At 62.5% G+C, this 113,960-nt stretch carries 100 protein-coding genes, 2 pseudogenes and 1 riboswitch (1 of these 103 running past the window's edge); of the genes and pseudogenes, 42 read left to right on the forward strand and 60 right to left on the reverse strand.

Annotated elements, in window-relative coordinates:
• Positions 1 to 309: 309 nt before the first annotated feature.
• From HB675_RS20480 to gvpU, 4 genes are all read left to right on the forward strand, one after another.
• Positions 310 to 1,353, forward strand: coding sequence for an extracellular solute-binding protein (locus HB675_RS20480; protein ID WP_213880900.1), 1,044 nt, complete (start codon positions 310 to 312; stop codon positions 1,351 to 1,353).
• Positions 1,350 to 3,140: a diguanylate cyclase gene (locus tag HB675_RS20485; RefSeq protein ID WP_213880901.1), complete on the forward strand. Its 1,791-nt coding sequence runs from the start codon at positions 1,350 to 1,352 to the stop codon at positions 3,138 to 3,140. The genes HB675_RS20480 and HB675_RS20485 overlap by 4 nt, the downstream gene beginning before the upstream one ends.
• 73 nt (positions 3,141 to 3,213) lie before the next feature.
• The gene (locus HB675_RS20490) at positions 3,214 to 4,251 is read left to right on the forward strand and encodes an FUSC family protein (protein ID WP_213880902.1); all 1,038 of its coding nucleotides are present in this window, start codon (positions 3,214 to 3,216) and stop codon (positions 4,249 to 4,251) included.
• Between the two features lie 81 nt (positions 4,252 to 4,332).
• On the forward strand, positions 4,333 to 4,815 hold the full coding sequence (gvpU, locus tag HB675_RS20495) for a gas vesicle accessory protein GvpU (protein ID WP_213880903.1): 483 nt from the start codon (positions 4,333 to 4,335) through the stop codon (positions 4,813 to 4,815).
• Between the two features lie 7 nt (positions 4,816 to 4,822).
• On the opposite strand, the gene HB675_RS20500 is transcribed toward gvpU, so the two are convergent.
• The gene (locus HB675_RS20500) at positions 4,823 to 5,503 is read right to left on the reverse strand and encodes a DJ-1/PfpI family protein (RefSeq protein ID WP_213880904.1); all 681 of its coding nucleotides are present in this window, start codon (positions 5,501 to 5,503) and stop codon (positions 4,823 to 4,825) included.
• A 93-nt stretch (positions 5,504 to 5,596) separates the two neighbouring features.
• On the opposite strand from HB675_RS20500, the gene HB675_RS20505 reads away from it, so the two are divergent.
• On the forward strand, positions 5,597 to 6,550 hold the full coding sequence (locus HB675_RS20505; protein WP_213880905.1) for a GlxA family transcriptional regulator: 954 nt from the start codon (positions 5,597 to 5,599) through the stop codon (positions 6,548 to 6,550).
• A gap of 125 nt (positions 6,551 to 6,675) precedes the next feature.
• Here HB675_RS20505 and HB675_RS20510 read toward each other — a convergent pair whose 3' ends face one another.
• A complete protein-coding gene (locus HB675_RS20510) occupies positions 6,676 to 7,296 on the reverse strand; it encodes a helix-turn-helix domain-containing protein (protein WP_213880906.1) in 621 nt (206 codons plus the stop codon).
• 235 nt (positions 7,297 to 7,531) lie between these two features.
• On the opposite strand from HB675_RS20510, the gene glnT reads away from it, so the two are divergent.
• The 5 genes from glnT (at position 7,532) to HB675_RS20535 (ending at position 13,369) form a co-directional block, all read left to right on the forward strand.
• On the forward strand, positions 7,532 to 8,866 hold the full coding sequence (glnT, locus tag HB675_RS20515) for a type III glutamate--ammonia ligase (protein ID WP_213880907.1): 1,335 nt from the start codon (positions 7,532 to 7,534) through the stop codon (positions 8,864 to 8,866).
• 74 nt (positions 8,867 to 8,940) lie between these two features.
• The gene (locus HB675_RS20520; protein WP_213880908.1) at positions 8,941 to 9,846 is read left to right on the forward strand and encodes a glutamine amidotransferase family protein; all 906 of its coding nucleotides are present in this window, start codon (positions 8,941 to 8,943) and stop codon (positions 9,844 to 9,846) included.
• 13 nt (positions 9,847 to 9,859) lie between these two features.
• Positions 9,860 to 10,543 (forward strand): protein glxC, encoded by a 684-nt coding sequence (locus HB675_RS20525; protein WP_213880909.1) that lies wholly within the window; start codon positions 9,860 to 9,862, stop codon positions 10,541 to 10,543.
• A gap of 15 nt (positions 10,544 to 10,558) precedes the next feature.
• Positions 10,559 to 11,887, forward strand: coding sequence for an FMN-binding glutamate synthase family protein (locus HB675_RS20530; RefSeq protein WP_213880910.1), 1,329 nt, complete (start codon positions 10,559 to 10,561; stop codon positions 11,885 to 11,887).
• Between the two features lie 156 nt (positions 11,888 to 12,043).
• Positions 12,044 to 13,369 (forward strand): ammonium transporter, encoded by a 1,326-nt coding sequence (locus HB675_RS20535; RefSeq protein ID WP_213880911.1) that lies wholly within the window; start codon positions 12,044 to 12,046, stop codon positions 13,367 to 13,369.
• A gap of 42 nt (positions 13,370 to 13,411) precedes the next feature.
• On the opposite strand, the gene HB675_RS20540 is transcribed toward HB675_RS20535, so the two are convergent.
• Entirely contained in the window at positions 13,412 to 14,239 is an 828-nt protein-coding gene (locus tag HB675_RS20540; RefSeq protein WP_213880912.1) for an NAD(P)-dependent oxidoreductase, read from the reverse strand.
• Between the two features lie 320 nt (positions 14,240 to 14,559).
• Between HB675_RS20540 and HB675_RS20545 the strand changes: the two genes are divergently transcribed.
• On the forward strand, positions 14,560 to 15,864 hold the full coding sequence (locus tag HB675_RS20545) for an MFS transporter (protein WP_213880913.1): 1,305 nt from the start codon (positions 14,560 to 14,562) through the stop codon (positions 15,862 to 15,864).
• Between the two features lie 71 nt (positions 15,865 to 15,935).
• Here the strand turns inward: HB675_RS20545 and HB675_RS20550 are convergent, their stop codons facing one another.
• From HB675_RS20550 to HB675_RS20570, 5 genes are read right to left on the reverse strand one after another with little or no spacing between them, the layout of a single operon-like run.
• Positions 15,936 to 16,973: an LLM class flavin-dependent oxidoreductase gene (locus tag HB675_RS20550; protein WP_213880915.1), complete on the reverse strand. Its 1,038-nt coding sequence runs from the start codon at positions 16,971 to 16,973 to the stop codon at positions 15,936 to 15,938.
• A 34-nt stretch (positions 16,974 to 17,007) separates the two neighbouring features.
• Complete coding sequence (locus HB675_RS20555) at positions 17,008 to 18,162, reverse strand: ABC transporter ATP-binding protein (RefSeq protein WP_213880917.1); 1,155 nt, start codon at positions 18,160 to 18,162, stop codon at positions 17,008 to 17,010.
• Complete coding sequence (locus tag HB675_RS20560) at positions 18,159 to 18,980, reverse strand: ABC transporter permease (protein WP_213880919.1); 822 nt, start codon at positions 18,978 to 18,980, stop codon at positions 18,159 to 18,161. Before HB675_RS20560 ends, HB675_RS20555 begins: the two co-directional genes overlap by 4 nt.
• A 6-nt stretch (positions 18,981 to 18,986) precedes the next feature.
• Entirely contained in the window at positions 18,987 to 19,937 is a 951-nt protein-coding gene (locus HB675_RS20565) for an ABC transporter permease (protein WP_213880921.1), read from the reverse strand.
• Positions 19,922 to 20,959: an ABC transporter substrate-binding protein gene (locus tag HB675_RS20570; protein ID WP_213880922.1), complete on the reverse strand. Its 1,038-nt coding sequence runs from the start codon at positions 20,957 to 20,959 to the stop codon at positions 19,922 to 19,924. Before HB675_RS20570 ends, HB675_RS20565 begins: the two co-directional genes overlap by 16 nt.
• Positions 20,960 to 21,256: 297 nt before the next feature.
• On the opposite strand from HB675_RS20570, the gene HB675_RS20575 reads away from it, so the two are divergent.
• From HB675_RS20575 to HB675_RS20585, 3 genes are all read left to right on the forward strand, one after another.
• A complete protein-coding gene (locus HB675_RS20575; protein WP_213880924.1) occupies positions 21,257 to 21,544 on the forward strand; it encodes a DUF1330 domain-containing protein in 288 nt (95 codons plus the stop codon).
• A gap of 186 nt (positions 21,545 to 21,730) precedes the next feature.
• Positions 21,731 to 23,383 (forward strand): ABC transporter substrate-binding protein, encoded by a 1,653-nt coding sequence (locus HB675_RS20580; RefSeq protein ID WP_213880925.1) that lies wholly within the window; start codon positions 21,731 to 21,733, stop codon positions 23,381 to 23,383.
• 25 nt (positions 23,384 to 23,408) lie between these two features.
• The gene (locus HB675_RS20585; protein WP_213880927.1) at positions 23,409 to 24,509 is read left to right on the forward strand and encodes an alpha-hydroxy-acid oxidizing protein; all 1,101 of its coding nucleotides are present in this window, start codon (positions 23,409 to 23,411) and stop codon (positions 24,507 to 24,509) included.
• 141 nt (positions 24,510 to 24,650) lie between these two features.
• Here the strand turns inward: HB675_RS20585 and HB675_RS20590 are convergent, their stop codons facing one another.
• From HB675_RS20590 to HB675_RS20600, 3 genes are read right to left on the reverse strand one after another with little or no spacing between them, the layout of a single operon-like run.
• Positions 24,651 to 26,087, reverse strand: a complete 1,437-nt coding sequence (locus HB675_RS20590; RefSeq protein ID WP_213880929.1) for a sugar porter family MFS transporter — start codon at positions 26,085 to 26,087, stop codon at positions 24,651 to 24,653.
• Between the two features lie 40 nt (positions 26,088 to 26,127).
• Positions 26,128 to 26,985: a sugar phosphate isomerase/epimerase gene (locus tag HB675_RS20595; protein WP_213880931.1), complete on the reverse strand. Its 858-nt coding sequence runs from the start codon at positions 26,983 to 26,985 to the stop codon at positions 26,128 to 26,130.
• Positions 26,986 to 26,995: 10 nt separating this feature from the next.
• Positions 26,996 to 28,081, reverse strand: a complete 1,086-nt coding sequence (locus HB675_RS20600; protein WP_213880933.1) for a fatty acid desaturase — start codon at positions 28,079 to 28,081, stop codon at positions 26,996 to 26,998.
• Positions 28,082 to 28,182: 101 nt separating this feature from the next.
• Between HB675_RS20600 and HB675_RS20605 the strand changes: the two genes are divergently transcribed.
• Positions 28,183 to 29,220, forward strand: coding sequence for a LacI family DNA-binding transcriptional regulator (locus tag HB675_RS20605; protein WP_213880934.1), 1,038 nt, complete (start codon positions 28,183 to 28,185; stop codon positions 29,218 to 29,220).
• Here the strand turns inward: HB675_RS20605 and HB675_RS20610 are convergent.
• On the reverse strand, positions 29,192 to 30,448 hold the full coding sequence (locus HB675_RS20610) for a multidrug effflux MFS transporter (protein WP_213880936.1): 1,257 nt from the start codon (positions 30,446 to 30,448) through the stop codon (positions 29,192 to 29,194). The two genes, HB675_RS20605 and HB675_RS20610, sit on opposite strands and share 29 nt — an antisense overlap.
• A gap of 274 nt (positions 30,449 to 30,722) precedes the next feature.
• Positions 30,723 to 30,822: riboswitch (guanidine-I (ykkC/yxkD leader) on the forward strand.
• Between the two features lie 61 nt (positions 30,823 to 30,883).
• On the opposite strand from HB675_RS20610, the gene HB675_RS20615 reads away from it, so the two are divergent.
• The 5 genes from HB675_RS20615 (at position 30,884) to HB675_RS20635 (ending at position 39,679) form a co-directional block, all read left to right on the forward strand.
• Positions 30,884 to 31,600 (forward strand): urea amidolyase associated protein UAAP1, encoded by a 717-nt coding sequence (locus HB675_RS20615; RefSeq protein ID WP_213880938.1) that lies wholly within the window; start codon positions 30,884 to 30,886, stop codon positions 31,598 to 31,600.
• Positions 31,601 to 31,610: 10 nt separating this feature from the next.
• Positions 31,611 to 32,234 carry an urea amidolyase associated protein UAAP2 gene (locus HB675_RS20620; RefSeq protein ID WP_213880939.1) on the forward strand — a complete coding sequence of 208 codons (624 nt, stop codon included), beginning with the start codon at positions 31,611 to 31,613 and terminating at the stop codon, positions 32,232 to 32,234.
• Between the two features lie 80 nt (positions 32,235 to 32,314).
• The gene (gene uca, locus HB675_RS20625) at positions 32,315 to 35,908 is read left to right on the forward strand and encodes an urea carboxylase (protein WP_213880941.1); all 3,594 of its coding nucleotides are present in this window, start codon (positions 32,315 to 32,317) and stop codon (positions 35,906 to 35,908) included.
• Positions 35,908 to 37,659 (forward strand): allophanate hydrolase, encoded by a 1,752-nt coding sequence (gene atzF / locus HB675_RS20630; protein WP_213880943.1) that lies wholly within the window; start codon positions 35,908 to 35,910, stop codon positions 37,657 to 37,659. Before uca ends, atzF begins: the two co-directional genes overlap by 1 nt.
• A 454-nt stretch (positions 37,660 to 38,113) precedes the next feature.
• Positions 38,114 to 39,679, forward strand: a complete 1,566-nt coding sequence (locus HB675_RS20635; protein ID WP_218626620.1) for a sensor domain-containing diguanylate cyclase — start codon at positions 38,114 to 38,116, stop codon at positions 39,677 to 39,679.
• Positions 39,680 to 39,689: 10 nt separating this feature from the next.
• Here the strand turns inward: HB675_RS20635 and HB675_RS20640 are convergent, their stop codons facing one another.
• The 15 genes from HB675_RS20640 to HB675_RS20710 all read right to left on the reverse strand — a co-directional run bounded on the left by HB675_RS20640 (position 39,690) and on the right by HB675_RS20710 (position 55,612).
• Positions 39,690 to 40,031, reverse strand: a complete 342-nt coding sequence (locus tag HB675_RS20640; protein ID WP_213880945.1) for a cupin domain-containing protein — start codon at positions 40,029 to 40,031, stop codon at positions 39,690 to 39,692.
• 101 nt (positions 40,032 to 40,132) lie between these two features.
• Complete coding sequence (locus HB675_RS20645; RefSeq protein WP_213880947.1) at positions 40,133 to 42,076, reverse strand: methyl-accepting chemotaxis protein; 1,944 nt, start codon at positions 42,074 to 42,076, stop codon at positions 40,133 to 40,135.
• A gap of 152 nt (positions 42,077 to 42,228) precedes the next feature.
• The gene (locus HB675_RS20650; protein ID WP_213880948.1) at positions 42,229 to 43,335 is read right to left on the reverse strand and encodes a GAF domain-containing protein; all 1,107 of its coding nucleotides are present in this window, start codon (positions 43,333 to 43,335) and stop codon (positions 42,229 to 42,231) included.
• Between the two features lie 165 nt (positions 43,336 to 43,500).
• Positions 43,501 to 44,652 (reverse strand): acetylornithine deacetylase, encoded by a 1,152-nt coding sequence (argE, locus tag HB675_RS20655; protein ID WP_213881064.1) that lies wholly within the window; start codon positions 44,650 to 44,652, stop codon positions 43,501 to 43,503.
• 7 nt (positions 44,653 to 44,659) lie between these two features.
• Positions 44,660 to 45,334, reverse strand: a complete 675-nt coding sequence (locus HB675_RS20660) for a DUF1028 domain-containing protein (RefSeq protein ID WP_213880950.1) — start codon at positions 45,332 to 45,334, stop codon at positions 44,660 to 44,662.
• 122 nt (positions 45,335 to 45,456) lie between these two features.
• On the reverse strand, positions 45,457 to 46,131 hold the full coding sequence (locus tag HB675_RS20665) for an HAD family hydrolase (protein ID WP_213880952.1): 675 nt from the start codon (positions 46,129 to 46,131) through the stop codon (positions 45,457 to 45,459).
• 235 nt (positions 46,132 to 46,366) lie between these two features.
• Positions 46,367 to 47,257 (reverse strand): AraC family transcriptional regulator, encoded by an 891-nt coding sequence (locus HB675_RS20670; protein ID WP_213880954.1) that lies wholly within the window; start codon positions 47,255 to 47,257, stop codon positions 46,367 to 46,369.
• A 172-nt stretch (positions 47,258 to 47,429) separates the two neighbouring features.
• Complete coding sequence (locus HB675_RS20675; protein ID WP_213880956.1) at positions 47,430 to 48,221, reverse strand: amino acid ABC transporter ATP-binding protein; 792 nt, start codon at positions 48,219 to 48,221, stop codon at positions 47,430 to 47,432.
• 3 nt (positions 48,222 to 48,224) lie between these two features.
• The gene (locus tag HB675_RS20680; RefSeq protein WP_213880958.1) at positions 48,225 to 48,899 is read right to left on the reverse strand and encodes an amino acid ABC transporter permease; all 675 of its coding nucleotides are present in this window, start codon (positions 48,897 to 48,899) and stop codon (positions 48,225 to 48,227) included.
• The gene (gene solA, locus HB675_RS20685; RefSeq protein WP_213880960.1) at positions 48,889 to 50,034 is read right to left on the reverse strand and encodes an N-methyl-L-tryptophan oxidase; all 1,146 of its coding nucleotides are present in this window, start codon (positions 50,032 to 50,034) and stop codon (positions 48,889 to 48,891) included. The genes HB675_RS20680 and solA overlap by 11 nt, the downstream gene beginning before the upstream one ends.
• The gene (locus tag HB675_RS20690) at positions 50,031 to 50,945 is read right to left on the reverse strand and encodes an aldo/keto reductase (RefSeq protein WP_213880962.1); all 915 of its coding nucleotides are present in this window, start codon (positions 50,943 to 50,945) and stop codon (positions 50,031 to 50,033) included. The genes solA and HB675_RS20690 overlap by 4 nt, the downstream gene beginning before the upstream one ends.
• Positions 50,946 to 50,973: 28 nt before the next feature.
• Positions 50,974 to 52,161: an acyl-CoA dehydrogenase family protein gene (locus HB675_RS20695; RefSeq protein ID WP_213880964.1), complete on the reverse strand. Its 1,188-nt coding sequence runs from the start codon at positions 52,159 to 52,161 to the stop codon at positions 50,974 to 50,976.
• Between the two features lie 44 nt (positions 52,162 to 52,205).
• Positions 52,206 to 53,039, reverse strand: a complete 834-nt coding sequence (locus tag HB675_RS20700) for a transporter substrate-binding domain-containing protein (RefSeq protein WP_213880966.1) — start codon at positions 53,037 to 53,039, stop codon at positions 52,206 to 52,208.
• Positions 53,040 to 53,071: 32 nt separating this feature from the next.
• The gene (locus tag HB675_RS20705; protein WP_213880968.1) at positions 53,072 to 54,112 is read right to left on the reverse strand and encodes an LLM class flavin-dependent oxidoreductase; all 1,041 of its coding nucleotides are present in this window, start codon (positions 54,110 to 54,112) and stop codon (positions 53,072 to 53,074) included.
• A gap of 273 nt (positions 54,113 to 54,385) precedes the next feature.
• Positions 54,386 to 55,612, reverse strand: a complete 1,227-nt coding sequence (locus tag HB675_RS20710; protein WP_256737628.1) for an AGE family epimerase/isomerase — start codon at positions 55,610 to 55,612, stop codon at positions 54,386 to 54,388.
• 153 nt (positions 55,613 to 55,765) lie between these two features.
• Between HB675_RS20710 and HB675_RS20715 the strand changes: the two genes are divergently transcribed.
• Together HB675_RS20715 and HB675_RS20720 are read left to right on the forward strand one after the other, a co-directional pair.
• A complete protein-coding gene (locus HB675_RS20715) occupies positions 55,766 to 56,986 on the forward strand; it encodes an MFS transporter (protein WP_213880972.1) in 1,221 nt (406 codons plus the stop codon).
• Between the two features lie 92 nt (positions 56,987 to 57,078).
• Positions 57,079 to 58,710, forward strand: coding sequence for a methyl-accepting chemotaxis protein (locus tag HB675_RS20720; protein ID WP_213880974.1), 1,632 nt, complete (start codon positions 57,079 to 57,081; stop codon positions 58,708 to 58,710).
• Between the two features lie 9 nt (positions 58,711 to 58,719).
• Here HB675_RS20720 and HB675_RS20725 read toward each other — a convergent pair whose 3' ends face one another.
• The 7 genes from HB675_RS20725 to ddpX form a co-directional block, all read right to left on the reverse strand.
• Complete coding sequence (locus HB675_RS20725; protein WP_213880976.1) at positions 58,720 to 59,889, reverse strand: alpha/beta hydrolase; 1,170 nt, start codon at positions 59,887 to 59,889, stop codon at positions 58,720 to 58,722.
• A gap of 117 nt (positions 59,890 to 60,006) precedes the next feature.
• Positions 60,007 to 60,972 carry an ABC transporter ATP-binding protein gene (locus HB675_RS20730; RefSeq protein ID WP_213880978.1) on the reverse strand — a complete coding sequence of 322 codons (966 nt, stop codon included), beginning with the start codon at positions 60,970 to 60,972 and terminating at the stop codon, positions 60,007 to 60,009.
• Positions 60,969 to 61,943: an ABC transporter ATP-binding protein gene (locus tag HB675_RS20735; RefSeq protein WP_213880980.1), complete on the reverse strand. Its 975-nt coding sequence runs from the start codon at positions 61,941 to 61,943 to the stop codon at positions 60,969 to 60,971. The genes HB675_RS20730 and HB675_RS20735 overlap by 4 nt, the downstream gene beginning before the upstream one ends.
• On the reverse strand, positions 61,940 to 62,815 hold the full coding sequence (gene ddpC / locus HB675_RS20740; RefSeq protein ID WP_213880982.1) for a D,D-dipeptide ABC transporter permease: 876 nt from the start codon (positions 62,813 to 62,815) through the stop codon (positions 61,940 to 61,942). The genes HB675_RS20735 and ddpC overlap by 4 nt, the downstream gene beginning before the upstream one ends.
• A gap of 1 nt (position 62,816) precedes the next feature.
• Positions 62,817 to 63,833 (reverse strand): ABC transporter permease, encoded by a 1,017-nt coding sequence (locus HB675_RS20745; protein ID WP_213880985.1) that lies wholly within the window; start codon positions 63,831 to 63,833, stop codon positions 62,817 to 62,819.
• Positions 63,834 to 63,864: 31 nt separating this feature from the next.
• On the reverse strand, positions 63,865 to 65,418 hold the full coding sequence (locus HB675_RS20750) for an ABC transporter substrate-binding protein (RefSeq protein ID WP_213880986.1): 1,554 nt from the start codon (positions 65,416 to 65,418) through the stop codon (positions 63,865 to 63,867).
• A gap of 35 nt (positions 65,419 to 65,453) precedes the next feature.
• Positions 65,454 to 66,017, reverse strand: coding sequence for a D-alanyl-D-alanine dipeptidase (gene ddpX / locus HB675_RS20755; protein WP_213880988.1), 564 nt, complete (start codon positions 66,015 to 66,017; stop codon positions 65,454 to 65,456).
• A 248-nt stretch (positions 66,018 to 66,265) separates the two neighbouring features.
• Between ddpX and HB675_RS20760 the strand changes: the two genes are divergently transcribed.
• Positions 66,266 to 66,589 carry a hypothetical protein gene (locus HB675_RS20760; protein WP_256737633.1) on the forward strand — a complete coding sequence of 108 codons (324 nt, stop codon included), beginning with the start codon at positions 66,266 to 66,268 and terminating at the stop codon, positions 66,587 to 66,589.
• A 2-nt stretch (positions 66,590 to 66,591) separates the two neighbouring features.
• On the opposite strand, the gene HB675_RS20765 is transcribed toward HB675_RS20760, so the two are convergent.
• Positions 66,592 to 67,656: a GlxA family transcriptional regulator gene (locus HB675_RS20765; RefSeq protein ID WP_213880992.1), complete on the reverse strand. Its 1,065-nt coding sequence runs from the start codon at positions 67,654 to 67,656 to the stop codon at positions 66,592 to 66,594.
• 98 nt (positions 67,657 to 67,754) lie between these two features.
• Here HB675_RS20765 and HB675_RS20770 point away from each other — a divergent pair, with 98 nt between their 5' ends.
• Genes HB675_RS20770 through HB675_RS20795 form a run of 6 tightly spaced genes read left to right on the forward strand, consistent with a single transcriptional unit; the run spans position 67,755 to position 73,387 of the window.
• On the forward strand, positions 67,755 to 68,624 hold the full coding sequence (locus tag HB675_RS20770; RefSeq protein WP_213880993.1) for an ABC transporter substrate-binding protein: 870 nt from the start codon (positions 67,755 to 67,757) through the stop codon (positions 68,622 to 68,624).
• Positions 68,624 to 69,400 (forward strand): amino acid ABC transporter ATP-binding protein, encoded by a 777-nt coding sequence (locus HB675_RS20775; RefSeq protein ID WP_256737629.1) that lies wholly within the window; start codon positions 68,624 to 68,626, stop codon positions 69,398 to 69,400. The genes HB675_RS20770 and HB675_RS20775 overlap by 1 nt, the downstream gene beginning before the upstream one ends.
• Complete coding sequence (locus HB675_RS20780; RefSeq protein WP_213880996.1) at positions 69,397 to 70,053, forward strand: amino acid ABC transporter permease; 657 nt, start codon at positions 69,397 to 69,399, stop codon at positions 70,051 to 70,053. The genes HB675_RS20775 and HB675_RS20780 overlap by 4 nt, the downstream gene beginning before the upstream one ends.
• A complete protein-coding gene (locus HB675_RS20785; RefSeq protein WP_213880998.1) occupies positions 70,050 to 70,733 on the forward strand; it encodes an amino acid ABC transporter permease in 684 nt (227 codons plus the stop codon). The genes HB675_RS20780 and HB675_RS20785 overlap by 4 nt, the downstream gene beginning before the upstream one ends.
• A 3-nt stretch (positions 70,734 to 70,736) precedes the next feature.
• The gene (locus HB675_RS20790) at positions 70,737 to 72,164 is read left to right on the forward strand and encodes an amidase (protein ID WP_213881000.1); all 1,428 of its coding nucleotides are present in this window, start codon (positions 70,737 to 70,739) and stop codon (positions 72,162 to 72,164) included.
• Positions 72,164 to 73,387, forward strand: coding sequence for an FAD-dependent oxidoreductase (locus HB675_RS20795; protein ID WP_213881002.1), 1,224 nt, complete (start codon positions 72,164 to 72,166; stop codon positions 73,385 to 73,387). Before HB675_RS20790 ends, HB675_RS20795 begins: the two co-directional genes overlap by 1 nt.
• Here the strand turns inward: HB675_RS20795 and HB675_RS20800 are convergent.
• The 3 genes from HB675_RS20800 to HB675_RS20810 are packed head-to-tail and all read right to left on the reverse strand — an operon-like array spanning position 73,358 to position 76,536.
• Positions 73,358 to 74,605 (reverse strand): FAD-dependent oxidoreductase, encoded by a 1,248-nt coding sequence (locus HB675_RS20800; RefSeq protein WP_213881066.1) that lies wholly within the window; start codon positions 74,603 to 74,605, stop codon positions 73,358 to 73,360. The two genes, HB675_RS20795 and HB675_RS20800, sit on opposite strands and share 30 nt — an antisense overlap.
• Before the next feature lie 17 nt (positions 74,606 to 74,622).
• Positions 74,623 to 75,570, reverse strand: coding sequence for a dihydrodipicolinate synthase family protein (locus HB675_RS20805; protein WP_213881004.1), 948 nt, complete (start codon positions 75,568 to 75,570; stop codon positions 74,623 to 74,625).
• A 39-nt stretch (positions 75,571 to 75,609) separates the two neighbouring features.
• The gene (locus HB675_RS20810) at positions 75,610 to 76,536 is read right to left on the reverse strand and encodes a 4-hydroxyproline epimerase (RefSeq protein WP_213881006.1); all 927 of its coding nucleotides are present in this window, start codon (positions 76,534 to 76,536) and stop codon (positions 75,610 to 75,612) included.
• 136 nt (positions 76,537 to 76,672) lie between these two features.
• Between HB675_RS20810 and HB675_RS20815 the strand changes: the two genes are divergently transcribed.
• Positions 76,673 to 77,431, forward strand: a complete 759-nt coding sequence (locus HB675_RS20815) for an AraC family transcriptional regulator (RefSeq protein WP_213881008.1) — start codon at positions 76,673 to 76,675, stop codon at positions 77,429 to 77,431.
• A 97-nt stretch (positions 77,432 to 77,528) separates the two neighbouring features.
• Here HB675_RS20815 and HB675_RS20820 read toward each other — a convergent pair whose 3' ends face one another.
• Positions 77,529 to 79,103, reverse strand: coding sequence for a sensor domain-containing diguanylate cyclase (locus HB675_RS20820; protein ID WP_213881010.1), 1,575 nt, complete (start codon positions 79,101 to 79,103; stop codon positions 77,529 to 77,531).
• Between the two features lie 175 nt (positions 79,104 to 79,278).
• Here HB675_RS20820 and HB675_RS20825 point away from each other — a divergent pair, with 175 nt between their 5' ends.
• From HB675_RS20825 to HB675_RS20835, 3 genes are all read left to right on the forward strand, one after another.
• Positions 79,279 to 79,521 (forward strand): hypothetical protein, encoded by a 243-nt coding sequence (locus HB675_RS20825; protein WP_213881011.1) that lies wholly within the window; start codon positions 79,279 to 79,281, stop codon positions 79,519 to 79,521.
• 23 nt (positions 79,522 to 79,544) lie between these two features.
• The gene (locus HB675_RS20830) at positions 79,545 to 81,566 is read left to right on the forward strand and encodes an FUSC family protein (protein WP_213881013.1); all 2,022 of its coding nucleotides are present in this window, start codon (positions 79,545 to 79,547) and stop codon (positions 81,564 to 81,566) included.
• 125 nt (positions 81,567 to 81,691) lie between these two features.
• Positions 81,692 to 82,879 carry an MFS transporter gene (locus HB675_RS20835; protein ID WP_213881014.1) on the forward strand — a complete coding sequence of 396 codons (1,188 nt, stop codon included), beginning with the start codon at positions 81,692 to 81,694 and terminating at the stop codon, positions 82,877 to 82,879.
• A gap of 21 nt (positions 82,880 to 82,900) precedes the next feature.
• On the opposite strand, the gene HB675_RS20840 is transcribed toward HB675_RS20835, so the two are convergent.
• The 4 genes from HB675_RS20840 to HB675_RS20855 form a co-directional block, all read right to left on the reverse strand.
• A complete protein-coding gene (locus tag HB675_RS20840) occupies positions 82,901 to 83,221 on the reverse strand; it encodes a hypothetical protein (protein ID WP_213881015.1) in 321 nt (106 codons plus the stop codon).
• Between the two features lie 306 nt (positions 83,222 to 83,527).
• The gene (locus HB675_RS20845; RefSeq protein WP_213881017.1) at positions 83,528 to 83,704 is read right to left on the reverse strand and encodes a hypothetical protein; all 177 of its coding nucleotides are present in this window, start codon (positions 83,702 to 83,704) and stop codon (positions 83,528 to 83,530) included.
• 151 nt (positions 83,705 to 83,855) lie between these two features.
• Positions 83,856 to 84,077, reverse strand: coding sequence for a hypothetical protein (locus tag HB675_RS20850; protein ID WP_213881019.1), 222 nt, complete (start codon positions 84,075 to 84,077; stop codon positions 83,856 to 83,858).
• Between the two features lie 94 nt (positions 84,078 to 84,171).
• Positions 84,172 to 84,966 carry an SDR family oxidoreductase gene (locus HB675_RS20855; RefSeq protein ID WP_213881021.1) on the reverse strand — a complete coding sequence of 265 codons (795 nt, stop codon included), beginning with the start codon at positions 84,964 to 84,966 and terminating at the stop codon, positions 84,172 to 84,174.
• Between the two features lie 229 nt (positions 84,967 to 85,195).
• Here HB675_RS20855 and HB675_RS20860 point away from each other — a divergent pair, with 229 nt between their 5' ends.
• Positions 85,196 to 85,900 carry a TetR/AcrR family transcriptional regulator gene (locus tag HB675_RS20860; RefSeq protein ID WP_213881023.1) on the forward strand — a complete coding sequence of 235 codons (705 nt, stop codon included), beginning with the start codon at positions 85,196 to 85,198 and terminating at the stop codon, positions 85,898 to 85,900.
• A gap of 12 nt (positions 85,901 to 85,912) precedes the next feature.
• On the opposite strand, the gene HB675_RS20865 is transcribed toward HB675_RS20860, so the two are convergent.
• Positions 85,913 to 87,949 (reverse strand): NADH:flavin oxidoreductase, encoded by a 2,037-nt coding sequence (locus HB675_RS20865; protein ID WP_213881025.1) that lies wholly within the window; start codon positions 87,947 to 87,949, stop codon positions 85,913 to 85,915.
• A gap of 221 nt (positions 87,950 to 88,170) precedes the next feature.
• Here HB675_RS20865 and HB675_RS20870 point away from each other — a divergent pair, with 221 nt between their 5' ends.
• Positions 88,171 to 89,073 (forward strand): glycine betaine ABC transporter substrate-binding protein, encoded by a 903-nt coding sequence (locus HB675_RS20870; RefSeq protein WP_213881027.1) that lies wholly within the window; start codon positions 88,171 to 88,173, stop codon positions 89,071 to 89,073.
• 56 nt (positions 89,074 to 89,129) lie between these two features.
• On the opposite strand, the gene HB675_RS20875 is transcribed toward HB675_RS20870, so the two are convergent.
• Complete coding sequence (locus HB675_RS20875) at positions 89,130 to 89,720, reverse strand: PH domain-containing protein (RefSeq protein ID WP_213881029.1); 591 nt, start codon at positions 89,718 to 89,720, stop codon at positions 89,130 to 89,132.
• A 102-nt stretch (positions 89,721 to 89,822) separates the two neighbouring features.
• Here HB675_RS20875 and HB675_RS20880 point away from each other — a divergent pair, with 102 nt between their 5' ends.
• On the forward strand, positions 89,823 to 90,452 hold the full coding sequence (locus tag HB675_RS20880) for a dTMP kinase (RefSeq protein ID WP_213881031.1): 630 nt from the start codon (positions 89,823 to 89,825) through the stop codon (positions 90,450 to 90,452).
• Positions 90,453 to 90,510: 58 nt separating this feature from the next.
• Here HB675_RS20880 and HB675_RS20885 read toward each other — a convergent pair whose 3' ends face one another.
• The 5 genes from HB675_RS20885 to xylA form a co-directional block, all read right to left on the reverse strand.
• A complete protein-coding gene (locus tag HB675_RS20885) occupies positions 90,511 to 90,744 on the reverse strand; it encodes a hypothetical protein (RefSeq protein WP_213881033.1) in 234 nt (77 codons plus the stop codon).
• A gap of 57 nt (positions 90,745 to 90,801) precedes the next feature.
• Positions 90,802 to 91,938: a sugar ABC transporter permease gene (locus HB675_RS20890; RefSeq protein ID WP_213881035.1), complete on the reverse strand. Its 1,137-nt coding sequence runs from the start codon at positions 91,936 to 91,938 to the stop codon at positions 90,802 to 90,804.
• Complete coding sequence (gene xylG / locus HB675_RS20895) at positions 91,939 to 93,495, reverse strand: D-xylose ABC transporter ATP-binding protein (RefSeq protein WP_213881037.1); 1,557 nt, start codon at positions 93,493 to 93,495, stop codon at positions 91,939 to 91,941.
• Between the two features lie 16 nt (positions 93,496 to 93,511).
• Positions 93,512 to 94,513, reverse strand: coding sequence for a D-xylose ABC transporter substrate-binding protein (gene xylF / locus HB675_RS20900; RefSeq protein ID WP_213881039.1), 1,002 nt, complete (start codon positions 94,511 to 94,513; stop codon positions 93,512 to 93,514).
• Positions 94,514 to 94,593: 80 nt separating this feature from the next.
• Positions 94,594 to 95,910, reverse strand: coding sequence for a xylose isomerase (gene xylA / locus HB675_RS20905; protein ID WP_213881041.1), 1,317 nt, complete (start codon positions 95,908 to 95,910; stop codon positions 94,594 to 94,596).
• A 148-nt stretch (positions 95,911 to 96,058) separates the two neighbouring features.
• On the opposite strand from xylA, the gene HB675_RS20910 reads away from it, so the two are divergent.
• The 4 genes and pseudogenes from HB675_RS20910 to HB675_RS20925 form a co-directional block, all read left to right on the forward strand.
• On the forward strand, positions 96,059 to 97,375 hold the full coding sequence (locus tag HB675_RS20910; RefSeq protein ID WP_213881043.1) for a DNA-binding transcriptional regulator: 1,317 nt from the start codon (positions 96,059 to 96,061) through the stop codon (positions 97,373 to 97,375).
• 60 nt (positions 97,376 to 97,435) lie between these two features.
• Positions 97,436 to 98,359 (forward strand): DNA-3-methyladenine glycosylase, encoded by a 924-nt coding sequence (locus tag HB675_RS20915; RefSeq protein ID WP_213881045.1) that lies wholly within the window; start codon positions 97,436 to 97,438, stop codon positions 98,357 to 98,359.
• A 263-nt stretch (positions 98,360 to 98,622) separates the two neighbouring features.
• Entirely contained in the window at positions 98,623 to 99,444 is an 822-nt protein-coding gene (gene nfsA / locus HB675_RS20920) for an oxygen-insensitive NADPH nitroreductase (RefSeq protein ID WP_213881046.1), read from the forward strand.
• 361 nt (positions 99,445 to 99,805) lie between these two features.
• Positions 99,806 to 100,051 (forward strand): annotated as a pseudogene (locus tag HB675_RS20925) (IS256 family transposase); the annotation flags it as partial.
• Between the two features lie 508 nt (positions 100,052 to 100,559).
• On the opposite strand, the gene HB675_RS20930 reads toward HB675_RS20925, so the two are convergent.
• From HB675_RS20930 to HB675_RS20955, 7 genes are all read right to left on the reverse strand, one after another.
• Positions 100,560 to 102,932 carry an AAA family ATPase gene (locus HB675_RS20930; protein ID WP_213881049.1) on the reverse strand — a complete coding sequence of 791 codons (2,373 nt, stop codon included), beginning with the start codon at positions 102,930 to 102,932 and terminating at the stop codon, positions 100,560 to 100,562.
• Positions 102,929 to 103,555, reverse strand: coding sequence for an ABC-three component system middle component 1 (locus HB675_RS20935; protein WP_213881051.1), 627 nt, complete (start codon positions 103,553 to 103,555; stop codon positions 102,929 to 102,931). Before HB675_RS20935 ends, HB675_RS20930 begins: the two co-directional genes overlap by 4 nt.
• Positions 103,556 to 103,629: 74 nt before the next feature.
• Entirely contained in the window at positions 103,630 to 105,063 is a 1,434-nt protein-coding gene (locus HB675_RS20940) for an ABC-three component system protein (protein ID WP_213881053.1), read from the reverse strand.
• 494 nt (positions 105,064 to 105,557) lie between these two features.
• A complete protein-coding gene (locus tag HB675_RS26000; RefSeq protein WP_256737630.1) occupies positions 105,558 to 105,683 on the reverse strand; it encodes a hypothetical protein in 126 nt (41 codons plus the stop codon).
• Positions 105,684 to 105,890: 207 nt separating this feature from the next.
• Positions 105,891 to 106,817 (reverse strand): sugar ABC transporter substrate-binding protein, encoded by a 927-nt coding sequence (locus tag HB675_RS20945; RefSeq protein WP_213881055.1) that lies wholly within the window; start codon positions 106,815 to 106,817, stop codon positions 105,891 to 105,893.
• A gap of 99 nt (positions 106,818 to 106,916) precedes the next feature.
• Entirely contained in the window at positions 106,917 to 107,705 is a 789-nt protein-coding gene (locus HB675_RS20950; protein ID WP_213881057.1) for a TIM barrel protein, read from the reverse strand.
• A complete protein-coding gene (locus tag HB675_RS20955; RefSeq protein WP_213881059.1) occupies positions 107,702 to 108,724 on the reverse strand; it encodes a Gfo/Idh/MocA family oxidoreductase in 1,023 nt (340 codons plus the stop codon). The genes HB675_RS20950 and HB675_RS20955 overlap by 4 nt, the downstream gene beginning before the upstream one ends.
• Positions 108,725 to 108,920: 196 nt before the next feature.
• On the opposite strand from HB675_RS20955, the gene HB675_RS20960 reads away from it, so the two are divergent.
• Positions 108,921 to 110,927: a sigma 54-interacting transcriptional regulator gene (locus tag HB675_RS20960; RefSeq protein ID WP_213881061.1), complete on the forward strand. Its 2,007-nt coding sequence runs from the start codon at positions 108,921 to 108,923 to the stop codon at positions 110,925 to 110,927.
• 52 nt (positions 110,928 to 110,979) lie between these two features.
• On the opposite strand, the pseudogene HB675_RS20965 reads toward HB675_RS20960, so the two are convergent.
• Positions 110,980 to 111,078 (reverse strand): annotated as a pseudogene (locus HB675_RS20965) (aldo/keto reductase); the annotation flags it as partial.
• 96 nt (positions 111,079 to 111,174) lie between these two features.
• Here HB675_RS20965 and HB675_RS20970 point away from each other — a divergent pair.
• A complete protein-coding gene (locus HB675_RS20970) occupies positions 111,175 to 112,044 on the forward strand; it encodes a hypothetical protein (RefSeq protein ID WP_213881062.1) in 870 nt (289 codons plus the stop codon).
• Positions 112,045 to 112,531: 487 nt separating this feature from the next.
• On the opposite strand, the gene HB675_RS20975 is transcribed toward HB675_RS20970, so the two are convergent.
• Positions 112,532 to 113,491, reverse strand: coding sequence for a PDR/VanB family oxidoreductase (locus tag HB675_RS20975; RefSeq protein WP_154951044.1), 960 nt, complete (start codon positions 113,489 to 113,491; stop codon positions 112,532 to 112,534).
• A gap of 10 nt (positions 113,492 to 113,501) precedes the next feature.
• On the reverse strand, positions 113,502 to 113,960 hold the 3' end of the coding sequence (locus tag HB675_RS20980) for an aromatic ring-hydroxylating dioxygenase subunit alpha (RefSeq protein ID WP_154951041.1). 573 nt of this gene lie beyond the right edge of the window; the window shows 459 of its 1,032 coding nt (coding positions 574-1,032); its start codon lies off the right edge, out of view; its stop codon occupies positions 113,502 to 113,504.

Genomic DNA, 113,960 nt, shown 5'->3' on the forward strand with positions numbered 1-113,960 from the left:
GCGCACGGACTTTACCAACCAGACGGTTTCGTTGAAGTTGAAGATGCCGTTCTAGTCGATAAACCGCGTCGACTGCATGGAGGGCAAGCGCTGCCACAGGGTGGCGCGCGACAGTGAGCGAGTAGGCGCCGGGCATGCCCGGCCGCCGTCGCGGCTGCCCGCGATGGCGGCACAGCGATGTTGGGTGGATGCCCCTGCTCATGACCACCCATCATCCGACCAAATACCCGACCCAGACACCCACGTAGCCAAGCAAAGGCAAAACGCCATCTGTATAGTGGCACCATCCCCTGCCTTTGGGCGTCGTCCATGAATTACCTCGGCCCGCTGTGGTTACTCCTTTCGTTGCTGCTGGTTTCGACCCAGGCTGGCGCCGATCCGCAGACCCTGCGCGTGCTGGCGTGGCCGGGGTATGCCGATGCGGATCTGGTGGCCAGGTTCGAGCAGCGCTACAAGGTCAAGGTGGAAGTTACCCTGGTGGGCAGCGACGAGGCGTTGCGCAACAAAATGGCCGAGGACCGTGGCGGTAATTTCGATGTACTTGCGGCCAACACGGCCGAGGTGCATCGCTACGCCGATCAGGGGCTGTTGCAGCCGTTGAAGCCTGAGCAGATCCCCCACACCGCCAACCAGCTCACGCGCTTTCGTGACTACTCGCGCATTCCCGACCTCGTTGTGGCGCAGCACCTGTACGCGATCCCCTATGCTTGGTCGGACATGGGCCTGATCTACGATCGTCAGCAGTTCAAGCAACCTCCGGACTCCATCAGCAGCATGTGGGACCCGAAGTATCAGGGCCGCGTGCTCGCGTTCAACACCAGCAACCACAATTTCTCCCTGGCCAGCCTCTCGCTGGGCGGCGACCCGTTTCACATCCCCAGCGCCGAGTTTGCCCGGGTCTCTGATCGCTTGATCGAGCTGCGGCGCAATGTCCTGACCTTTTATTCCCTGCCGGAGGAAGCCGCCGACCTTTTTCGTCGTCACCGTGTCGCCCTGTTGTTTGCCAACTATGGCCGCCAGCAACTCAAGCAACTGCGCGACGCCGGGGCCGACGTCGGTTATGTCATCCCCCGCGAGGGCGCACTGGCCTGGCTCGACTGTTGGGCCATCAGCCGTGGAGCCAAAGACACCCGCCTGGCCAGCGAGTGGATCGACTATATGCTCGAACCCCAGGTCAGCGAGGCACTGAGCACCCGTCAAGGCCTGTCCAATACCTTGCAAGAGCCGGACGACGCCAGTTCGGCCAGCCCCTTGATCTGGATTCGTCCGGTGGAAGACGACAGGCGCCGCGCTGCTCTGTGGCAACTGATCGTCTCCGGCGAGCGCCCACCCTTGGTGGAGACCTCGCCATGAAATTCGGTATCGCCTTCAAGCTCGGTTGCCTGCTGGCCCTGTTCGGCGTGATTCCGACCATCCTGGCTGGCTATTACAGCTATAACAGTAGCCGCGAGCTGATGCTCCAGGCTGCCGAGCGCGACCTGCTGACCTCCGCCCAAGTGCTGGGGCGCAACCTCAACAGCAGCTTGCGCAACATTTCCCTGGACGCTGGGGTGCTGACCAACGGCCCCCAGGTGCATGACCTCGATCAACTGAAGAATCCGGCCCAACTCAAGACCGTGCAGGACAATCTGGCCCAGTCATTCCGCGCCATGCTGCTGGCCCACCCGGACTACATGCAGATCCGCCTGATCAGCGCCCGCGATCACGGCCTGGAGTGGGTGCGTGAGGACCGCGATGGCGACCGGATCATCCGGGTCGAAGGTGCCGACCTGCAGGAAAAGGCCCACTATGCCTACGTCTTCGAGGCGCTGCGTCTGGCACCGGGGCAGGTGCGCATTTCCCCCATCGAGATCAACCACGAACAAGGCGCCCACTCGGGGCTGGGCAAGCCGACGCTGCACGTCTCCACGCCAGTGGCGGACGCTTCGGGCAAAGTCTTCGGCCTGGTGGTGATCAACGTCGACCTCGACCAGTTGTTCAGCCAGCTGCAAGGCGACCTGCCAAAGGAGTACCAGGTCTACCTGGCCAATCGCTGGGGCGATCTGCTGGTGCACCCGGACCATCGCCGCACCTTTGGTTTCGACAAGGGTCGACGTCTTTTTCTGCAGGATGAATTTCCCGAGGTCAGTCGTTTGCTGAGCGACACCGGCCCCTCCACGGTGATCAGCCGCAGCGTCGAAGCGCAGGCCCGGCAGAGCGCCGACCGGCTGGTGGCCGCTTTCGTGCGCCTGTCCAGCGACAGTGCGGGGTCTGAACCCTTCATCGTGCTGGGCCTGGGTCAACCCCAGGGCCACGTGCTGGAGCAGGCGGCGAGTGCCGGAAAGAACATCGCCCAGATCGCGCTGTTTTTCAGCCTGCTGGCACTGTTCGTGGCCTTTGTCGCGTCGGGCGCCCTGATCGCACCGTTGCGCAAGATGACCGCCGCCGTGGAGCTGTTCTCCCGTGAGCGCAAGATCAGCCAGCTTGAACCACGGCGGGACGAGTTGGGGGTGCTGGCCCGCAGTTTTCTGGCAATGAAGCAGGAAATTCTCAGCCAACTGGAAGACCTGACTCGCAGCCGCGCGGCGTTCGAGCATCTGGCTCGGCATGACCCACTGACCGAGCTGCCCAACCGGCGCATGTGCTTCGAGCAGCTCGAACAAGCCTTGTTGGTCGCCCGCCAGCACCATCAGCAGATGGCCTTGCTGTTCGTCGATCTGGATCACTTCAAGCAGATGAATGACCAGTACGGCCACCGCTTCGGCGATCAGGTGCTGGTAGCGGTGGCCAAGCTGTTGAGCACCTTCAGCGAAGAGCCGGACAACGTCGCGCGACTGGGTGGTGACGAGTTCGTGATTTTCTTTCGCAACGTGCGCCATCCGCAGAAAATCACCGCCTTGCTGCAAAAGCTCCACCAATGCTTCCAGCTGCCGCTGGTGATCGAAGGCCAGCGCGTGAAAATCCACGCCAGCATGGGCGTCAGCCTTTTTCCACGGGATGGCGACGACATCGGCACGCTGATCCAGCACGCCGACCACGCCATGTACGCGGCAAAGAGTGCCGGGCGCAATCGTTACTCGTTCAACCAGGTGGAAGACAGCCACACTGTGTCATGCGGCCAGACTCAGGGTTCGCCGAGCCGGCTGACGCTGGATGAATAATAGTTAAAGCGCTGGCCGGGAACGGCCGGGCGCCGAGCAGGGTCACAGCTCGGTCCATCGTCCAGAGTCCTTCATGTCCGATATTTTCTCCCGCCAGCAATGGCTGCTCGCCCTGGCGTGCATGCCGGCGTTGCTGTTGATCCTGCTGTTCGGATTCGTCACCGATCACCTCGCGCCTTGCCTGATCATGCTGGGTGGAGCGTTTACCGTCGGCTTCGGCGCGTTCAAGAAGTTCTCCGATTACCCCTTGGCGCCGATGCTGATCGTTGCCGTGGGCATGGTCGCTTCGGCCTGGCTGGGTTCGCTGGTGGGCAACCACCTGTATTGGCTGCTGCCGGTGGCTGCCATGCTGGCCGCGCTTTGTGCGTGGATGGCCGAGGTCGAGGACGCGTTGTGGTGGATCGTGTTGCAGTGGTCCATCACCTTGTTTGTGGCCGCGGCCTACCCAGGAGGCATCGAGGCGGCCAACCACCGGGCGCTGTTGATCATGCTTGGCGCCGGGGTCCAGCTGGCGGCGTTTACCTGCTTTCAGAAAGCCGTCTACCGCGCCCAGTGGACCTTGCGTCATCACGGCCTCAAGGCCAACTGGCAGCGGGTACGTGGCGATTTTCATGCCCGTTTTCGCCTGGGGCGTTACGGCGTGTATGCCGCTTCGGTGGTGGTGCTGTGCCTGGTGACGGTGCACCTGACCGCCCTGCATTACGGTTACTGGGCGCCGATGACCGCGCTCATCATTCTCAAGGTGTCGCCTCGCGACACCCTGACCAAAGGCCGCCAGCGGATGCTCGGAACCTTGGGCGGATGCCTGGCCGCCACGTTGGTCGTGCACCTCAATGCGGGGCACAGGGTATTGGCACTGATCAGTGTGATCACCGCTTTCGCCGCCTATGGGCTGCAGAACGCCCGCTATGCCGTGTTCACCATTTTTGTCACCGCCACGGCGGTACTGACCATCGCCCTGGGCGGCAACCCGGAATGGAAAGCGGCGCTGGAACGGTCGGTTGCCACGTTGATGGGTGGCGGCCTGGCGATCATGGTGCTGGCCTTCGAAACCTGGGTGGCAGGCCACCTCCTGCCCGCGCGACAAGCGGCGCAGTTGGCAAAGGATTAGACCCCGACCTTGCCGGACGCTGGTTCTCTCCTACAGTGAAGTAAGGAATTTTCCGTTTTCCATCATGGCAAGGGCCATACCATGACTGACAGCACAGCAGCATCCAGCACCGATTCGGCACAAGCGGTCCTCGGCGACACCGGGTTTCTCAAACAGGAGTGGGAAGGGCGGCAGACCGACTGGTTGCTGCAGTGGTTTGTGCAGTTCGTCAACAAAACCCCGGTGGAGGTGGGGATCACCTTGTCCATTGGCGGCGGGCTGGTGTCCGGCATCCTGATCTCCCATCACCAATACTTCGAAGAACTGGCGGCCGACTTCTCCAAACCGTTCGAAGCCTTCGCCGGCCCCGAAGCCGAGCACGTCAAGGAGCTGGTGCTGGGCTTCATCGCGCCGCCCACGCCCCCTGGCGAGAAGGAACCGGCCATGCAGTTCCTCCATCTGCGCGATGCCCGGCTGTACTCGGCGGGCGGGGGCGAAGCCATCCCGACCAAGGGCGCGTTGTGGCGTGGCAAGATTTCGGCAGTCGACGGCTTCTCCATGGGTGGCTTGAGCGCCAACCAATAGCCGGGGTTCAGCCGAGCTGCGCTGCCGCCCGGGCGACGATCTCACCGCGTCTCGCCCGTGATGCGGCGGTGTTCTGCTGTCCCTGGGCGAGCACCTCGGCCGGCGCGCGAGACGGCGTGCCGCTATCGAAGGGCGGGGCGGGCGCATATTCAATCTGCAATTGCAGCACTTGCGCGGTGAGCGGATCGAACAGCTCGGCGGCCAAGGTCAGGGCGAAATCGATGCCTGCCGTGACACCGCCGCCGGTAATCAGATTGCCGTCACGCACCACCCGCTGATCCACCGCAACGGCCCCCAGTGGCGCCAGCAGGTCGTGATAGGCCCAATGGGTGGTGGCGCGGCGCCCCCGCAGCAGCCCGGCAGCCCCCAGCACCAATGACCCCGTGCACACCGAGGTCACGTATCTCGCGGTGGCCGCTTGGCGGCGCAGAAAGGCCAGCACGTGTTCGTCTTCCATCAGCGCCTCGACACCCGAACCGCCTGGTACGCAGATCACGTCCAGCGTGGGGCAGTCAGCGAAGGTCATGTCAGGGATCAACCTCAACCCGGTGCTCGAACGCAGCGGCGCCAGATCCTTCCAGATCAGGTGCACCTGGACACCCGGTAGCGAGGCCAGCACGTCGAAGGGACCAGTGAGGTCCAGTTGCTGGACGTCGGGGAACAACACAAAACCGATCTGCAGGCTCATGGGCTTGCCTCTTTGGCGAACGAGAAGTGGACGAGGCACAGGTTAACGAACTAGGCTCTGGCGTATTCGCCAATAAACCCACGAATCACGCCAATGAAAGCCATCGACGTACTGACCTTTGCCGACGCTCAGTTATTGGACGTCACCGGGCCCTTGCAGGTGTTCGCCTCGGCCAACGACATTTACCGCCAGCGCGGCCTGCCGGCGCCCTATGCCGCGCGGGTGGTGGCGGCCGAAGGGGGCGCGGTGCGCTCGTCGTCGGGCCTGGCCATGGTCGCCGAGCCGTTGCCCGATTCACCGTCCGACACCTTGGTCATCGCCGGGGGCTGGGGTGTCTATTCAGCCTCGCGGGATCGGGCGCTGGTGCGCTGGATTACTCGGCAGGCGCACAGCGCCCGGCGGGTGGCCTCGGTCTGTTCCGGCGCTTTTCTGCTGGCGGCCACGGGGCTGCTGGAAGGGCAGCGGGTGGTCACCCATTGGTCGCGCTGCGAAGAGTTGGCCCGGCAGTATCCGGGCTTGCAGGTGGAGGCCGATTCGATCTTCATCCAGCAGGGCAAGCTCTGGACCTCGGCGGGAGTGACTGCGGGGATCGATCTGGCTTTAGCGTTGGTGGAGGAGGACTTGGGCCGTGCGCTGGCACTGGAAGTCGCCCGGCAACTGGTGGTCTTCTTGAAGCGCCCCGGCGGGCAGTCGCAGTTCAGCGTGGCCTTGACCCAGCAACAGCAGGGCAGCCGTTTTGGGGTGTTGCATGAATGGATCGGCCAGCATTTGAACGGGGACTTGTCCATCGCGGTGCTGGCGGCGCAGGCGGGCATGAGCGAGCGCAGTTTTGTCCGGCATTACCGTGCCGAGACCGGCCAGACGCCGGCACGGGCGATTGAGCTGATTCGAGTGGAGGCGGCAAGACAGCTGCTCAGTGATACGCCTGCATCGATCAAGCGGGTGGCGCGGGAGTGTGGGTTTGGCAGTGAGGAGACCTTGAGGCGCAGTTTTCATCGGGTGATGGCGGTGACGCCGCAGGCTTATAGGGAACGGTTCAGTGCATGAGCGTGACCGGTCTGGCTAAAGACGGTCGTGCCAGCGCGTTTGACTCATGCGGCAAACCTTGGGCAAGGCCCCGTTGGAAAACCGGGGGCCGACCTACTACGGCGAACCCATGCCGGGCTCGACCGCTATTCCGATGGACTTCCATAATTCATGATCGACAACAGCTTGATCGGCACTTGCACCAACTGCTCCGGGCCATGGGGCACGTCGCCATCGAACGTCAAGCTGTCGCCGGCTTGCATATGATAGAGCTGATTGCCATGTCGGTAGATCAGCTCACCTTCGAGCAAGTGCAAAAACTCGGTGCCGGGGTGGGAGAAAGTCGGAAACTCCTCGCTGGCATCATCCATGGTTACCCTGTACGCCTCGAAGCTCTTCTTCGGCCCGCGGGTATGGTTGAGCAGGTGGTAAGTATGGCCTTTCTCCGTGCCGCGCCGCACCACCTCCAGCCCCTCGTCGGCCTTGACCAGCAGGGCGCTGCCGCCTTGTTGGTCATACTGGCTGAACAGCTTGGACATGGGCATGCCGAGTACGTCGCACAGGCGGCTGAGGGTGTCCAGGCTGGTGGAGACCTGGGCGTTTTCGATCTTGCTCAGCATGCCCTGGCTGATACCGGCGATACGAGCCACATCCGAGAGCTTCAGGTCCTGGGCCTGGCGCTGGCGTTTGACCTGCATCCCCAGGTACTGCTCGAGCTTGAGGCGCGGCTCGGTAGCGCTTTTGATAGTGGCGTCGGGGATATTCATGTGGGCCTGCACGGTTTCTGTTCGTGAAAGTTAGTTTCGCACCAAGAATGAACATTTATCAGGTGCTGGTCCAAGCGTCGAGGGCGGTTATTCCCTCTGAGAAAGCAATATTCCCATATATACAGAGAAAATGCCTGCCACGGGAGTTCCGTGCCGAGGATGGAAAAGGTTGGCAAGGGCTTTGCATTCCTAAAGGGAAAGTATCTTTCCTAGTCGGAATATGGAGCGAAATGCAATGTTGCCAGCAGAGACCCAGCGGCTGATCGAAGAGCACGGCATCAAGTACGTGCTGGCCCAGTTCGTCGACATCCACGGCTCGGCCAAGACCAAATCGGTGCCGATTTCGGGCTTGCAGACCGTGGCGCAAGAGGGTGCGGGCTTTGCCGGTTTCGCCATCAGCGGCATGGGCATGGAGCCCCATGGCCCGGACTTCATGGCCAAGGGCGACCTTTCGACCCTGACCCCGGTGCCATGGCAGCCAGGCTATGGCCGCGTGGTGTGCATCGGTCACGTCAACGGTGAGCCTTGGCCCTACGACAGCCGCTACGTGCTGCAACAGCAGGTCGAGCGCCTCAAAGCCAAGGGCTGGACGCTGAACACGGGCCTTGAGCCGGAATTCAACCTGATGCGCCGCGACGCCGCCGGCAAGCTACAACTGGTAGACCCCAGCGACAACCTCGACAAGCCTTGCTACGACTATAAAGGCCTGTCCCGGTCCCGTGCGTTTCTGGAGCGCCTGACCGAGTCCTTGCAACCGGTGGGTTTCGACATCTACCAGATCGACCACGAAGATGCCAACGGTCAATTCGAAATCAACTACACCTACAGCGAGGCCATGGAGTCGGCCGACCGCTTCACCTTCTTCCGCATGGCCGCCGGTGAAATCGCCAACGACATGGGCATGATCTGCTCGTTCATGCCCAAGCCTGACCCGAAACGCGCCGGCAACGGCATGCATTTTCACCTGTCCATCGCCAGCGCCGAGAGCAAGAACCTGTTCTTCGACGCCAGCGACAAGCACGGCATGGGCTTGTCGAAGTTGGCCTATCACTTTGCCGCCGGCCTCCTGGCACACGGCCCGGCCTTGTGTGCCTTCGCCGCGCCCACGGTCAACTCCTACAAGCGCCTGGTGGTGGGCAACTCCCTGTCTGGCGCCACCTGGGCGCCGGCGTTCATCGCCTTCGGCGCCAACAACCGCTCGGCCATGGTCCGCGTGCCTTACGGGCGCCTGGAGTTCCGCCTGCCGGACGCCGGTTGCAATCCCTATCTGGTCAGCGCCGCGATCATCGCCGCCGGCCTGGACGGTATCGAACGCCAGCTGATGCCCGACCAGATCTGCAACGAAAACCTCTATGCCCTGGGCCTGGACGCCATTGCCGCCAAAGGCATCAAGACCCTGCCGCAGTCGCTCAAGGAAGCCTGCGATGCGTTGGAAGCCGACCCGTTGTTTGCCGAAGTGATGGGCAAGGAAATCGTCGGTGAATTCATCAGGCTCAAGCGCATGGAATGGGTGGAATACAGCCGCCATGTGAGTGACTGGGAAATCCAGCGCTACACCGAATTTTTCTGATCGCGCCACGTTAACCGCGTTTTTCGGACGCCCGACCTGTGGGTAAGGGCGTCTTCTGCCCAGGAGTTTTGGATATGTGTGGAATTGTGGGTCTGTACCTCAAGAACCCCGCGCTGGAATCCCAGCTCGGCAAGCTGTTCGAGCCGATGCTCGAAGCCATGACCGACCGCGGCCCGGACAGCGCCGGCTTTGCCATCTATGGCGATGAAGTGGGCGATGGCTGGGTCAAGCTGACGCTGCAGGCCACCACCGAAGGCTTTGATTTCACCGCCTTGATCGCCGCCGTGCAGACCCGTCTGAACGTACCGCTGGACTGGTTTCAGAACGCCAGCGCTGCCGTGCTTAAAATACAGACCGAAGAGGCCGTTGTTCGCGCTGCCCTCAAGGAACTGGCCCCCAGCGTACGCATCATGAGCGCCGGCAAAAGCATCGAGATCCTCAAGGGCATGGGCCTGCCCAAGGAAATCTCCGAGCGTTTCGGCCTGGGCAGCATGAAGGGCAGTCACATCATCGGTCACACCCGCATGGCCACGGAAAGCGCGGTGACCATGGAAGGCAGCCACCCGTTTTCCACGGGCGCCGACCTTTGCCTGGTGCACAACGGCTCGTTGTCCAACCACTTCCGCCTGCGCCAGGAGCTGCGCCGCGAAGGCATCCATTTCGACACCGAGAACGACACCGAAGTGGCCGCCGGCTACCTGGCCTGGCGCCTGCTGGAAGGCGACTCGCTCAAGCAGGCGCTGGACAACTCGCTGGAAGCCCTGGACGGTTTCTTCACCTTTGCCATCGGCACCCGCAATGGTTTTGCGGTGATCCGCGACCCGATCGCCTGCAAGCCAGCGATTCTCGCCGAGACCGACGACTACGTCGCCATGGCCTCGGAATACCAGGCGCTGTCGAGCCTGCCGGGGATTGAACACGCCAAGGTCTGGGAGCCGGCACCGGCCACCATGTACATCTGGGAACGCGAGTCGGCTTAAGGACCCCATCATTATGAAAACCATCGATCTGTCTGTTTCCACGGTGCGCGACCTCAACCAGGCGCTGCACGACCAAGTCAAGAATGTCGAAGACCGCGAGTGGGTGGTGACCCATTCCAATGGCGCCCACAACCTGGCCGTCGGCGTCAACGAAGCCATCTCCATCGATATCCAGGGCCATGCCGGTTACTACTGCGCGGGGATGAACCAGAAAGCGTCGATCACCGTGCACGGCAACGTCGGCGTCGGCTGCGCTGAAAACATGATGAGCGGCTACGTGCGGGTCAAGGGCAGCGCTTCGCAAGCCGCCGGCGCCACCGCTCACGGCGGGCTGCTGGTGATCGAAGGCGACGCCGGGGCCCGCTGCGGGATCTCCATGAAGGGCATCGACATCGTTGTCGGCGGCAGCATTGGCCACATGAGCTGCTTCATGGGCCAGGCCGGGCGCCTGGTGGTCTGCGGCGATGCGGGCGATGCCCTGGGCGATTCGCTTTACGAGACGCACATCTACGTGAAGGGCAGCGTCGAATCGCTGGGCTCGGACTGCATCGAGAAAGAAATGCGCGGCGAGCACCTGGAAGAGTTGCAGGAACTGCTCAACCGGGCCGGCTTCGAGCACAAGGCGGCTGACTTCAAGCGCTACGGTTCAGCCCGTCAGCTGTACAACTTCAAAGTCGACAACGCCTCCGCGTACTGATCAGGAATCCTAGCCATGAGCGACAAACAACCGCCAGTACTGCGCGAGTCGGCCACCTTCGACCGCCTGACCATCCAGGAAATCCAGCGTGCCGCCGAGACCGGCATCTACGACATTCGCGGCGGCGGCACCAAGCGCAAGCTGCCGCACTTCGACGACCTGCTGCTGTTGGGTGCCAGCGTGTCGCGCTATCCGCTGGAAGGCTATCGCGAGAAATGCGGCACTGACGTGATTCTCGGCAACCGCTTTGCCAAGAAGCCGCTGCACCTGAAGATTCCGGTGACCATCGCCGGCATGAGCTTCGGCGCTCTGTCGGCCAACGCCAAGGAAGCACTGGGCCGTGGCGCTACCATTGCTGGCACGAGCACCACCACCGGTGACGGCGGCATGACCCCGGAAGAGCGCGGCCAGTCGCAACACCTGGTCTACCAGTACCTGCCGTCACGCTACGGCATGAACCCCGACGACCTGCGCAAGGCAGACGCCATTGAAATCGTCCTGGGGCAGGGCGCCAAGCCGGGCGGTGGCGGTATGTTGCTGGGCATGAAAGTCACCGAACGCGTGGCTGGCATGCGCACTTTGCCGATTGGCGTGGACCAGCGCTCGGCCTGCCGTCACCCGGACTGGACCGGCCCGGATGACCTGGCGATCAAGATCGCCGAGATCCGTGAAATCACCGACTGGGAAAAACCGATCTACGTGAAGATCGGCGCAAGCCGCCCTTACTACGACGTCAAGCTGGCCGTGAAAGCCGGTGCCGACGTGATCGTGCTCGACGGCATGCAGGGCGGTACGGCGGCGACCCAGGAAGTGTTCATCGAACACGTCGGCATCCCGATCCTGCCGGCCATTCCTCAGGCCGTGCAGGCGCTGCAGGAGATGGGTATGCACCGCAAGGTGCAGTTGATCGTCTCCGGCGGCATTCGCAACGGCGCCGATGTGGCCAAGGCCATGGCCCTGGGGGCGGACGCCGTGGCCATCGGCACCGCCGCGTTGATCGCATTGGGCGACAACCACCCGCGCCTGGACGAAGAGCTGAAGAAAATCGGTTCGGCCGCCGGTTTCTATGACGACTGGCAGAACGGCCGCGACCCAGCCGGTATCACCACTCAGGACCCGGAGCTGTCCAAGCGCCTGGACCCGATCGAGGGCGGTCGCCGCCTGGCAAACTATTTGCGTGTACTGGTGCTGGAAGCCCAGACCATGGCCCGCGCCTGCGGCAAGTCGCACCTGCATAACCTCGATCCCGAGGACCTGGTGGCATTGACCGTGGAATCGGCGGCCATGGCACGGGTGCCGCTGGCCGGGACCAGCTGGATTCCAGGGTCGGGGCAGGGGTATTGAGCCTGGCTTGTTGACCGCGTAACGGCCATCGCGGGCAACCGCCTTGGCGGTTGCCCGCGATGAGGCCGTTGAATGCACGGCAAAACGAGAGGCCGACCCCACGGCCCGCACCACCGACGACGCTGCCCTCATTTCCATGTGCAGGAGCTTTTGAAAATGGTCAAACGTCTACCCGCTCTATCCCTGCCGGGCCTGCTCCCGCTGGCCTTGCTGTCGCCTCTGGCGCACGCCGCCGACACCCCCGTCCTGAACAATGGCAGCACCGCCTGGATGATTACCGCCGCAGTGCTGGTGCTGTTCATGTGCCTGCCGGGCCTGGCGTTGTTTTACGGCGGCCTGGTGCGCGCCAAGAACATGCTCTCGCTGTTCACCCAATGCTTCGGCGTGGCCGGTCTGGTGGGGGTGCTTTGGGTCATTTACGGCTACAGCATGGTGGTCGACACCACCGGCATGGTCGATGGCCAGGTCACCTTCAACAGTTTCGTCGGCGGCCTGAGCCGCGCATTCCTGGCTGGCATGACCGCCGACAGCCTGGTGGGCGATATTCCGGAAGGGGTGTTCGTGACCTTCCAGATGACCTTCGCCATCATCACCCCGGCGCTGATCGCCGGCGCCTTTGCCGAGCGCATGAAGTTCTCCGCCGCGCTGTTGTTCATGGCCGCCTGGTTTACCTTGGTCTATGCGCCCATCGCGCACATGGTCTGGGGCGGCGCCGGGGCCTTGATGCACAATTGGGGCACGCTGGACTATGCCGGCGGCACCGCCGTGCACATCAACGCCGGCGTCGCCGCGCTGGCGGCCAGCCTCATGCTCGGCCGTCGCAAGGGCTACCCCCACGAGCCGATGCCGGCGCATAACCTGAGCCTGACCATGACCGGCGCGGCCATGCTCTGGGTCGGCTGGTTCGGCTTCAACATAGGCTCGGGTGGTACCCTCAACGGCACCGCCGGGGTGGTGATGCTCAACACCCAATTGGGCGCGTGCGCTGGAATACTCGGCTGGATGTTCACCGAGTGGTTCAAGGTCGGCAAGCCCAGCGCCCTGGGTCTGGCCAGCGGAGCCTTGGCAGGTCTGGTGGGGATCACGCCGGCCTGCGCCTACGTCGGGGTGGGCGGTGCGCTGGCCATCGGTCTGCTCTGCGGGGTGTTCTGCTACCTGAGCATTGCCTTGCTCAAACGCCACTTCAGCTATGACGACACTTTGGACGTGTTTGGCCTGCACGGTATTGGCGGCATCATCGGGGCCTTGCTGACCGGCGTCTTCTGTGTGCCATCGTTGGGCGGCTATGTGCCGAACGTGACCATTGCCGGGCAGTTGATGGCGCAGATCAAGGGTGTGGGATTCACCTTCGTCTACTGCTTCGTGGTCAGTTGGGTGGTGCTCAAGGTGATCAAGGCAGTCATCGGCCTGCGCGCCCACGCGTCGGTGGAGGAGTTGGGGCTGGACATGGGCGAGCACAACGAGCGTGCCTATAACCATTGAGGAAGTCGACGCCGAACCCTGCCGGGTTCGGCGTCGCCTGGATCAATCGCCGAACGGCCCCAAAGCCACGAAGGCGCCGCCCTGGTAGACACTGATCGGGTCATCCGCCGCCGGTGCTGGCTGTGCTTCGACCTTGGCCCGCCAAGGTTCGGAGCTGTCCTGCGGGTGATAGCCCAGGTGCGCGGCGTAGCGGTTGTCCCACCACACCGTCTTGTTGGCCGACACGCCGTAGACTACGGTATGGCCCACATCGGTTGCCGTCAGGCCGCGCTCGATCAATTGCGTCAGGTCGTCGTAGCTCAGGTAGGTGCTGAGCATGCGACGGTTCTGGGGTTCGCTGAACGAGGAGCCGATACGGATGCTCACGGTCTCGATGCCGTAGCGATCAAAGTAGAAACTCGCGACATCCTCCCCGTATGACTTCGACAACCCGTAGTAGCTGTCCGGGCGCCGTGCGCTATGGGCGTCGAGGGTTTCGTCCTGCTTGTGAAAACCGATCACATGGTTGGAGCTGGCGAAGATCACCCGCTTGACGCCATGACGACGGGCCGCCTCGTAGATATGAAAAACCCCGCTGATGTTCGCCCCCAGGATCTCCTCGAAAGGGCGCTCTACCGACACCCCGCCGAAATGCACGATGGCGTCCACATCCTCCACCAATTGGTCCACGGCCTGTTTGTCGGCGAGGTCGCAGACCTGGATCTCCTCGCTGTTGTCCCGCGGCGGATCCATGGGTGAGATGTCCGAAAGGCGCAGGGTTCGCGCCAGTGGGCGCAGGCTTTCGCGCAGGACCTTGCCGAGGCCGCCGGCAGCACCGGTCAGCAGGAGGCGGTTGAAGGGGGGGTTGGCAGCACTTGAAGAATCGGCCATGGGCGAGTGTCCTGATTGTTATTGATTATTAAAAAAGCCGCGGTCATCGTACAACGTGACAGGATTATCAGGACCTCCCCGACACCCTGTCAACCGGCCATCAGGGCGTTGATTCACCGCGTCTCAAAGGTGACCGTCAAGTCACCTGGGCGAGCTCGTCGGCTTCCCGTCAGGGTCCTCCCTGCCAAGTCACCAACACGTTACGAAATATTTCAGCTAGCCGTTGACAAGCACTTTGCTAGCTATCTATAAAGCACTGTCATACGACAACGTATAACGCCGCGCTGCCACCACAAAAAAATAATATTGAGTGCAAAGCCATGAAAATAAAAGGAATCCGCTGGTGGATGGTCGCTCTGATCACAGCCGGTCTGATTGTCAATTACCTCGCCCGTAACACGCTCTCCGTCGCCGCACCGACGATGATGAGCCAATTGAGCATCTCCACCGAACAGTACTCCCATATCGTCGTCGCCTGGCAGATGGGCTACGCCTTCATGCAGCCGGTGGCCGGCCTGATCGTCGATGCCATCGGCACCAAGCTGGGCTTTGCTGCCTTCGCCGTGGCCTGGTCGGCCGCCTGTGCGGCGGCGGCCTTGGCCACGGGCTGGCAGAGCCTGGCGTTCCTGCGCGGCTTGCTGGGGGTCACCGAAGCGGCGGGCTTCCCGGCCGGGATCAAGGCCACCACTGAGTGGTTTCCGGCCAAGGAGCGCTCGGTTGCGATTGGCTGGTTCAACATTGGTTCTTCAGTGGGTGCCTTGCTGGCGCCGCCGCTGGTGGTCTGGGCGATTCTTAACGACGGCTGGCAGCTGGCATTCATCAGCGTGGGGGTGATGGGGATCATTTGGAGCTTCCTCTGGCTGGTGCTGTACAAGCACCCGCTGAACCAGCGCTTGCTGGGCGACACCGAGCGCGACTACATCCTCGCAGGGCAAGAAACCCACCTCAAGGATGCGCCCAAGCAGCGCACCCAGTGGCGCAAGATCATCGGCACCCGCAACTTCTACGCAATTGCCTCTGCGCGCATCCTCTCGGAGCCGGCCTGGCAGACTTTCAACGCGTGGATTCCGCTGTACCTGATGACCGAACGGCACATGAACATCAAGGAAATCGCCATGTTCGCCTGGCTCCCGTTCCTGGCCGCCGACATCGGCTGCGTGTTGGGCGGTTACCTGAGCCCGCTGTTTCACAAGTACTGCAAGGTGTCGCTGTTTACCTCACGCAAGATGGTCATGCTGTTTGGCTGCTCGTGCATGATCGGCCCGGCTTGTATCGGCCTGGTGGAGTCGCCGTACACGGCCATCGCGCTGTTGTGCCTGGGCGGCTTTGCTCACCAGACGTTGTCGGGGGCGCTGTACTCGATCACGTCCGACTCGTTCGGCAAGAACGAAGTGGGCACGGCCACGGGCCTGGGCGGAATGTTCGGCTTTCTCGGCGCGGCTGCCTTTACGGCGGTGTTCGGGGTGATGGTGACCAAGGTCGGTTATGCGCCGCTGTTTGTGGTGTTGGCGATCTTTGACATCATTGCCGCCATCGTCATCTGGAACGTGGCCCGGCCGGTGGGCGGGCCGCCGCAGGAGGATGGGCGGGTGGTGCATGAGCCGGGCGGGTTGCCGGCCGTCTGAACAGAGAAAAAGCCGCTGAAAAGCGGCTTTTTCGGGCAGATTACCAGCGGTTGCGTCAACCCATCGATTTCTCACCGAAACGCCGGCACCACCTCGTTGATGAACAATTCCAGTGACTTGCGCTTCTCCACATGGGGCAAGCTGTTGTCGCACCAGAAACTGAACTCGTCCACGCCTAATTCCTGGTAGTAGCGGATCCGCGCAATGATCTCTGCCGGCGTACCGATCATGGTGTTCTTGCGGATGTTCGCAAGCTCGAACTCCGGGCGGTCTTTGAATTTCTCCTCAGGGCTAGGGTCGAGAAAGCCGTTGACCGGTGTGGTCTTGTTGCCGAACCAGGCGTCGAACGTGCGGTAGAAGCGGGCGATGGCCTTGGCGCCGACCTGCCAGCCTTCAGGGTCGTCGACCGCATGCACGTGGGTATGGCGCAGTACCATCAATTGCGGGCGCGGCACCTCGGGGTTGTTGGCCAGTGCTGCCTCAAACTTGTTCTTCAGGTCCAGCACTTCTTCGTCGCCCTTCATCAGCGGCGTGACCATCACGTTGCAGCCGTGCTTGACCGCAAAGTTGTGGGAGTCCGGATCACGCGCGGCGATCCAGATCGGTGGGGTGCCCAAGGGCTTGGGCACGCTGGTGGAGGTGGGGAATTTCCAGATCTCGCCGTCATGGGCGTAATCGCCTTCCCACAGCTTGCGCACCACCGGCACCATCTCGCGCAGGTGATTGCCGCCGCTGGCAGCCGGGATGCCGTCGGCCATGCGGTCGAATTCCACCTGATAGGCGCCGCGGGCCAGGCCCACTTCCATGCGGCCGTTGCTGATCACGTCCAGCAGGGCACATTCCCCGGCCACCCGCAGCGGGTGCCAGAACGGCGCGATGATGGTGCCGGCGCCCAGGTGAATGGTTTCGGTGCGCGCGGCCAGGTACGCCAGCAGCGGCATGGGGCTGGGGGAAATGGTGTATTCCATGGAGTGGTGTTCGCCAATCCACACCGTGCTGAAGCCCCCGGCCTCGGCCATCAGGGTCAACTCGGTGAGGTCTTCGAACAGCTGCCGATGGCTGACGTGTTCATCCCAGCGTTCCATGTGCACGAACAGTGAAAATTTCATACCGCTACCTCAATGATCGGGTTGCACGACAGGCTCAATGAGCGCCTGCCGCCTTGTTCAAATCGCTGGCCTGCCACTCGGTGTAGACGCAGGCGTCGGCCGTCGCCCAGCGCACGCGCACTGGATCGCCGCTGCGCAGTGGCATGCCGGCCGCAGACAGGGCCTTGACGGTCATGGCCGTGCCGCCGGCGGTCACCACGCTGCACGTCTGGCTCTCGCCGAGAAACAGCACTTCGCCTACGGTTGCCGCCACCTGGTTCCAGCCTTGGGGCAAGGGTTCAAGCTCGGCCTGGGCCACGCTCAGGGCCTGGGCCTTTTCCGGACGGACCATCAGCAGCACGTCCTGGTCGTGGTTCAGGCCGGCCGTCAAGCGTATGGCCAACCGTTGCTCTTCGAACAGCGCCGCGCCGTTGCCTCGGGCCTTGAGTTTGAGGAAGTTGGAGTTGCCCAGGAACGAGGCGACAAAGGCGTTGGGCGGGTTCTGGTATAGGTCATAACCCGTGCCCAGGCCGACGATCTTGCCGTGACTGAAAATCGCGATGCGCTGGGAAAGGCGCATGGCTTCTTCCTGGTCGTGGGTCACGTAGACGATGGTAATGCCCAGGCGCCGATGCAGCTGGCGCAATTCGTCTTGCAAGTCTTCGCGCAGTTTCTTGTCCAGTGCGCCGAGGGGTTCGTCCATCAGCAAGATGCGTGGCTCGTAGACCAGCGCCCGGGCGATGGCCACCCGCTGTTGCTGGCCGCCGGACAGTTGTGCCGGCCGGCGGTGGGCGAAGGTGTCCAGTTGCACCAGCTTGAGCATGGCGTCGACACGGCGCTCGCGCTCGGCCGCCGCCAACTTGCGGATGGCCAGGGGGAAGGCGATGTTGTCGCGCACCGACAGGTGCGGGAACAGTGAGTAGCGCTGGAACACCATGCCGATGTCGCGCTTGTGTGGCGGCACGCTGACCAGCGACTGGCCGCCCACCAGGATTTCGCCGGAGCTGGGGGTTTCGAACCCGGCCAGCATCGACAGCGTGGTGCTCTTGCCCGAGCCGCTGGAGCCGAGGAAGGTCAGGAACTCGCCGTCCTGGATGTCCAGCGAGATGTTGTCCACGGCCGCAAACTGGCCGTAGTGCTTGTTCAGGTTGCGCAAAGAGACCAGGGTTTTCCCGGGGTTCTGCGACGGCGCGTCGATCACGGCACTCATGAATTCACTCCCAGACGCGTTTCATTACGGCGGCGCAGGACGGCGGCCACCAGCATAATCAGCAACGACAGCCCGATCAGCAGGGTCGAAGCCACGGCGATCACCGGGGTCAGGTCCTGGCGCAGCGTGGTCCACATTTTCACCGGCAAGGTCTGCAGGTTGGGGCTGGCCATCATCACGCTCAGCACCACTTCGTCCCAGGACACCAGAAAGGCGAACAGGCCGCCGGCGATCAGCCCCGGACGAATGCCCGGGAAGGTCACCTTGAACACCGCCTGCAAGCGCGAGGCGCCGCAGATCACCGCAGCATCCTCGATGGACTGGTCGAACAACTTCAGCGAATTGATGATGGAGATGATGGTGAAGGGCAGGGCAACGATCACGTGGCTGACCACAAAGGCAAACAGTGTGCCGGTGTAGCCCAGCTTGAGAAACAGCGCGTAGATCGCCACGGCGATGATCACCAGCGGCACGATCATCGGCAGGGTAAACAGCGCATACAGCGCCTCGCGCCCGGGAAAGCGCCCGCGCACCAGGGCAAAGGCCGTGGGCACCCCCAGGGCCACGGAGAACACCGTAGTCAGCAGGGCGACTTTCAGGCTCGACAGCGCCGCGTCCATCCACTGGGCGTTGGCGAAGAATTGCCCGTACCACTTGAAGGTCCAGCCGGGTGGCGGGAACACCAGCCATTGGCTGGAGCCGAACGACAGCAGGACGATGAAGACGATCGGCAGCAGTAGAAACAAACCGATCGCACCGGTGCCCAGGTACAACCCCAGGCGCATCCGCCGGCTCATCGCATTGGGGGTCAGCAGCATGACGGTTTACCTCGCATTGCTTGCGCCCACCGGGGATTCCGGTTGCAGCTTCAGGTAGAAGTAGAACAGCACCAGGGTGATCAGGATCAGCAACGCGGCGGCGGCGCTGGCCAGGCCCCAGTTGAGGAACGACTGCACCTGCTGCACGATGAATTCAGGCAGCATCATGTCCCGCGCACCGCCCAGTAAAGCGGGCGTCACGTAGTACCCCAGGGACATCACGAAGACCATCAACGCACCGGAGAACAGGCCCGGCCGGCACAGCGGCAGGAACACCTTGGTGAAGTTCACCCAGGGGCTCGCGCCGCAGATGGCCCCGGCCTGCAGAACCATGGGATCCAGGGCCTGCATGGTGGCCTGCAATGGCAGCACGATGAACGGGATCATGATGTAGGTCATGCCGATCACAACGCCGGTGAGGTTGTGCACCATTTCCAGCGGCTGATCGATCACGCCCAGCGCAACCAGCGCCTTGTTGATCACCCCGGACGCCTGCAGCAGCACCAGCCAGGCGTACGTGCGGGCCAGCAGGCTGGTCCACATCGACAACAGCACCACGTTGAGAATCCAGCGGCCCCAGCCACGGGGCATCAAGGTGATGACCCAGGCCAGCGGGAAGCCCAGCAGCACACTGAACAGTGTCACCAGCCCGGCCACCGAGAAGGTGTTGATCAACACCCGCGAGTAGGCCGAGTTGGCGAACAGTTCCTGATAATTGCCCAGGCCCGGCACCGGCTCCAGCACGCCGCGCAGCAGCAGCCCGATCAGCGGGGCGAAGAAAAACACCCCGAGAAAGAGCAGGGCAGGAGCAAGGTTGCCTGCCCCGCGCCATCGCTGGCGCCACGAAGGTGAATCAAGTGCGGTCACGGCCGGCTCCTCCTTGAAAGGGGCAGCGACGGCTGCACCCGCAGGCTGAGTACGCGACGCTACGCTTGCCATTTTTACTTGACCAGCCATTCATTCCACCGTGTCGCGATGGCTTCGCCGTTCTTGGCCCAGTAGGCGAAGTCCAGAGTGATTTGATCTTTCGGGTAGGCCGTCGGCAGGCTGGGCGCCAACGCCGAGTCCAGGCGGGGGATGCTGTCAGTGTTGACCGGGGCGTAGGCGGTGAGGTTGGAGAAGTCCGCCTGGCCCTTGGCGGCGCTGCTGGCCGCGAGGAATTTCATGGCCGCATCCTTGTGCTTCGAGCCCTTGGGCACCACGAGGAAGTCGGCCATGACCAGGTTCTGTTTCCAACTCTGGCCCACCGGCGCACCGTCTTGCGACAGGGCATACAGGCGGCCGTTCCAGAACGAACCCATGCTCACTTCACCCGAGGCCAGCAGTTGCTGCGACTGGGCGCCGCCGCCCCACCAGACGATGTCTTGCTTGATGGTGTCGAGCTTCTTGAAGGCGCGGTCCAGGTCCAGCGGGTACAGTTTGTCGGCCGGTACGCCGTCCGCCAGCAGGGCCATTTCCAGCACGCCCGGGCTCGGCCATTTGTACAGCGCGCGCTTGCCAGGGTAGGTCTTGGTGTCGAACAGGGCATTCCAGTCCTGCGGCTTGGCACCGCCCAGTTTGCTGGTGTTGTAGCCCAGGACGAAGGAGAAGTAGAACGAGCCGACGCCGTTGTCGGAGACAAAACGCGGGTCGATCTTGCTGCGGTCGATGGTCTTGAAGTCGAGGGGTTCAAGCAGGCCTTCGGCGGCTGCACGCAGGGCGAAGTCGGCTTCAACGTCGACCACGTCCCACTGCACGTTGCCGCTGTCGACCATGGCCTTGAGCTTGCCGTAGTCGGTTGGGCCGTCCATCACGACGGTGATGCCGCTGGCCTTGCTGAACGGGTCGGCCCAAGCCTGCTTCTGCGCATCCTGGGTGGTGCCGCCCCAACTGACGAAGTTGAGGCTGTCTGCGGCGCACGCCACGTTGGCAGTGGCGGCGATAATCGCGGCGCCAAGGACTGCGTGGCGTACTGCCTTGATACGTTTGTTCAACACCATCTCTTACGCCCTCATTTGTTATGTTCTGGGCGGGTTTACTACACCCGCCGATAAGGAGCAGTAGTCAAGTCGGATCGGTCGCTGGCTGTAATGCGCCCAGGCCCTGAACCTGATGGCGTTCTCTTGGAGTATCCCTTGCGGGGGCCGCGACTGTGTTTCGATCTAGGCTCTACCATATTATGGTATGCCAAGATTTGTCCAAGGTTTTCGCAGTTATTTCTGGGGCTGACGGCAGGTGGAAACCTGGTATACCATCAGACACATTACTCCCCGCTTGAATTGACTGAGGGTTGCGCCATGAAAGGCTATTGGATAGCACACGTCGATATCACCGATCCCGAGCAGTACAGCCTCTACACCCAGCGTGGGCCGGCTGCCTTCGCCCTGTACGGCGGACGCTTCCTGGCCCGGGGCGGCCCCTCCGAATCCCTGGAAGGACGACCCACTCCCCAGCGTAGCGTGATCATCGAATTCGAGTCGTACGATCAGGCGGTGGCCTGCTACAACTCGCCGGAGTACCAGGCCGCACTGGCCTTGCGCAAGGGTGCGGCGCAGGCCGATATCATCATCGTCCAGGGCGTGTGACGGCGTCTTGGGCAACTGCCGGCACCATGCCTGTTCACAAAATGCGGCGGGCTGATAACGCAATATCGGATTAATGTTTTCTATTGATAATTAACATAGAAGAAAATCGAATTTCACAGCGCCGGACCAGACGATTACCGTCTTAAAAGCTCGATGAGCGTTCCCGCCCTTTGTCATGAGTTTTCTATGATTCCGATCTTGCCATCGCCCCCATCGCTTGCCGCCAGGCGTCTCGCAACGCTGCTGGCCGGGGTCATCACCACCGTGCTGCTCTCGGCCTGCTCGCCCTCAGCTCAGGACAGCGCCGCCAGCAAGACCCTGCGCATTGCCTACCTGCGCGACAACACCACCCTGGTCAGCCTCGACCCGTTTCAGGTGTACTGGATCGAGCACCGGGTGGTGGTGCGCAACGTCGTCGAATCCCTCACCGATCAGGACCCCAAGACCGGCCAGATCATCCCTTGGCTGGCGGCCAGCTGGGATGTCAGTGACGACGGCCTGGCGTATACCTTTCACCTGCGCAAGGACGTGACCTTCAGCAACGGCGCCCGTTTCGACGCCCACGCTGTGAAGACCGCCTATGATTTCGACAAAGCCTTCTCCGCCAGGCTGCCTACCGTGTTCGGTGCTACCTACCTGGCCGGCTATGACCACGCCGAGGTGCTGGACGACTTCACCGTCCGACTCGTGCTGTCCAAACCCAACGCCGGCTTCCTGCAAGCTACCTCGACCACCCAGCTGGCGATCATGGCCCCCGAATCCTACACACTCACCGACGCCCAGCGCTCGGCTGGGGCGATCATCGGCACCGGGCCGTTCTTGCTCAAGAGCTACACCCCGGAAAGCAACGTGCAACTGGTCAAGCGCCAGGGTTACGCCTGGCCGTCGGCCAACGTGCAGAACAAGGGCGATGCGCACATCGATGGCGTGGACATTCGCTACGTGCCGGAGGACAGCGTGCGCAACGGCCAGTTCATCCAGGGCCAGGTGGACGTGCTGTGGCCGCGCGCACCGTTCTCCGATGTCGACCAGCAGCTCTTCAAGTCCAAGGGTGCCACCATTCAAACGCGCTCGCTGCCGGGTCCTGCGCTGGTGTTGTTCCCCAACACCGAAGGTGAGCACATTCTCGCCGACCGCACGGTGCGGCTGGCCCTGCAGAAGGCCATCGACCGCAAGACCTATGCCTCGACTGTCTATAACCCGCAGTTCCCGGTAGTGGATGGCGTACTGGATGTGACCACGCCGTACTTCAGAAGCCAGGGCGCCAAGCTGGCCTACGACCCCCAGGGCGCAGAAAAGCTGCTGGACCAGGCCGGCTGGGTCAAGCAGCCCGATGGTTACCGCGCGAAGAACGGCAAGCGCCTCAAGCTGGTGGACAACATCTCGCCCACCGAGACCGCAGGCGATGTGCTGCTGCAAGACCAGCTGCGCCATGTCGGCATCGAACTGATCCTCAATGTCCTGCCTACCGCCGAGTGGTATCGCAACAACGCCAGCGGCAAGTATGACCTGACCTCGACCTACATGACCCGCGCTGACCCGATCATCCTGCAGACCATCATCGACCCGCGCACCGCCCTCACCCCGAGCGTGGCCCGCAACCTCTATGCACCTGACGTTTTGCCCAAGGCCGAGGCCCTGTTCGACGCGGGGCTGACCGCCACCCGGCCTGAGCAGCGCGCCCAGGCATATGGCGACCTGCAAGACCTGCTGATCGATGAAGGCTCGAGCTTTCCGATCTACGAACGGATCTGGCAGGCGGCCACGGCAAGGCGAGTGAGCAACTTCCACTGGACGGCGGAGGGGTTGGCGCTGTTCAACGACATCGAGTTGAAGTAACCCACCCACCCGCAGGAGTCGACTGATGACCGGATCAACCACCGCCAACGCCTGGCCCACTGGCGAACGTGTCGCCCCATTGAAATTGACCAACCTGCTGGATCTGGAAGCGTTGGCGCAGGCCATCATCCCCGCCACCGGCTTCGACTACATCGTCGGCGGCGCCGGCGCCGAGCAGACCTTGCAGGAAAACCGCGCCAGCTTCGACCGCCGTTTTGTCACCCAGCGCGTGCTCACTGGCAAAGTCGTCGAAAGCCTGCAAACCCGCGTCCTCGGCAGCGCCTTGGCCAGCCCGGTGATCATTGCGCCCATGGGCGGCCAGGCCATCGCCCACGTCAGCGCCGAGGCCGGCACTGCCCGCGGCGCCCATGCGGCCGGCACCTTGCTGACGGTCAGCACGGTGTCGACCTTGAGCCTGGAGGACATCGCTCAGGCCAGCAACGGGGACAAATGGTTCCAGCTCTACCTGACCCGCGACGACGGCTTCAACCGCGAGCTGATTCAGCGGGCCGTCAGTGCCGGCTATAAAGCCATCGCTCTGACCGTGGACGTCCCGGTGGGCGGCCACCGCGAACGCTGCATTCGCCATGAATTCGCCTACCCGCCGGTGGCGCAGCCGCGCAACTTCCTCGACCTGCTGGGTCAGCCCCGCGGCGTCGAGCGCACCTTCCAGCCGTGCCTGGACCACCGCAGCCTTGACTTCGTGCGCCAGCACAGCCCCTTGCCGCTGATCATCAAAGGCATTGCCAGCCCGCTGGACGCGCTGGCAGCAGTGGATTTCGGCGCCGACGCCTTACAGGTCTCCAACCACGGCGGCCGTCAGCTGGACGGCACGCCGGGCGCCTTCTCGGTACTGCCGAGCATCGCCCAAGCGGTGCAGGGCCGCGTGCCGCTGATCTTCGACAGCGGCATTCGCCGGGGCCTCGATGTGTTCAAGGCCCTGGCCAGCGGCGCGGACGTTGTCGCCCTCGGGCGGCCGGTGTTGTTCGGCCTGGCGTTGGGTGGGTGGCAGGGGGTGGAGTCGGTGCTCAACCATATCAACGCCGAGCTGCGCACGGTGATGCAACTGGCGGGCGCGGCGACGGTGGCGGACATTCGCGGGCTGCCATTGGTGAAGGTGGAGTAGGGCTTTCGAGCACCGCCTGCGAGTAACAAACTCCACTTTCTGGGCCAGCAAGCGGATCCAAAAGGAGCTTCACCGAACTGGTCGTGCACTGGGGTCTTCCGGGCTGACTGGCAGATCGCCCACAGGTCTGTGGGCGATCCATCAGGCACCCATCAGCACCGGCCCCCGAAACCGCGCCTCGATCTCCTCCAACGTCAACCCCCGCGTCTCCGGCACAAATCGCGCACTGAACAGCAACGCCATCACCCCCAGCGCCACAAACAGAAAAAAGGTCCCACCAATGCCGATGCCCGCCACCAGCGGTGGAAAGAACAGCCCGACATTGAAGTTGGTCAGCCACAACGCACAACCGGCCACACCAATGGCGAAGCCGCGGATGCGCAAGGGGAACATCTCCGAGAGCATGACCCAGGTCACCGGCGCGACCATGCCGGCCATGAAGCCCATGTACACCAGCATGCACGCCAGCAAGGTGTAGGCCCGGGCCGGGCTCGGGGGCATGACGCTGGACAGCACACCAATGGCCAGCAGGCACAGGGTCGTGCCGGCCAGGCCCATCAGCAGCAGCGGGCGGCGGCCGACGCGGTCCAGGTAACGGATGCCGATCAGGGTGGCGGCCACGGCGGCGGCGCCGTTGCCGATGTTGGCGATCAGTGCGGCCTGATGGCCGAGGCCCGAGTCGGCGAGGATCTGGGTGCCGTAGTACATGATCGAGTTGACCCCGGTGACCTGTTGCACCACGGCCAGGCCAATGCCGATCAACACGATGCGCCGCATCCATGGGGTTTTCAGGGCGCGCCAGCCTTCCTGAGTGGTCTGGGCGTCGGCGACGGCGGCGTGTTTGATCTCGCGCATTTCCCAGGCTGCCTGATTGCGTTCGCGGACCTGCTTGAGCACCTGCAATACATCGCCGAAGCGCCCGCGTGACGCCAGCCAGCGCGGGCTTTCGGGCATCATCAGCATGCCCAGCCAGAGCGCTACGGCAGGCAATGTGGCCACCAGCAGCATCCAGCGCCAGATGCCGGGGTACTCGGCAAAGGTGTTACCCAGGAATGCGTTGATGACAAAGGCCAGCAGTTGTCCGCTGACGATCATCAGTTCGTTCTGGGTGACGATGCGCCCGCGCACGTGGGGCGGCGACATCTCGGCCAGATAAGTGGGCACCGTCACCGAAGCGCCACCGACGGCCAGGCCAAGGACGAAGCGTGCGGTGACCATGATCGGAATGTTTGGCGCGAACGAGCAGGTCAAGGCGCCGATGAAGAACAGCGCGGCCAGCAGCAGGATGTTCTTGCGTCGGCCGTTACGGTCGGAGAGGCGTCCGCCAATGACTGCGCCGAACGCCGCGCCCAACAGCAAAGAACTGGCCACCAGCCCTTCGGTAAGGGGCGTGAGGCCCAGCTCAATCTTCATGAACATCAGGGCGCCGTTGATGACCCCGGTGTCGTAGCCGAACAACAGGCCGCCGAAGGTCGCGATCAGGGTGACCATGCGCAGGTAGCGCTTGGCATCCACCTGGCTTTTACTGGCGCGGGCGCTCTGGGCGCCCGCCAGTGAATCGTAAGTCTTGCTTGTCATTATTGTTGTACTCACGGTCAAGGGGCAGTCATGGATCGAGTCAAGGATGGGTCAGGCAGGCGCGCCTCCACAGGTCTTCGCCCAGGTGCTTGAGGATCAGGGCTTCCTCCCAGCGATCGCTCAGCTCGTGGCCGTGGCGGTCGGTGATCGCATAAGGCGCAGGCCCCAGCTCGCAGGTGAACGACAAGGTCCGGCGCTGGTGCTCGGGATGGCCGGGGAGGCGCCGGCGAAAGCTCTCGAAGCCGGCCAGCCACCACTGATGAAACAGTGCGTAGTAACCGGCATGCTGCGGGTAACCGAGCGGCACCTGGACCTGTTCGGCGCTGGCGTAGCGACCATGAAAACCATGAGCGTGCTCCAGCACCATGGCGATGGCCTCGCGGTCGCGGGCATCGGGGTCGTCGGGCATTTCCCGGCTGACCACGTAATGGGACAGGTCGGCCAGTAGCTTGAGCTGGGGAAAAGCCTTGAGCAGGTGCACCGTCAGAGGCAGGTCGTTGGTCAGGCGCTGGCGGTGGGTTTCCAGCAGCACCGGGAAGTCGAACTGCTCGAACAACGGCAGCCAGCTTTCGACAATGTGCATGGCTTCGCCCAGGGTGTAGGGGCGCATGTCCACCTGCACCGTGACGTGATGGCAGTCATGGCGGGCGATCAGCTCCAGGGCCGGGGCCAGGTCGCCCAGTTGCCGCGGTTGCGCCTGGGCCTCTAGCTGCAGGCCGCGCTCGTGGCGCAGGGCGGTGAGGCGCTCGGCGTGGGCGGGGGACTCATACAGCGCGGTGATGCCGCTGAAGCCGGCCTGCTGGATGCGGTCCAGGTTCGCTTCAAGGCTTGGCTCACCGCCAGTGCCGAGGCGCTCCATGCCCCAGAGGGCCTGAAAGATTTCAAGGGTATCGGACATGATCGTCACCTCAGGCCATGGCCGGTTCGGCGCTACGGGTGGTGGTGCTCAACGGGCGGCGCACCGACCAATAAGGGTCGCGGCGCTGGTGCATGACCGCCGGAATGATTTCCCTCCAGGCCGCCCACAGGCTGGGGTAGGGCGGTGGGCATTGATCCTTGATCACTTCATGCAGCTGGGCAAGGGCGTGGTACGGCACCATGGGAAACATGTGGTGCTCGATGTGGTAGTTCATGTTCATGTAGACGAAGCGCAGAAACGGCCCCAGGTACACCGTGCGGCAATTGAGCCGATGGTCGAGGACGTTCTCCGGCAAGCCGGTATGCTGGGTGAGGTTCAGCGCCTGGGTGACTGGCCCGCCATAGAGTCGTGGCAGCAGCAACAGCATTGCCGGCAACAGGCTGGCCATGGCCACACAACTGGCCAGGGTGGCCGCCCAGATCAGCACATAGAGCCGGCTGCTCCAGATCATCCTGGCCATGGCCGACTCGGGCACGAACGAGCGGGTCTCCTCGCTGACGCTGCCAAAGGCGTGGCGGATCGTGCGGGCCATCTCCACGGGCACAGCGCGCAGGGCGAAGGCGTCCAGTGCCATGTTCAACAGGCTGGGCGGGCGCGGCACGGCAATTTCCGGGTCGCTGCCCACCACTAGGGTATCGGTGTGGTGACGGGTGTGGCTCCAGCGCCAGTAGGTCGATTCATGAAAGGTCATGAACGCGGCGATCTGGTAGAAAAACCGATTCAACCCGGCCGTCTTGAACGGCGTGCCGTGGGACAGTTCATGGGCGCGGTGGTCGCTGGCCGCATAGAGCAGGCCGTACAGGGCAAAGGCCGGGATGCACCACAGGGTGCCCCAGGTGGCGATGCCGACCCCGGCCGAGGCCAACATCAGGCCGAACCACAGCGCCATGTTGGTCAGGGCCGGGCGGTCGCTGCGCTTCATCAGGTTCTTCATCACCTTACGTTCGACGCTGCAGGTGTGCCATTGCGCGGACACCAGCCCGCGCAGCGCGGCCAGTTGCTGATTTTGTGCAGTGAGTCGGTAATCGGCGTGACTGCCGGATGGGGGCACGTCATCATGGGGGTGGGTGTTCATGGTAGCGACCTCCGACCTGTCACGCGGTTATCGTGATAGGTCTATCATTTGTTGAATTTATTTTGATAGGCTCGAGGCTGAGCTTATACAGGAGCGTAGGGATGTCAAACCCCAAGCCGACCATGATCGAGGTGGCAAAGGCCGCAGGAGTAGGCGTGGCGACCGTAGACAGGGTTATCAACCAGCGCGCCCCGGTCAGCCGGAAAACCAGCGAACGTGTCTACCAAGCGGCTGAGCGGCTGGGGCTTTCTATCAAAGAAAATGATAGCTTGGCGCCTGCGCCGTCCGTCGGCAAAGGGGGGCTGCCGGCAAAAAGACTGGCCATGGTGTTGCAGAGCCACAACCCGCCGTTCTATGCGACGGTGACCCAGGCGCTGACCGCAGCGGTCAGTCAGGCGGGCGACCGGGTGGGCGAACCGACCATCGTGCAGATCGACGCCATGCGCCCCGAGGAAGTGGCGGACACCTTGATGGCGCTGGGCAAACAGGTCGACAGCATCGCGCTGGTGGCGGCAGACCACCCCATCGTCAGTCAGGCCATCGAGCAACTGGCAACCATGGGGGTGCGCACCTACGCGCTGATGACCGACCTGACGGCTGCGCAGCGGGCCGGCTATATCGGCCTGGACAACCGCAAGGTCGGCCGTACCGCCGGGTGGGCCATGGCGCACTTGAGCAAGCGGGTGGGCAAGGTGGCGACGCTGATGGGTGACCATCGGGTGCTCTGCCAGGAGTTCAGCGAGATCGGCTTTCGCTCGTATTTCCGGGAAAACTTCAGTGACTATGAGGTGCTGGCGCCGCTGCCTAATCAGGAGGGCGGTGATTCGGCCTATGTCGCCACGTGCCAGTTACTGGAAGAACATAGCGATCTGGTGGGGCTGTACATCAACAGCGGCGGGGTCGAGGGGGTGGTGCGGGCATTGCGCGAAACCGGCCGGCACCGTGACCTGGTGACCATCTGTCACGAGGTCACGGACAGTACCCGGCGCGCTTTGATCGATAACGTGGTGCAACTGCTGGTGGCTCACCCACTGGAACAGGTGGCCCGTACCTTGGTCGAGGTGATGCTCGCCGATCAGCCCGGCAATGCCCGCCAATGGGTGTTGCCGTTCAGTCTGTTGACGGCCGAGAATCTCTGAGGCTGCGGTGCGCCGCTGGCGCCTGATCACGATGGACCGCGAGCAGGCGCGGCGCCAGCAGCAACGCCGGCAGCAGCACCACCAGCCCGACGAATGCCAACTGAAGCTCGGGGCTCAAGCCGCTCTTGAGCAAGGGCGTGGCGAGCACCGAACCCCCGCTGAGCTGAAGGATGCTGAACAGCGCCGCCGCTGCGCCGGCCCTTGCGCCAAAGGGCTCCAGCGCCAAACCCATGGCCGACCCCAATGCCGCGGAAAAACCGATGGACAGCACCAGTACCGGGGCCATGAAGCGCAGCCCGCTGGGGGCAAATCCCAGCGGCAGGAGCAAGGCCAGGACCCCGGCCAGCACGATCAGCGTCACGCCCAGGCGCAGGGCGACGAACAGGCCGTAGCGCTGGATGATTTTTGGCGCGAGCATGAAGCCGATGATGCTGATCACTGCGTTGAGGGCAAACCACAGGCTGAACTGCACGGAACTGCTGTGCAGCTGGGTCATGATCACCGAGGGCGCACACGACACGTAGATCAGGTTCATGGCCATGCCGGACAAGGCCACCAACGCGCAGAACAGAAAGCGACGGTTCTTGAGCATCGGCCCGAAATCGCCGCGCCAGCTGCTGGCAGCCCGCACGGCCTGACGGTTCGCGCGGCTCTGGGTCTCCGGCCAGCGCCAGACGAACAGCACGGTCACCGCCAGCGCGTACAGGGCCATGCACAGCAGCGTGCTGCGCCAGCCGAAGCGAGCGGCCAGCGCGCCACCGATCAATGGGGCGCTGGCCGGCACCACGTACAGGGCGCCGGTCATATAGCTGTAGAGGCGCGCACTGGTGGCCGCACTGAAACGATCGCGCACCGCCGAGTTGGCCGCCACGGTCGCGGCACAGGCGCCAATCCCTTGCAGGATGCGCGCAAGGTAGAACACTTCCAGCGTGGGTGCCAGCAGGCCCAGCACGCTGCCCAGACCAAAGGTGACACTGCCGAAAATCGCCACCGGACGGCGGCCGATTCGGTCCGACAGCGGACCGCACAGCAACTGCCCCAAGCCGACACTGAACACAAACAGCGTAATGGTGGCCTGCACGTCCGCCAGGCTGCGGCCAAAGTCATGACTCATGGCATCCAGTGACGGCAGGTAGATGTCCGTGCCCAACGGCATGATCAGCACCATGGCAATCAGCAGGCCGATGAACCAGCGGGTCTGGAGGAGGTTATCGGCAAGAGGGGGCAATGGGGGCGGCCTTGGAAGAAGCGGGAGCGTGATGCTATCAAATCCTCCAAAACCGCCGATAGGCGTATCAGGGTGAAATGATAGGTTTGCGTCAAATGGCCCCTGCGCCGCACCGCCACAGAGCGGTGCGCGCCGTGTTGGTGCGAAAATGCCTGGGCACGCCGCGGAATCCGGGGCGCATCTGCGCCAACCTGGTGTTTTCGGCTGGCTGGCGCAACTTTTGCTTTTGAAATCAGGTGCAGCGAGTGTCGCTTGTTTTATGCACCACAATCTGAAAATGGTTGGCTAGGGTTCCGGCTCGCAAGACGAGTGACTGGTCCGAGAGTCAACGACCTCCAGTAGAGGTTACACGGCGGGATAAAAGCCCGGGAGACAGACCACCTGAACAGGTGACGCGCTGCTTCCGTCCGTTTGTTGTACTACTGGAGACCTGCCATGCCCAATCCCCCTGATGTGTTTGCCGAAGAACTGCTGCCGGGCGGCGGCCAGCGTTCGTTCGTGCTCAAGCGTGGCCAATTACTGCGCCTCACCGACCTGGAAGGCGGCGCCAACGTCAGCCTGACGCTGTTCAATGCCCATGAGAAAAGCGAGCGTCTGAACCTGCCTGACAGCCTAAAGTGCCAACACACCGCCCGGCTATCGGCCGGCCATTGCCTGTACTCGGACATGGGCCGCGTGCTCGCGGCCATCACCCGCGATACCTGCGGCTGGAGCGACAGCCTCGGCGGCGTGGCCAATGCCGAGGAGGTGTCCGAGCAGTACGGCCAGGGTCGCTATCAGGAACTGCGCAACGGCTTCTTTCGCAATGGCACCGACAACCTGCTGGTGGAAATGGGCAAGTGGGGCCTGGGTCTCGGTGACCTGACCATGGTCCTCAACCTGTTCAGTCGGGTCGATGTCGATGAGCATGGAGTCTTGAGTTTCGCGCCTGAAAACGCCAAAGCGGGCGACTGCATCGAACTGTATGCCCCCATGGACACGCTGGTGGTGCTCACCGCCCTGCAGCACCCCATGGACCCGGCCCCGCACTATGCGCCGAAACCGGTGCAGTTGACCTTCCTGCACGCCGACGCCAGCGTCGCCGAGCACTGCCGCACCTCGCGACCGGAAAACGAGCGTGGCTTCATCAACACCGACCGCCTGTTCGCCTGAGGAGCCGACCATGACCGCACTGCACCCCGAAACCGCCGCTTACCGCGTCACTGTCCCCGCCGGCGAGCCATGGCTCACCGAAGTGAAGGCCGGGCAGACCCTGCGTATCCATGACCTGCAAGGCAACCAGGCGGTGGACACGCTGTTCTACAGCGCCGCCAACCCGCGTGAACGCTACGACGTGCAACGCACCCTGCGCCGGCAGAACAATGTCTACCTGGGCGTGGGCAGCGTGCTCTATTCCAACCTCGGCCGCCCGCTGCTGACCATCGTCGAAGACAACTGCGGCCGCCACGACACCCTGGGCGGCGCCTGCGCCCAGGAGAGCAACACGGTGCGCTATGCCCTGGACAAGCGTCACATGCACAGCTGCCGCGACAACTTCCTGCGCGCCTGCTGCCACGACGGCCGTCTGGGCAAGGGGGACATCAGCCCCAACATCAACTTCTTCATGAACGTGCCGGTGACCCCGGCGGGCGGCCTGACGTTCGAAGACGGCATTTCCGCCCCCGGCAAATACGTGCAACTGCGCGCCGAAATGGACGTCATCGTGCTGATCTCCAACTGCCCGCAGTTGAACAACCCGTGCAACGGCTACAACCCGACGCCAGCCGAGCTGTTGATCTGGGACTGATACCCACCTGCTGACGCCCGGGGACGGCCCCGTGCGTGCTCACTCTTCGCGGGACGGCCCGCGGCTGCAGGGATCGAATCATGTTTGACACAGTGTTGATTGCCAATCGCGGCGCCATTGCCTGCCGCATCCTGCGGACCTTGCGCCAACTGCGGGTGCAGGGCGCGGCGGTATACAGCGAGGCCGACGCCGCCAGCCAGCACATCCAACAGGCGGATGTGGCCTTGAGCCTGGGTGAAGGCGCCGCCACCTGCACCTATCTGGCGGTGGACAAGATTCTCGCAGCGGCACGGGAATGCGGGGCCACGGCGATTCACCCGGGCTATGGCTTCCTGTCGGAGAACGCGGCCTTTGCCGAGGCCTGCGAAGCAGCGGGTATCGCCTTCATCGGCCCTACGCCCGAGCAACTGCGAGTGTTCGGCCTCAAGCACACGGCCAGAGCGCTGGCTCGGGAGCAGGGCGTGCCGTTGCTGCAAGGCACTGACCTGCTGGACAGCCTGGAAGAGGCGCTGGCCGCTGCCGACCGTGTCGGTTACCCGGTCATGCTCAAGAGCACGGCGGGCGGCGGCGGGATCGGCATGCGCGTGTGCCGCGACCCTCAGCAACTGAACGAGGCCTTTATCGCGGTCAAGCGCCTCGGGCAGAACAACTTTGGTGATGCCGGGGTGTTCATCGAGCAATACATCGAGCGCGCGCGGCACCTGGAAGTGCAGGTGTTCGGTGACGGCCTGGGCGGTGTGCTGACCTTGGGCGTGCGCGACTGCTCGGTGCAGCGGCGCAACCAGAAGGTACTGGAGGAGACCCCCGCACCGAACCTGCCCGAGGGCCTGGCCGACGCCCTGTGCGCGGCGGCCTTGCAGCTGGCCAAGGCGGTGAACTACCGCAGCGCCGGCACCGTGGAATTTGTCTACGACAGCGACAGCGGCCGCTTCTACTTTCTGGAGGTCAATACCCGCTTGCAGGTCGAGCACGGCGTCACTGAACAGGTCTGGGGCGTGGACCTGGTGCGCTGGATGGTGGCGTTGGCAGCGGGCGAGTTGGCGCCGCTGGAACAGCTCAAACAAACACTGCGGCCTGAGGGCCACGCCGTGCAGGCGCGCCTTTATGCGGAAGATCCGGGCAAGGACTTTCAGCCCAGCCCCGGCCTGTTGACGGCGGTGAGCTTTCCACCGGCCGACGGCCGGCAGCTGCGCATCGACACCTGGGTCGAGGCAGGCTGCGACATTTCCCCGTGGTTCGACCCGATGCTGGCCAAGGTCATCAGCTGGGCGCCGGATCGCCAGCAAGCTTGCGCGCGGCTGCAAGAGGCCCTGGCCGCCACTCAGCTGTACGGCGTGGAGACCAACCGCGACTACCTGTGCCAGATCATCGACGCCGAACCTTTCGCCAGCGGCCATCCCTGGACCCGTTGCCTGGAAGGGCTGGTGTATCACGCATGGACCTTCGAAGTGCTCAGCGGGGGCACTCAGACCAGCGTGCAGGATTACCCCGGCCGCATCGGCTACTGGGCCGTCGGCGTGCCGCCGTCGGGGCCCATGGACAGTCGCTCGCTGCGCCTGGGCAACCGTCTGCTGGGCAACCCCGAAGGCTGCGCGGCTCTGGAAATTACCCTGGCCGGGCCGAGCCTGCGCTTCAATGCGCCCGCCGTGGTAGCGGTCACCGGGGCCGAGTTGGCGGTGACCCTGGACGGCGTGCCAATAGCGATGCATTGCCCCCGCGAGGTGCCGGCCGGTGCCGTGCTGAACCTGGGCAGCATCAGCGGCGCCGGGGCGCGCAGTTACCTGTGCCTGCGCGGTGGCGTACAAGTGCCCGATTACCTGGGCAGCAAGAGCACCTTCACCCTCGGCCAGTTCGGCGGCCACGGCGGGCGGGCCTTGCGCGCCGGTGATGTGTTGCATCTGGCGCCACTGACGGACGCCGTACCCGGCACTGCGCCAATGCCACCGCTGGTGTTTCCGAGTGTGCGCCAGTTACGGGTGATCTACGGCCCCCATGGTGCCCCTGAATACTTTACCGACAACTACTTGCAGACGTTTCTTGCCACTGAGTGGGAAGTGCATTTCAACTCCAGCCGCACCGGCGTGCGCCTGATCGGTCCCAAGCCGGAATGGGCCCGTACCGATGGCGGCGAAGCGGGCCTGCACCCCTCCAACATCCACGACAACCCCTACGCCATTGGCGCGGTGGACTTCACGGGTGATATGCCGGTGATTCTGGGGCCTGACGGGCCGAGCCTGGGCGGCTTCGTCTGCCCGGTGACCCTCATCGAAGCCGACCTCTGGCAACTGGGTCAGCTCAAGGCCGGCGACCGCGTGCGTTTTGTGCCTTGCGACCTGTCGACAGCGCGTACGCTGGCCCTCGCCGACTTGAGCCTGCCTGGCGAATGCGCCGCCCCGGTGGCGCTGCAATCGCCCGTGGTGCTGGACGTCGGCGAGGGTGGCACGCACTTGGTCGCTCGCCTGGCCGGGGACACCCATCTGTTGCTGGAAATCGGCCCGGCTGAACTGGATCTGGTCCTGCGCTTTCGTGGCCATGGACTGATGCAGGCGCTGGAGGCCGACGCCCTAGCCGGCGTGATCGACCTGACGCCCGGCATCCGCTCCCTGCAGGTGCACTATCAGCCCGAGCAACTGCCGCTGGCCACGCTGCTGGCGCGGGTCGCCGAGCACTGGCAGCGGGTCTGCGAGACGGACGACCTGCAAGTGCCGTCGCGGGTGGTGCATTTGCCCTTGTCCTGGGACGATCCGGCGTGCCAACTGGCCATCGAAAAGTATCAGACCACCGTGCGCAAGGATGCGCCGTGGTACCCAAGCAATTTGGAGTTCATTCGTAGAATCAATGAATTGAAGGATATAGATGAAGTAAAACATACGGTTTTTGATGCCCGTTACCTGGTCATGGGCCTGGGCGACGTCTACCTCGGCGCGCCCGTGGCCACGCCGCTGGACCCGCGCCACCGGCTGGTGACCACCAAGTACAACCCGGCCCGCACCTGGACCGCCGAAAACTCGGTGGGCATCGGCGGCGCCTACCTGTGCGTGTACGGCATGGAAGGGCCGGGTGGCTACCAGTTTGTAGGGCGCACTTTGCAGATGTGGAACCGCTATCGCGAAGTGGCGGCGTTCGCCGGCAAACCCTGGCTGCTGCGCTTTTTCGACCAGATTCGCTTCTACCCGGTCGGCGCCGACGAACTGCTGCGCATTCGCCGGGATTTTCCGCTGGGGCGCTTCGACCTGAACATCGAACACACCCAGCTGAAACTGGCCGACTACCAAGCGTTCATGCAGCGCGAAGCGGTCAGCATCGAGGCGTTCCGCGAGCAACAGCAGCGTGCCTTCGGCGCCGAGCGCCAGCGCTGGCAGGACAGCGGCCAGGCACACTTCGACAGCACTGAAGTGGCCGAACAGGCCGGCGCAGAAACGCTGCTGGCCCCTGGCCAAATGAGCGTGGAGAGCACCCTCACCGGCAACCTGTGGCAGGTGGCGGTGGCGGTGGGGGATGTGGTGCAGGCTGGCACGCCATTGGTGGTGCTGGAGTCGATGAAAATGGAAATCCCGCTGTTCGCCGCCGTGGCCGGCGTGGTCCGTGAGGTCTGCGTCCAGCCGGGCTCGGCGGTGCGTGCCGGTCAGCGCGTGGTGATTCTGGAACCTGTGAACAACGAAGGAGCTGTGTGATGAGCCAAGAGCTGCAACTTGACGTGCTGCGCGAGCGTTACCTGAGCGGCGGCGTGACGCCCCGGCAATTGATCCTGTCCCTGCGCGAAAAGGCCCTGGGCCTGAACCCGGCGTTCAACCTGTTCATCCATCTGCTTGCGGTCGAGGAGCTGGAGCCATACCTGGCCGCCCTTGAGGGCAAAGCCATCGACAGCCTGCCGCTGTACGGCATCCCGTTCGCCCTCAAGGACAACATCGACCTGGCCGGCATCCCGACCACGGCGGCATGCCCGGCCTACGCCTATACCCCCGAGCGCTCGGCGACTCTGGTCCAGCAGTTGATCGATCTGGGCGCGGTGCCCCTGGGCAAGACCAATCTCGATCAGTTTGCCACCGGCCTCAACGGCACGCGCTCGCCCTACGGGCCGTGCCGCAACAGCGTGCACCCGGACTACCCGTCGGGCGGCTCCAGCGCCGGATCACCCCTGGCGGTGGCCCTGGGCGTGGCCAGCTTTGCCTTGGGCACCGACACCGCCGGTTCCGGACGTGTGCCAGCGGCGCTGAACAATCTGGTGGGGCTCAAGGCAACCAAAGGCCTGTTCTCCACGGGCGGGGTGGTACCGGCCTGTCGCACCCTGGACTGCGTGACCACCTTCACCCACACCGCCGCGGAGGCCAGCCAGCTTTTGGCGCTGACCGCGCGGCTGGATCCGCGTGATGCCTACAGCCGTGCCAACCCGGCCTGGAATGATGCATCGGCGTTCGGTGCGGTCAGCCCGTTTCGCTTTGGCGTACCCCGCAGGGTGGATCTGGAGTTCTTTGGCTGCCCTGAAGGCCCCGCGCTGTTTGCCGCTGCTGTGCAACGCATGCGTTCGCTGGGGGGCGAGGCCGTGGAGATCGACCTGTCGCCGTTTCTTGAAGCGGCCCGACTGCTCTACGAGGGGCCGTGGGTCGCCGAACGCTACAGCGTGGTCGGTGAACTGGCCACCCGCCAGCCCGACGCCGTGCTGCCGGTCATCCACGCCGTGCTGGCCAAGGCCCCCGGCGTCACTGGGGTACAAACCTTCGAAGCGCAGTATCGCCTGCAGGCCTTGAAAGCCGAATGCGACCGCACGCTCGCCGAGCTCGATTGCGTATTGACCCCGACCCTTGCCCGCCCGGTAACCCTGGCAGAGCTGGCCGATGAGCCGGTGCTGCGCAACGCCGAACTGGGCTATTACACCCACTTCATGAACCTGCTGGACTACAGCGCCGTGGCAGTGCCCAGCGCCACGATGGCCAACGGTCTGCCCTGGGGCGTGACAGTGTTTGGCCGCGCGTTCACCGACCAGTACCTGCTCAGCCTGGCCAGTGCTTATCAGGGCGCATCGGTCACCGCACCGATGGCCCGTAATGACCGTGCCCGGCTGGTGGTCTGCGGCGCCCATCTGGACGGCCTGGCCCTGAACGGGCAACTCAAGCAGCGCGGTGCGCGGCTGCTGGGGGCAACCTTGAGTTCGCCTGACTATCGCCTGTACGCCCTGGCGGACGGCCGCCGGCCGGGCATGGTGCGGGTGGCCGATGGTGGCATGGCCATTGCCGTGGAGGTCTGGGAGTTGCCGAGCAGCGAACTGGGCTCGTTCCTGACGGGCGTCCCTGCGCCGCTGGGGTTGGGCAAGGTGCAGCTGGCAGATGGCCGCTGGGAGACCGGGTTTATCTGCGAAGGGTATGGCCTGGAGGGGGCTGAGGACATCAGCAGTTACGGGGGATGGCGCAAATGGTTAGCTAGATAATACATCACAAAAACAATCTAACTATATGTAATATATAAATATTAATAAAAATGGACTGCGCTTTACACCGATCCTGTGGGAGCCGTCCTTGAGCGCGATGGCATCACCGCGCACTGCCGGCAGACCGCAGTGCCCGCATCGCGCGCAAGGGCTGCGCCACAGGGTCAGCACCCGCCACGGCTCATGCAGGCAACCGTATAACCTTCAGAAGGTAATGTTGAATCTTAGATAAGATCACCAATAGATTGAAAAATAAGGTCTTTATGCAATATTCACCCTGCTGTCTCTCCTGCGTGTTCTTCGCGCACCGAAGCACCCGCCAACCGCTCTGGAACAAGCCTTTCGGCAGATTTTTTTGCCACTGATGGCCGCTGGCTATAGACCCCGATATCCATAGTCTGAAAGACTGGTCTGGTACGCACCTTTTTCGGGGCTGGATGATGGAGCATCGGCGTTGATACCAGGCACAGCAGTATTCGGACGTCGTCGCCATCTGGTGGCTTTCAGCGCCATTGCGCTGGGGTTGATCGGGTTTTCAGCCTTGTTGCTGCTCAAGTCGGAAGTGGAGCGTCAACAGACGCGTTTTTCCGAGTCCGTGCAGACCGTCTCGGCGGTGGTGCGCAACCAGTTGGACACCAACGAAGCGGTGGTCGCGGGTTTTTCGGCATTCTTGCAGGCGGTCGATCAGAGCGATACAGAAGCGGCCAACCGTTACGCAGCGGCGGTGCTCGCGGCGTACCCGCAGATCTACATGCTGGAGGCCGCCCGAGCGGTGCCCAGAGCCGATCAGGCGCGCTTCGAAGAGCAGCTGCGCCGCGCCTGGCGACCGGACTTTCTGCTGAAGAACTTCCCCACCCTGGCCCAGCAACAGGATGCCCAGCAGGCGTCTCTCAAGGAAACCTGGCCGATCCTGTTCATGTACCCGGCGCTGCCCCAGGCCAGCGCGATCTATGGCGTACGTCTTGAAACCGTGCCCTGGCTCTCCTTTGCCCTGGCCCGCACCCACGACAGCTCGCGTCCGGTGGCCTCGCCGGTGTTCAAGATGTACGAGGGCGATAACGCCTACATCCTCATGCAGTCGGTCACCCGGCCCCGCCAGGCCCAGCACGAAGCGCGGCCCAATTTCTTCGGCAACACCATGGTCGCCATGCTGGTCACCCGCACTGATGCTTTGCTCAACGCAGTGAACCAGGCCAACTCCGACCCGTGGCTGCATGTTCAGGCATGCCTGCAAACCGTGTCCGGGGACAATAGCCGGGTGCTGTCGACAGTCACGCCGGCCACCGGGCCGATCGACAGCCTCCTGCCGCGCCTGACCGAACGGGTCGAGCTGCCCAGCGCGTCGCAACCCATGAGCCTGGGGTTTACCCGGCAACTGCGCATCGAAGACGTGCTGACGGTGCAGACCCTGTTGATCCTGGTGCTGCTGCTGGGCGCCCTGGTGATGATCCCGATCCTGCTGGTCAAACACTTCAACGCCATGAAGCGCGCGGAGGACGAGCATGAGCGGTCGGCCTACCTGGCCAGCCATGATGTGCTGACCGGGCTGCCTAACCGCTATCGGTTTGCCGAGCGCTTTGCCCAGGCGGTGACGGCCTGGCAGGACACTGGAATCGGTTTTGCCGTGCTGCTGATCGACCTGGACCACTTCAAGCAGATCAATGACCAGCACGGCCATGAAGTGGGCGACCAGGTGCTCAAGGCGGTGGCCGAACGCATGCGCCGCTCGACCCGCTCACGGGACACCGTAGGGCGCCACGGCGGCGACGAGTTCGTGGCCCTGATTGCGCAGCTGTCGGACCCGGCCAGCGCCGAGTTCAGTGCGGCGCGGATTTTCGAGGCGATCAACCAGCCGGTGGCCACCGAAGCCGGGACGCTGATGATTTCCTGCAGCATCGGCGTTGCCCTGTGCCCCCTGCATGGCCAGGATCTGGACGACCTGCTCAAGGCCGCGGACCGGGCGATGTACGGGGTCAAGCAGCTGGGGCGCAAGGGTGTGCGGATGACGGAGCAGGGCTGATGCCCGGGGGTCAGGCGAACACGAAATACTTGCGCACGGTCTCGACCACTTCCCAGGTGCCCTTCATGCCCGGCTCGACGATGAACTTGTCACCGGCTTTCAAGTGGATCGGCGCCTGGCCGTCGGGGGTGATCACGCAGTAGCCTTCCTGAAAATCGCAGTACTCCCACTTTTCGTAGGCCACCCGCCATTTGCCTGGGGTGCAGATCCAGGTGCCCATGATCTTGCTGCCGTCCTCGGAGGTATAGGCGTTGAGGTTGACCGTGTGGGGCTCGCCTTCGAGTTTTTCCCATTTGCAGGCATCGACCACGGGCAAAGGGTGGGTGTCGCGCAGTACGGTGATGACATTCATCCAGGCAGTCCTGAGTGGTACAAGGGACGCCTAAATTAGGGGTTTTGCCGGGCGTGTGGATGCCTTGTTTCGACCTCCACAAGCCCAATTGCGCACAGGCCTCAATACTTGAAGCGGCCCACCAGACCATTCAGCTCGCCGGAGATCCCGGTCAAGCGATCGGAATCGGTCTGCGCCGAATGCGCCAACTCCTCCACCAACTGGGCATCGGCATGGATCTGCGCGATGTGCCGGTTGATGTCTTCGGCCACCTGATGCTGTTGCTCGGCGGCGGTGGCGATCTGGGTATTCTGGTCGCGGATCGAGTCCACCGAGGTGCGGATCTTGTCGAAGCTGTCGCGGGCCTGGTGGATACGCGCCACGCTGGTCTGAGACATCTGCAGGCTGCTCTGCATCTGTTTGGTGACTTCCTGGGTGCGCCGGGCCAGGTTGCCCAGCAGGTTGTCGATCTCGCCAGTGGAATCTGCCGTGCGCCGAGCCAAGGCTCGTACCTCGTCGGCCACCACGGCAAAGCCGCGACCCTGGTCCCCGGCCCGCGCCGCCTCGATGGCGGCGTTGAGGGCCAGCAGGTTGGTCTGCTCGGCAATCGAGCGAATGGTGTCAAGGATGGTGTTGATGTTCTTGCTGTCCTGCTCCAGCACCAGCATGGTCTGGGTCGATTGCTGCAGGTTGTCGCTCAGCTGCATGACGCTGCCGGTGGCTTCGCCAATGTGGTGCTGGCCGTCATGCACGTCGCGGTAGCCGTCGTCGGCGCTGGTGGCGGCCTGGCCGCAGGAGCGGGCCACTTCGTTGGCGGTGGCGACCATTTCGTTGAATGCGGTGCTCACCAGCTCCACGGCTTCCCGCTGGCGGCCTGCGGCGTCGTTCATGTTGTTGGCCACCCGCGAGGTGCCTTCGGCAGCCCGTTGCAAGTCTTGAGAAGCACCGCCGATGCGTTGCACCAGCTGCGCAATGACCCCCAGGAACTGGTTGAACCAGCGCGCCAGGGTGGCGGTTTCGTCCTTGCCTTGCACGGTCAGGCTGCGGGTCAGGTCGCCTTCACCTTCGGCGATCTCCTGCAGGCCGCCGGCGACGCTGCGGATCGGCCGCACGATCATGCCGGCAATGGTGGTGCCGAACAGCGCGAAGAGCACCGCCAGCACCGCCGCGATCCCGGCGATCACCCAGGTCAGGTGTGACGCCTTGGCCATGACTTCATCGCGCTTGATCAGGCCGATGAAACGCCAGCCCAGCCCCTCGGAGGTGATCACGTTGGCCATGTACGGCACGCCATCGATCTGCACCTCGGTCACGCCATTGCCGGCGGCGGCGAGAGCGGCGTAGTTGGGCCCCAGGTCGGCCATGGATTTGAAGTTGTGCTTGGCATCGCTGGGGTCCACCAGCACGTTGCCGTTGGCTTCCACCAGCATCAGGTAGCCGCTGTCGCCCAGCTTGATGTGCTTGACCAGCTCGGTGAACTGCTTGAGGGAAACGTCCAGACCGACCACGCCGATGGGGTTGCCGCTGGCGTCTTGGAGGGTGTGCACGTTGCCGATCAGCACCACGTCGTCCGGGGCCCAGTAATAGGCGCCGGTGCGGGCGTTCTGGCCAGGCGCGGCCACGGCGGTCTTGTACCATGGACGCACGCGCGGGTCGTATTGGGTCAGTTTGGCGTCGTCGGGCCAGCTCACGTAGCCGCCGTCCTTGAGCCCGACCGAGAGGTAAGCGGTGGAAGGGTGGCTCTTGGCGAATTCGGCGAACAGTTGCAGGAGTTGCTTGCCATCATCGGTCTGGGGAATCTGCGCGGCATCGCTGCCGGTGTAGTTCTTCAGGTGGCTGGCCGCCGCGATGCGCGGGTCTTTGGACAGGTATTCGACGTTCTGGCTGATGGCATCGAAGAACTGCCGCATGCCGTTGTCGATCTGGCGGATCTCGCGGCCGCTGCTGTCGAGAAAGTCGGCCTGGGCCTGAGTGCGCAGGTTGAGCACGACCAGGGTTGCCACCACGATAACCGGCAGGCACGCGACGATCGCGAACGCCCAGGTCAGCTTCTGTTTGATGTTCATGACGTATTCCGCAGGTGTTTATCGGTGTTTTGAGCGGCAGATACAGAAGGCAGAACGTCGCGTTGTTATAGAGCAAGGCCCACGCGTACCCAGCCTCTATCGGCCGAGCCCACTCAGACTTTAGGTGGCGGTCAGGGTATTGGCGCTGGATTTCAGTCGGACAGCGGCAGGGCCACGAGGAACTCGGCGCCACGGGCCCCGTTGCGCACGGTCAGCTCGCCGTCAAGATCGCCGACGAACGCATGGATCAGGCGGGTGCCCAGGCTGGCTTTCTTTGCCACCAGCGCGCCATTGGGCAGGCCCTTGCCATTGTCGCGCACAGAGAACTCCAGCCAGTCGTTCTGCCGGTGCAGGGCGACGGCGATGGTGCCTTTCCTGGCCGTGTCGTCGAACGCATGCTTGATGGCGTTGAGCACCAGCTCCACCGCCAGCAGGCCGAGGGTGGTGCAGCGTTCGGCGGGCAGGAAAATCCCGGGGTCACTGGACAGCAGCAGCTTGAGGTTCTTGTCCATGGCAAAGGCCTGGGACAGGTCGGCCACCAGGCTGTCCAGGAACACCGACACGTCCACCTCGTCGCCGCTGTCCTGGGTCTGCTTGAACAGCTTGTGGTGCACCAGGGACATGGCCCGTACACGTTCCAGCGCCTCGGCGGTGATGGCTCGGGAAGCCGGGTCGGTCATGGAGCGGATCTTCACCGTCAGTACGCCTTCGAGTACATGGAAGGTGTTCATGACCCGGTGGCTCAGCTCGCGAGACGCCAGCTCGCTGCGTTGCAGGGCAGCGAGGGTGTTCTGCAAGGTGGTGTCGGCAATCGAGCGCTCGATCAGCAACGACGCGGTGCTGGCCAGCAGGTCGATGGCCTGCAGCTCCTGCGGAGTCGGTCGGCGCGGGACCTCGTGATAGAGGGCGAAGGTGCCGATGGTCGCGCCCTTGGCATCCTTCAGTGGCTGTGACCAGCAGGCGGCGATGCCGTGCTGGCGGGCCAACGCCAGAAACGGCGCCCACAAGGGATCGCGGGCCACATCGCCGACCACCACCAGCTCGCCGGTGTAGGCCGCCGTGCCGCAAGAGGGCGAATGCGGGCCGATCTCGAAGCCGTGGATAGCCTCGATGTACGTCGCGGCCAGCCCCGCGGAGGCGCAGTATTTGAGGGTCTTGCGCGTCTCGTCCACCAGGAATATCGCCGCCCGACCACCCAGGTGCTCGCTGCCGGCCTTGGCCAGCACCTGCAGGATGCTTTCCAGGCTCTGGCGCGACACCGCCATTTCCAGGGCGTGACGTTGCGCCAGTAACAGATGATGCCACTGGGGCGACGGTGTGTGCGGAACGGGCAGGGCTTCGATGACGACATCCTCGGGCTGACATCTGTTGTCAGAGTAGCGCAGTCGAGGGGCTGGTGTCGTGTCAGCGGTCCAAATGAGGGATCAAGCCCGAACCGCCAGCACCAGCCGCGCCAACATCGCGTCACACCCGTGCAGCTGCTCGACACTGACGAACTCGTCCGGTTTGTGCCCCTGGTCCATGCTTCCCGGCCCACAGACCACGGTCGGCACGCCAATGGCATCGAACAAACCGCCTTCGGTGCCGAACGCTACCGTGGTGAAGGCTTCGGACCCACTGAACTGCGCAATCAACTGCGCCGCCTCGCTGCGGGCATCGGTGGCCAGCCCGGGGTACGCCGAGAGTTCGGAGAATTGGATACGGGTGTTGCCGTTTACCGCCTGCATGCGTGGCAGCACCTGTTCCTGGGCATAGCGCTGCAAGCGCTGGGCGACTTCCAGCGGGTCTTGGGCGGGCAGGGCGCGCACTTCAAAGTCGAAGGTGCAGTCGGCCGGCACGATGTTCAGCGCCTTGCCACCGCCAATCACCCCGGTCTGCACCGTGCTGTAGGGCGGATCGAAGCGGTTGTCGTGCAGTGCTGGATCGCGCAGCTCGCTGCCGATACGCCCCAGTTCGCCGATCAACTCGGCGGCGTACTCGATGGCATTCACCCCCTGCGGTGCGTAGGCCGAATGACAGGCCGCACCGTGTACCGCGCAGCGCATCGCCAGTTTGCCCTTGTGCCCCAGCACCGGCTTGAGCTCGGTGGGTTCGCCGATGATGCACAACAGCGGCTTGACCGGCCGCCGTTCCAGTTCGGCCAGCAGCGAACGCACCCCCAGGCAGCCGACTTCCTCGTCATAGGACAGGGCGATGTGCACCGGCATGCGCAGCGGCTCTGCCAGCAGCGCTGGCACGGCGGCCAGCACGCAGGCGATATAGCCCTTCATGTCCGCCGTGCCTCGCCCATAGAGGTGGCCGTCCTGCTCAGTCAAGGTGAACGGCGGCACCGTCCACGGCTGACCGTCCACCGGCACCACATCAGTGTGCCCGGACAGGACAATGCCAGGCACATCCGCCGGCCCCAGGGTGGCGAACAGGTTGGCCTTGCTGCGTTCTTGATTGAAGATCAGCTCGCAGGCCACGCCCAGGCCGGTCAGGTAATTGCGCACGTAGTCGATCAACTGCAAGTTGGACTCGCGGCTGGTGGTGTCGAAGCCGATCAGGTCGGCCAGCAGGCTCTGGCTACGGCTCATGGTGGCATTATTCATCGCCTGGCACGCCGTAGCTGGGGGCCTTGGTCGGGTCCAGCGCGCGGATCAGGTAGTCCTGCATCTGCGGGCGGTAGTCATCCCAGAGTCTGGCCAACTGGCCGATAGGGTCCTCATCGGCCCAGTCGACCCGCAGATCGATGATCGGCCAGGACACATCGCCCACCACCACCAACGCCGCCGAATGCACCGGCCCGGCTTCGCCGCCAGCCGCCACCGCTGCCAGCATCGCCGCCAGCAGTCGATCAGCCAACGGGCCGCGGGTGGTCTCGAAGCGGTGCACGAGGGTCTCGATCACCGCCCGATCCGCCAGCATGTTGCCGGCGCCGACACACTGCACGCCGGACACCGCGTTGTGAGTGCCCAGGGTCTCGCTGCCGCTGAAATGGGCGCTGTTGCCCAAATGATCCAGCGTGGTGATCTGGCGGAACTGGCTGTACTCGCTGGCCGCGAGCGCCAGTTCCAGCGCCGAGGCAGGCGCTTGACCCTGCTGCAACAGGTCCAGCACCTGATTGCCCAGCGCCGGCAGGGTAATGTTCTGCGTGGACACCGCGCCTACCCCCGGACGCAGCCAAGGGCAGCGGGCGCCTACGGCAATGCTCGAAGAACTGATGGCAATGCCCATCTGCCCGGTTTCGGCGCAACGGCCGACGATGGAGAACGTCATGGTGGGAGGGTCCTTGAGATGTGGATCATGACGCCATCATGCCGCGTGGGGTGGCAGGGTGTAAGTCGGATTTCTTGTGGGCTTGGTTAAGTAAATCCTTGCCAGACCCCCACCTGTGACCCTCACGAAAAACTGGCAATTTCATCCAGATGATTCAGCAAATCCAGCGGATCGTCATACACTCGCAACGCCCCGGCCCGCTCCAGCTCACTGACGTCATAGCCACCCGACAACAACCCGATCCCGGTGGCCTTGCAGCGCCGCGCCGCCAGCATGTCCCAGATCGCATCACCCACCACCAGGCACTCCTCGATCGGTACGGCCATCTTCTTGGCGGCCGCCAGAAACAGGCTCGGGTCTGGCTTGCCCGCCTTGGCGTCGTTGCGGGTGATTAACGGGATTTTGTCCGCGTCCAGCCCCAGCGCCTTGAGGTTGATCTGCGCCGTGGCCATCTCGCCGCTGGTGGCGATGCACCAGTTGACCTTCTCCTTGCTCAACGTCTCCAGCAACTCCCCGGCGCCGGGCAGGGCAATGATCTGGCCCTGCAACTGTTCATAGGCCTCGCCATGCCGCTTGGCCAGGCGTTTGGCCTGGGCGTCGCTGATGTCGACACCGGTTTCCCGGGACAGGTTTTTCAGCATCAGGCCGCCACTCATGCCGATCTTGCGGTGGATGCGCCACATGGCCAGGGGGATCTTTTCGGCGTCGAGGGCCTGTTTCCAGGCGGCGACATTTTGGTAGACGCTGTCGGTGAGGGTGCCGTCGAGGTCGAAGATGAAGGAGGTTTGGGTGTGCATGGGGGTGTCCGTCAGCGGGTTATAGCCATCAGAGCACAGGTTCAGGTCAGGGTTCTGATGGACTGACGGGGGGAGTCACTGAAGGGTTGCTGAACAGCATGAGTGCTGACCAGAGCCCTGCCACCGCTGCCTGAACGTTCACTTTCATTCTTTCGAGTCAGTGATAACGTTAATGGCCAGTTGCCACGCTTGCGTCGACTTAAGCAGGTATGCCCTGGCAGGTACTCCCTGATAGTCAGACACGCTCATACCGCGTCGGCGCCACCCCCACATGCCGGGTAAACGCCACACTGAACGCACTCGCCGAGCTGTACCCGACCTGCTCGGCCACTTGCGCCAGCCGCACGTCCTTGCTTCGCAGCAGGTTCTTGGCCAGCGCCATGCGCCACGTCAGCAGGTACATCATCGGCGGCATGCCGACGGCGCGGTTGAAGCGTTCGAAGAAAGCCGAGCGGGAGAGGGCCGCGTGGCGGGCCAGTTCGGCGACGGTCCAGGGCTGGGTCGGGGCGGTGTGGATTTCGCGAATGGCGGCGGCCAGGCGCGGGTCGGCCAGGCCTTGCAGCAGGCCCTGGGTACCGGCGACCCCGGCACTGGCGCGCAGGGCTTCGATGAACAGGACTTCCAGCAGCCGGGTAAGGACTTCTTCCCGGGCCGGGCGCTGGCCCCGGGACTCTTCGCCGAGCAGTTGTACCAGGGTCGACAGCCGCGGATTGCCGCGCACATGGACCACGTCCGGCAGCAGCGAGACCAGCAGGGCAGCGTCCGGCGAGGCGAAGGCGCAGTGGCCGACGAGCATGCGGACTTCCTCAAGCCCCTCGAGGTCGCCGAGGCGGAACTCACCGTTGGGCAATTGCACGGGCTGGGTGCTCAGCGCTTCAGGGGGCGGTGGGGAGCTGAACAGGTCAGAGCCATTGGGGGCGGGGATCAGGACGAAGTCCCCGGCGTGCAGGTCTATCGAGTGCTGGTCATGCACGCTCAAGCCACAACTGCCCTCTAGCAGCACGGTGTAGAAAGGCTGACCTTCCAGGCGCCGCCGCACCCGCCAGGGGCCCGAGGCGGTCACCGTCTTGGAATAGCGCGCACTGGGTTGCAGCAAGGCGACGACCTCAGCAAGAGGATCCGTCATGATGGGACGCTCGCGAATGAAAGACGGGCATTTGATTGTAGTCAATCCTGCGCGGGGGCTCTATCTTTTCCTGAGCACCCTCACCCAGGAAAGAAACAATGAAAACTGCACTGATCACCGGCTGTTCGTCAGGCTTCGGGCTTGCTCCCATGGGCGGACCCAAGCCTCAAGGTCAACCTGTCGGAGCAGGGCTCGCCCGCAAGGGCGTCACCTCGGTGGTGCGCGCCAGATACCGTGCATATTTTTCGACAAACTTGCGCGTACGCTCATGCTGCGGCCGCCGGAAGATCTGGTCCGGCGGCCCTTGTTCGATGATTTGCCCTTGATCCATGAAGATCACCCGGTCGGCCACTTCGAAGGCAAACTCCATTTCGTGGGTGACCACCAGCATGGTCATGCGCTGTTCGGCCAGCGTGCGCATCAGGCCCAGCACCTCATCGACGCGTTCCGGGTCCAGCGCTGAAGTGGGCTCGTCGAACAGGATCACCCGAGGGTCCAGGGCCAACGCACGGGCGATGCCGACCCTTTGTTGCTGCCCACCGGACAGCGCCACCGGGTAAGCGTCAGCCTTGTCGGCCAGGCCCACGGCGGCCAGGTGCTGGCGGGCTTTGGCGGTGGCGTCGGCGTTGGACAGGCCGCGCGTCAGGCGCAGCGGTTCGCTGATGTTGCGCAGGGCGCTGTAGTGGCGAAACAGGTTGTAGTGCTGGAAGACCATGGCGCTTTTGCGGCGCAGGGCCAAGGCGTCGGCTTCGCTGATGTGCGGGGCGGTGACGTGGGCGCCGTCGATCGCGAGGGTGCCCTGTTGCGGCATTTCCAACAGGTTGAGGCAGCGCAGCAGGGTGGACTTCCCCGAGCCCGACGGCCCGATAATGGCCACCACTTCACCCTCGCTGACGCTCAGGTCCAGCCCGCTCAGAATCGGTTGTTGCCCGTAGGCCTTGTGCAGGTTGCGCAGTTCGATCATGGCTCAGTTCCGCCGATAGGGTTGGCTGACCCGGCGCTCCAGCCGGGACTGTCCGTAGGAAAACGCGGCGGTGACGACCCAGTAGATCAGGCCCACCGCCAGGTAAGCTTCGAGGAAGTTGTAGCTGGCTGCCGCCATGATCTTGGCTTGGGCGAACATGTCCACCACGCCGATGGTGAAGGCCAGGGAGGTGTCCTTGAGGATCATGATAAAAAACGTCCCCGCCGGCGGAATGGCAATGCGCGCCGCCTGGGGCAGCACCACCTGCCACAGCGCCTGGCGCCGGGTCATGCTCACCGACAGCGCCGCTTCGTACTGACCCGGCTCCACCGCCATCAGGGCGCTGCGAAACACCTCCGACAGGTAGGCCGCGTTGCGAATGCTCAGCGCCAGGATCACGGCGGTCATGGCGTTCATGGCGCTGAGGGCCGGAACCAGCTGCGGCAGGCCGAAATACAGGATGAAGATCTGCACCAGCGACGGCACGCCACGAAAGAACGAGATGAGCACCAGCACGATCGGGTACAGCATGACGACGCGGCGATGGATCACGGCGGCAAAGCCCAGGCCCACGACGACGGCCAGAATGAATGACAGCACGCCGATGAACAGCACCACCGGCAGGTACTTGAGCAGCTCCGGGATGATCCCCAGCATGTAGGCAAAATCAAAGTGCATGAGCGCTCCCGTTGCAGATCGCCAGCCGCTCCAGGGCGAACTCACCTACGGCCAGGCCGGGCGCTTGCTCGCGCAGCAGCTGGCAGGCGATTTCACCGATGGCCGGGGCCAGCTTGAAGCCGTGGCCGGAAAAGCCGCCGATCACCAGCAGCCGATCCTCGCCGGGCAGGTGGCCGATGACGCAGTGGCGGTCCGGGCTGAACGCATCCAGGTGACCGCTGGTGCGCACCGGGTCGGGGTCCAGGCCGCTCAGGAAGGTGTGGATGACGTGACGGGTTTCGGCCAGTTCGTGCTCGCTGATCTGGCTGTCGAAAGCATTGACGTCTTCCACCACGGGACCGGGCGTGCTGATGCCGATCTTGACCATGCTGCCTTCGACGCTGGGCACGCCGAAGCTGAAATAACCCTGGCTGCGACGGGTGAAGATCGGAAAGCGCTCGGGCGCGAACGCGGCGATGTCACGGGCCGGAAACCACGACAGGATCAGTTTGCGCGCGTACAGCGAACCGCCCAGTTGCGGCAGCAGGTGGTCGACCCAGGCACCGGCAGTGACCAATACCTTGTCGAAGCGCCGTTCGCTGCCGTCGATGCGCAGCCAGGCGCCGTCGCCGCGCTGTTCGATGGCCTCGACCCGGGTATGCCCGTGCAGGTTCGCGCCCAGGTCGGTGGCCCGGCGCAGAGCGGCACTTACGGCCAGCTCCGGGCGCAGGAAGCCGGACTCTCGATCCAGGATCACCACTTCCTGAGGGTCGAAGCGGTGCTGCGGGAAACGCTGGCGGGCGTCTTCGATATCCAGTACTTGATGCTCGATGTCGAACTGCTGAATGCTCTCCAGCACCTTCGCGATGGCCTCGTCACCCGGATGGCCGATGGTCAGGCCGCCGTTGAGCTGCAACAGGTTGGACGCGGTCTGGCTTTCCAGCTCGCGCCACAGCTGCCGTGAGCGCTTGAGCAGCGGCACATACTGCGGGCCTTCTTTATAGGCGGTGCGAAACAGCCGGCTTTCACCGCCCACCCCACCCCGGGCATGGGCCAGGCCGAACTGTTCGTAGCCTTCCACGTGCACCCCGGCCTGGGCCAGTTGCCAGGCGGCCATGCTGCCCATGGCGCCGAGCCCGACGATGGCGACTTTCATGGCGTGTTTCCTTCTGCGTCGTCCAGCAGGGCCGCGGCGCGGGCGTTGTCGCGCACTTGCTGCGGGCTCTTGCAGCCGGGGATCACCGCGGTCACGGCCGCGTGGCGCAGGCACCAGGCCAAGGCCCATTGGGCGATGGGCACGCCGGCCGGCACTTCATTCTGCTGAATCAGCGCGGCTTCCCGGAGCATGGCGTCCACGGTGTCGGTGGGATGGTTGCGGCGCACGTCGTCGGCGGCAAACACCACCCCCGGCTGGTACTTCCCGCTCAGGTAGCCGCTGGCCAGTGGCACACGCACCAGCACGCCGAGGTCCTGGGCCTGTGCCGCCGGAAAGGCGTTCTGTTCAGCGTCCCGTTCAAGGCGGTTGTACAGCACCTGGATCGCCCCGGCGCCGATGCTGTGGGCCGCCTCGACCTGGCGCGGGTTGCCTTGCTTGTCGATGGAAATACCCAGGTGGCGGATCTTGCCGGCGCGTTGCTGTTCGTGAAGCAGGTGCCAGAGCTCATCCTGAAAGAACACCGCGTCGGTGCCGGAGTGAAACTGGTAGAGGTCGATGTAATCGGTCTTCAAAGCCCGTAGCGAGTCGTCCAGCTGGGTCAGCACCTGGGCTGGTTGCCAGCGTTGATCGCGCTCGAAGTTGCCGTGGAAGTGGTGGCCGAACTTGGTGGCCACCACCCAGTCTTCCCGCCGACGGCGGGCCAGGTAGTCGCCGATCAGCCGTTCGGACAGGTGGTCGCCATAGCACTCGGCGGTGTCGATCAGGTTGATGCCTGCTTCGGCGGCGGTGTCGAGGATGGCGTCTACCTGCGCCTGGCTGAAGGGCTGACCCCATTCACCGCCATACTGCCAGGTGCCAATGCCCACCACCGAGACGTCGAGGCCGGTACTGCCCAGTTTTCTGTGTTGCATGTCGATGCTCTCCGGAGTTTTTCAACGCTCAAGAATAGAAGCCGGGCACTGGCAACTGGCCCTTGAGGGCGTAGCGGCCCAACGTCAGCAACTTGTACTCGGCCGGGTTGTGCAGCGTGTGGGTGCGCACGTTGCGCCAGAAACGGTCATGGCCGTACTGGCTGGCGGCGGCGCGGGCACCCATGACCTCAAAGACGCGGCTGCAAATCTCCAGCGCTACCTTGCCGCCGAACACGTTGGCGGCGGCGACACGGTAGCCCACCTCGCCGCGCTCTCCGGCTTCCAGCGCCGAGCCCTTGACGAAGGCCTGGTCGAACTCGCCGGTAGCGCGGTCGGCCAAAGCGGCGAAGGCCTCCAGCTGCGCGGCAAACTCGCCGTATTGGCGGATCACCAGCGGATCATCTTCGGCCCGTTCCACCCCCGAGGTGTACCAGGGCCGTGACTGGTCGCGGGTATAACGCGCCGCTTCGGCCAATGCGCCCTGAGCGCTGCCGAGGAACACGTGGGTCAGAATCAACTGCGCGAGGATCGGCCCCAGGGTGTGGAAGGGCAACGGCTGGCCCTCGCTGCCCTTGACGGGATCGGTCAGTACCTCGCTGTCCGGGACCCAGACATCGCTGTAACTGACGGTGCCGCTACCCGTCTGGCGCTGGCCCATGCAATCCCAGTCGCCGTGAATGCGCAGGCCTTCCCGGTCGGGCTTGATCACGGCACGGACGATGGTATCGGGCGCGTCGGCCAAACGAAAGGAGATCACCAGACGGTCGGCATAGGGCGAGCCGGAGGTGAAATGCTTCAGACCGTTGAGGCGATAACCGCCGGCTTCACGGCTGCCGACCACGCGGCGGTCCAGGGAATTGTTGGCGTTGCCCCAGAACCAGTGGTGCTCGGCGCTCTCGCGTTGCAGCGCGGCGAATTGCTCGGGACTGGCGCTGGACTGGGCCACCACCTGATCAAGGAAGTGGTAACCGAACAGGTGGGCGAGGGAGCCGTCCACCTGCGCGAACAGCCGCACAACCTGCAAGGCCAGCGACCAGGGCTGGGCCTGGCCACCGTGTTCCTTGGCAATCAGCAGGGTCAGCAGGCCGCTGTCGCGCAACATGGCCAGCTGTTCGTCGGCGGTGCCGCCGGCCTTGTCACGGGCGACGGCGGTTTCGGCAAAGCGCTCGGCCAGTTGCCGGGCGATGTCAAGCGTTTCAACCTGGGGTGCAGTCATGGCGCACTGTCCTGTTTGCAAGGGGAGGAAAAGTCAGGGGGGACTCACGCGTGAGTCACGTCCTTGCCCAGCCATTTTTGCGAAATCTTGCTCAAGGTGCCGTCTTTGGCCAGTTCATCCAGCGCCTGATTGAAGCGGTTGGCAAAGGCCTGGTCGGTCGGCGTGTTGCGAAACGGGAACGACTGCTTGATGGAATACAGCTTGGTATCGTTGGCGATCTTCAGCGGCAGGTTCTTGGCCTTGATCTGCACCAGCGCGGTGATTTCGCTGTCGATGAACGCGTCCAGGCGACCGTTGGCGACGTCGTCGTAGACACCACTATTGTCCTGATAGGTTTTCAGGGTGTAGGGATTGCCGTGCTCGCTGTCCCAGTTGCTGGCGTACTGCTGCAGGTCGCTGCCGAGCATGGCGCCGAGGGTCTTGCCCTTGAGGTCTTCGAGGGTCTTGAGGGGGCTGCCGTTCTTCACCACCAGCTGTGCGCCGTCGTAGGCGTAAGGGGTGGAGAACAGGTATTTCTTCTCCCGGGCAGGAGTCACCGAAATCAGGTTGGCCACGGTGTCGATGCGGTGGGTGTCGAGCATGCCGAACAGGCCGCTGAACTCGGCAGTGGTCCATTCGATGCGGTAGTTGAGCTTGCTGCCGACCGCGTTGAGCACGTCGACGTCATAGCCCACCAACTGCCCTTGGGCATCACGCGATTCGAACGGCGGGTAGGCCCCGGAGGTACCGACCCGCAGCACGGTCTGGGCATCGGCCGCAGGGGCGGCGGCGCTGGTGGCGGCTTTGGCGTCGTCATGCTTGTCGCAGGCGCCGAGCAACAGGGACAGGGCGGCGAGCAGGCAGGTGCCGGCGAGCCGTTTGGCTACAGGTAGGTTCATGCTGATCTCTATCTAAGTGCGCAAAAGGAAGTTCAGGCGTTGCCCAGCAGGCTGCTGACACGACGGTGGAAGACCGGTATTTCTTCAAGCGGAAAGCGAAAACTGAGCAGGATCATTTCGAGGCCGATGGCCTCGAGTTCACGGATGCGCTCGGCCACCTGCTCGTACGAGCCCACCAGACCGGTGCGCAGCCCCTCGTTGTTGGCGACGAAGCTGGCCAGCCCATCGTCGTTCTGCCACATGCCACGGGCTTCCTTGGCCTTCTCGCGGAACTGGGCGATGGCCAGCTCATCGGCGGCGGCGAGGATCTCGTCGTATTCGGCGCGAGCCAGGGCCTCGGTTTCCCGGGCGATGACAAAGGCATTCACCGAAAAGCGCACGCTGCGCCCGTGCTGGTCGGCCACGGCGGTCACCGCGTCGATCTGCTGGCGCAGTTGCGCGGGTGGCCCGCCGTTGATGAAGTACCAGTCCGAATACTGGCCGGCCATCTGCTGCGCTTGTGGGGAGTTGCCGCCCTGGAAGATCGCCGGGTAGGGCTGCTGCACCGGGCGCGGGCGCATGGTGGCGTTACTGATCTGGTAGAAGTCGCCGGCAAAGCTGAAGGCTTCCTCTTGCCAGAGGCCCTTGAGCACTTGCAGGTACTCTTCGGAGCGGCGGTAACGGTCGGCATGGTCGACCCAGGGGACACTCAGGCTTTGCTGTTCTTCCTTGAACCAGCCGGTGACCAGGTTGATGTGCCAGCGGCCGTGACTGATCTGATCCAGGGTGGCGCCGACCTTGGCCATGGTGGCCGCCGGGACGAAGCCGGGGAGGATCGCCGTGATCAGGCGCAGGGTGGTGGTCTGTGCCGCCACGGCGGCCGCCAGGGTCATGGGGTCGAGTTGGCCGTCCAGGGCCGCCGCCTTGGTGTGCGGGGCGCTGTAGCGCACCGGGAAGAGAATGCCGAAGAAGCCCGCCGCTTCTGCAGCCTGGGAGAGCGCCAGGTTGTAACCGTAGCTCCAGTCGGTGACCTGATCGACCTTGGCCCGAAGGAAACTGCCGGAAGCGCTGGTGGCCCATGTCGAAAACTGCATAGTTATTTGTCCTTTGAGGTTAAAAAGGAATAACGGGCAGTCAAGGTAGTGGCTTTTTGTTATTAATTGAAAGATTAATTAGTTTCTGGAGGGTACGCTTTGGTTATATCTGCAATCTAGTGAAATTTCGTGTGCGAGCGCATTGTGAACCGTCGGGCCCAGGTAATACACCCTGTAGGGCCGAGCTTGCTCGGGATGCCGCGACGAGGTTTTCCGTCGGCGCGCCATCACACCTTTCCCGCGTAAACTCGGCCCTACAGGTCGTACTTGGACTCAGCTACGCCTCTCAGCCACTGCACTGGCCAGGCTCGGCGCCAGCGGCAGGCGCGGCAACAATGTCGCCTGATACGCATGATACAAGTCCGGCTTGCCGGCCCAGATGCGTTCGGCCGGCTGGTTGGCCGGGTCCAGCTCGTGGTGCCAGCTGCCGTGTTCGCGGTCGATCAGGTTGCGGTCGATGTAGTCCCAGAATGTGCGGTACCAATGATCGTATTGCGCCTCGCCGGTGCGACGATACAACGCAGCCGCCCCGGCGCTGGCTTCGGCCAATGTCCAGTGCAGGCGCTCGCGCACTACCGGTTGACCGTCCCAATCAATCGTGTAGACGATCCCGTCGGCCGCGTCCGCCGCCCAGCCCAGGCGCACGGAGGCGGCAAACAGCCCGGCAGCGTCCTCCAGCAGCCAGGCCGGGGCGGTCAAACCGGCCTGTTGCCGGGCGGCTTCCAGGTGCAGCAGCAACCGTGCCCATTCAAAGCCGTGGCCAGGCGTCTGCCCGTAGGGCCGGAAACCGTCGGCGCGGTTATCCGTGTTGTATTCGGGCATGGGCTGCCACCGGGCATCGAAGTGCTCGACCGGCAAGTAGTTGGCCGCCGGTGCGTGCTGATGGATGACACGCTCGCTGATGCGCAAGGCACGGTCCAGCCAGCGCGTGTCATCGAGGACATCGGCCAGGGCGAGGAACGCCTCGGTGGCGTGCATGTTGCTGTTGCCGCCGCGATAGGCCTCCAGCTCGCTCCAGTCCCGGTTGTACGATTCCAGCAGGGCGCCTTCGCTTTCGCTCCAGAAGTGCTGTTCGAGCACCGCCACTGCCTCATCGAGCAGCGCCTGTGCGCCAGGCCGTGCCGCCACCACCGCGGAGCTGGCGGCGAGGGCCACGAAGGCATGCAGATAGGCCGGTTTGCGCGTGTCGCCGTCGGCGGCGTCGGCCAGGGCGAACCAGCCGCCATGCACGGCGTCGCGCATGGGGCCGGCAAGGGCGCGCAGGCCATGGTCCACCAGGTCGGCGGCGAAGGGCACGCCTTGCAGGTGGGCGATGGCATAGCTGTGGACCATGCGCGCGGTCTGCATGGTCTCGGCGCGGGCATCGGCCGGCAGGCGGCCGAACCGGTCGAGGGCGCCGAAGCCAGTGGGCAGGCGCGCCTGACGGGAAAACTGCAGAAGGGGCAAGGCCTGGGCCTTGAGCCAGGCGGGGTCGCCCGGGCGCTGCGCTGAATCGGTCATGGGCATTATTGTCCTTGTCATTGACGACGTTGGAGTCTAACGGGGCGTGCGCGTTCAGCGTATTCCTTGTAAGAATGGACTGCATAAAAAGTATGAATTTTATTTATTCTGGAGTGCTGGCTAACCTTGCCGGGTCTTCAAAAGGAACCGATCATGTCAGACCCGATTTCAGCCCACGACCCGCACTGGCAACGCAACCTGTGGGTGTGCGTGTTCGGTGCCTTCACCACCCTCATCGCCATGACCCTGCTGTTGCCGTTCCTGCCGCTCTACGTGCAGGCGCTGGGCGCCGGTGATCCGGCGGCAGTGGCGCAATGGTCCGGGGTGGCGTTCGGCGCGACCTTTCTCTCGGCCGCACTCACCGCACCTTTGTGGGGGCGCCTGGGTGACCGCTACGGGCGCAAGCTGATGCTGATCCGTGCAAGCCTCGGCATGGCCATCGCCATGTCCCTGATCGGGTTGGCGCACACTGTCTGGCAACTGGTGCTGTTGCGCTTGCTGGCCGGTCTGCTCGGTGGCTACGCCTCGGGTGCCACCATCCTCGTCGCCACTCAGACGCCCAAGGATCGCTCGGGCTGGGCCTTGGGCATGCTCGCCTCGGGGATCATGGCGGGCAATCTGGCCGGCCCCTTGATCGGTGGCCTGCTGCCGCCGCTGGTGGGCATTCGCAACACCTTCTTCCTCGCCGGCGGGATGATCTTCCTGACCTTTCTCGCCACCACCTTCATGCTCAAGGAAGCGCCACGACCGTCGCGGGGCAAGGCCACCGACAAAGCCAATGCGCCCGTCAGCTTCGCCGCGTTGCCGCAACGCAAGACCGTAGGAACCCTGTTTCTGGTGGCCTGCCTGTTGATGTTCTCGCTGTTGTCCATCGAGCCGATCATCACCGTCTACCTGATTCAATTGCACACCGACCACCTGACCTTGATGGCCGGGGTGGTGATGTCGGCGGCGGCATTGGGCAGCATTCTCGCCGCCTCGCGTCTGGGCCGGCTGGCCGATCGGATCGGGCATTGGCGGGTGCTGACCGCCTGCCTGATGGTGGCGGCACTGCTGCTGATTCCCCAGGCCATGGTCACCAACGTCTGGCAACTGGTGCTGTTGCGTTTCGCCATGGGCCTGGCCACCGGGGGGTTGCTGCCGTGCATCGCCAGCATCATTCGCCACGCCGTACCCGAGCGTGCAGCCGGACGGATGCTGGGCTATTCCACCTCCAGCCAGTACGTCGGCCAGGTGCTGGGGCCCTTGACCGGCGGCTTCATCGGGGGGCATTTCGGCATGGGCCTGGTGTTCATGGTCACCAGTGTGTTGCTGGCGTCCTGCGCGGGTTTGACCTGGTATCTGGCCCCCGCGCCGAAGGTCAGCCTGGGGTAAAGATCGCCCGGTTTGCGCCGTTAACATGACAGCTTCCTGTACTCGCAACCTCCATTACAAAAATGGCCCGGCCCCCGCTTAGAGGTACTGTCATGTTTACCCATTTGAAAGTGCGAACCGGCATGCTCGGTGTGCTCATTGCGTTCGTCTTCGGCCTGCTGGTCGCCAGCTTCACGGGCTGGTATGGCGCCCGCGAAAGTGACGCCCAGATCAAGTCGCTCAACCTGCTCACCGCCGTGCAGCTGGACAAGCTCAACAACGCCGCCATCTGGACTACCCGTGCCAGCGCTTCGGCCCACAGCGCCATGCTCAGTCGCCTGTCAGGCAACCCCGACGTGTCCGTGCAGATGGCCGTGGCGGCACGCGAACGCCTGGCCAACGGCCAAAAGCTGATCGACGAGATCCTCCCCACCGTCACGGACCCGCAACTGCTGGCCAGCGCCCGTGACGTACAGGGTGCGTTCAATGCCTACCGCGAAGTGGTGGCACGGCAAATCAACGCGACCAACGATTCCCTGGCCGGTTACGTGGCGATCGACGCCGAGGCCAAGACCAACAGCGCCGCCTACGCCAAGGCCCGCGACGCTTTCACTGCGCAGATCGTGCAGTCGGCCAAGGCCACCATGGACGCTTCGCAAAGCCGTCTGCAAGTGGCGCAGTACACGGCCATCGCGCTGATCGTGCTGACCCTGGTGCTGGCTGTGGCCTGCTGGAGCTTCATCGCTCGCGGCGTTCTGGCGCCACTGCGCGAAGCCGGCCGACATTTTGGCATCATGGCCAACGGCGACCTCAGTCAGCCTATCGACGTGCGCAGCCGCAACGAGATCGGTCAGCTGTTCCGCTCGCTGGCGGACATGCAGGCCGCGCAGCGTGACACCGTGCAGCACCTGGGCCAGACCGCGCAGTTGCTGACCAGCTCGGCCAAGGAACTGGACACCGTGACCCAGCACACCACCGAAGGCCTCTATCAGCAGAACAACGAACTGGACCAGGCAGTGACGGCCGTCACCGAGATGACCGCCGCCGTCGAAGAGGTGGCGCGCAATGCGGTGTCGACCTCCGAGGCCGCGGGCGCTTCCAATCGACTGGCCCAGACCAGCCGTGATCAGGTGCGCAAGGTGCTCGACGAAATCGGCTTGATGAGCGGCGACGTGCAGAACACCGGCGAAGTGATTCAGCGTCTGGCCAGCCAGGCCAATGACATCGGCAAGGTGCTGGACGTGATTCGTTCAGTGTCCGAGCAGACCAACCTGCTGGCCCTGAACGCCGCCATCGAGGCAGCCCGGGCCGGTGAAGCCGGGCGTGGTTTTGCCGTAGTGGCCGATGAAGTCCGCACCCTGGCCCAGCGCACCCAGCAATCGACCCATGAAATCGAACAAATGGTCGCCAACATCCAGAGCAGCACCGGTGCGGCAGTCGGCTCCATCGAGCTGAACAACCAGCGCGCTCGCAGTACCCTGGAGGCGACGCAGGTCAGTGGGCAGATGCTGGAAAGCATCTTTACCCAGATCAACGAGATCAACGAGCGCAACCTGGTGATCGCCAGCGCGGCCGAAGAGCAGGCCCAGGTCGCCCGGGAAGTGGATCGCAACCTGGTGAACATCCGCAGCCTGTCCGATCAGTCCGGTGTCGGTGCGACCCAGACCCGCGAGGCGAGCGCGGAACTGAGCCGCCTGGCGCAGCAGATGGACAGCCTGGTGGGGCGGTTCAAGGTCAGTGGTTGAGGGGGGCGGTCAAGGCGCGGCGGTGCCCTTGTGCTGCAGGGTGCCGACTTTGTCCAGCCACTGCGGTGCGCGCTGGTCCAGCCACTGGCGGGCAGCGGCCGATTGCTTGACTGTGGCATCCAGATACGCCGTGGTCACCGCCGCCACACTGGCCGCCTGACGCACGTCGAAGTTCTTGTCGAAGGGGTTGGCGCCCGGTTCATGGCCGCCGGTGCGTTTGTGCTCATGGTCATCGCCGCCGTCCGGTCCGCCGGCACCGCTGACTGACGGCGCACCACCGCTGTCATCCTTTTTGTGCGCGTTGAGGGCCAGGGTGCCTGACAGGCCCTGATGGGTCGCGTCCTGCAACTTGAGCTGATAGCCGCCCAGCGCACCCAGGTTGTTGTACAGGTCTTCGCGCTGGCGAGCGGTATCTACCCAGCTGAACGGGTCTTCATCCAGCGGGCCGGTTACGGTCAGCACCGGGGTGTCGATCTGGCCGAAGCGGGCCGGGTCGGCACCGCCTTCCACATAGGGGCTCAGTAGAATGGTAGCCAGCGGTTTCCATGCCACGGCGCGCGGCTGGCCGTAGTCACGCTCGCCCGACACTGCGGCGGCGGTCTGCGCGCCGAGATCGAAGCCGGCGAGGATTATCCGCTGGCTGTCCAGGGCACTGTAGCCGGCTTCGCCAGCGGCGCCGCGGCGTTTGATTTCGCCTACCACCTGGTTGACTTCATCGACCCGTGTCCGCAGCGAGGCTTCGGAAAAGGCGCGCTGGGCGATGGTACGGAAGGCCCCGGCCTGGGCGTCGTCGGACTGGTACAGCGAATGCTGGAAACGCGGCGCCTGCAAAGACAGCACCGCGTAGCCGGCATCCACCCAGGTCTGGCGCCACAGGTCACCGGCCGACGGGTCTTCACCCAGGCCCGGCAGGTAGATGATCAGGGGCACAGTGTGTTGGCCCTCGGGCACGATCAGGTTGACGTCCAGCTGATGCTTGTCCCAGGCCCAGTGGCTGTTCCAGCCGTTGTACTTGTAGTGCTGCGCCGGCTGATAGGCGTTCTTGAGGTATTCCTGCACCGAGACAAAGGTGGGTGCCTCTTTTTCCGGGCTGCTGGAGCAGGCGGCGAGGGCGCCAAGGGCAACGGCCACTAGCAAAGGGCGCAACAGGCGGGTACGGCGATCAGGCTTGACGGACATGGCAACTCTAACCAGAGGACAGAAAGGGGGCCGCGCGGCGGCAGTGCGGCGATTATGCGCAAAGTGGCGACAGGATGCTGTAGTGGCGGGTAAAGGGACGGTAAATTTTTCGATACGTCAGGGGCCTGTGCCGGTGCTCGCCCGGTGACAGCGGACCCACTGCGCTGCTCCTGGCAGCAATGCCTGAGGCCTTTCACACCCCTGCGCAGCCTGCGGGCAGCGGTCACGGAAGAAGCACCCCGGCGGCAACTGCCGATTGCCCGGCAGCTCGGTGGGCGCTGCCGACTCGTCGGCATCCGGCCGCACGCCCAGGCGCGGCACCGCGTCCAGCAGCAGCCGGGTATAAGGATGCCGAGGCCGTTCGAGCACCTGCTCGGTCGTCCCCAGTTCGACAATCTGCCCCAGGTACATCACCGCCACCCGGTCGGCCATGTGCCGCACCACCGCGACATTGTGGGAAATCAGCAGGTAGGTCAGACCGTGCTGTCGCTGCAGGTCGCGCAGCAGGTTGAGGATTTGCGCCTGCACCGAGATGTCCAGCGCCGAGGTGGGTTCGTCCAGCACCATGATGTCCGGATGACTGGCCAGCGCCCGGGCGATGGCGATGCGTTGGCGTTGCCCCCCGGAGAACTGGTGGGCAAAGCGGCCCAGGGCTTCGGGGCGGATGCCCACCTGAGCCGCGACTCTGGCGGCGATCTCGAACAGCTCGCGGCGGGGCACCGAGCGCTGCACGAAGAGCGGTTCGGTGATGAGTTTCCACACCGGCAGGCGCGGGTCCAGCGACGACTGCGGGTCCTGAAAGACGATCTGCACATTGCTGCGCCGCTCGCTGGCCGAGTTGTACACCCACTCCACAGTACCGGCGGTGGGCGTGAGCAGCCCCATCAACAATTGCGCCAGGGTGCTCTTGCCGCACCCGGATTCGCCCACCACCCCCAGAGTCTCGCCGGCGCCGACGTCCAGATCGACGCCGTTGAGCGCATGGGCCAGCGACTTGGGACGGCCGCGCCAGTCATGGCCCAGGGCAAAGTGCATGCGCACGCCCTTGAGCCGGAGAATAGCCCGCGGGTGGCTGTCGTTCATGGGCCGACCTCCAGCCAGCAGGCGCGTTGATGGTCACCGTGGCCGCGCAACAGCGGCCGCTGAGCGCAGGCCGGCATGGCTTTATCACAGCGTTCGCGAAAGGTGCAGCCGCTCGGCAGCTCGGCGAGGTCCGGCACTTGGCCACGGATACTGTGCAACTCCGCGCCGGGCCTGGCCTGCCCAGGGAGAGCGGCCAGCAGGCCCTGGGTATAGGGATGCTGCGGCTGAGCCATGACCGCATGCACAGGACCGTGCTCCACCACGGCACCGGTGTACATCACATAAACCCGGTCGCAGAACTGCGAGACCAGCGCCATGTCGTGGGTAATCAGCAGCACGGCGGTGTTGCGCGCCCGGGCTTTCTCGCGCAACAACAGCAACACTTGCCGCTGCACCGTGACGTCCAGGGCGGTGGTGGGCTCGTCGGCAATCAACAGCGGCGGGTCGCAGGAAAACGCCAACGCGATCATCACCCGCTGGCGCATGCCGCCTGACAACTCGAACGGGTAGCTGGCCATGACGGCCTCGGGATCGGCAATGTGCATGTCGCGCAGCAGGCTCACGGCTCGCTCGGTGGCCTGTGCCTTGCTCAAGGGCTGGTGATGGCGGATGACATCAAGCATCTGCCGGCCGATGCGCCGGGTCGGGTTGAGGGCGGTCATGGGCTCCTGAAAGATCATCGCGATGTCGCGCCCGCGCACTTTCAGCAATTGGGCTTCGCTGGCCGCCAGCATGTCCCGGCCCAGCACCCGCAACTGCCCCGCGGTGACCCGGTAACTGTGCTCGGCCAGCAGGCGCAGGCTGAGCAGCGCCGTGACCGATTTGCCCGAGCCGGACTCGCCAATCACCCCGACAATCTCGCCGGGGTGCAGCCTCAGGCTGACACCATTGAGCACCTTGGCTGTCGAACGCCAGGCCGGAAATTCGAGGCTCAGATTGTCGATCACCAACACCGCTGGCGGCATGTTCATCGCCCCTGCTGCCTGGGGTCGAGCAGGTCGCGGATGCCGTCCCCCAATAGATTGAAACCGGTGGCAGTGATCAGGATCGCCACCCCGGGACAGGTCGAGTACCACCACTGATCGAGGATGTAATTGCGCCCGGTGGCGACCATCGCGCCCCATTCGGCGGTGGGCTGCTGGGCTCCAAGGCCAATGAAACCCAGCGCCGAGGCCATGAGGATGGCGCCGCCGATGTCCAGGCTCAATTGCACCAGCAACGGCGGCAGGGCGTTGCGCAGCACATGCCAGCTCACCAGATGCCAGCGCCCGGCGCCGAAGGTCAGCGCCGCCTGAACATAACCCATCTGGCGAATGCTCAAAGCCTGGCCACGGGCCAGGCGCACGTAGGCCGGGATGCGCACCAGGGTGATGGCCAGCATGGCGTTGAACAGGCTGGGACCCAGCGCCGCCCCCAGAGCCATGATCAACACCAGTGAGGGCACCGACAGCATGATGTCCATAAGGCGCATGATCAGGCTGTCCAGACGGCCGCCTGCCACACCGGAGAGGCAGCCCAGCAGGCCGCCGATGATCCCGGCCGCGAAGGCCACGAACAGGCCGACTCCCACCGACTGCCGGCTGCCGTACAGCACTCGGCTGAACAGATCACGGCCCACTTCATCGGTGCCGAACCAGTGGCTGGCGCAGGGCTCGGCCAGGCGGTGGGCGAGGTCCAGCGCATTGGGGTTGTGGGTCGCCAGCAGCGGCGCAAAGACCATGCACAGCAGCACCAGCAGGGTGATGGCCAGCCCGGCCAGGGTCAGCGGGCTGCGCCGGACACGGTGGCTCAGCCAGCCCAGGCGCTGAAAGCGGGGAAGGGGCGTGGTGGTCAAGGACGACATGTCAGCGGACCTCGGCAATGCGCGGATCAATCACCCGGTACACCAGGTCGATCAGCAGGTTGAGCAGCACATAGACGAACGACACCAGCACCGCAAACCCCATCACCGCCGGGAAGTCCAAAGACTGGATCGACTTCACCACATAGGCACCCATGCCCGGCCAGGCAAACACTGTCTCGGTCAGCACCGCGCCATACAGCAGGTCCCCCAGCGCCAGGCCCAGCACGGTCACGGAGGGAATCAGCGCGTTGGGCAGCGCGTGGCGCAGAATCACCGTCCAGCGCGACAGCCCGTAGGCTCTGGCGGTGCGGATGTAGTCTTCACCCAGTTGCTCGAGCATGGCCGCGCGGATCTGCCGGGCGATCACCCCCAGGTTGACGAAGCCCAGGGTGATGGCCGGCAGAATCAGGTGCTGCCCGGCACTGGCGAGCTGCTCCGATTCGCCCGCCAGCAACGCGTCGATCAGATAGAAACCGGTGACGGTTCGGGGTGGCTCCAGCCCGTCGTCCAGTCGGCCACCGCCGGGCAGCCAGCCCAGATGGCCGTAGAAATAGACGATCAGCCCCAGGCCCAGCCAGAACGCCGGCGTCGAGATGCCGGTCACCGCCAGGGTTCGCGCCAGTTGGTCGATCCAGCGGTTGTGGTACACCGCCGAAAGGATGCCCAGTGGCACCCCCACCAGCAGCGACAGGGTCAACGCACAGACGGCCAGCTCCAGCGTGGCGGGGAAATAGGCTTGCAGGTCTTCCAAAACCGGCCGGCTGGTGCGAATCGAGGTGCCCAGATCACCGTGCAGCAGTTGCCACAGGTAATGCCCGTATTGCTGATACAGCGGCAGGTCCAGCCCCAGTTGGTGACGCATATGCGCCACCAGCGCGTTGCTGGCCCGGTCCCCGGCCAGCAACCGCGCCGGGTCGCCGGGGATCAGGTGGGAGATGGCAAACGTGATGAACGACACCCCCAGCACCACCAGCACCAGACCTGGCAGGCGTCTGGCGAGGGTGGTCAGGAGGGCCATGGGGTCCACCGGCTGGCAACGCCTCGGTTGGTCACTTGCTGATCGTCGCCAGGTTGAACACCTGTTCGAGCATCGGGTTGAACACATAGCCCTTGACGTTGCTGCGCATGGGCAAGGTGTAGGCCTTCTGATAGAGGTAGGCGTAGACACTGTCCCCCAGCACGATCTTCTGCGCCTGCTGGTACAGCGCGGTGCGTTTGGCCTGGTCATAAGTGGCCGCCGATTCGCGGATCAATGCGTCCACGGCCGGGTTCTGATAGAACGAGCGGTTGCCTGCCAGGCCTTGCAGCTTGGAGTCGAACCAGTAGTTCATGAACATGTAGGGGTCGGCAAAGTCCGGACTCCAGGAGCCGATGGCAATGTCGAAGTCGCCGCTGCCCAGCCGTTCGCGCATCGAGGCGTTGGCCATTTTCTCCAGCTTGAGGTTGACCCCCAGCGGCGCCAGACCGGCCTGCAGGGTCAGGCCGATGGGTTCCCAGTTGGGGTCCTTGTCGGAATACAGAAAGCTCAAGCCGGTCAGCGGCGTCGGCAGTTTGGCCAGATCGGTGCGGGCCTTGGCCAAGTCCTGTTTCATCGGCGCCAGGGAGGCGTCGTAGCCCCACATGCCTTGGGGGATCGGGCCGTTCATGGGTTTGGCCTTGCCCTTGAGGATGCCCTGGATGACGCCGTCATAGTCCAGCGCGTCGACAATAGCCCGGCGTGCGTCGGGGTTGTCCATGGGCGCTTTCTTGTTGTTCAGGTACAGGTAGGTGACCCGCAGGGACGGATAGTCACCAACGGTGATGTCCTTGTCCTTGCTCAGGGCTTCGAGCTGATCTTCCGGCATGTCTTCGATGATGTCGAGGTCACCATGCTCCAGCTGCAAGCGGCGCACCGAGGCCTCGCCGATGATCTTGATCACCACCTTTTTCAGGGTCGGTGCGGTGCCGGCATAGTGACTGTTGGGCTCCAGGGTCAGGGACTGACCCTTTTGCCAACTGCTCAGGCGAAACGCCCCGGAACCGGCGGTGTGGGTGGAAAGCCAGGCATTGACGTCGCCGTTCTTGACCACGTCCGGATTGATGATGGCGCCGCCGTCGTGGGCCAGGGTGTAGAGGAACGGCGCGTAAGGGGTCTTGAGGCTGAAGCGCACGGTCATGGGGTCGACCACGGCCACGCTCATGTCCTCGGGGAAGGCCGCAGACGGGCCTTGCTTGAGGGCCATCAGCCGCTCGAAGGAAAACTTCACCGCGTTGGCGTCCACGGCGGCGCCATCGTCGAAGTGGTTGCCGGGCTTGAGTTTGAACTCCCAGACCAGATTGTCCGCCGAGGTGGTCCAACTGCTGGCCAGGTCACCTTGCACCTCGGTGCTGCCCTTGCCGTTTTCCACTTTGTAGGCCACCAGCTTCTGGTAGGCCGGGTACGTCACGGTCCAGTCGTTGTTGTCGATGGTCACCGCCGGGTCCAGCGTCTGCGGGTCGGCCGCCTTGCCGATCACCAGAGTGTCGGCCGGGGTGGCGGCGCTGGAAGCTTGCCAGGCCCCCAGGCTGAGGGCGCTGCACAGCAACAGTCGAGCGAGATGACGCGGGCGTGCGGTGAAATTCATGCCGGTTCCTTGAACATTCGAAAATGAAAGGGGTGTCAGTTACTGGCAGGGCGGATCGATGGGTCGTCCAGCAGCGGATAGTCCTCGGCCTCCGGCAGTTCGTAGTGCCACCATTCGCTGGCAATCGGCTTGAAACCGGCGGCCAGCATGATGCCCAGCAGCATCAGACGGTTACGTTGCACGGCAGGCGGCAGGTCCGGGTAGAACTGATGGGACAGTTCACGCATATCATCAAAGCCGGTACCCATGTCCAGGACCTCGCCGCTGCCGGCGTTTACCAGGGTCAGGTCCACCGCCACGCCACGGGTATGGTGCGAGCCCAGGCGCGGATCGCGGACGTATTCGGGGTTGGGCAGCGCTTCCCAAAGCAGGTCCTGGGCGTAGGGCGGGCGGTAGGCGTCGAAGATGCGCAGGGTGAAACCGGCCTGCTGCGCCAGGCGACTGGCCAGACGCAGGCACTGCTCGGCATCGCGGTGCAGGAGGCAGCGGGTGTCGCGGTAGATCTGTTTGCCAGCCAGGTTGTCGACGCCGGCATAGATCAGGTCGATCTCGACCTTGAGGGCCCGGGCGTCCACTTCGATCAGTGGGCTGCTATTCACTTCGACACTCCCAACCATAAGATTGCAGATTGATAGCATTCAAATTTTTGCTGTGACAAGCGACTTTTGCAGCTTTTGTGGTTTTTCTTTTTTTGGCTGCATGGTGGTGCGCGATCAGGGCCTGGATGCACGAATGCGGGCATGCGTGCCGGTATTTCAACGAAGAAGGCAATTTGATGGCCCCCCCGGTTGCACGCTTTGGACAAAATCCCGCCCCCCTTCAGATGCTCAGGCTTGCACCCATGCGGATGGTGTTTTTTGCGTTTTTGCCCTTCCTGTTCACCGGCGCGGCCCTGGCGGCCGATGCCAAGGCCCTCAAAGACAATGACCGCTACACCTGCGCCTGGGGCGCCGGCACCGCCGAGCGGGCCCAGGCGCTGAAGTTGAGTGGGGTGTCGCTGTACGCGGCGCGGCAGAAAATCCAGACCTTGAAATTCGACAAGAGCTGGAAGCGCATGCTGGCCATGCGCATCACGGAGCAGACCTACGACAGCCCGTCGCGCTACAGGCCCGCCGCCGTGCGCGAGATCTTCTACAACGACTGCGTGAAGTATAAAGTCGCCCGCCATTAGGCTCAGCCTGACGCCAGGGCCTTGCGCAGCTTGCCCGGCGCCATGCCGAACTGGCGCTGGAACAGCCGAATGAAATGAGCGTCATCGGCAAAGCCGCACTCGAAAGCGATCTCGCCGATCTGCCGGTCCGAACTGACCAGTAACCAGCGTCCGAACCGCAGGCGTACCTGGCGGTAGAACTGCGCCGGGCTGGTGCTGACCTCGGCCAGGAACAGGCGCTCGAGCTGGCGCTTGCTGGTGCCGATGCGCCGTGCCAGCGCCTCGATTTCCAGTGGCTCGGCCATGTGGGTTTCCATCAACATGATCGCTTCGTGCAGGCGCCGGTTCGACGAGCTGGCATAGCCCAGGGCCTTGCGCCGGTCGACCAGGCTGCTGGCGCCGCTCTTGGCCACGGTCATCTGGTGCACCACCTTGCCGGCCCGATCCGGGCCGCAATGCAGGCCGATCAGATGGATGGCCAGCTCGATCACCGAGACGCCCCCGGCGCAGGTGGTACGGTCACCGTCGATGACAAAGTCATTGTGACTGACGAAGCGCAAGCCGGGGAACAGCCGTTTCCAGTCGTTGGCGTGGTAAGCGTGCACACAGGCCGTCCGGCCCGCCATCAGGCCGTGGCGCGCCAGCACGAAGCTGCCCGTGCACAGGCCGATCAGCGGCACCCCGGCCGCAACGGCGTCGTGCAGGAATGCCGGGTAGCTTTTCGGCACTTGCTCCAGTGAGTCCAGCAGCCCGCCAATCACCACCACGTAATCGAACCGCTGAGGGTCGGCCAGTTCGCTGTCGATGGGCACGTCCAGCCCGCCGCTGGAAATCACGCGCTGGCCAGGGGTGCCCAATACGTTCCACTGGCAGCGAATGGGCCGGCTCTGATCGCCCGTATCGGCAGCATGGCGCAGCGCGTCGGTCAGCCCGGACAGTGACAGCAGCGGGAAACGCGGCCACAGCAGGATACCCACCGACAACTCACTGGCGCCGCGGCGTGGCGGCGGATGGCGGGCCTGGCCCTGATCGAGCTGCGAAACCAGTTGATCGGGGGCATCCGGCGAATGTCGCAAATCTTCAACCATTCGTGCAAAGCATCCAACTGATCGGCGCGGCCCCGGCCCTAGGATGAAGGCCTGCCAAACACCTGCTGTTGACGATAAATTCGAACGAGGAGCAAAGCATGAAACGTTCCATCAAACCCCATCTGACCGGTCTGTGTGGCGCCTTGATGCTGACCCTGCTGAGCGCCATGCCGGCGTTTGCATTGAGCACCGTCGAGCCGGGCGACTTCACCATCGCGTTTAGCGGCGATATGCCGGGCACCGGCTATCAGGACAGCAAGATGGTCGGCTACGACGGTGAAATCCTTCAACAGATTGCCGACAAGCTGGGCCTCAAGGTCAGGCCGGCACTGATGGAGTGGTCCGGCACCATCGCCTCGGTGCAGGCCCGGCGCGTCGACGTCATGGCCGGGACCATGGGCTGGACCCCACAACGGGCGAAGATCATGAACCTCAGCGACCCGATCCACTACTTCAAGAACGGCATCACCCAGACCGACAAGACCGACTGGCACACCCTCAAGGACTTGCAAGGCAGGAAAGTCGGGACCATCACCGGCTTCTCCTTCATCCCGGAAATGCGCAAGATCGACGGCCTGCAAGTCTCCCTCTATGACACTTCCGACGCCGCCGTGCGCGACTTGATCGCCGGGCGCATCGACGCGGTGATCGGCGACCCACCGGTGATGCAGTACGCGTTGTCGCGCAACCCCCAGTGGCACCTGCGCTTCAATGCCTTCACCGACAATGACCCGAACTTTCCGCTGCTGACCGGCCTGGGCCAGGTGGTGTTCGGTTTCAACAAAGACAACCCGCAGTTGCTGGCGGCAGTCAATCAGCAGATCGATGCCATGTGGAAGACCTGCGCCATGCGCGACATCGGCGCGCGCTATGGCCTGACCCAGGACGTCTGGTTCAAGCCTCAGGGCTCCGACCCGCGGCTTGAGGTGGATCGCCCGGCCGGCTGGGCGCTGCCGGGTTGCCAGTGATGGCGCCCTTGTTGCGGGTCCATGACCTGCACAAAAGCTACGGTGAACTGCCCGTGCTCAAGGGCATCAGCCTGGCGCTGAACGCCGGGGAAACCCTGTCGCTGATCGGCCCCAGCGGCTCGGGCAAGTCCACCTGCCTGCGCTGCATCAATTACCTGGAAAAGCCGAACCGTGGCGATATCTGGCTGGACAACGCTTTGATCGGCCAGGTGCGCCATGGGGGCAATGCCCGCCTGATGAGCGACCGCGAGCTGGCACCTCAGCGTCTGGAGATCGCCATGGTCTTTCAGCTGTTTCACCTGTGGCCGCACCTGAACGTGCGGGACAACGTCGCCCTCGGGGCGATCAAGGCGCGCGGCACGCCGCGCGCCCAGGCGTATGAACTGGCCGAAGCCATGCTGCGCAAGGTGCACCTGGGGCACAAGGCGGATGCGTGGCCCGAGCAGCTCTCCGGCGGCCAACAGCAGCGGGTGGCCATCGCCCGGGCACTGGCCCAGCAGCCCAAGGTGATTCTGTTCGACGAGCCGACCTCGGCCCTGGACCCGGAACTGGTGGGGGAAGTGCTGGCGGTGATTCGCGAGCTGGCCCAGGAAGGTCGCAGCATGATCATGGTCACCCACGAGGTCCGCTTTGCCCGCGACGTCGCCGACCGGGTGATTTTCATGGACGGCGGCGAGATCGTCGAACAAGGGCCTTCGGTTCAGGTCATCGACCACCCGCAGCATCCGCGCACCCGCAGTTTTCTGGGGCGTATGGCCGAGGAGTACGCGCGATGAACCGCTTCGAGACGCTGCTGAGTCTATTGCCGCTGTTGCTCAAAGGCGCGCTGACCGCGCTGGAAATCGCCGCCAGCGCGTTGCTGCTGGCGACCTGGGGCGGCTGGGTGCTGGCCCTTGCCCTGACCTTCAGCGGTTCGCGCAGCGGGCGCGGGCTGATTGCCTGTTTTATCGAGTGGATGCGCAATGTACCGGCGCTGGCGCACTTGTTTCTGATCTATTTCGGCCTGTCCTACGTGGGCATCAATCTGTCGCCGTGGCTGGCGGCCACCATCGGCCTGAGCCTGGTGGGCAGCGCGGTACTGGCCGATACCTTTCGCAGCGCCTTGCAGGCCCTGCCGGTGGGGCAGTTCGAAGCCGGTCTGTCGGTCGGGCTGACGCGTGCGCAGGTGGTGTGGCACGTGCTGTTGCCCCAGGCCTGGCGCCAGGCTCTGCCGGCCTATGCCAACTACGTCACCCAGTTGATCAAGGACACCTCCATCGCCTCGGCCATTGCCGTGCCGGAGATCATGTTTCTGGCGCGCAACCTGGTCACCTCGACCTTTCAGACGTCATTGATCTACCTCGCGGTCTTGGCCCTGTATGCAATGATCATCGTGCCGGTCGGCCTGGGCTTTATGCGCCTGGAGCACCACTGGAGGCTGGGCCGATGATCGATTTTCTGCGGCAATACCCGGAATACTGGTCAGACTGGAGCCGGCGCCTGCTGCAAGGCGCGGCGGTGACCCTGGCGTTGTCCCTGAGCGCCTTCCTGCTGGCGATGGCGATGGGCACGCTGCTGGTCTGCTTGCTCAAGAGCCCGTTCGCGGCCTTGCGCCGCGGCGCCCAGGTGTTTATCCAGGCGATGCGCGCAGTGCCCTTGCTCGCCTTGCTGCTCACCCTGTACTTCGCTTTACCCAGTGTCGGTCTGACCTTGCCGGGTGCGGTGGCCGGGGCATTGGGGCTGGGCTTGCAGGGCAGTGCCTACATCGCCGAAATCCTGCGCGGTGGCCTGGACGCTGTGCCGCGCGGGCAGCGCGAGTCGGCGCTGGCGGCCGGTCTGACGCCTTGGCAGGCACTGCGCTGGGTGGTATTGCCCCAGGCAGTGCGCACGTTGTTGCCGCCGCTGCTCAATGCCTATGTGTCGATCCTCAAGGACAGTTCGCTCTGTGCGCTGATCGCGACCAATGAGTTGATGCTGGCAGCCCGGGCCATTGCCTCGGAAAGCTTTTTGCCGATGCACATCTTTCTGCTGGTGGGGCTGTTCTATTTCGCCATTGCCTTTCCGCTGTCTTTACTCTCGCGGTGGCTGGAAAGGCGTGTTTCCCGCGGCCACAAAAGCCTTCGAGGTTGACCCATGAACACGCTGGACACCCAGACCTTCCATAGCATCGGCCGCTTGCAGCAGGCCTTGCGCAGCGGCCAGCTGACCAGCCAGGCGCTGGTCAGGCAGCAGCTGGCGCGCATCGAGTGCTTCAATCCGCAACTCAATGCTTACGTCGAGGCTTACCACGAACGCGCCCTGGCCGCCGCATCGGCGGCTGATCGGCAGCGCCAGGCCGGCATCGACCTGGGCCCACTGCACGGTATCCCGGTGGCCATCAAGGATCTGTTCGACGTGCAGGGGCGGGACGTTACCGGCGGTTCCCGGGCCCTGGCGCCGCGCCGCTCGCTGAGCACCGCGACGGCCGTGAGCCGCCTGGAAAGGGCGGGCGCCATTGTCATGGGGAAGACCCACACGGTCGAATTTGCCTTTGGCGGCTGGGGCACCAATGCAGTCATGGGTACGCCGTGGAACCCCTGGGACCGTCAGGTGCACCGCGCCCCCGGTGGGTCCAGCAGCGGATCGGCGGTCGCCGTTGCAAGTGGCCTGGCCAGCGCTGCACTGGGCACCGACACCGGCGGCTCGGTGCGCATACCGGCTGGGCTTTGCGGGCTGGTGGGGCTCAAGACTACACGGGGTCTGATCAGCCGCCACGGCCTCATCGAGCTGTGCCCGTCACTGGACAGCGTGGGGCCGATCACCCGTACCGTGGAGGACGCGGCCTGGATGCTCGATGCCATGCTCGGCGCTGACTGGCAGGACCCGGTGTCCTGCCGCGCGCCGGTGTTCAGCGCGGCGGCCGGCCTGCACCTGCCGGTCACCGGCCTGCGGGCCTGGGTCTTGCCCCACGCCGAGCGGGTCAATGTTGCCGCCCAGGTGCTGGCCGTCTATGACCGCAGCCTGCTGGTCCTTCAGGGGCTGGGGCTGCACTTGGTGGAACAACCCTTGCCGGTGCCGCTGGAACACTGCATGCGCGTGGCCGGCGGGCTGATGAGCGCCGAAGGCTATGCCAGCCTCGGCAGCCTGTTCGAGCGTGACGACCTGACCTTCGACCCCCACGTGCGCCGCCGGGTGCTGGCGGGCAAGGGCATCGATGCCAGCGGCTATCTGGCGCTACAGCAGCAACGGCGCAGCGCCCGGGCCGCGATGGCCCAGGCCATGCTTAATGTCGACGTCTGCGTGTTTCCCACCCACGCTGTCGGCAGCTTGCCCTTGGCCGAGATCGATGAGTACGGTACGCCCTTGGCGCTGCTGGGGCGCTTCGCCAATCTGCTGGAGTTGTGCTCGGTGGCGCTGCCGGCTGGCTTCGACGGGCAGGGCATGCCGGTGTCGATCCAGGTGGTTGGCCGTGCCTTCGCCGAACCGCTGATCCTGCGGGTTGGCCAGGCCTGGCAGCAGGCCACCGACTGGCACTTGCACCCTCCCTGCGGCTGGGCGCTGGCCGACGCAGAGGTGGCCTGATGGAAGTCTGTGTGATCGGCGCAGGCATCGTCGGCCTGACCAGTGCCTGGGCGCTGCAGCAGGCCGGGCATCGCGTCACGGTGGTGGAACAGGCTGGCGGGCCGGGGCTGGGCGCCGTGGCGGGCAACGGCGCCCAGTTGAGTTATAGCTATGTGCAGCCGCTGGCGGACCCCTCATTGCTCCCGGGGCTGGCAAAAATGCTTTTGGACCGTACCGGTCCCTTGAAATTTTCGCCGCGCTGGAGCCCGGCGCAATGGCGCTGGTGCAGGGATTTTCTGTTCGCCTGTCGCACTGAAGTGTCACGCCAGACCACGATCGAGCTGCTGATCCTCGCGCAGGAAAGCCGGCAGGCACTGGATGCTTTTTTTGCCCGCCATGCACCGGCCTGCGACTTTACCCGCACAGGCAAGCTGATGCTGTATCCGACCGCGTCCAGCCTGGACGGGGCCATGGCCCAGCTGGAGTTTCAGGCCCGTCTCGGCGCCCGGCAACAACGCCTGGGGGTGGCCGAGACCTTGGCGCTGGAACCTGCGTTGCAGCCGTACGCCGGGCAGTTCCATGGCGCTATCTACACCGCCAGTGAATGCGCGGTGGATGGCCTCAAGCTGTGTTCGCAGTTGGCGGCGCTATTGGCCACGCAGGGGGTGGTGTTTCATTACGGCCAGACGGTGCGAGGGTTGAACCGGCGCGGCGAGCGAGTCGAGAGTGTGACACTGGAGGGGGGAGGGCAGCTGCACACCGAGTCGGTCGTGCTGGCGGCGGGCAGCCAGTCCACCGATCTACTGGCCGCACTGGGGGTGCGCTTGCCGGTGTACCCGCTCAAGGGCTACAGCATTACTTTGCCGACACGGCCCGATGCTCCGATGCCATCGGTGAGCATCACCGATGTGCGACGCAAGACGGTGTTTGCCCGCCTGGGCGAACGCCTGCGGGTGGCCGGAATGGTCGAGCTGGGCGCCGACGCGTCCATACCGCTGGCGCGCATTCTTCAGTTGCAGGCTTCGACCCAAGCCCTGTTCGGCCCGGGCTGGGACCTGAGTGATTGCCAGCCTTGGTGTGGCTGGCGCCCGGCAACCCCCACGGGACGGCCCATCCTGGCCGCACTGGGCGCGCGCAATGTGTTCGTCAACGGGGGGCATGGGGCGCTGGGGCTGACCCTGGCGTTCGGCAGTGCGGGGCGGCTGGTCAAGCTGTTAGAAACGTGTGAGACGGTAAGGCGCTGAAGGCGGCAGCGAGGCGATGCGCGTGTCGGCATGCACCGCCAACTGCGTAATCATCTCGGCAGTCACCGCCGCCTGGGTCAGCCCCAGGTGTTGATGGCCGAAGGCCAACAGCACCCGTCCGCCACAGGTCTGGTCGATAACCGGCAGCGAATCAGGCAGGGACGGCCGAAAGCCCATCCACGGGGTGGCGCCGTCCCGATTCAGGTCCTTGCTGAACAAGCCCAGGCTCAGCCGGTGCAGCTGCCAGGCACGGGCCATGGTCGGCGGCGCCTCAAGGCCGGCGAACTCGACGGTGCCGGCCAGCCGCAGGCCATCGGTCATGGGCGTCATGATGAACTTGCGCTCCCATGAGGTGACCGCAAAAGGCAGCCGTCCATGTTCCTGGGGCAGCATCAGGTGGTAGCCCCGCTCGGTGTCCAGCGGTACACGGGTCCCGGTCAACGCCCGGGTCAACGCGGCCGAATGAGCACCGCAGGCGATCAACACCCGGCGTGCCGACAAGGCACCGGAGTCGGTGCTCAGGGTGACGCCCGGGTCAGTGACCTGCCCGCCGTTGACGTTGCCGAGCCGAAACTGCACCCCGCCCGCCTTGGCAGCCGCCACCAGGTGGTCGAGTACGTGGTAGGGGTCCACCACGTGACCGGTCTGGGGGAAGAACAGCCCGCCGAGAATCTGCGGGCTCAGTTGCGGTGCGGCGGCGTGCACAGCTTCGCCAGACCAGAACGCCACCGGCACCTGCTGTTGACTCAGCCGTTGTTGGTGCGCCTCAAGCGCCGGTCGTGAGCCGGTTCGCTCGTAAACCAGCAGTGAGCCGTCCACCTTGAGCAGGTCGGGGCGGCCGGTGGACTGCAACAACCGCTGCCAGGCGCCCAGACTGCTTTCGTTGAGGGCGCGCAAGCCCGCTACCGTGCGCTGGTAAGGCGCCGGCCGCAGGTTGGCCAGCAGCCGGGTGAACCACGGCAGCGCCTGCGGCAAGTATTTCCAGTCCAGCCGCAAGGGCCCGAGGGGGTCCATCAACATCGCGGGCAGCCGCTTGAGGATCGAGGCATCGGCAATCGGGAACACCTGCTCGGTGGCCAGGTGTCCAGCATTGCCATAAGACGCTCCCCGGCCCGGTGCCTGCCGATCGATCACCTGCACCCGCAAGCCCTGGCGTGCCAGCGCCAGGGCGCAGGTCACGCCGATGATGCCGGCCCCGACGATGACGATATCGGGCATGAGGTCGGTGTTCGCCATCAAGCAAGGTTCTGTTCGGCCGACCAGTTGGCGTACCACTGGCGGAACAGGCTGTACTGGTTTTCGGCGTAGTGGCGCTGGGCGTCGCTCAGGGCGTCGGTTTCGTTGAAGTGCAGGCTGTATTCGCTGTCGCCGTTGAGCACCATCAGGTGTTTATAGAACAGCACCAGGTCGGTGCCTTCATCGAACGAAGACAGCACCGCCAGCGCCGACTCCAGTTCACCGGCCAGGCGCCGGGCCTTGGCATCGCCCTGGGCCGCTTGCTTGCTCAGGGCCACCAGTTGCAGCACTTCACGGGGCAGGGCGTTGCCGATGCCGGTGATGGCACCGGTGGCGTTGCAATTGACGAAACCATGCACCACTTGGGTGTCGACGCCCACCATCAGCGTGACTTGATCATCGCGAGAGGTGATGTTTTCGGCGGCGTAGCGCAAGTCGGCGGCGCCGCCGAACTCCTTGAAGCCTATCAGGTTGGGGTGCTGGCTGCGCAGTTCAAAGAACAGGTCGGCGCGGGTCGCAAAACCGTAGTACGGGCTGTTGTAGATCACCGCCGGCAGGTTCGGCGCCGCATCGAGCACGGCGGCAAAGTGAGCTTTTTGCGCAGCCGCCGAAGCGCCACGGGAGAGCACCCGTGGAATCACCATCAGGCCTTTGGCACCGACCTTGGCGGCATGGGCGGCGTGGGACACCGCTTCACGGCTGTTGACCGCGCCTGTGCCGACGATCACCGGCACCCCGGCGGCCGCCAGGCGCGCCACGCCTTCCTGACGCTGGGCTTCGGTGAGCAATGGCCAGTCGCCCATGGAGCCGCAATACACCACAGCGCTCATGCCGAGGCCGATCAACTCGCGACCCTTGGCCACCAACGCGTCGAAGTCAGGCTGACGCTCTGCGGTGCAAGGGGTCATCAACGCGGGGATGCAGCCGGTAAAGATGTTATCGCTCATGGTCACTCCGGGAAGGCTGAAAAATGGAAAGGAAAGGGCTCAAATGCCCCAGGCAAAAGGGTCCTGCTCGTCGATCAGCAAGGTGCTGTCGGCCGTCATGTAGGCGCGGCCGGTGATGAAGGGCCGCACGCGCTCGCCTTCCCATTGGAAATGGCCCTGGAACTGGCTGCCGGTGATGCCCGCCTGCACCCAGAGTTGGTGTTCGGCCAGCTTGCCGTCGGCCGCCAGGCACGCCAGCTTGGCGCTGGTGCCGGTGCCGCAGGGTGAGCGGTCGTAGGCCTTGCCGGGGCACATGACGAAGTTGCGGCTGTCGGCTTCAGCGTCATCGGCGAACAACTCGACGTGGTCGATGATCGCACCGTCTTCGCCGAAGATGCCCTGCGCCTGCAGAGCGTTGAGCAGGGTCCAGGTGAAATCGGTGAGGCGCTCGACATGACTCAGTTCCAGCACTTCGTCTTGCTCGGCCACCAGGAAGAACCAGTTGCCGCCCCAGGCGACATCGCCGTGCACCTTGCCATAACCGGGAACATCGACGGGCACCCGTTGCTGGAAGCGATAGGCCGGCACATTGCGCACGGTCACCGCGCCGTCCTCGTGGAGCGTGGCGCTGACCTGGCCCACCGGCGTGTCAATGGCGTGCTCGCCGGCGGCGATCAAGCCCAGATGGTGCAGGGAGGCGACGAGGCCGATAGTGCCGTGGCCACACATGCCCAGGTAACCGCTGTTATTGAAGAAGATCACCCCGCAGGTGGCATTCGCCGAGACTGGCTCGACATACAGGGCGCCCACCAGCACGTCGTTGCCCCGGGGCTCCAGCAGGCAGGCGCGGCGCCAGGCGTCATGCTGGTCACGCAGGGCGTCGCGCTTTTCGGCGAGGGTGCTGCCGGCCAGGGCCGGGAAGCCGCTCATTACCAGGCGGGTCGGCTCACCGCCGGTGTGGGAGTCGATCACGTGGACCTTTTTCATTCGTCGCCTTTGTGCTGGGGTCACTTGAGGCACTAGAGTGACCGCTTGGCGGCCGTCGGGCTTGATGTTTTTCACCCACATTGATGACGAAATCGGCATAGTGTGCGCATCAGTCGCTGGTGAACGAGGCTTTTTCATGACCGATAACCTGTTCCAGGCGCTGGCCGGGCAACGCCCCGAGAGCCTTGCGCAGATGCTTGCCGGCGTGGCACCCATGGGGTCGCTGTTCGACGCCATCCCCAACGCGGTGATCTTCATCAAGGACCTGCAAGCCCGCTATGTGCTGGCCAACCGCACGCTGGTGCAGCGCTGCGGCCTGAAAAAGGTCGAGGCGCTGCTGGGCAAGACCAGTGCGCAGATCTTCCCCGCCCCGTTGGGGCCGGGCTACACCGAGCAGGACCGCCGGATACTGGAAGAAGGGCTGATGCTGGAAGACCAGTTGGAACTGCACTTGCATGACAGTCGCGAGCCTGGCTGGTGCCTGACCCACAAGCGCCCGATTCATGACCAACAAGGTCGCATCATCGGCCTGGCGGGCATCTCGGTGGACCTGCAGACCGCGAGCGACGCCCACCCCGGCTTCGCGCGGCTGGTGGCGGTGGATGAGCATATCCGCGCGCATTTCAGCGGTCGGGTGACTCTGAAGGACCTGACTCGCATCGCCGGCCTGTCGGTGGCACAACTGGAACGCTACTGCAAACGGGTGTTCCACCTGACGCCGCGGCAGATGATCCACAAAGTCCGCCTGGAACACGCCCATTGCCTGTTGCACACGGCGCTGCCCATCACCGACGTGGCCTTGCAGTGCGGCTACACCGACCACAGTGCCTTCACCCGGCAGTTCAAGCAATTGACCGGGTTTACCCCCAGGCAATATCGGCAGAGTCTGGGGTGACTCCTCGAGCGCACACCACACGCGCGTACGCATAACGGCCACCGCGCCCCAGGACGGCTCCCACAGGACCGTGGCTGGCTTCGGCACTGGGGAAAGGTCACGATGGCGGCGCTGCAAAAGGCTCCAGCGTGCTATTGCCCAGTGCCGAATGCCAGCGATCACGGCCGTTGTTCTTGGCCATGTACAAAAAAGCGTCCGCCGCCTTGATCAGGCCCACAGGTGTGACCACATCAGACATCGGCAGGCAGGTGGCAATGCCCGCGCTGGCGGTGACGAAGCCCAGCGGGTGGTCGGCGTGCTCGATGTGCAGCGCCCGGATGGCTTGCAGCAGGGCTTCGGCGATCTGGCTGGCACCGGTGCTGGTGGTGTCGGGCAGCAACACCGTGAACTCCTCGCCGCCATAGCGCACGGCCAGGTCGGCGGGCCGCTTGAGGGTCTGGCGAATCACTGCGCCGACCTGGCGCAGGCACTCGTCGCCCATGGAGTGACCATAGCGGTCATTGAAGCGTTTGAAGTAGTCGACATCGAGCATGATCATCGCCAGGCAATAGCCCTGGCGCCGGGCGCGGCCCACTTCCTGCTCCAGCACCAGGTCAAGCCGGCGGCGGTTGCCCAGTCCGGTCAGGCTGTCGGTCAAGGCCATTTCCTCCATGGCCCGGTGGGCCTGGAGCAGGGCGTTCTCCATGACCATGCGCTGGCGCAACTGGCTGAGCACGATGAAGCCGAAACCCGACAGCCCGGCGATCAGCACCAGGAGAAACAGGACCGTCTTGATCACGCCCCGACGCCAGGGGCCGACGAACGATTCACGCGACAGTCCGGCCTCCACCACCAGCGGATAGCGGCTCAGCGCCCGGTAGCCGTACAACCGGTCAGTGCCGTCGACCACGGCCTTGATCTGGGCAACGCCACTGTCAGACAGTGGCAGGTAACGGCGGAAGATCTCGCTTTGGGCCAGGCTTTGCTCAGTGATGCCGGGGATAAACGGGCGCCGCACCAGAATCCGGCCGTTGCGCATGGCCAGGACAATGGCGCCCTTGTCGTCGATCTTGAAATCGCCGTAGAAATCGACGAAGTAACTGACCCGCACCGTGCCCAGCAGCACACCGGCAAAGGTGCCGTCCGGGTTATCGAGCCGGCGCGACACAGGAATGATCAGCTGATCGGTGGAGCGGCTGCGCACCACCTCGCCGATACGCACGCGGCGTTCGTCATGGGTGCGGTGATAGATGAAATAATCACGGTCGGCATTGTTGGCCGATTCCGGGGCGATGTCCTTGTCGGTGACCACCCAGCGGCCGTCAGGGCCATAGATGTACAGGCCATCGAGCTGCGGCATGATCGCCGCCTGCTGCACCAGCAGGGCGTGCACCCGAGGTACATCGAGATGGTCCAGGCCATCGCCCTCGATACGTTCGCCAAGGGCATCGGTCAGCACGTCAACTTGGCGAATCGCATCTTCGGCATGCTGGGCGGTGGCCCGCGCCAGGTTCACCACCGTGTCGTTGGCCTGGGCGAACGCCTGCTGGTAATCACGCCAGGCCCGCCAGCCCTCGACCCCGGCGAACGTCAGGATGACCAGCGCAATGAAACCCAACGTCAGGCGAAAGACGGCCCCATTGCGTCCGCCGCCGGTAGCCGCTGGCAGGGTCAAGGCAGGTGGTGTGTCCATACGTCGCCCCATGGCGGCTCTCGATCGGCAAGGTTGTCTGGCTTTGAGGGGCGGCGCGGCCGGTTCGTTCGTCGGCGTAGTGATCAGACTTTTCTCGACGGCTTGCTTAATACTGTATATGCGTACAGTATTGGTCCGTTCCGGATGTGAGACCCCGGGTTTGGAGGAGTGGAGCGTGCGAAGACTGTCGACAATCTGGACCGCCGTGGGGTCTGCGACCGCCGTGTTTGTCGGCGCCGCCTTGGGCGGACTGGAGCTGGTAGAGAGCAACACCATGCTGGTCATTGCCCTGTTGCCGCAGCTGGGGTTCCTGCTGGGCGGGTCCTGGCCTGGCCTGGCGGACGGGCCTGAGGGCGGCGAGACGGATCAATCATGGCTGGTCCTCGAAGAGCAATATGACTACGATGCTAATCATTAGGCAGCTAAGCAGATAAGCCCGTCATGGCGACGTTCCTCCCGCCCGCGCTTGATGATTTCTTCAAGGCCGTGTTCAACCCTTCAAGGCCGGCGTTGCAGTTCGCCGTGAAAAACTTGATCGGCGGTGGACTGGCGCTGTACCTGGCGTTCATTCTCGAGATGCAACAGCCACAGTGGGCACTGACCACGGTGTTCATCGTCAACCAGCCGCTGAGCGGCATGGTGCTGTCCAAGGGCGCTTACCGGATGCTCGGCACCTTTGTCGGCGCGGTGGTCTCCCTGGGCATGATCGCCCTGTTCGGCCAGACGCCCGTGTTGTTTCTGCTGAGCATGGCGCTGTGGCTGGGAATCTGCACGGCAGGCGCTTCGCTGTATCGCAACAATGCCTCCTATGGTTTTGTCCTGGCCGGCTACACCACGGCCATCATCGCCTTGCCGTCAACGGCTGCGCCGCTGAGTGTCTTCGACCAGGCCCAGGCACGGTTTTTCGAAATTACCCTGGGCATCGTCTGCGCCTCGCTGGTGAGCACGGTGTTGTGGCCTCGGCGCATCGAGCACCAGCTCGCGGTCCAGGCACGCGGGGCCTGGCAATCTGGCATGGCGGCGGCCGCGTCCGAACTGCTGGGCACCGACCTGCGCCAGGGGTTGCTCGACGCCTTGGGGCGGATCGTGTCGGTGGATGCCCAGCGTGACCATGCCGCCTTCGAAGGGCCCGATGGCCGTGTTCGCGCCCAGGCCTTGCGGGTGATGAGCCGTGACCTGCTCAGCCTGCTGCGAGTCGCTCGCGGCGTCGCCCGTCTGCGCCTGATGCTCGATCCATCCGATGGCAAGTCCGTCGACCCCTTGATTCAAGGGGTGGCCCAGGCCTTGGCCGACGGAGGCGAGGCGGCCCTGCATCAACAAGCCGTGGTGGTGGATGAAAGCCTGCTGGTCAGCGGCCTGGAGCCGCCGGTGCACCTGTGCCTGATGCGCCTGACGGTGGTCCTGCAACTGGCCGGCGTGGCCGGGCAGACCCTGGCCGCCGTGGAACAGGGCAGCGAAGTGCGCAACGCCCCGGGCCCTCTGGCCTGGCATCGGGACCTCGAACAGGGCGTCATGTCCGGGCTGCGCAGCGCCCTGGCGTTCCTGGCCGTGGCCGGTCTCTGGGTCTTCACCGCATGGCCCGCCGGGCTGGGCGCAGTGTCCATCTGCGGGGTGGTGTTGAGCCTGTTTGCCGGACGCGAGGCGCCGGCGGGGGCGGCGCTGAACTTCCTCAAGGGCATTGCCGTCTCGGTGCCGGTGGCAGCGCTGGTGTCCTTCTTGCTGCCAGGAGGCGACGCGTTTTCCATGCTCTGCCTGGGGCTGGGGGTGCCCCTGTTCATGGCATCCCTGTGCCTGAGCCAGCCGGCCATTGCACCGATCGCGTCGTCGTTCTGTATTTTCTTCGTCAACAACGTGGCCCCGGCCAATGTCATGATCCATGACCTGGATAGCTTCATCAATCGCGCTCTGGCGACCCTGGTCGGGGTAGGGGTCTCGGTGCTGGTGTTTCGGGTGGTCAGCCTTGGGCCGGGGGTGCGGCACTACCGGCGTCTGGTGCAAGCGTCCCTGAGCGACTTGTCGCAACTGACCCGACGACCCCTGGCCCAGGCCGAAAGCTGGTTTGGCGGGCGCATGGCCGACCGTCTGATGCGCCTGGCACGCTACCGCACCCAGCACCCGGACGAGCCGAACCTGGAGTGGCACCACGGTTTGAACGGCCTCGACCTGGGCGGCGAGCTGCTGCACCTGCGCGGCTGTCTGGTCGACGCTGATCCATCGCTGGCGCGGGAACGGGACCTTTACCTGCGCAATCTGGGGCGCTTGTTCAAGCAGGGCGAACCGTCGCCGGGGCAAAGCGACTTGCTGGATGAGCCCAGTGAGCGGTTGCTCAAGGCACTGGACGCCAACACAGGGTTGACGCCCCGGCGTCAGGAGCTGGCCCGGGCGGCGGTAGTGCAGGTGCAGTATGTCTGGCACAGCTGGTGCGGTAACGGTCCGGCCAGTCCGACGCCGCCTCCCGCTTGACGGACGCTTGCAGCGTGCAGGCGGGCCGGGTTCTTCAGGCACTGCTTGACCCGTGCCCCTTTGATTCCCACAATCACGGGCGCAACGACGCTGCGCCGCCTTGTCTTTTTCGAGAACCTCCACTCATGACCATCGAGCAATCCCCCGAGCAGGTCCTGCCTGCCCGCGCCGCCGCGAAAATGGAGACGGCCATGGCGGTCGGCAGCTTTGCCATCGGCACCGGCGAGTTCGCGATCATGGGCCTGATGCCCGACATCGCCAGCAACCTGCACCTCAGCGAACCGCAAGTGGGGCATGCCATCAGCGCTTACGCCCTGGGCGTCATGGTGGGCGCGCCGGTGCTGGCCATTCTCGGCGCGAAAATGCTGCGTAAACACCTGTTGATCCTGCTGATGGCCTTGTACACCCTGGGTAACCTGGCCACGGCCTTTACGCCGAGTTACGCCACGCTGATGGCCTTTCGTTTTATCAGTGGGCTGCCCCATGGTGCCTATTTTGGGATCGCGGCGGTGGTCGCATCGAGCATGGTGCCGGCCGGCAAACGGGCGAGCGCCGTGGCTCGGGTGATGATGGGCCTGACGCTGGCCATGCTGCTGGGCAATCCGGTGGCGACCTTTCTGGGGCAGTTCTTCGGCTGGCGCTCGGCCTTTGTGCTGGTGGGCCTGCTGGCGTTGCTCAACATCGCACTGGTCTGGCGCTTCGTCCCTGATCGCCATGACGAACCACGCAGCGACCCGCGCAAGGAGATGCATGCGTTCAAGCAACCCCAGGTGTGGATGGCGCTGACCATGGCCGCCATCGGCTTCGCCGGGATGTTCTGTGTGTTCAGCTACCTGGCGCCGACCATGCTGGAAGTCACCCAGGTCACGCCGCAGTGGATTCCATTCGGCCTGGCCGCGTTCGGGCTGGGGGCGATCCTCGGCAACATCATGGGCGGCAAGCTGTTTGATCGCTTGCAGTTCCGTGCGGTGGGCGTACTGCTGGTGTGGTCGATTGCGGTGCTGCTGTTCTTTCCCTGGGCGGCGCACTCGTTGTGGGGCGTGACCCTGGGCATTGGCCTGGTGGGCACGATGATCGCTTTGGCCACGCCCTTGCAAATTCGTTTGATGGACATCGCCCATGAAGCGCCGAGCCTGGCGGCAGCCTCCAACCATGCCGCGTTCAACCTGGCCAACGCACTGGGGCCGTGGTTGGGCGGGATGGCCATCAGCGCCGGGTTCGGCTGGACCAGCACCGGCTACATCGGCGCCGCGACAGCGCTGGTGGGCCTGGGGTTGTTCTTGATTGCTCGGCGGATGAAGGGTGGTCAGTGACGCGGTTGCCCGCGCTGGATATCACGCCAAGGGGGCAGGCGGGTTGCGTTTCTCGGGATGGAAAGGGACGGTTGGCTGATCATGCAGCCGTCGTCGAGGCATGTCGAGAGGCTCGACAAGGACCGGGCGATCGGTCGCACGCAACTCTGCCAGGTATTGCACACCGCGCCGGGTCAGGGACAACCGGGTCTTTCCAGGCTGTCCCGCCACGGGCCTGGCATTGACGAAGCCGCTGTAGACGAAGGCGCGAATAAAACCTTCATCGTCACTGCGAAAGGCCAGCCATTGCTGTTCGGCAATCAGCTCCAAAATCCGTTGATGGTCATCGCGGTAGTGTTGCATGGGGCTCTCCGGGCCTGCTCGCAGGCAAGGATGCGCGTTTGCCATCGGTATTTCCATAGCCGATGGCTTACACAGCGTGGCGGTAAATCGCCGTTTACGCGCCGTTGGATCCGAGGCTTAATAACCCCATCAACCGAAGTGCAGGAAGCCCTTCGGCGTTCAAGGACGAACGGCCATGCCAGGACGGTGGCGACAGGATGTTGGATGGCCTTGATACGAGAAGAACCCGCTCCGGCGGGTTTTTTATCGCCTGGACGTATGAGCCATGGTCCGCAGCGGGCTGAAGGCGATCATGAACGGGCCGGATCACTTGCGCGGCTTGACCTGTTTTTCTCGCGCCGCCGATTGGGCGGCCGTGTCACCCCGGGACTTGTTCTTGCGGTGCTCCGAGTCGTTGCCGTGCAGCGCATCGTTGTCGCGCTCGACCTCGCCGGGTAGTTGTTGATCGCCTGAATATTCGGGGTGTGACGTGGAGGGTTTCATCGTCCGTTTCTCCTTGGATCAGGCACTTGAGCCGGCTCGGCCGGTGGCGCCCGTTGTTGGCCCACAGGGTGTTTGAGCCGCGGTCTGACGGCGAAGTTCGGCGCGCTGGTCATTTTTTACGCGATGGCACAACGCGTGGACGAATCTTGTCTCAGCACAATCCGGTCTGGTGCAACGCTTCGCTGATCTGACGCAGGTCACGCAGCGGATAGGGCGTCGCATCGCGCTTGGCTTTGCAGTCGTGGGCATGGGTGAACGGCCGCTTGGCATTGGCGAGGTCCCACACCATGTGGCAATGCCGGCAAACGATGTGCGTACCGTTGACATGCCAGTTCTTGCGCCATTTCTCCAGGGGCAGGTAGCTGATGATCATGGGTCTCTCCGTGCTGGGTAAAAGATTGACCACTGACCGCCGTCAGGGTTTGGTCTTTTTGCAGCCAGCACGCAGTGACCGCCGGCGTAACCGCTCAGACGATGTCGTCAACCACGCCGCCATCTACCCGCAGCGCGGCGCCGGAGGTGGCGCTGGCCTGGGGTGAGCAGACGTAGACAATCATGTGAGCCACCTCGTCCGTAGTGGCCGCCCGTTGAATGATCGAGCTGGGGCGGTTGGCCATGACGAACTCGGCCGCGACGGTTTCCAGTGACTTGCCGCTTTTTTCCACCTCGGTTTTGAGCATGACCGCCAGGCCGTCCGACAAGGTTGGCCCCGGCAATACGCTGTTGACCGTCACGCCGGTGCCGGCCACGCGCTTGGCCAGACCGCGAGACAAGCTCAACTGGGCGGTCTTGGAGACCCCGTAATGGATCATGTCGGCCGGAATATTGCGCGCCGACTCCGAGGCAACGAACACGACTCGGCCCCAGCCTTTATCCACCATGGCCGGGAGCAGGGCACGGCTCAGGCGCACCCCGGACATCACGTTGGTGGCCCAGTACTGGTCCCAGACGTCGTCGTCGGTGTCGAAAAAGTCCTTGGGCCCGTAAATGCCGGCATTGTTGACCAGCACATCGATCATGCCGGCGCCCTTGACCAGCGTCGCCACGCCTTCGGCACTGCCCAGATCGGCAGCTACGCCGGCAAACTGGCCGCCCGACACTTCGGACTGCAATCGCGTGATGGCCTCACCGACCGACTTCTCGCTGCGGCCGTTGATTACCACCGTGGCGCCAGCCTCGGCCAGGCCCTTGGCGATGGAATAGCCGATGCCGCCGGTGGACGCGGTGACCAATGCACGTTTGCCGCTCAGATCAATGTTCATGGTGACTCCTTCAGGCAGGTGGGTATGGAAGGTTCGAGTACGTTTGATCCTGAGCGTTCCGGTGGCGGGGGCGATCACCGGCGGCGACCCGTGCCCCCCCTAGTCGGCGCCGACGTGTCGAAGCCGCTGAGGGGGCTTTGGCCAGCGCCTGCGCAGCAAGGTTGCCCCGGACAACAAAATGTACATTCCTGTACTCTGAGCCTATGTCTCTCAGCCATAGGCCCCCGTCATGCCGGAACTCAGCAAAGCACGCAGCAAAAAGCAGGATTCCGGCTGGCGCGGCTCGGCCGATGGCTGGCTCGAAGCCGCCTACGATGCGCTGAAAGAGTCGGGCATCGACGCTGTGCGGGTGATGCCGTTGGCCAAGCGCCTGAACCTGTCGCGCACCAGCTTCTACTGGTTCTTTCAGGACCGCGAGGAACTACTCGCCGCCTTGCTGACCCGCTGGCGCGACAAGAACACCGGGGGCATGGTCAAGCAGTGCGAGGGCTATGCCGAGAGCATCTGCGAAGCCATTCTGAATGTCTTCGAGTGCTGGCTGAACCCGGACCTGTTCGACTCGCAGTTCGAGTTCGCCGTGCGCAGCTGGGCGTTGCAATCGGAGGAGGTGTCAGCCGAAATTGCGGCGGCCGATCTGACCCGGATCAATGCCCTCACGGCCATGTTCCGCCGCTTTGGCTATGACCATGAAGCGGCGGATGTCCGGGCCAGGACGATCTACCTGACGCAGATCGGCTACATCAGCATGAAGATGGAAGAAGGCATCACCGAGCGTTTTCAGCGCATTGCCTTGTATGTGGGCGTTTTCACCGGGGAGACGCCGAAACAGCGGGAACTGGACCGTTTTTTCGGCACATTCGGCTATGCCGAAAAGACGACCGGGGTGTTTGTGCCGTTGGCCGATACCTTCGCAAAAGTGCCCGCAGCACGCTGAGGGCCATGAGTTTCAAAGGTCCTTCACCAGCCGCAACGCATCATAGATGGCTGCATGGGTGTTGCGCGCCGCCACTGCATCGCCAATTCGAAACAACTGAAAACGCCCGGCCGGGTTGGTTTCCAGATGTTGCGGATGCCCGGCAATCAGGTCGAGGTGTTCAACGGCGCCGCCGTTCTTCGAGTGCGTTCGCAGCTCGAAATACAGGTCATCAAGGGGCAGGGTGCCGTGGTTGATCACCACTTGGTCGACGATCCGCTGCTTGTTGACCTCGCCGTAGTCACTGCCGAATACCGCCAGCAGTTTGCCGTCCTGCCGGTGGACCGAATCCACCCGATAGGTCACGGTGAACACCACGTTCAGGTCTTGCAGGCTGCGCATGTACGGCACCAGGTTCATGGCCATGACTTCCGGCGCGAAGGCGCGATCGGGGGTGACGATTTCCAGCGTGGCACCGCTGCGGGCAATCACTTCGGCGGCCTGCAGGGCGGCATGATCACCGGCATCGTCGAAGATCAGCACGTTGCGCCCCGGCTTGACATCACCCGAGAGAATGTCCCAGCTCGACACCACCAGCTCGTTGCCCTCGGTAAGCACTTCGGTGTGGGGCAGGCCACCGGTGGCGACGATCACCACGTCGGGCCCTTCGGCCATGACGTTCTCGGTATTGGCCCAGGTGTTGAAGCGAAACTTGACGCCAAGCCGTTCGCATTGCGCCATGCGCCAGTCGATGATGCTGATCATTTCGCGCCGCCGCTCGCTCACGGCGGTGAGGCGGACCTGGCCGCCGGGCTTGTCCGCCACCTCGAAGACCGTGACGTCATGGCCTCGCTCGCCGGCTACCCGCGCCGCCTCCAGGCCTGCCGGTCCCGTGCCGATGATTACCACCTTGCGCTTGACCGTCGCCACCGGGATGTCGTGGGGCATGCTGGTCTCGCGCCCGGTCGCGGCGTTGTGAATGCAATAGGCCGCGCCACCCTGATAGATGCGGTCCAGGCAGTAGTTGGCGCCGACACACGGACGGATCTGCTCCTCGCGTTTTTCGATGAGCTTGCGCACGATATGCGGGTCGGTCATGTGGGCGCGGGTCATGCCGACCATGTCTACTTTGCCGGAGGCAATGGCGTGGCGAGCCGTGGCTACATCGGGGATTTTCGCGGCATGGAAGGTTGCCATACCGGTGGCCGCGCGGATTTCACCGGCAAAATCAAGGTGCGGTGAGTTGCGCATGCCCTGGATCGGAATCAGGTCGGTCAACCCCGCGTCGGTGTCGATGTGCCCCTTGACCACATTGAGGAAGTCCACCAGGCCGCTGTTCTTCAGGCGCTGGGAGATGTCCAGGCCCTCGCGGGCACCAAAGCCCCCGGGCAGGTCTTCATCGCCGGTATAGCGCACCCCCAGGATGAAGTCTTCACCGCAGCGCTGGCGAATGCCTCGCAGGATGTCGAAGGTGAACCGCAGGCGGTTGTCCAGCGAACCGCCGTAAGGACCGTCCAGCTCGTTGGTCAGCGGTGACCAGAACTGATCCATCAAATGGCCGTAGGCCTGCAACTCCAGGCCGTCCATCCCGGCGGCCTTCATGCGCTCGGCGGCATCGATGTAGTCCTTGATGATGCGCTCGATGTCCCAGTCTTCCAGCTTCTTGGGAAAGGCACGATGGGCCGCCTCGCGACGATGGGACGGGGAGACCACGGGCAGCCAGTCGGCCTTGTCCCAGCGGGTGCGCCGGCCCAGGTGGGTGAGCTGAATCATCACCGCCGCACCGTGCTCGTGGCACTCATCGGTCAGGTCCTTCAACCAGCCCACCACCTCGTCCTTGTACGCCAGCACGTTATTGAACACCGGCGGGCTGTCCCGCGACACCGATGCCGAACCCGCCGTCATGGTCAGCGCCACCCCGGCCTTGGCGCGCTCGACGTGGTAAGCGCGGTAGAGGTCCTTGGGCATGCCGTCCTCGGGATAGGCCGGTTCATGGGACGTGGTGAGGATGCGGTTGCGCAGGGTCAGGTGCTTGAGTTGGTAGGGCTGCAGCAGCGGGTCATGGGACATGGTCGGGCGCTCCGGGGCGGGAACATCAGGCGTGGTTTGAGGCGAAAGTATTTGAACTGTTCACACCTGTCAATCGCTATGACAGTGGTGTACATTTTACTTGCCGACCCTGATTCGCCCCGATAACATCACGGTCAATGCGGGCTTTCCAGAATAAAAAAAGCTGTGTTTTTTTTGCGCTGCCACGGCAAGTCAAACTCATCGATGAAGGGGAGCTGCACATGCTTGTACAAATACCGCGCACCAGGACCCTGGCCAGCTGGATGACTGGGATCACGCTGGCCGCCGCCAGCCTGCTGGCCCACGGCGCCGACCCTGCGCCGCTGCGCATTGGCTGGGTCAACTGGGCAGACACCGAGATCACCGTGAAACTGGCCACCCTGGCGCTGGAGGATCAGCTCAAGCAACCGGTGAAGCTGGTCAATGCCGACATCGGCATCCAGTTCCAGGCGATGGCCAACGGCAATATCGACCTGATCCCCATGGTCTGGTTGCCCACCACGCACAAGGCGTTCTGGGACAAATACAAGGATCAACTCGAAGACCTCGGCCCGCTCTATGAGGGCCGCATCGGCATGGCGGTGCCCACTTCGATTCCCGTGTCCGAAATCGCCAGCATCGCCGACCTGAACAAGCCCGAGGTCAAACAGAAACTGGGCGGCACCATCCTCACGTCCGAAGCGGGAAACGGCCAGTACAAGCTGACCCTCAAGGCCATGGACGCCTACAAGCTGACGGGCTACAAGATGGTGGCCTCGTCGGAGACTGGCATGCTGACCGAATTCGATCGCAATCAGCAGCGGGGCAAATGGTCGGTGATCAACGCCTGGAGCCCGCACTGGATGTTCTCCAAGTACTCGCTGCGCTACCTGGATGACCCGAAACACACCCTCGGCGGCGCCGAGCAGATCCATGCCGTGGCGCGCAAAGGTTTCTCGAAGGAGTACCCGCAAGTGGCGGCGTTCTTCGCCCATTACTCGCTGCCCAAAGGGGATTTGGAAACCTTGATGATGCAAGGGCGGCAGACGTCGCCCGACCAGGCCACCGCGGCGTATTATGCCGCCCACAAACCGATGTTTGCGGCGATGTTCATGCCAAACGCCACGGCCTCGGCCAACCCCTAGCCTGGCGGCGGCGGGAGGGACAACGCGCCGCCGGGTCAACCATGCGGCGGCGACCCCTACAGCGGATTACCCACCCCTTCGATTTGCCGCTTGACCCACAGTGGGTCATCCACGAAGCGAAACACCACATCACTGATCCCGCGCCCGGTGACCTTGACGTTGCCGTAGCCCAACATCCGTCCCCCGATGCCCTGAAGCAGCTCCACGGTCTCGATGGACGTCAGCTTCATTTCCTCGGTCCGTCGGCTGATGATCCCGCGCTTGATGATCACCCGCTTGTTGGTGACCCCCTGCTCCAGTGCGCGGATCTGCAACCAGGCAATCAGTGGCAGGAAGAACAGAATTCCGAGGCTGAGAATCGCCAGCAGCATGAAGAACCAGAACCTTGCCCAGATCAGCCAGGGCACACTGAAGATCGCCACCACCACTTCACCCTCGGACAGCGACGCCTTGATGTATTTGGGGATGTCCGCTTCGGGCACCGTTGATACCGGTTCGTGCCGAGCAGGCGAGGGGGACCGTTGCGCCATGGCACTGCGCTCCTTGTAAAGCAGGGCTTTCTCGTAGTCGGCACCGCAATCGGGGCAGCGGAGCGGATCGCCGAAAGAGGCGGCGCTGGACTCATGGCCGCAGGCGGGACACAGCATGGCAATTGATTCCCGGGCAAAAGGGTAACGATACACCAAAATGCGGGCGTGACTGATGAAGCAGGAACCGCCATCCTTGTGCACTTTGCCATTGACTGAACCATGACTCGGCCACTTTTTATCACCCTGGATGGCCCCAAGGGCACCGGCAAGACCACGCTGCTGGAAACCATCACCGCCGCGCTGCGGGCCGCTGGCCACAGAGTCGTCCGGCTCAGCGAAAGGAACAGCGACCCGTACCGGGCCCAGACCATGGACCTGGTCAATCGACACGCAAGGGAGCCCTCCCGGGCACTGGAGTTGAGCATCTGTGAACGTTTCGCCGACAGCCGCCGCTGGATCTCGGAACAGGTACTGCCCCGACAACCGTCGGACAGCATCATTCTGATGGACCGCTGGTACCCCTCGGACGCTGCGTTTCGCCGCGATGTGCCATTCGCCGAGATCCTGCGGTTGAACCGCGAGCGCTCCGTACGCATCCCGGATCTGGCGGTTGGCGTGGTCACCGCGCCGCAGATCTCCTGGGCGAGGGCGGCAGCGCGCTCACGGGGGCTGGGCAGTACGGTGATGCATCGGCTGCAAGAGCATGTCGCCAGCACCCAGGCGTTCGAGCAGGCGGCCATCGAGCAGGGCTGGCTGCTGTGCCGCAACGAGGGAAGTGTGGAGGCGGCGACGCTGGCGGTAGTGGCCGAGATTCGGAGGGTGATGGAGCCGCCTGCACATGCTGTGTGAGGGCCCGCGATGGCCTCACCTGCAAGCATCGGTGGGGTACCCATCGCGGGCTTTGCGCTTACGTTGCCCGTCGGCGAAGTCCGGACTGGTCCAGCTCGTCGCGGATCCGTTGCAGCTCCTGCAGGGGAAACTCGGGTGTGCTGTCCCGGCACTTGCAGTTCTGCGCATGGGCGAATGGGCGTTTGGCGTTCGTCACTTCCAGTGCTGTGCGGCAATGCCGGCAGACGATACGGTTGCCACTCACGCGCCAGTTTTTTCGCCATTGTTCCAAGGGAAGGTAGCTGATTGTCATGGGGCATCTCCGTGCTATGTAAGGAGTGGACCCCGGACGCCGTTCAAGGTTTGATCTTTATCGCCGCGCACTGCGCGTACTGACGTCGACCCATACCGCCAGCACCAGAATGCTGCCCTTGACGATCATCTGCCAGTAACTGTCCACGTCGAGCATGGACATCCCGTTGTCCAGGCTGCTGATCACCAGCGCACCGAGCAGGGCGCCGTGCACAGTGCCCGAGCCACCGCGCATCGACGTGCCGCCGATGAAACAGGCGGCGATGGCGTCCAGCTCGCCCATGGTGCCGGCCGAGGGCGAGCCGGCGGCCAGCCGCGCGGTGTTGACCAGCCCTGCCAGTGCGCACATCACCCCCATGATGCCGAAGATCCACAGTTTGACCTTTTGCACATCAATGCCCGACAGGCGCGTGGCCTCCATGTTGCTGCCCACCGAATAGATGCGCCGGCCGAACACTGTCTGGCTGGTGATATAACTGAACACCCCGAGCAGGGTCAGCAGCAACAGCACCGGTACCGGAATGCCGTCGTAGCTGTTGAGGGTGTAGACGAAGCCCGCCACCACCGCGGTGATCACGACCACTCGCAGGATGTCGCGCAGCAACGCGTGCGGGGCCAAACCGTGCAAGGCGCGATTGCGCCGCTGCCGCCAGGTCAGAAACAGCGTCAACGCACACAGCACCACCCCCAGCACCACGCCGACGCTGGCCGGCAGATAGCCTTGGCCCACATACACCAGTGCCGGCGACACCGGTGCAATGGTGGTGCCACCGGTCACTCCCAGGAGTACCCCGCGAAACGCCAGCATGCCGCCCAGTCCGACGATGAAGGAGGGGATGCGCAGGTAGGCGGTCATGTAGCCGTTGCACAGGCCGGTCAACAGGCCGGCCGCGGCGACGATCGCCAGGTTCACGGGCAGGGGCAGGTGATAGACGACGTCGAGGATCGCCGCGATGCCGCCCAGCAGCCCCAGCAAAGAGCCGACCGACAGGTCGATCTCGCCGCTGATGATCACCAGCACCATGCCGCAAGCGAGGATGCCGGTAATGGACATCTGCCGCAGCAGGTTGGAGAGGTTGCGCGGGGTGAGGAATCCGCCCTCGGTCTGCCAACTGAAAAACAGCCAGATGATGACCACGGCAATCAACAGCGCGAGCATCTTGTAGCGGGTGAACACTTGTTTGACCTGATGCATTCAGGCACGGCTCCCGTGGTGTGGGTCTTGAGCCAGCGGCGGGCTGATGGCAGCCGCCAGCAGTTGCTCCTGGGTCAGGTTCTGATTGATGAAATCGCCGCGCAACTGCCCCTCGCCGATCACCAGCACACGGTCCGACACGCCCAGCACTTCGGCCAGTTCCGAGGACACCATGATGATCGCCACGCCCTGGCCGGCCAGTGCGCCCATCAGTTTGTAGATCTCGTACTTGGCGCCCACGTCCACGCCCCGGGTCGGCTCGTCGAGGATCAGCACGCGCGGCTGGGTCAGCAGCATCTTGGCCAGCACGGCCTTTTGCTGATTGCCACCGGACAGGCTGGTGATGGGCAGAAAGGGCGTAGCGGTTTTCAGGTGCATCCGCTGGATTTCGTTTTGCACGCTGCCCAGCTCCTGTTCAGCATTGATGCGGGTCAGGTGCGAGAAGTTTTCCAGCACGGCCAGGGTGATGTTCTGGCCCACGCCGAGGTCGGGAATGATGCCGTGCCGCTTGCGGTCCTCGGGCACCATGCACAGGCCTGCGCGGATGGATTTGAGCGGCGTGCGGGTGTCGATCTGCTGGCCGTCCAGCCATACCTCGCCTTCGTGTCGCCCAGGGTAGGCACCGAACAGCGCGCTGACCAGCTCGGTTCGCCCGGCGCCCACCAGCCCGGCGATGCCGAGGATTTCACCGCGGCGCAGGCTGAACGAAATGTCGTCGACGCGTTTGCGCCGCGGGTTGTCGACGTCGTAACAGGTGATATGCCGAGCCTCGAACAGGACCTCGCCGACGGCATGTGGCTCGCGGGGGAACAGGTTGCTCATCTCGCGCCCGACCATCTGGGTGATGATGCGGTTGACGTCCATGTCGGCCATGGCGGTGGTCGCGATGTGCTTGCCATCGCGAATCACCGCGATGGTGTCGCACACAGCGGCCACCTCGTCGAGCTTGTGCGAGATGTACACGCAGGCTACGCCCTTGGCCTTGAGGTCGCGCAAGACACCCAGCAACACTTCGATCTCCGAGCGGGTCAAGGCCGAGGAGGGCTCGTCGAGAATCAACAATCGGGCCTGCTTGTTCAGCGCCTTGGCGATTTCGATCAATTGTTGATAGCCGCCGCCGTACTGCGACACCGGCAGGGCCACATTGATGTCCGGCACCTTGAGGTCACGCAGTAACGCTTCGGCACGGTGAAACATCGCCGGGTAGTTCATGCGTCCACCCGGCAGGGTCAGCTCGTGGCCCATGAAGATGTTTTCCGCCACCGACAGATCGGGCACCAGGGTCAACTCCTGGTGGATGATGACAATGCCCGCAGCTTCGCTGTCCTGGATCGAATGGGCCTCGAGCGGCTTCCCGTCCCAGAGAATCTCGCCTCCCCAGGTGCCGTGCGGGTACACCGCCGACAAGACTTTCATCAGGGTGGATTTGCCCGCACCGTTCTCGCCGCACAGGCCCAGGCATTCGCCGGGCCGTATCCGGATATCAATACCGTTCAGCGCGGGCACGCCGGCGAAGGCCTTGACGATGCCTTTCATTTCCAGCAGGTAAGTCGACATGGCGGCGCCCCCGACCTTACTGGCCGGCAATCTGCGCCTTGGTGTAGAACCCGTCGTCCTCGAGGATGTGAACGTTGTCCTGGGTCAGGGCGGTGGGCGTCAGCAGGATGGTGTCGACCTTGCGGGCGCCGTTGTCGTACTGCGAGTTGTAGGCGGGTTTTTCGCCGCGCACCAGTTGCACCGACAACTTGGCCGCTTCACTGGCGATCAGCTTCAGCGGTTTGTAGACTGTCATGGTCTGGGTCCCGGCGATCACCCGCTTGATGGCCGCCAGGTCAGCGTCTTGCCCCGACACCGGCACCTTGCCGGCCAGTTTCTGCGCGGCCAGCGCCTGGATGGCGCCGCCGGCGGTGGCGTCGTTGGACGCGACAATGGCGTCGATCTTGTTGTTATTGGCGGTCAGGGCGTTTTCGACGATGCCCAGGGCTTCGGTGGGGTTCCACTCCTTGACCCACTGCTGGCCCACCACCTTGATATCGCCCTTGTCGATGGCCGGTTGCAGGACTTTCATCTGGCCTTCACGCAGGATCTTCGCATTGTTGTCGGTGGGCGCGCCGCCGAGCAGGAAGTAATTACCCTTGGGCTGAGCCTTGAGGACGCCACCTGCCTGCATTTCACCGACCTTTTCATTGTCGAAGGAGATGTAGGCATCGATATCGGCGTTGAGGATCAACCGGTCATAGGACAGCACCTTGACCCCGGCCTTCTTCGCCTCGCTGACGACGTTGTTGAGCACGGTAGCGTTGAACGGCACGATGACGATGACATCCACCCCGCGGGCGATGAGGTTCTCGATCTGGGATATCTGCCGCTGCTCGTTGGCATCGGCGGACTGTACGTAGACCTTGGCCCCGAGTTGCTCGGCGGCGGCAGTGAAATAGTCGCGGTCGCGGGCCCAGCGCTCCAGGCGCAGGTCGTCGATGGAAAAGCCGATTTTAGGGTGGGCCGCATCGGCCAGTACCGGGGTACCGAACACAGCGAGCAGGCTGGCGAGCAGGGCGGTATGCAGGGTTTTCATGAGCGGTGTCCTTTTTCTTGTTATTGGAGGCACATCGAGCGCCGCGCTATCACTGTAGTCGCTGGCGGCATTGTTGGGGCTTATGGGTAGATATAGCGGTTGACTACGCCCTCCAGCATCTCCTGGCGGCCACTGACCGGTTGCGGGTCGAAGCCCTCGTCGACCGCGTGCCGGGCGAGGGCCTGGAGGTTGTAATCGCCGGCCAGCACCGCCTTGCCCAATGGTTGTTCCCAGCCAGCGTAGCGCTGCTGCTTGAACTGCCCCAGCGGGTCGCTTTCCAGCAGGGCGGCGGCGCGCAACAGCGCCAGGGCCAGCACGTCCATCGCCGCAACGTGGCCATAGAACAAGTCCAGTTCGTCCAGGCTCTGCCGGCGCACCTTGGAATCGAAGTTGAAGCCGCCATGGCCAAACCCGCCGGCCTTGAGAATCTCATAGGTGGCCAGGGTCAACTCTTCGACGCTGTTGGGAAACTGATCGGTGTCCCAGCCGTTCTGCGGGTCGCCACGGTTGGCATCGATGCTGCCGAAGATCCCCAGCGACGCCGCCGTGGCAATTTCGTGTTGGAAACTGTGGCCGGCGAGGGTGGCATGGTTGGCTTCGATATTGACCTTGATTTCGCGCTCCAGGCCGAACTGCTGCAAGAAGCCGAAGACTGTGGCGCTGTCGTAGTCGTACTGGTGCTTGGTCGGCTCCTGCGGTTTGGGCTCGATCAGCAGGTCACCGGTAAAGCCGATCTTGTACTTGTGCTCGACCACCATGCGCATGAACCGGCCCAGTTGTTCGCGCTCGCGTTTGAGATCGGTATTGAGCAGGGTTTCATAGCCTTCGCGGCCACCCCACAAGACGTAGTTGGCGCCGTTGAGGCGCTGAGTCGCGTTCATCGCGTTGTACACCTGGGTGGCGGCCCAGGCAAAGACCTGCGGGTCGGGGTTGGTGGCAGCCCCGGCGACGTAGCGTGGATGGCTGAAACAGTTGGCGGTGCCCCATAGCAACTGGATGCCGGTGCGCTGCTGGTGGCGTTCCAGTTCATCGACCATGTGGGCGAAGTTGTGGGTGTACTCCTTGAGGTTGGCGCCTTCGGGGGCCACATCGGTGTCGTGGAAGCTGTAATAGTCCACGCCCAGCTTGCTGAAGAACTCGAACGCGGCCTCACACTTGCCCCGCGCCACCTGCAACGGGTCGCCGGGGGTGTGCCAGGGGCGCTTGAACGCCGCCGCGCCGAAAATATCGCTGCCCGGCCAGACGAACGTGTGCCAATAGCACACCGCCATGCGCAGGTGTTCGCGCATCGGCTTGCCCAATACCCGCTGATCGGCGTTGTAATAGCGAAAGGCGAGGGGTGATTGGCTGTCGGGGCCCTCGTAGCGAATCTTTTCGACGGCAGGAAAGTAGGTCATCGGCATGGTCCTTATTGTTGTGGGGGACACCTGCGTCGAGACTAGCAACGGGCGAGGGTGAGTCGATTGCGAAATTGATCAGCGTCGTGTGCGATTTTGACCAGCCCGTCTAGGCTTGCAGGCAAACCAACAATGACAAAGACAGCCCATGACCTCTCTGCCTCCCGTACACCGCATCGCCCTGCTGTTCAACGGCAGCAAGGTCTATGACCGCGGCATCATTACTGGCATCGGCAACTACCTGAGCAGCACCCGGGCGCGCTGGGACCTGTTTCTGGAAGAGGATTTCCTCTGCCGGCTCAAGGGCATCGAGCGCTGGCAGGGCGACGGCATCATCGCTGACTTCGACGACCCGGCCATGGCACCGGCGCTCTCCGGGCTCCAGGTGCCGGTGGTCGCGGTGGGCGGCTCCTACCAGGACCCGCAGGCTTATCCGCAACACGTGCCGTACGTGGCCACCGACAACGTCGCCCTGATCGAAATGGCCTACCGGCATTTGATCGAGGCAGGGCTGAACCAGTTCGCCTGTTTCAGCCTGCCCGAATCCCAGAGCAACCGCTGGGCCCAGGAGCGCGAGCGGGCGTTTTGCCAACGGGTCGAGAAGGACGGCGTGCAGGCTCGGGTCTATCGAGGCTTGAGCACCAGCGCCTCACTTTGGGACAGCGCCGTGCAGCAGCAGATCGCCTGGTTGCACAGCCTGCCCAAGCCGATCGGTATCATCGCCGTGACCGACGCCCGCGCCCGCCAGCTGTTGCAGGCGTGCCTCACTGCCGACATCGCGGTGCCCGAGCAAGTGGCACTGATCGGCATCGATAACGACCCCCTGACCCGTACCCTGACCCGCGTGCCCCTCAGCTCGGTGATTCAGGGCACCGAGCAGATGGGGCGGCTCGCCGCGCAGATGCTGCACCAGATGTTGCACGGCAAGCCGCGCGTGGCCGGGCAGATCCTTGTAGCGCCAGAGGCGATCAACGTGCAGAGTTCCAGCCTTCACCAGCCGCTGGGCGATCCCTATGTGATGCAGGCCATGCACTACATACGCCAGTACGCCTGTCAGGGCATCAAGACGGCGCAGGTCGCGCAATACCTGGGCGTTTCGCGGTCATCCCTCGAGGCGCATTTCCGTCGACAATTGGGGCGCAGCGTGCATGACGAGATCCTGCGCTTCAAATTGACCGCCGCCGTCGCCGCCCTCAGGGATGGCGCTCGGTCGGTCGCGCAGGTGGCGCAGGGGTGTGGGTTCAAGTCGGCGCAGTATTTATGTACGGTGTTTCGTCGTGAATATGGGTGTTCGCCGGGGGACGCCAGGACGGGTGAACCAGGGTGCGGATTGGCTGCGGCGAAAAGTGGGCAACCTGGCAATGATGATTGCGCGCAACGGGTGGCCGCTCCGAGCGCGGTGGTCCAGTTCACCCATCGCCGTATTTCGAGCCGGACAGGCGGTGGCGCACTTGAGCACCGGTAGACAGAGAAATTCAAAAGGCCACGGATTGAGTTTTACGCTTCGGCGGCCGAGGCGCGGCCCATGAGGCTGACGGCTGGACATCCCGTGGATGACATCGAACTGGCCTTCCTCCCCCCGCTGGACTGGTCACGTATGCTGCGCTTTTTCGGCGGCAGGGCCACGGGGGGTGTGGAGACGGTCGACGATGACGTCTACTACCGGACGATCCAATGGCAGGGTATGTCCGGGCTGCTCAGGGTCTGCAAGGACAGCCAGAGACATTGCCTGATCGCCACTGTTCAGGGCGAAGCCAGCCGCTATATCAGCGCGTTCGAGACCAGGCTCAGGAACCTGTTTGACCTGAACACCGATCCTGCGCAGGTCCGCGCTGCGTTCGATCCCGATCCGTGGTTGAGCCAGTTGATCAGTCAGGCACCAGGGCTGCGAGTACCCGGCGCCTGGTCCGGGTTCGAGCTGGTGGTGCGCACGATTGTCGGCCAACAGGTCAGTGTCAAGGCGGCGACCACGATTGTCGGGCGCCTGGTGGACCGAGCCGGGACCGCGGCGGTGGCACCCTTTCATGCTGCTACGCCGTGGGTGTTTCCTTCTCCCGCTGCACTGGCCGGCGCCAATCTGGACAAGATCGGCATGCCCGGCAAACGGGTCGAGGCCTTGCAAGGGTTCGCCCTGGCCGTCGCGGATGGACGGTTGAACATCGATGCCGAGACGCCAGACGTGCTTACCCTGCGCAAGACCCTGCTGGCCTTGAGGGGCATTGGTCCGTGGACCGTGGAGTACACGGCGATGCGCGCCTGGCGTGACAGTGATGCCTGGCCGGGGACGGACCTGGTGTTGATGCAGTCCTTGTTGAGGAGGGACCCGACGCTGATCAAGCCGGCTCATCAACGGTTGCATACCGAGGCGTGGAGACCTTGGCGGGCCTATGCGGCGATGCATTTGTGGAACGAAATTGCTGATAGGGCGGGGATGGCCAGGGGCGGGTGACGGGGCACGTCGGCAGGCTCTGTAACCGCCAAATGAGTTACGTCAGCGGTGTTCAAACACCTGAGCCACAACCCTGCGCTGCTCCAGGCGGCCAGAGGGCTCGATCAAAAACGCGAAGCCTTTCCAGTTGGCCACGTTCCCAGGTGCTCAACAGCGCGACAGGGTCAGTGCAATGTTGCTCGTAGGGTGTATGAAACTTCCTGCGGGAGGCGTGCCGGCCTCGCGGGGATTTGATAGCCTCGGTCTCTATTTGGAGATCTCGAATGACAGTCAACGCACAATCGAAACTGGCTGCCCGCTATGGCGCACCTGACGTGTCGCCGCTCAAGACCTGGAACGACACGATCGATCAGCTACTCGACCATCGCAGTGTTCGCGCATTCACTGATCAGCCACTGCCCGACGGCACCATCGAGACCTTGGTCGCCGCGGCGCAATCAGCGTCGACCTCGTCAAACCTGCAGGTGTGGAGCGTTGTCGCTGTTCAGGACAGCGATCGGAAGTCGCGTCTCTCGGCATTGGCAGGACACCAGGCATACATTCGCCAGGCTCCTCTGTTTTTCGTTTGGCTTGCCGACCTTTCGAGGGTCGCTCGAGTAGCTGAGCAACAAGAGGTGGAACTGGAAGCAGTGCCTTACCTTGAGAGCCTGTTGCTCGGCACGATCGACGCCGCCTTGGCCGCCCAGAATGCCGTGGTCGCGCTGGAATCACTTGGGCTAGGCAGCGTGTACATCGGTGCCATCCGAAACGATATTGAAGGCGTGGCCAAGGAGCTTGGCCTTCCGCCGCAGGTCTATCCCGTTTTCGGCCTCTGCGTCGGTTATCCGTCTGCCGAGCGGCCAGCACAGGTGAAGCCAAGACTGCCGCAAGGCGCAGTGCTTCACCACGAGACCTATTCGGCGACCGCAGATGTAGAGGCGGTGGCTGAATACGATGAGCGCTTGGGGGCGTTCTACCAGCGCGAGGGGATGAAAGCTTCCGGGTGGTCGGAGCAGGTGGTCAATAGGCTTCGCAGTGTTTCGAACCTTCATGGGCGGGAAGAGCTTGTTGAGGCGCTGAAGCGGATGGGGTTTGGATTGCGCTGATCGGCCTAGCGTCGTGCTGTCGGACGGGCATGGCTCGCTGTCGAGGCTGAGTTTACCGCAGGTGTTTGAGAGTGCAGGGGGGTTAGAGCGCCTGCAGCTCTTTTGCCTGCGGTGGCCAATCTGAAGTTTCAGAATGACGGGCCGTCAGGGCTCCCAGGTTTGAAAGTCAACTGGGGCTGGGCTGGGCTGGGCTGCCGACAAAAGCACAGATGTTGAATTCAGCAGGATCGTCGTAGGCCCTAGGGATGCTCCGATCAACCTGCCGCGCAGCGATGGCAGGCCGTAATTCACCAGGCACGCAGCGCTATTGGGGGTGTCAGAAATTTTGTGTTCGGGCCTAACATGAGCAAGAGGTGCATGTATGCCAACCAAAAAGAAATCTGAGCGCCAACCGGTGCGGGAGCTGCCGAAGCTTCCAAAGGAACTGCTGGATCAACTCCCTGAAACGCTGATGACCGCTGAGGCCATCGAGGAGGCTTCTGCGGCCTTCAAGAAAGCGCTGATTGAGCGAGCCCTAAATGCCGAGCTTGGCTATCACTTGGGTTATCCGTCGGGCGCGCAGCGCCCGGAGGATGAAACCAACCAGCGCAACGGCAAGACTGGAAAAGTGCGATGAATCAGTTTGCGATTCTGTACGGGGATCGGTCCATCAGGCCGACCTGGTGAACATCAGGGCCTGCCTGACGACAGGCCATTATCGGCCCGCAGACAAAAAATCTGACAGTCCCGTCATCGGGCCCCTCATAGGATTTAACAAGTGGGCGATGTCAGATGTTCATAAGCGGCTCATGAGCCTGAAATTACTGACTAACCGCTCTAGAAATTAACACGCCTGTTCATCGATTGATGTTCATAGACCTAGTTTTCTCCGCCGTCCTTACCCTCGTCGCCCCAACCTCTGGCGGTCCCAGTTCAGTTGCTTCGTCCACGCAACCTAAACGAACATCGCTGACAGCAATAGATTGCAGCGGTGCGGCCCTCCGGTTGAAGTACCGCTTTTGCCTGTCAGCCCGTCCCCGACGGTAAGATCTCCATCAACACAGAGATTTTTTGTAGGGGACGCAGGAAAGCGGTACAAGGGAACCGGCAATCTAAGGACGACTAGCGAGCTTCAACTAGGAGTCCGTGCTGTATTTGAAACTATTGCTTGGTACATATTCTCTGCGCTGCATTAGGTTCACGATTTTGACGCTCTCGCTATGCTTGATGTATTTATATGTGAAGTATCTTGCAACTTTATCTTCATGAGTGGAGAGCACGATTTGCTTGTCTTGGAAGTCGTTGCGTAACAGCTCGACCAATGAAGACATGTTGATGTCATCCATCGTCTGAACCGGGTCATCGATTAAGATGGTTCCAAATTTTTTGGAATAAACACGGTGCAATGCTAACGTCAATGCGATTACAACAGCAGAAATTTGACCTGAACTCATTGTATTCAGAATGTCGTGGTCGCTCTTCCAATCCGAGACGAGTCGCACATTTTTTAGCTCATCCTCACCTGTTGGATCTTTAATGAATATGCCCTGACCTATTCCAGCTTGGTGGCTTTGGAGGATTTTGCCTGAGTAAATATAGAATGGGATTTCAATATCTGTAATGAGATCCTTTCTGTATTTTCTGATCTGAGATCTGACAATAGTAATGAGGTCTCCAGTGTCGGAGAGCGCCCGTTCAAGAAGCGAGTCATTTTTTTGAAGCTTTTGCAGTTCAAGAGCATGCGCTCTCATGTCGTTGCCATACTGCTCTTTTATGTAAGTTTCTTTCTGCGTGAGGAGATCTATCGGGTAGGTTGTTAGCCTTTCAGCGGTTTTGTTGAAATAATCTTTGAAGATACGGTCTAGAGTTGATGATGTATGGGTTTCGTAAAAGTTATCTGGTGCCGGTCCGACTAGCTTTCTTATTCTTTCGCACAATACATCTGTCGCTTCGGCAATGTATCTATCGCGAGCCGCGATGGGAAAGTCCTCAGCGAGGAGGTCTTCATGCTCAATGTTCTCGGTTATCAGCCATTGCCGTATATTTTCTAAGCGATCTTTAGATGCAAATGCCTCTGCAAGTTTGTTCAGGTCAGTCTGGGTAGGCTCTACATTTATTTTTAAGTAGACCACGCAGGCGTTGAGCAAGTCTGCCAGATGGTGCTTGGAGAAATTTTCCCGAGCAGCTACGGTTGCTTTATCTTTATCTGAAAGCTCACTACGGAGTAAATCGCCATGTTTCTCGACAGCTGCTTTCAATGCGTCGTGAGTGTTATGGTCGTGGCCACAGAAGAAACATGAAGTTTCGGTAGGGGTGACGTCTAAAGCGGGAGACAGTTTGGAGTGGTGGTTCAGGATTTCGGTGTAGACTGAACTTACGCCCTTGTTTTTTGAAATTAAGGTGTTAAGTGATGTCAAGGCATCACGGAACTCAGCTCTACCAGGCAGCTTGAGCACAGTGTACAGATTTTCTAAGCGGGAGTTTTTAAGTATGTCGCTAATGTCTTCCTGTTGAAGGATATCATATGAATTCTTAACTTCCTGATAGGTCTTGCTATAGTCTTGATAGCCATGGTAGTTCAGGTGTGTGCTAGCATAGCCTACGTAAAGCTCAAGCAGGTTGCGTTGGTGCAATGCTGACTGATAATGGCGATTTCTCAAGTAGAAGTCATTGTGGCTTACTAGCCATTTTATGGCTTCAATTTCGGCGAGAGATGCGCTCAGCCTTTGTTCGGTCAGTTCGACTATTGTTTCAAAATCCCAATAAGGGGAAGTGTTGCTCTCGGACAGCCAAGGGAACGCATACTGATGTGACTCTGTCGGCTCAATTGTGATTGGCAACTCGGGATCGAGATGGTATAAGCGCTGAAGTTCAGAGATTCGATTAGTTATTGACTTTTTAGCGACGTTGATTTTTTTTTGTGCGCTGGTGAGTTTTTCTAGGTTTTCGTCAGCTTCACGCGTGTCTCCAAAAAGCTGCGCAAGCTCAGTTGCACGCTGAGTTTCATTGTTTGTTTTTAAGAATCTTGACGTTTCTTCTTGCTGCACATAGTGGAATAGCAAAAAGTCTCTGGCAAAATCTTTGCTGTCAAAAAATTGTTCAAGAACATTTTTTTTTGCCGGCTGGGCACTGCCATCGATGATCTCATTGAGCTCCCACAGTTCTGCGAATCTCGCTATTCGCTTCGAGGGGCCGGTAATATTGCTTTTGAGTTTTCGTTGAAAAATTCTTGTGTTGGAGTTTTCGTCTTTGAACTCTAACAATATTTCAACCGAAGAGGCATTTCTATGTGCTACAACGATGTCTGCAGGGTTTTGGCGGTTATCCAGGGTGATGAGTCTGCTGATATTTCCAGTTAGCGCTAACTCGACGGCATCGAATACCGAAGTTTTACCATATCCATTCGGCCCATCCAGCAGGATCAGCTTGTTCCCTTCGAAGTCAATAGAGTAAGGTTCGCCGCCGAAAATTTTAAAATTTACCAACCTAATTCTGGTCAAGAATATCATAGTTCGACACTCCAGATTTTCATCACCTCATCTAATATATTCTCATCATTCCATTCGGTTTCTATGGAAATGATTTCTTTGTAGATTGAATTAAGTCCAGGTATGAGGTTATTTTCAATGTCTAGTGCGAGATTGCTAAGTTTTTGCTCTTGAGGAGTGTAGATTAGGAAGGGTAGTTTGAGGATGGTCTTAAGAACTATCGAGTACAGGCCCTTTGTGGAGCTTTGCTTGAATTCGAGGAAATTTTTGCCCCCATTAGCATTCAAGATGTTATTGACTACATCGTTGGTTATCTCTTCCAGCCCGTTGCTTGAAAGATAGGTCTGCAAGGCTAGCAATTCACCCGTGGAGTAGGTTAGGACATTTTTCTTGAAGTTGTAGGGGTCTTCTTCCAAAGAAAATATTGTTTCTTTACTGATTTTTATCGCTTCATGGCACACAATCATCGTGCAGTTCTTTTCAAAGAAGCGTTCGGTTTTACCTGAGTTTCGAATTTTTTCAAAAATAGTTTGAGCTTTTTCTTCCAAAAGCAGCATGGCCATTTTATTGTCTTGCTCTTCGGCTCGGAGCGAGACGAAGTATTCTTGCTTGCTCTCGTCACTGGCTTTAAAAAGCGTGATCATAAAATCCGGCTCATCGAGATCGAGGTCAATCCGTTGATAGCCATTGTTAGAAATGATGTTATTTATCAGATTTATCATTTGGCTAGCTTAATCTTGGCTTTGTTAAGTGGAATAACGCTAATGCTTTTAAATGTCTCTGTTCTTTTCAAGCGTTGATCAGAATCGATCTCTATTGGCGCTTCGGTATTTTTTTCAGCATCCGGGTAGAAAATGTGATTTATTTCTCCGCAATGAATCAAGTTTTCAATTTCGTATAAGAGTTCGGACAAGCAAGGGTTCGAGTGCATCTGCTTTGAGGTTAAATCAAACCGTCCATTGTTTGTAATAGTGGTGGGAAGAAAGTTTTGGAATGGAGGTGTGCTGGAACGATAGGTGAACTGATAGCGTGCGGCGTTTGGTGTAGAACTAGCGATGTCTACAGAGTGTAGAATCTTGAGCAGGTAGAGACGTATGCCCTCATCGTTATAAGTGAAAGCGTTACTTGTGTTACTTGCATCATCCAGGAGCAAATGGGGTGAAAAGCTTCGATAATACTCCCAGAGCTCACGAGGATTTAATGCAAGCAAAATGGCGCAAGCAGCCTGAAGGTTACAAGGCTGATCATTGCCTGCGTCAGGATAATCTACTTCATCACTCATGTATTGATCGATTTGATATGAAAATCTTTCCTTGAACTTGTATGCCAGATAGTCCTTGCTGATGTCTTCCAAGTCGGTCTCTAGTACGAGAATCAGCGCATCAATTCTTATCGAAAGTTTATGTTCTTCGGCTTTTGTTTTGTGGCGATCGATAATATGCCTGTCGATCATGCCGAGGTAGTGGTGAAAGGCCTTGTCAAGATGATCGTCGGTAACGATTTTTTTGCGAGCTTTAAAGGCAAGACTGATTTGATATTTTATTTTTTTGTTGATGTCGTCTAGGTCGCAGTATTTTTTCTTGTCGTCATACTCGTAGCTCGCAACCCTCCTCAGGGCATCATTTTTTTCGATAAGAATCTCCTCTAAAATGGCGTACAGTTCATCCGCCGACTTAGTAGGAAATGCGTTGCGTAAAATCGCTGAGATTTTTGTTATTTTCTTCGAGTCTGAAGCCGCTTTCCCTATCGTAGTAGCGACTTTGTCAGCGCTATCTTGGTACTCATTACAAATGAGGATAAGGTCATTTTTTATAGAGTCGATCAAAGAAGTGAAATTGGGTCTGTTGTTGATGACCTTCCAAGTGTGGACGAAGCCAGAGACGGTTGGCTGTTTGTAGAGTTCAAGAGTAATTTCGATTAGCGCATTTGAGTATTTCTCGAAGGTACTCTTGTTGTAAGCCTTCACTTGATGAATTGAGATCGATTCATCATTTCTCTTGATTTCAAAGTCTTCTGTTGACTCAAGCATAAGGCTATATGCTGAGAGATCTGTGTCGGGAGTTTCTCTGTTTATCAGGACTAAGGCATAATAAAGCGCTACTTTTCCCTGGTAGTTGAAACCACTCCAAGAGGGTGACGCATCGAAAGCCATTAACAAAATCTCCGGCACCAATGTCTGAATGAGTGCGCAGGTGGAGCTATCGAATGCTTGTGCCTCAGCGCCTCCCTACGCGAAACCCAATACTAAGCTAGCTGGGTAGCATAATGCTATCTTTCGTGAGGGGATTTTGAGGTGTAGCGCTACTACTCCTAGCCTGTCGTTGAGGTCTTAGAAAAATAGACCAAGACTGTAGCGCGCTCGTAGGTTTTTTTAGCGCAAGAGCTGAGGTTAAGTTGTTGCTGTCGACCCGAAATTACCAAGTTGAACCTGTTGGTGTGGGAATATATTTTTAACTGCTCAGTACCCAGCGTCGCCTACGTATTGGGTGCTTTTCAGGCTCCTGGCGTGGCGCGTGAGCCATGTCTAGCGCGCTCCCGCCCAGTGCAGGGTGCGCTTACCAGAGCTGTCGTAGTGGTAGCTCAGCCACCTCCTTATCGCCGAGCTCGGGGACAAGGGGCACGCCAGCTTGCTTTAGGAGGTCGCAATCAACGGCTGAACCCCTTGTGGATATTGACCGTCAGCACTTTGATGACGGTCACTGCGGGGGCATCCGCCGGCAACAGTGTGGCAGGCGCCGCTGTGGCGGCGCCGGGGTGATCCTGAATCTGCATGGGTAACGCTCCTGGCGGGTCATTCACAGCCGCGCCCTGGCAGGCGGCGGGCAGAGTCGGCTTGCGCCAGAGCCACTGGGTGCAGTGGCTCAGGTTTTGGGACTGAATGGCTACCGGGAAGTTTCAGTGGGGCGCTTGACGGTCGTGGGCCTAGGGGGCGCAAGCTCTGTCACAGACTGAAAGCGGCGTCAGTGATCGTTTTTGAGGCTACTGGTAACGTTGCTCGAATATGGCCACTTGTTCCGGGGTGATCAGCTGAAAGGGCACCCAGACATCCGTCTCGACCGGCTCACCTTTGATCATCTTGATGGCCGCTTGCACGGCGGCGGTGGCCTGGGCCTTGGGGTCTTGAAAGACCGAGGCGATCAACATGCCGTGCTTGATTGCCGCCAGCCCGTCGGGGAGGCCGTCGATGCCGACAATCGCAATCTCGCCCTTGGCTTTGCCGGCCTGTTGCAATGCCATGGCGGCACCGATGGCCATCTCGTCATTGTTCGCCACGATGGCATCAAACCGGGTGCCCGCCAGCAGCCAGTTGCTGGTCAGGTCCATGCCTTTGCTGCGTTGCCATTCCGCCGTTTGTTGCTCAACGATCTTGATGCCGGGATAGTCCTTGAGCACTTGTTTGACGCCTTCGGTGCGGTCATGGGTGGCGTTTTGCGCGAGGTCGCCCATGATGATCGCGAGCGTGCCCTTTCCACCGAGTTTTGCCGCCAGGTAGCGCATCTGCAATTGCCCGGCCTCTATGTCATTTGACGCCACGGTGACCACACCCTTGGGCAGGACGCGTTCGTCAGGGTGGCGGTTGACGTAGACCAGTGGCGTTTTTGCCTCGACGGCGGCGCGGGTAATGTTGGCGGTGGCAGCGGTGTCCACGGGCAGGACGATCACCGCGTCGACTTTCTGATTGATAAAACCCTGGACTTGATTGAGTTGGCGCACCACGTCGCCCTGGGCGTCCTCAAACTGGATCTGGACGTTTTCCTTTTTGGCGGCGTCCTCCAGGCCGCTGCGCACATAGGTCATGAAGTTATCGTCGACCCTGGCAATGCTGACCCCGATACGATAGCCGGCGGTGGCCCATTGGCTGACGACCATTAAAAGTGCGGCAAAAAGCAATGTGCAGCGGCGCATGATGGTATCCCTTTTGTTGTTATGGGTTGAAATTCATCAGAATCGAACGTGCAGATGGCGGCCGCGCCTTGGATCAGCGTGCGGGCGCACCACCAGACATCAGTCCAGCGTAAAGGCCTGCCGAAAGCGTTCGAGCGCGGTTTCACTGTTGCTGCTGGCCCACCCCTCCAGCCCGACCACACCGGTATATCCCATGCCGAACAAGGCTTTGGCGATGGCCGGGTAATGGATTTCGCCCGTGCCCGGCTCCATGCGTCCGGGCACGTCGGCGACCTGAATTTCCCCGATAGCGCTGCCAGCGCGCTGGACCAGTTCGATCAGGTTCCCTTCGCCGATCTGCGCATGATAGAGGTCCAGGTTCATCTTCAGGTGCGGGCTGCCCACGGCTTCGATCAGCGCCAGGGTGTCTTCGGCACGGGCGAACGGCGTTCCGGGATGATCGACTTCGGTATTGAGGTTTTCCAGCAGGAATACCCGGCCGGCGTCTTCGCCCAGGCGGGCGATTTTTTCCAGGGTCTTGCAGGCGCTCAACCACATGCGGCCAGTGGCGTGGGCCACGGGTTCGACTGGCAAGCCTTTGTCGCCCAGGCCAGTGCCATGCAGATTGAGGCTCGGACAATTCAGTCGAGCGGCGACGGCCAGCGACTCCCGTGCACTGTCGAGCAGGTGCCTGATGCCTTCGGGGTCGGTCAGGTTGCCCGAGATGTAGCCGGTCATCGAGGTGAAGTCGGCGCCAGTGGCGACTAGGGCCGAAATGTCCTTGGTGGTCCAACCCCATATTTCGGCGCTGAAGCCCAGTTCATGTATGCGTTTGACGCGCTCGGTGAACGGCAGGTCGAGAAACACCATTTCGGCACTGACCGCCAGTTTGAACGGTATGCAGCTCATGGGCGGCCGCCTTGCACACGCACCACTTTGCCCTGCTGGAACGACTCGATGCAGGCGCGGGCAATGGCCAGTGCCGCGCGGGCATCCTCGCCACTGGCGATTGGTTTTTTGCCGGTACGCACACAGTCGACAAAGTGGTTGAGCTCGGCTACATAAGCGTCACGCAGCAGATCGGTATCCAGGCGTTGGGTATCGCTCTGGATGCCATTGGCCAGATAGCGAACAAGGTCAGAGTCATTGACGGCGCCCATGGTCAGCATGCCGGCGCCGCCGAACACTTCCCCTCGAACATCGTAGCCATAGACCGCCTGGAAGTTCGCTTCGGCCGTGGCGATGGCGCCGTTATCGAAGCGGATCGTGACCACAGCCGTGTCCAGAAAGCCTTTGCTCTTGTAGTCCGGTGCAATCAGCGCATCGGCCATGACAAAGACCTCGACCGCTTCGGCACCGGGATTGAGATAGCGCAGGGTGTCGAAGTCATGGATCAAGGTTTCGAGGAAAATCACCCATTGCGGTGAGGCAGCGGGGTTGTTCAGCGCTGGGTCGCGTGTCAGCGAACGCAGCAGCTGTGGCGTGCCGATGCGGCCTGCGACCACATCCAGGTGCGCGGTGCGAAAGCTTTTGGCGAAGCGGCGGTTGAAGCCTACTTGCAATGTCACCTGGGCGTCGGCAGCGGCGGCAATGGCGCGGTCGGCCTCGTCGAGGGTAACGGCCATGGGTTTTTCGCAAAACACCCCTTTGCCGGCCCGGGCGGCGCTGATCACCAGTTCGGCGTGACTGCGCGCGGGGGCGGCGATCAACACACCGTCAATGTCGGGGTCGTCAAGCAATTGCAGCGGATCGGTGTAGACCTTCTGCACACCCAGTTCGCTCGCCAGGCGGGCAGCCTGGCCTGGCGTAGGATCGGCAATAGCAGCCAGGCAGGCACCCGGAACATGTCGCGCGGCCGTCAAGCCGTGAAAGCTGCCCATGCGCCCGGCACCAATGAGGCCTAAGCGGATGATCTTGGATGTATCCATTGAATGACTCCTTTTTTATTGTTGTTCAACAACTCGTCAGCGGGGCATGCCTCGCTTGTACAAGGTGGAAGCAAAGGCTGTGCCACTTTCCAATTGGTTGATAATCATGGAGTTACGCGAATAGACCGCAAATAGATGTTCATTTATCAGACATGTCTATACTAACATGTCAAGAATATGAACATAGGTCGAAGCAGTGATCACACAGTCCCTGGCTTTCAGCGTGCAAGACCTCGATTACCTCACCAGGCTCGACCCCGCGTCGCTGAGTGATGGACCGATTGCCGAGCTGGAGCAGGCTTGGCTGGCGTGTGTGAATGGACGCATCGACCGGCCTGTCGGAGTCAGGCAGGTGATTTGGGATTCCTGGCGGCGCAGTGTGAGCGCCGGTCTAAAGCCTGAGGACGGTGATTACCGCTTTGTCGACTCAGCCGACCTGTCCGCGACGCTGGCCGCCAACCGAGTATTGATTGCGGCAGCGGCGGAGGTCATGCGGGGATTGCTGGCGTACAACCCTAGGGGCCATATCAATCTGACCGATGCGCAAGGCACGACGCTGTATTTCTGTGGGCCCGACCTCACGCCCGTGGGAAGTCGGCTGCTGGAGTCTGTGCAGGGCACCAACTGCACGGGGCTGGCGTTAGCCGAAGATCGGTTGGTCTACGTGTTGGCTGAAGAGAACTTTGCACTGGGCCTGCGTAGGCGTCGTATGCATTGCGCCGCCGCACCGATCCGAGATGCCCAGGGCCGGACGCTGGCGATGTTGACCCTGACCGCTGAGCCGGGGTGGTTTCATTTTCATACGCTGGGCACCGTCCAGGCTGCTGCCGAAGCAGTCTCGCGGCAAATGGCCTTGCAAGCCTTGCTGGAAGAGCAACAGGCCGTGCTTGAGGTGTTGAACGAAGGGCTTGTCGTACTCGATGAGCAGGGGTGCATCAAGGCGCTCAACCGCTATGCCCGGCAACTGTTTCGCGTGGGCCGGGACCTGCTGGGCAGTGCGTTCGGGCGCTTGGGCCAGAGCGACCTGACTGATGACATCCTGCTGCGTGGCGGCGAAGGGCTGCGGGACCTGGACTGCACGTTCGAGCTGCATGACCGCAGCCATTTGGCTTGCCTGGTTTCGGTATGTTCGCTGGAGCAGGGCGGGCGCGTTGTGTCTTTACGCGAGAACCGCCGCATTCGCGAAATCACCCGGCGAATCATCGGCACCCAGGCCAGCTACACCTTCGACACCATTCGGGGCAGGTCGCAAGCGATTCAGGATGCGTTGCACTTGGGTCGGATCGCCAGTCGCAGTGATTCGACGACTTTGATTCTCGGTGAAAGCGGCACGGGCAAGGAGCTGTTCGCCCAAGCGATTCATAATGCCAGTGACCGTTGCAATGGTCCGTTTGTGGCGGTCAATTGCGGGGCCATTCCACGAGACCTGGTGCAGAGTGAATTGTTCGGCCACGTAGAGGGCGCCTTCAGCGGATCAGCTCGCGGTGGTTCGGCCGGGAAATTTGAATTGGCTGATGGCGGAACAATTTTCCTCGATGAAATCGGTGACATGTCTTTTGATGCGCAAGTCAGTCTGCTGCGTGTCTTGCAGGAAGGCGAGGTCACGCGCGTCGGAGCGAAAAAATCCCAGCAAGTGAACGTGCGCATCATCGCCGCCACCCACCGCAACCTCAGCCAAGCGGTGGCCGATGGCGCGTTTCGTGAGGACCTTTACTACCGGCTGAATGTGCTGAATCTGACGGTGCCGCCGCTAAGAATGCGCCGTGAGGATGTTCCGTTGCTGGCCCGCCATTTTCTAAGCCGTTGCAACCGCTCGCTACGCAAGTCGGTACAGGGCATATCGCCGCAGGCATTGGATATTCTGTCGGCCTACCACTGGCCTGGCAACGTGCGCGAGCTGGAAAACACCATTGAGCGCGCGACCAATCTGGCGGTGACCGAACTGATCCAGGCAGGTGACCTACCGCTTGAAATCCAGCAGCGATCGCGGCCATCGGCACCCGAAAATTGGCCTGAACCCCAAGCAGTCAAGGGTCTCGAGACCTTTGAAATGAACGCGATCATCGCCGCCTTGCAGGATACCGGTGGCAATATTCGCCGGGCTGCCGAACAGTTGAATGTGTCCCGCGGCGGGCTGTACAACAAGATGACTCGGTTCGGGCTGAGTGCCGATGCGTTTCGTTCAGTGCCGAGGCTGCTCTGAGGTCAGGATCTGCAACGGAATATGAATGCGATGTCATGCCTGATTGAAGTTCGCGGCGGATCGCCTCGACCCCAGCGCCAGACATGCCGAAGTGCTTGACCTTGCCTTTGGCTATCAGCTCTTTCACCGTACCGGCGACGTCCTCGATAGGTGTTGTCGCTGACCGAAAACTGACCTAGTAGAGGCTGTTCTGCCGACTGAAAACTGACCCAGGTGTTCAACTGCTTCTGCCCACTTTTTGAGCACCGTGGAGGAACAGCGCCTGCACGGATTCGTCGGTGCTGATCTCCTCAAACTCCACACTAATAATGATCCAGTGACCCTGCCTTCTATACTTTACTTGGTTGGATTTTCAAAAATTCCTAGCAAGGATACATACGAGCAACTCCGTAAAGACTTAGAGTTGGGCGGCCGTACTCTGATCGTACTGAGCGAATGCCATATGCCTCGTGTCATTGGGACTACGAGAACGCTTTGGGATGCGGAGTGTGATTTTCTTAGGAGGATTAGCGATGATTTAGCCGAAGATCCAGTGGAATTGTCCGAAGCTCTTAAGGTGCGCCTTGAGAAATTCGAAAAAAATGAATTTAACTCAGATGATCTATTCTTGCCGTCGCCTTCAGGTGAAGCCCTTAAGTTGAGGGACACGTTTGCCTTCTGGTCAGGCTTGGGAATAGACCATACGATATCTACTCAGGCCGATGTATATTGGACGATTCAAGCGATTTTGCATGATATGAGGAGCAAACCTAATGGCGCAGGCTTAGCTAGTATCTACCATTCAACAGTTATAAGCCCTGCGTGCTTCGATAGATACAACGACGGAGTAATTCAAGCATGTCTTCTCAGGGCTGCTACGGCAATAGAGTTGAACTACTCAGTTAGTGATGACTTTAGTCTGAAGATGATGGACTTTCTGATTTCGGTAATCGAAGGGTCAGCTGAGGCGCAAGGTGAGGGGGCGCTTGAGTTTCTCATGGCTATGTGTCTTGGTCACCTCCGTATCAATACTGAACACTTAAGAGAGTTGCTTGCAAGAGTTAAGTCGCTTGAGGTGAGTGATGACATGGTGCTGCTTTTGAATCAGTTGTCAAAACAGCTGCCTTTTAAGGGTTGATTTTAGTATCTTAAGCCCGGCTTACGCGGGGCTTAAGATGGGCGACCACAGTATCCTGCTGACCGTCTGTAAGCGGATGGCGAACACACCTAACCTTTTGCGTAATTGCATGACTTGACCAGTCGTTTGCATTCGACTTAACCAGCAATGAATCGGAACTACGGCGCAGGTTTACTCTCTGGATACTTGCCCATATTAGATGGTGGGTCGAATCGATATCCTCCGCTCCCGACACATTCAGGCTAGTGGAGGGCTCGCCCGCTAGTGCCCTGGTCGCTAGGAACGACGCGCAGCACAGAGACAACGCACACATGAAATGAATTTTCCGCAACCGTTCCTTGTCAACGATCTGATCTGGTTGTCACCGCAGGAACCCGCAAGGCACGATGAGGCAACCTGCTACAACGAGCTGTACCGACTTACGCAGGTCACTCCCAACACTACAAAGACATTCGTCAAACCCACGTCCGGATAGCTAATGAAAAAGCTACAAATCCAGCACCAAGCGATCTGAGCGGCTTCTCGAACAACAAAGCGTCATCCGGTTGTTCAACGCATGTTCCTCATCAGTCATCACCATGTCTAGGTGTTCGGGCTCCCCAGAAAGTACGCCAGTCAGGCATGCGCCGCACATCCCCTGCTCGCAGGAAACTGGCACATCCACACCTGCATCGAGCAATACGCGGGCGATGGATTGTTCACCATGTACCGTGTACACGGCACCGGTCGACTTCAGTTCGATTTCAAATGTGTCGGCCCCCACGTCAGCTATTACAGCGGTGGGTGAAAATGCCTCCTTGATAATGCGCTCAGGGGCCCATCCAGACAGCTTCGCACTTTGTTCCACATGCACCATGAACTCAGCGGGGCCACAGAGATATACGAGTTGCTCAGCGCTAGGACGTTGCAGATCCTCTGGTAGATATTGTCGTGGACTACGTCCGGCATAGCTTTGATGAAGATGCACTTGTGACGTACCCAGATAGCTTGCCAGCCTCTCGCCGAATGCCACATCCGCCAAGGTGCGTGTGTAGTAATGCAGTGAAAAGGACAGCTGCTTTCGGTCTAGCTCTGCCGCCATCGAAATTAACGGCGTAATACCAATTCCTGCCGCGATTAATATGTAGTGCCGGGCTGGTTGCAACGCGAACAGATTGCGCGGTAGGGATATTTCAAGCTCGTCCCCCACCGCCAGATGCTCATGTACGAATCGCGAGCCACCACGCGATGCCGAATCAAGTTTTACGCAAAGCTCGTAGTGATCGTCCATGAACGGGGCACTGGCGATTGAGTATTGCCGAATCAATCCGTTGGCCAGGAAGACATCGACATGCGCACCGGCTTCGAAGCCGGGCAGTGTCTGGCCGTAGATCGGCTCCAGACGAATACTGATGTTTGAAGCGCCTTGCGCCGCCATTTCAGTCACTTTGACCTTCAATCGTGTCATGGCCTATTCCTCAGCTCAAAAAGAACTGGCTAAGACCCTGACTGCGTAGCCCTCTGCGGTAGGCAATCGAACTCATGTCGGCGGGTATGTGAACCTCCAGCGCAGGATCCAGCGGAAGGCGTTCGGGTTTTTGCGATTCGACAATCAGCCGGTCTTCTTCGAACACCCGCAAGTTGAAGGCGTGCGTATCCTCCACAGGCAGATCTTTGTCAAAATTACGGGCAATAGGCGCAAACATCCGTGTGACCTTTGCCGAGACTGGAGACGCAGCATTCATGATAACCAGGCGCCCGTCATCCGGAAAATGCACCGTCAGCGTGGCTGTAAACGGTAGATGAACTTCGAAATGTCGCAACCAGTTAAAACCGTCAGGTGCTCTGCCATCGACCCCAATGGGGTAGTTGCCCACGGTGCTGCGATAATGGGTTTCAAAGCCTTTTGGCGTTTCGACTGGACGGTATGGCGTGAT

Source organism: Pseudomonas sp. dw_358, from assembly GCF_018449655.1.
Classification (GTDB): domain Bacteria; phylum Pseudomonadota; class Gammaproteobacteria; order Pseudomonadales; family Pseudomonadaceae; genus Aquipseudomonas.

Excerpts from the sequence above, each read along its gene's own strand:
- HB675_RS20860 (WP_213881023.1), top strand. The coding sequence starts at position 85,196 with ATGCCGGAACTCAGCAAAGCACGCAGCAAAAAGCAGGATTCCGGCTGG.
- HB675_RS20480 (WP_213880900.1), top strand. The coding sequence starts at position 310 with ATGAATTACCTCGGCCCGCTGTGGTTACTCCTTTCGTTGCTGCTGGTT.
- HB675_RS20800 (WP_213881066.1), bottom strand. The coding sequence starts at position 74,605 with ATGCCCGATATCGTCATCGTCGGGGCCGGCATCATCGGCGTGACCTGC.
- HB675_RS20940 (WP_213881053.1), bottom strand. The coding sequence starts at position 105,063 with ATGGCTTTCGATGCGTCACCCTCTTGGAGTGGTTTCAACTACCAGGGA.
- HB675_RS20715 (WP_213880972.1), top strand. The coding sequence starts at position 55,766 with ATGTCAGACCCGATTTCAGCCCACGACCCGCACTGGCAACGCAACCTG.
- atzF (WP_213880943.1), top strand. The coding sequence starts at position 35,908 with ATGAGCCAAGAGCTGCAACTTGACGTGCTGCGCGAGCGTTACCTGAGC.
- HB675_RS20845 (WP_213881017.1), bottom strand. The coding sequence starts at position 83,704 with ATGAAACCCTCCACGTCACACCCCGAATATTCAGGCGATCAACAACTA.
- HB675_RS20555 (WP_213880917.1), bottom strand. The coding sequence starts at position 18,162 with ATGAGTGCCGTGATCGACGCGCCGTCGCAGAACCCCGGGAAAACCCTG.
- HB675_RS20540 (WP_213880912.1), bottom strand. The coding sequence starts at position 14,239 with ATGGCCGATTCTTCAAGTGCTGCCAACCCCCCCTTCAACCGCCTCCTG.
- HB675_RS20815 (WP_213881008.1), top strand. The coding sequence starts at position 76,673 with ATGACCGATAACCTGTTCCAGGCGCTGGCCGGGCAACGCCCCGAGAGC.
- HB675_RS20745 (WP_213880985.1), bottom strand. The coding sequence starts at position 63,833 with ATGGCCCTCCTGACCACCCTCGCCAGACGCCTGCCAGGTCTGGTGCTG.
- HB675_RS20665 (WP_213880952.1), bottom strand. The coding sequence starts at position 46,131 with ATGCACACCCAAACCTCCTTCATCTTCGACCTCGACGGCACCCTCACC.
- HB675_RS20810 (WP_213881006.1), bottom strand. The coding sequence starts at position 76,536 with ATGAAAAAGGTCCACGTGATCGACTCCCACACCGGCGGTGAGCCGACC.
- HB675_RS20565 (WP_213880921.1), bottom strand. The coding sequence starts at position 19,937 with ATGGCTGGTCAAGTAAAAATGGCAAGCGTAGCGTCGCGTACTCAGCCT.
- HB675_RS20535 (WP_213880911.1), top strand. The coding sequence starts at position 12,044 with ATGGTCAAACGTCTACCCGCTCTATCCCTGCCGGGCCTGCTCCCGCTG.
- HB675_RS20600 (WP_213880933.1), bottom strand. The coding sequence starts at position 28,081 with ATGAACACCCACCCCCATGATGACGTGCCCCCATCCGGCAGTCACGCC.
- HB675_RS20910 (WP_213881043.1), top strand. The coding sequence starts at position 96,059 with ATGACCTCTCTGCCTCCCGTACACCGCATCGCCCTGCTGTTCAACGGC.
- HB675_RS20720 (WP_213880974.1), top strand. The coding sequence starts at position 57,079 with ATGTTTACCCATTTGAAAGTGCGAACCGGCATGCTCGGTGTGCTCATT.
- HB675_RS20570 (WP_213880922.1), bottom strand. The coding sequence starts at position 20,959 with ATGGTGTTGAACAAACGTATCAAGGCAGTACGCCACGCAGTCCTTGGC.
- HB675_RS20645 (WP_213880947.1), bottom strand. The coding sequence starts at position 42,076 with ATGAACATCAAACAGAAGCTGACCTGGGCGTTCGCGATCGTCGCGTGC.
- HB675_RS20525 (WP_213880909.1), top strand. The coding sequence starts at position 9,860 with ATGAAAACCATCGATCTGTCTGTTTCCACGGTGCGCGACCTCAACCAG.
- HB675_RS20890 (WP_213881035.1), bottom strand. The coding sequence starts at position 91,938 with ATGCATCAGGTCAAACAAGTGTTCACCCGCTACAAGATGCTCGCGCTG.
- HB675_RS20775 (WP_256737629.1), top strand. The coding sequence starts at position 68,624 with ATGGCGCCCTTGTTGCGGGTCCATGACCTGCACAAAAGCTACGGTGAA.
- HB675_RS20880 (WP_213881031.1), top strand. The coding sequence starts at position 89,823 with ATGACTCGGCCACTTTTTATCACCCTGGATGGCCCCAAGGGCACCGGC.
- HB675_RS20595 (WP_213880931.1), bottom strand. The coding sequence starts at position 26,985 with ATGTCCGATACCCTTGAAATCTTTCAGGCCCTCTGGGGCATGGAGCGC.
- HB675_RS20930 (WP_213881049.1), bottom strand. The coding sequence starts at position 102,932 with ATGATATTCTTGACCAGAATTAGGTTGGTAAATTTTAAAATTTTCGGC.
- HB675_RS20730 (WP_213880978.1), bottom strand. The coding sequence starts at position 60,972 with ATGAACGACAGCCACCCGCGGGCTATTCTCCGGCTCAAGGGCGTGCGC.
- HB675_RS20870 (WP_213881027.1), top strand. The coding sequence starts at position 88,171 with ATGCTTGTACAAATACCGCGCACCAGGACCCTGGCCAGCTGGATGACT.
- HB675_RS20765 (WP_213880992.1), bottom strand. The coding sequence starts at position 67,656 with ATGGTTGAAGATTTGCGACATTCGCCGGATGCCCCCGATCAACTGGTT.
- HB675_RS20510 (WP_213880906.1), bottom strand. The coding sequence starts at position 7,296 with ATGAATATCCCCGACGCCACTATCAAAAGCGCTACCGAGCCGCGCCTC.
- ddpC (WP_213880982.1), bottom strand. The coding sequence starts at position 62,815 with ATGTCGTCCTTGACCACCACGCCCCTTCCCCGCTTTCAGCGCCTGGGC.
- solA (WP_213880960.1), bottom strand. The coding sequence starts at position 50,034 with ATGAAAGTCGCCATCGTCGGGCTCGGCGCCATGGGCAGCATGGCCGCC.
- HB675_RS20855 (WP_213881021.1), bottom strand. The coding sequence starts at position 84,966 with ATGAACATTGATCTGAGCGGCAAACGTGCATTGGTCACCGCGTCCACC.
- HB675_RS20875 (WP_213881029.1), bottom strand. The coding sequence starts at position 89,720 with ATGCTGTGTCCCGCCTGCGGCCATGAGTCCAGCGCCGCCTCTTTCGGC.
- HB675_RS20580 (WP_213880925.1), top strand. The coding sequence starts at position 21,731 with ATGATTCCGATCTTGCCATCGCCCCCATCGCTTGCCGCCAGGCGTCTC.
- HB675_RS20545 (WP_213880913.1), top strand. The coding sequence starts at position 14,560 with ATGAAAATAAAAGGAATCCGCTGGTGGATGGTCGCTCTGATCACAGCC.
- HB675_RS20615 (WP_213880938.1), top strand. The coding sequence starts at position 30,884 with ATGCCCAATCCCCCTGATGTGTTTGCCGAAGAACTGCTGCCGGGCGGC.
- argE (WP_213881064.1), bottom strand. The coding sequence starts at position 44,652 with ATGAGCCGTAGCCAGAGCCTGCTGGCCGACCTGATCGGCTTCGACACC.
- HB675_RS20725 (WP_213880976.1), bottom strand. The coding sequence starts at position 59,889 with ATGTCCGTCAAGCCTGATCGCCGTACCCGCCTGTTGCGCCCTTTGCTA.
- HB675_RS20575 (WP_213880924.1), top strand. The coding sequence starts at position 21,257 with ATGAAAGGCTATTGGATAGCACACGTCGATATCACCGATCCCGAGCAG.
- HB675_RS20805 (WP_213881004.1), bottom strand. The coding sequence starts at position 75,570 with ATGAGCGATAACATCTTTACCGGCTGCATCCCCGCGTTGATGACCCCT.
- HB675_RS20885 (WP_213881033.1), bottom strand. The coding sequence starts at position 90,744 with ATGACAATCAGCTACCTTCCCTTGGAACAATGGCGAAAAAACTGGCGC.
- HB675_RS20690 (WP_213880962.1), bottom strand. The coding sequence starts at position 50,945 with ATGCAACACAGAAAACTGGGCAGTACCGGCCTCGACGTCTCGGTGGTG.
- HB675_RS20585 (WP_213880927.1), top strand. The coding sequence starts at position 23,409 with ATGACCGGATCAACCACCGCCAACGCCTGGCCCACTGGCGAACGTGTC.
- HB675_RS20590 (WP_213880929.1), bottom strand. The coding sequence starts at position 26,087 with ATGACAAGCAAGACTTACGATTCACTGGCGGGCGCCCAGAGCGCCCGC.
- HB675_RS20530 (WP_213880910.1), top strand. The coding sequence starts at position 10,559 with ATGAGCGACAAACAACCGCCAGTACTGCGCGAGTCGGCCACCTTCGAC.
- HB675_RS20695 (WP_213880964.1), bottom strand. The coding sequence starts at position 52,161 with ATGACTGCACCCCAGGTTGAAACGCTTGACATCGCCCGGCAACTGGCC.
- HB675_RS20955 (WP_213881059.1), bottom strand. The coding sequence starts at position 108,724 with ATGGATACATCCAAGATCATCCGCTTAGGCCTCATTGGTGCCGGGCGC.
- glnT (WP_213880907.1), top strand. The coding sequence starts at position 7,532 with ATGTTGCCAGCAGAGACCCAGCGGCTGATCGAAGAGCACGGCATCAAG.
- HB675_RS20710 (WP_256737628.1), bottom strand. The coding sequence starts at position 55,612 with ATGACCGATTCAGCGCAGCGCCCGGGCGACCCCGCCTGGCTCAAGGCC.
- HB675_RS20550 (WP_213880915.1), bottom strand. The coding sequence starts at position 16,973 with ATGAAATTTTCACTGTTCGTGCACATGGAACGCTGGGATGAACACGTC.
- HB675_RS20505 (WP_213880905.1), top strand. The coding sequence starts at position 5,597 with ATGAAAGCCATCGACGTACTGACCTTTGCCGACGCTCAGTTATTGGAC.
- HB675_RS20820 (WP_213881010.1), bottom strand. The coding sequence starts at position 79,103 with ATGGACACACCACCTGCCTTGACCCTGCCAGCGGCTACCGGCGGCGGA.
- HB675_RS20735 (WP_213880980.1), bottom strand. The coding sequence starts at position 61,943 with ATGAACATGCCGCCAGCGGTGTTGGTGATCGACAATCTGAGCCTCGAA.
- HB675_RS20520 (WP_213880908.1), top strand. The coding sequence starts at position 8,941 with ATGTGTGGAATTGTGGGTCTGTACCTCAAGAACCCCGCGCTGGAATCC.
- HB675_RS20760 (WP_256737633.1), top strand. The coding sequence starts at position 66,266 with ATGGTGTTTTTTGCGTTTTTGCCCTTCCTGTTCACCGGCGCGGCCCTG.
- nfsA (WP_213881046.1), top strand. The coding sequence starts at position 98,623 with ATGACAGTCAACGCACAATCGAAACTGGCTGCCCGCTATGGCGCACCT.
- HB675_RS20935 (WP_213881051.1), bottom strand. The coding sequence starts at position 103,555 with ATGATCACGCTTTTTAAAGCCAGTGACGAGAGCAAGCAAGAATACTTC.
- uca (WP_213880941.1), top strand. The coding sequence starts at position 32,315 with ATGTTTGACACAGTGTTGATTGCCAATCGCGGCGCCATTGCCTGCCGC.
- HB675_RS20830 (WP_213881013.1), top strand. The coding sequence starts at position 79,545 with ATGGCGACGTTCCTCCCGCCCGCGCTTGATGATTTCTTCAAGGCCGTG.
- xylA (WP_213881041.1), bottom strand. The coding sequence starts at position 95,910 with ATGACCTACTTTCCTGCCGTCGAAAAGATTCGCTACGAGGGCCCCGAC.
- HB675_RS20750 (WP_213880986.1), bottom strand. The coding sequence starts at position 65,418 with ATGAATTTCACCGCACGCCCGCGTCATCTCGCTCGACTGTTGCTGTGC.
- HB675_RS20500 (WP_213880904.1), bottom strand. The coding sequence starts at position 5,503 with ATGAGCCTGCAGATCGGTTTTGTGTTGTTCCCCGACGTCCAGCAACTG.
- HB675_RS20605 (WP_213880934.1), top strand. The coding sequence starts at position 28,183 with ATGTCAAACCCCAAGCCGACCATGATCGAGGTGGCAAAGGCCGCAGGA.
- HB675_RS20795 (WP_213881002.1), top strand. The coding sequence starts at position 72,164 with ATGGAAGTCTGTGTGATCGGCGCAGGCATCGTCGGCCTGACCAGTGCC.
- xylF (WP_213881039.1), bottom strand. The coding sequence starts at position 94,513 with ATGAAAACCCTGCATACCGCCCTGCTCGCCAGCCTGCTCGCTGTGTTC.
- HB675_RS20770 (WP_213880993.1), top strand. The coding sequence starts at position 67,755 with ATGAAACGTTCCATCAAACCCCATCTGACCGGTCTGTGTGGCGCCTTG.
- HB675_RS20560 (WP_213880919.1), bottom strand. The coding sequence starts at position 18,980 with ATGCTGCTGACCCCCAATGCGATGAGCCGGCGGATGCGCCTGGGGTTG.
- HB675_RS20700 (WP_213880966.1), bottom strand. The coding sequence starts at position 53,039 with ATGAACCTACCTGTAGCCAAACGGCTCGCCGGCACCTGCCTGCTCGCC.
- HB675_RS20660 (WP_213880950.1), bottom strand. The coding sequence starts at position 45,334 with ATGACGTTCTCCATCGTCGGCCGTTGCGCCGAAACCGGGCAGATGGGC.
- HB675_RS20780 (WP_213880996.1), top strand. The coding sequence starts at position 69,397 with ATGAACCGCTTCGAGACGCTGCTGAGTCTATTGCCGCTGTTGCTCAAA.
- HB675_RS20835 (WP_213881014.1), top strand. The coding sequence starts at position 81,692 with ATGACCATCGAGCAATCCCCCGAGCAGGTCCTGCCTGCCCGCGCCGCC.
- HB675_RS20840 (WP_213881015.1), bottom strand. The coding sequence starts at position 83,221 with ATGCAACACTACCGCGATGACCATCAACGGATTTTGGAGCTGATTGCC.
- HB675_RS20850 (WP_213881019.1), bottom strand. The coding sequence starts at position 84,077 with ATGATCATCAGCTACCTGCCCCTGGAGAAATGGCGCAAGAACTGGCAT.
- gvpU (WP_213880903.1), top strand. The coding sequence starts at position 4,333 with ATGACTGACAGCACAGCAGCATCCAGCACCGATTCGGCACAAGCGGTC.
- HB675_RS20485 (WP_213880901.1), top strand. The coding sequence starts at position 1,350 with ATGAAATTCGGTATCGCCTTCAAGCTCGGTTGCCTGCTGGCCCTGTTC.
- HB675_RS20490 (WP_213880902.1), top strand. The coding sequence starts at position 3,214 with ATGTCCGATATTTTCTCCCGCCAGCAATGGCTGCTCGCCCTGGCGTGC.
- HB675_RS20640 (WP_213880945.1), bottom strand. The coding sequence starts at position 40,031 with ATGAATGTCATCACCGTACTGCGCGACACCCACCCTTTGCCCGTGGTC.
- HB675_RS20950 (WP_213881057.1), bottom strand. The coding sequence starts at position 107,705 with ATGAGCTGCATACCGTTCAAACTGGCGGTCAGTGCCGAAATGGTGTTT.
- HB675_RS20790 (WP_213881000.1), top strand. The coding sequence starts at position 70,737 with ATGAACACGCTGGACACCCAGACCTTCCATAGCATCGGCCGCTTGCAG.
- HB675_RS20680 (WP_213880958.1), bottom strand. The coding sequence starts at position 48,899 with ATGCACTTTGATTTTGCCTACATGCTGGGGATCATCCCGGAGCTGCTC.
- xylG (WP_213881037.1), bottom strand. The coding sequence starts at position 93,495 with ATGTCGACTTACCTGCTGGAAATGAAAGGCATCGTCAAGGCCTTCGCC.
- HB675_RS20675 (WP_213880956.1), bottom strand. The coding sequence starts at position 48,221 with ATGATCGAACTGCGCAACCTGCACAAGGCCTACGGGCAACAACCGATT.
- HB675_RS20785 (WP_213880998.1), top strand. The coding sequence starts at position 70,050 with ATGATCGATTTTCTGCGGCAATACCCGGAATACTGGTCAGACTGGAGC.
- HB675_RS20975 (WP_154951044.1), bottom strand. The coding sequence starts at position 113,491 with ATGACACGATTGAAGGTCAAAGTGACTGAAATGGCGGCGCAAGGCGCT.
- HB675_RS20915 (WP_213881045.1), top strand. The coding sequence starts at position 97,436 with ATGAGGCTGACGGCTGGACATCCCGTGGATGACATCGAACTGGCCTTC.
- HB675_RS26000 (WP_256737630.1), bottom strand. The coding sequence starts at position 105,683 with ATGCAGATTCAGGATCACCCCGGCGCCGCCACAGCGGCGCCTGCCACA.
- HB675_RS20620 (WP_213880939.1), top strand. The coding sequence starts at position 31,611 with ATGACCGCACTGCACCCCGAAACCGCCGCTTACCGCGTCACTGTCCCC.
- HB675_RS20705 (WP_213880968.1), bottom strand. The coding sequence starts at position 54,112 with ATGCAGTTTTCGACATGGGCCACCAGCGCTTCCGGCAGTTTCCTTCGG.
- HB675_RS20670 (WP_213880954.1), bottom strand. The coding sequence starts at position 47,257 with ATGACGGATCCTCTTGCTGAGGTCGTCGCCTTGCTGCAACCCAGTGCG.
- HB675_RS20945 (WP_213881055.1), bottom strand. The coding sequence starts at position 106,817 with ATGCGCCGCTGCACATTGCTTTTTGCCGCACTTTTAATGGTCGTCAGC.
- HB675_RS20865 (WP_213881025.1), bottom strand. The coding sequence starts at position 87,949 with ATGTCCCATGACCCGCTGCTGCAGCCCTACCAACTCAAGCACCTGACC.